125 protein-coding genes, 2 tRNA genes and 1 pseudogene (1 of these 128 running past the window's edge) are annotated in these 111925 nt (G+C 64.6%); 98 read left to right on the forward strand and 30 right to left on the reverse strand.

All coding sequences use genetic code 11. The annotated features are described in order from the left end of the window. Window positions 1–1023: 1023 nt before the first annotated feature. Together M9955_15415 and M9955_15420 are read right to left on the reverse strand one after the other, a co-directional pair. Window positions 1024–1097, reverse strand: a tRNA-Gln gene (locus tag M9955_15415). A 144-nt stretch (window positions 1098–1241) separates the two neighbouring features. Continuing rightward, entirely contained in the window at window positions 1242–2210 is a 969-nt protein-coding gene (locus tag M9955_15420) for a lysylphosphatidylglycerol synthase domain-containing protein (GenBank protein ID MCO5083031.1), read from the reverse strand. Between the two features lie 238 nt (window positions 2211–2448). Here M9955_15420 and M9955_15425 point away from each other — a divergent pair, with 238 nt between their 5' ends. Together M9955_15425 and M9955_15430 are read left to right on the forward strand one after the other, a co-directional pair. Further along, the gene (locus M9955_15425) at window positions 2449–3789 is read left to right on the forward strand and encodes a Ppx/GppA family phosphatase (GenBank protein MCO5083032.1); all 1341 of its coding nucleotides are present in this window, start codon (window positions 2449–2451) and stop codon (window positions 3787–3789) included. Beyond that, window positions 3786–4487, forward strand: a complete 702-nt coding sequence (locus M9955_15430; GenBank protein MCO5083033.1) for an RlmE family RNA methyltransferase — start codon at window positions 3786–3788, stop codon at window positions 4485–4487. The genes M9955_15425 and M9955_15430 overlap by 4 nt, the downstream gene beginning before the upstream one ends. A 16-nt stretch (window positions 4488–4503) precedes the next feature. Here the strand turns inward: M9955_15430 and M9955_15435 are convergent, their stop codons facing one another. From M9955_15435 to M9955_15460, 6 genes are all read right to left on the reverse strand, one after another. Further along, the gene (locus tag M9955_15435; protein ID MCO5083034.1) at window positions 4504–5895 is read right to left on the reverse strand and encodes an MFS transporter; all 1392 of its coding nucleotides are present in this window, start codon (window positions 5893–5895) and stop codon (window positions 4504–4506) included. 152 nt (window positions 5896–6047) lie between these two features. Continuing rightward, the gene (locus tag M9955_15440; GenBank protein MCO5083035.1) at window positions 6048–7121 is read right to left on the reverse strand and encodes a M48 family metallopeptidase; all 1074 of its coding nucleotides are present in this window, start codon (window positions 7119–7121) and stop codon (window positions 6048–6050) included. Beyond that, complete coding sequence (locus tag M9955_15445; GenBank protein MCO5083036.1) at window positions 7111–8172, reverse strand: YjgN family protein; 1062 nt, start codon at window positions 8170–8172, stop codon at window positions 7111–7113. Before M9955_15445 ends, M9955_15440 begins: the two co-directional genes overlap by 11 nt. Before the next feature lie 229 nt (window positions 8173–8401). Next, complete coding sequence (locus M9955_15450; protein MCO5083037.1) at window positions 8402–8590, reverse strand: hypothetical protein; 189 nt, start codon at window positions 8588–8590, stop codon at window positions 8402–8404. A 447-nt stretch (window positions 8591–9037) separates the two neighbouring features. Continuing rightward, window positions 9038–9280 carry a hypothetical protein gene (locus tag M9955_15455; protein MCO5083038.1) on the reverse strand — a complete coding sequence of 81 codons (243 nt, stop codon included), beginning with the start codon at window positions 9278–9280 and terminating at the stop codon, window positions 9038–9040. Window positions 9281–9356: 76 nt separating this feature from the next. Then, window positions 9357–10040: a LexA family transcriptional regulator gene (locus M9955_15460; GenBank protein MCO5083039.1), complete on the reverse strand. Its 684-nt coding sequence runs from the start codon at window positions 10038–10040 to the stop codon at window positions 9357–9359. 131 nt (window positions 10041–10171) lie between these two features. Between M9955_15460 and M9955_15465 the strand changes: the two genes are divergently transcribed. The 49 genes from M9955_15465 (at window position 10172) to M9955_15705 (ending at window position 42006) form a co-directional block, all read left to right on the forward strand. Beyond that, window positions 10172–10465 carry a helix-turn-helix domain-containing protein gene (locus tag M9955_15465; GenBank protein MCO5083040.1) on the forward strand — a complete coding sequence of 98 codons (294 nt, stop codon included), beginning with the start codon at window positions 10172–10174 and terminating at the stop codon, window positions 10463–10465. Further along, window positions 10462–10812, forward strand: coding sequence for a DUF3486 family protein (locus tag M9955_15470; GenBank protein ID MCO5083041.1), 351 nt, complete (start codon window positions 10462–10464; stop codon window positions 10810–10812). The genes M9955_15465 and M9955_15470 overlap by 4 nt, the downstream gene beginning before the upstream one ends. 88 nt (window positions 10813–10900) lie before the next feature. Further along, complete coding sequence (locus tag M9955_15475) at window positions 10901–11305, forward strand: hypothetical protein (GenBank protein ID MCO5083042.1); 405 nt, start codon at window positions 10901–10903, stop codon at window positions 11303–11305. After that, window positions 11305–12174, forward strand: a complete 870-nt coding sequence (locus tag M9955_15480; GenBank protein MCO5083043.1) for a ParB N-terminal domain-containing protein — start codon at window positions 11305–11307, stop codon at window positions 12172–12174. The genes M9955_15475 and M9955_15480 overlap by 1 nt, the downstream gene beginning before the upstream one ends. 2 nt (window positions 12175–12176) lie before the next feature. Next, window positions 12177–12713, forward strand: coding sequence for a hypothetical protein (locus tag M9955_15485; GenBank protein MCO5083044.1), 537 nt, complete (start codon window positions 12177–12179; stop codon window positions 12711–12713). Beyond that, entirely contained in the window at window positions 12692–14593 is a 1902-nt protein-coding gene (locus M9955_15490) for a Mu transposase C-terminal domain-containing protein (protein ID MCO5083045.1), read from the forward strand. Before M9955_15485 ends, M9955_15490 begins: the two co-directional genes overlap by 22 nt. 96 nt (window positions 14594–14689) lie before the next feature. Then, the gene (locus M9955_15495; GenBank protein ID MCO5083046.1) at window positions 14690–15709 is read left to right on the forward strand and encodes an AAA family ATPase; all 1020 of its coding nucleotides are present in this window, start codon (window positions 14690–14692) and stop codon (window positions 15707–15709) included. Continuing rightward, window positions 15709–16023, forward strand: coding sequence for a hypothetical protein (locus M9955_15500; GenBank protein ID MCO5083047.1), 315 nt, complete (start codon window positions 15709–15711; stop codon window positions 16021–16023). Before M9955_15495 ends, M9955_15500 begins: the two co-directional genes overlap by 1 nt. After that, a complete protein-coding gene (locus M9955_15505) occupies window positions 16020–16298 on the forward strand; it encodes a hypothetical protein (GenBank protein ID MCO5083048.1) in 279 nt (92 codons plus the stop codon). Before M9955_15500 ends, M9955_15505 begins: the two co-directional genes overlap by 4 nt. Beyond that, window positions 16288–16632, forward strand: a complete 345-nt coding sequence (locus tag M9955_15510; protein ID MCO5083049.1) for a hypothetical protein — start codon at window positions 16288–16290, stop codon at window positions 16630–16632. Before M9955_15505 ends, M9955_15510 begins: the two co-directional genes overlap by 11 nt. Then, window positions 16613–17266: a DUF3164 family protein gene (locus M9955_15515; GenBank protein ID MCO5083050.1), complete on the forward strand. Its 654-nt coding sequence runs from the start codon at window positions 16613–16615 to the stop codon at window positions 17264–17266. The genes M9955_15510 and M9955_15515 overlap by 20 nt, the downstream gene beginning before the upstream one ends. A gap of 10 nt (window positions 17267–17276) precedes the next feature. Beyond that, window positions 17277–17660 (forward strand): hypothetical protein, encoded by a 384-nt coding sequence (locus M9955_15520; protein MCO5083051.1) that lies wholly within the window; start codon window positions 17277–17279, stop codon window positions 17658–17660. After that, entirely contained in the window at window positions 17657–17884 is a 228-nt protein-coding gene (locus M9955_15525; GenBank protein MCO5083052.1) for a hypothetical protein, read from the forward strand. The genes M9955_15520 and M9955_15525 overlap by 4 nt, the downstream gene beginning before the upstream one ends. Before the next feature lie 4 nt (window positions 17885–17888). Next, the gene (locus M9955_15530) at window positions 17889–18155 is read left to right on the forward strand and encodes a hypothetical protein (GenBank protein MCO5083053.1); all 267 of its coding nucleotides are present in this window, start codon (window positions 17889–17891) and stop codon (window positions 18153–18155) included. Window positions 18156–18159: 4 nt separating this feature from the next. Next, on the forward strand, window positions 18160–18390 hold the full coding sequence (locus M9955_15535) for a hypothetical protein (protein ID MCO5083054.1): 231 nt from the start codon (window positions 18160–18162) through the stop codon (window positions 18388–18390). Window positions 18391–18392: 2 nt separating this feature from the next. Further along, on the forward strand, window positions 18393–18608 hold the full coding sequence (locus M9955_15540; protein ID MCO5083055.1) for a hypothetical protein: 216 nt from the start codon (window positions 18393–18395) through the stop codon (window positions 18606–18608). Then, window positions 18608–19294, forward strand: a complete 687-nt coding sequence (locus M9955_15545) for a DUF2786 domain-containing protein (protein ID MCO5083056.1) — start codon at window positions 18608–18610, stop codon at window positions 19292–19294. The genes M9955_15540 and M9955_15545 overlap by 1 nt, the downstream gene beginning before the upstream one ends. Next, a complete protein-coding gene (locus M9955_15550) occupies window positions 19291–19764 on the forward strand; it encodes a hypothetical protein (protein ID MCO5083057.1) in 474 nt (157 codons plus the stop codon). Before M9955_15545 ends, M9955_15550 begins: the two co-directional genes overlap by 4 nt. Then, window positions 19761–19997 (forward strand): hypothetical protein, encoded by a 237-nt coding sequence (locus tag M9955_15555; GenBank protein ID MCO5083058.1) that lies wholly within the window; start codon window positions 19761–19763, stop codon window positions 19995–19997. Before M9955_15550 ends, M9955_15555 begins: the two co-directional genes overlap by 4 nt. After that, window positions 19994–20635 carry a regulatory protein GemA gene (locus M9955_15560; protein ID MCO5083059.1) on the forward strand — a complete coding sequence of 214 codons (642 nt, stop codon included), beginning with the start codon at window positions 19994–19996 and terminating at the stop codon, window positions 20633–20635. Before M9955_15555 ends, M9955_15560 begins: the two co-directional genes overlap by 4 nt. Further along, on the forward strand, window positions 20632–21090 hold the full coding sequence (locus M9955_15565; protein ID MCO5083060.1) for an ASCH domain-containing protein: 459 nt from the start codon (window positions 20632–20634) through the stop codon (window positions 21088–21090). Before M9955_15560 ends, M9955_15565 begins: the two co-directional genes overlap by 4 nt. After that, window positions 21087–21338, forward strand: a complete 252-nt coding sequence (locus M9955_15570; protein ID MCO5083061.1) for a hypothetical protein — start codon at window positions 21087–21089, stop codon at window positions 21336–21338. The genes M9955_15565 and M9955_15570 overlap by 4 nt, the downstream gene beginning before the upstream one ends. Then, complete coding sequence (locus M9955_15575) at window positions 21338–21553, forward strand: hypothetical protein (protein ID MCO5083062.1); 216 nt, start codon at window positions 21338–21340, stop codon at window positions 21551–21553. Before M9955_15570 ends, M9955_15575 begins: the two co-directional genes overlap by 1 nt. Beyond that, a complete protein-coding gene (locus M9955_15580; GenBank protein ID MCO5083063.1) occupies window positions 21550–21963 on the forward strand; it encodes a hypothetical protein in 414 nt (137 codons plus the stop codon). The genes M9955_15575 and M9955_15580 overlap by 4 nt, the downstream gene beginning before the upstream one ends. A 126-nt stretch (window positions 21964–22089) precedes the next feature. Then, window positions 22090–22617, forward strand: a complete 528-nt coding sequence (locus M9955_15585) for a M15 family metallopeptidase (protein ID MCO5083064.1) — start codon at window positions 22090–22092, stop codon at window positions 22615–22617. Window positions 22618–22789: 172 nt separating this feature from the next. Then, on the forward strand, window positions 22790–23083 hold the full coding sequence (locus M9955_15590; protein MCO5083065.1) for a hypothetical protein: 294 nt from the start codon (window positions 22790–22792) through the stop codon (window positions 23081–23083). Further along, window positions 23084–23464: a hypothetical protein gene (locus tag M9955_15595; protein ID MCO5083066.1), complete on the forward strand. Its 381-nt coding sequence runs from the start codon at window positions 23084–23086 to the stop codon at window positions 23462–23464. Continuing rightward, the gene (locus M9955_15600; GenBank protein MCO5083067.1) at window positions 23461–23865 is read left to right on the forward strand and encodes a hypothetical protein; all 405 of its coding nucleotides are present in this window, start codon (window positions 23461–23463) and stop codon (window positions 23863–23865) included. The genes M9955_15595 and M9955_15600 overlap by 4 nt, the downstream gene beginning before the upstream one ends. Before the next feature lie 31 nt (window positions 23866–23896). Further along, window positions 23897–24118, forward strand: a complete 222-nt coding sequence (locus M9955_15605; GenBank protein MCO5083068.1) for a hypothetical protein — start codon at window positions 23897–23899, stop codon at window positions 24116–24118. Next, a complete protein-coding gene (locus M9955_15610; GenBank protein MCO5083069.1) occupies window positions 24111–24479 on the forward strand; it encodes a hypothetical protein in 369 nt (122 codons plus the stop codon). Before M9955_15605 ends, M9955_15610 begins: the two co-directional genes overlap by 8 nt. Then, window positions 24476–24787, forward strand: coding sequence for a hypothetical protein (locus tag M9955_15615; protein ID MCO5083070.1), 312 nt, complete (start codon window positions 24476–24478; stop codon window positions 24785–24787). The genes M9955_15610 and M9955_15615 overlap by 4 nt, the downstream gene beginning before the upstream one ends. A gap of 2 nt (window positions 24788–24789) precedes the next feature. Continuing rightward, window positions 24790–25362, forward strand: coding sequence for a DUF3486 family protein (locus tag M9955_15620; GenBank protein ID MCO5083071.1), 573 nt, complete (start codon window positions 24790–24792; stop codon window positions 25360–25362). Next, entirely contained in the window at window positions 25359–26693 is a 1335-nt protein-coding gene (locus tag M9955_15625; GenBank protein MCO5083072.1) for a terminase family protein, read from the forward strand. The genes M9955_15620 and M9955_15625 overlap by 4 nt, the downstream gene beginning before the upstream one ends. Next, the gene (locus tag M9955_15630; protein MCO5083073.1) at window positions 26687–28348 is read left to right on the forward strand and encodes a DUF935 domain-containing protein; all 1662 of its coding nucleotides are present in this window, start codon (window positions 26687–26689) and stop codon (window positions 28346–28348) included. Before M9955_15625 ends, M9955_15630 begins: the two co-directional genes overlap by 7 nt. Window position 28349: 1 nt before the next feature. Beyond that, window positions 28350–29591, forward strand: a complete 1242-nt coding sequence (locus M9955_15635) for a phage minor head protein (GenBank protein MCO5083074.1) — start codon at window positions 28350–28352, stop codon at window positions 29589–29591. A 313-nt stretch (window positions 29592–29904) separates the two neighbouring features. After that, window positions 29905–30906, forward strand: a complete 1002-nt coding sequence (locus M9955_15640; GenBank protein MCO5083075.1) for a phage protease — start codon at window positions 29905–29907, stop codon at window positions 30904–30906. Window positions 30907–30940: 34 nt separating this feature from the next. Next, the gene (locus M9955_15645) at window positions 30941–31345 is read left to right on the forward strand and encodes a hypothetical protein (protein ID MCO5083076.1); all 405 of its coding nucleotides are present in this window, start codon (window positions 30941–30943) and stop codon (window positions 31343–31345) included. A gap of 52 nt (window positions 31346–31397) precedes the next feature. After that, a complete protein-coding gene (locus M9955_15650; protein ID MCO5083077.1) occupies window positions 31398–32294 on the forward strand; it encodes a Mu-like prophage major head subunit gpT family protein in 897 nt (298 codons plus the stop codon). Between the two features lie 105 nt (window positions 32295–32399). Then, window positions 32400–32669: a hypothetical protein gene (locus M9955_15655; GenBank protein MCO5083078.1), complete on the forward strand. Its 270-nt coding sequence runs from the start codon at window positions 32400–32402 to the stop codon at window positions 32667–32669. A 104-nt stretch (window positions 32670–32773) separates the two neighbouring features. Then, on the forward strand, window positions 32774–33244 hold the full coding sequence (locus tag M9955_15660; GenBank protein MCO5083079.1) for a DUF1320 domain-containing protein: 471 nt from the start codon (window positions 32774–32776) through the stop codon (window positions 33242–33244). Then, a complete protein-coding gene (locus M9955_15665; protein ID MCO5083080.1) occupies window positions 33244–33723 on the forward strand; it encodes a phage virion morphogenesis protein in 480 nt (159 codons plus the stop codon). The genes M9955_15660 and M9955_15665 overlap by 1 nt, the downstream gene beginning before the upstream one ends. Next, complete coding sequence (locus M9955_15670; GenBank protein MCO5083081.1) at window positions 33720–34364, forward strand: hypothetical protein; 645 nt, start codon at window positions 33720–33722, stop codon at window positions 34362–34364. Before M9955_15665 ends, M9955_15670 begins: the two co-directional genes overlap by 4 nt. Continuing rightward, the gene (locus M9955_15675) at window positions 34357–34863 is read left to right on the forward strand and encodes a phage baseplate assembly protein V (protein ID MCO5083082.1); all 507 of its coding nucleotides are present in this window, start codon (window positions 34357–34359) and stop codon (window positions 34861–34863) included. The genes M9955_15670 and M9955_15675 overlap by 8 nt, the downstream gene beginning before the upstream one ends. A 9-nt stretch (window positions 34864–34872) precedes the next feature. Beyond that, a complete protein-coding gene (locus M9955_15680) occupies window positions 34873–35100 on the forward strand; it encodes a hypothetical protein (protein MCO5083083.1) in 228 nt (75 codons plus the stop codon). 15 nt (window positions 35101–35115) lie between these two features. Further along, entirely contained in the window at window positions 35116–35526 is a 411-nt protein-coding gene (locus tag M9955_15685; protein MCO5083084.1) for an integrase, read from the forward strand. Window positions 35527–35535: 9 nt separating this feature from the next. Then, window positions 35536–36462, forward strand: a complete 927-nt coding sequence (locus tag M9955_15690; GenBank protein MCO5083085.1) for a baseplate J/gp47 family protein — start codon at window positions 35536–35538, stop codon at window positions 36460–36462. After that, window positions 36459–37685: a phage tail protein I gene (locus M9955_15695; protein ID MCO5083086.1), complete on the forward strand. Its 1227-nt coding sequence runs from the start codon at window positions 36459–36461 to the stop codon at window positions 37683–37685. The genes M9955_15690 and M9955_15695 overlap by 4 nt, the downstream gene beginning before the upstream one ends. Window positions 37686–37687: 2 nt before the next feature. Beyond that, window positions 37688–40033 carry a hypothetical protein gene (locus tag M9955_15700; protein ID MCO5083087.1) on the forward strand — a complete coding sequence of 782 codons (2346 nt, stop codon included), beginning with the start codon at window positions 37688–37690 and terminating at the stop codon, window positions 40031–40033. Between the two features lie 2 nt (window positions 40034–40035). Further along, on the forward strand, window positions 40036–42006 hold the full coding sequence (locus M9955_15705) for a hypothetical protein (protein ID MCO5083088.1): 1971 nt from the start codon (window positions 40036–40038) through the stop codon (window positions 42004–42006). A gap of 745 nt (window positions 42007–42751) precedes the next feature. Here M9955_15705 and M9955_15710 read toward each other — a convergent pair. Beyond that, window positions 42752–42838, reverse strand: a pseudogene (locus tag M9955_15710) (polymer-forming cytoskeletal protein). 63 nt (window positions 42839–42901) lie between these two features. Between M9955_15710 and M9955_15715 the strand changes: the two are divergent. Further along, window positions 42902–43327, forward strand: coding sequence for a hypothetical protein (locus tag M9955_15715; GenBank protein MCO5083089.1), 426 nt, complete (start codon window positions 42902–42904; stop codon window positions 43325–43327). A 141-nt stretch (window positions 43328–43468) separates the two neighbouring features. On the opposite strand, the gene M9955_15720 is transcribed toward M9955_15715, so the two are convergent. Continuing rightward, window positions 43469–43993: an ATP-dependent Clp protease proteolytic subunit gene (locus tag M9955_15720; GenBank protein ID MCO5083090.1), complete on the reverse strand. Its 525-nt coding sequence runs from the start codon at window positions 43991–43993 to the stop codon at window positions 43469–43471. 182 nt (window positions 43994–44175) lie between these two features. On the opposite strand from M9955_15720, the gene M9955_15725 reads away from it, so the two are divergent. The 12 genes from M9955_15725 (at window position 44176) to guaB (ending at window position 55057) form a co-directional block, all read left to right on the forward strand. Beyond that, entirely contained in the window at window positions 44176–46005 is a 1830-nt protein-coding gene (locus M9955_15725) for a hypothetical protein (GenBank protein MCO5083091.1), read from the forward strand. Between the two features lie 15 nt (window positions 46006–46020). Then, window positions 46021–46572, forward strand: a complete 552-nt coding sequence (locus tag M9955_15730; protein ID MCO5083092.1) for a phage major tail tube protein — start codon at window positions 46021–46023, stop codon at window positions 46570–46572. 9 nt (window positions 46573–46581) lie between these two features. Beyond that, window positions 46582–46658, forward strand: a tRNA-Met gene (locus M9955_15735). 231 nt (window positions 46659–46889) lie between these two features. Continuing rightward, on the forward strand, window positions 46890–47399 hold the full coding sequence (locus M9955_15740) for a hypothetical protein (GenBank protein MCO5083093.1): 510 nt from the start codon (window positions 46890–46892) through the stop codon (window positions 47397–47399). Between the two features lie 23 nt (window positions 47400–47422). Beyond that, window positions 47423–47563, forward strand: a complete 141-nt coding sequence (locus tag M9955_15745; GenBank protein ID MCO5083094.1) for a hypothetical protein — start codon at window positions 47423–47425, stop codon at window positions 47561–47563. After that, window positions 47560–49992, forward strand: a complete 2433-nt coding sequence (locus M9955_15750) for a phage tail tape measure protein (protein ID MCO5083095.1) — start codon at window positions 47560–47562, stop codon at window positions 49990–49992. The genes M9955_15745 and M9955_15750 overlap by 4 nt, the downstream gene beginning before the upstream one ends. Next, entirely contained in the window at window positions 49989–50447 is a 459-nt protein-coding gene (locus tag M9955_15755) for a phage tail protein (protein MCO5083096.1), read from the forward strand. The genes M9955_15750 and M9955_15755 overlap by 4 nt, the downstream gene beginning before the upstream one ends. Then, a complete protein-coding gene (locus M9955_15760) occupies window positions 50444–50662 on the forward strand; it encodes a tail protein X (protein ID MCO5083097.1) in 219 nt (72 codons plus the stop codon). The genes M9955_15755 and M9955_15760 overlap by 4 nt, the downstream gene beginning before the upstream one ends. A 3-nt stretch (window positions 50663–50665) precedes the next feature. After that, window positions 50666–51679, forward strand: coding sequence for a hypothetical protein (locus M9955_15765; protein MCO5083098.1), 1014 nt, complete (start codon window positions 50666–50668; stop codon window positions 51677–51679). After that, window positions 51676–51954 carry a hypothetical protein gene (locus M9955_15770; GenBank protein MCO5083099.1) on the forward strand — a complete coding sequence of 93 codons (279 nt, stop codon included), beginning with the start codon at window positions 51676–51678 and terminating at the stop codon, window positions 51952–51954. The genes M9955_15765 and M9955_15770 overlap by 4 nt, the downstream gene beginning before the upstream one ends. Window positions 51955–52079: 125 nt before the next feature. Next, the gene (locus M9955_15775; GenBank protein ID MCO5083100.1) at window positions 52080–52904 is read left to right on the forward strand and encodes a DNA adenine methylase; all 825 of its coding nucleotides are present in this window, start codon (window positions 52080–52082) and stop codon (window positions 52902–52904) included. 656 nt (window positions 52905–53560) lie between these two features. Beyond that, on the forward strand, window positions 53561–55057 hold the full coding sequence (guaB, locus tag M9955_15780) for an IMP dehydrogenase (protein MCO5083101.1): 1497 nt from the start codon (window positions 53561–53563) through the stop codon (window positions 55055–55057). A 45-nt stretch (window positions 55058–55102) separates the two neighbouring features. Here the strand turns inward: guaB and M9955_15785 are convergent, their stop codons facing one another. Together M9955_15785 and M9955_15790 are read right to left on the reverse strand one after the other, a co-directional pair. Then, complete coding sequence (locus M9955_15785) at window positions 55103–55813, reverse strand: fumarylacetoacetate hydrolase family protein (protein MCO5083102.1); 711 nt, start codon at window positions 55811–55813, stop codon at window positions 55103–55105. 97 nt (window positions 55814–55910) lie between these two features. Next, window positions 55911–56858 carry a hydrogen peroxide-inducible genes activator gene (locus M9955_15790; GenBank protein ID MCO5083103.1) on the reverse strand — a complete coding sequence of 316 codons (948 nt, stop codon included), beginning with the start codon at window positions 56856–56858 and terminating at the stop codon, window positions 55911–55913. 324 nt (window positions 56859–57182) lie between these two features. Between M9955_15790 and katG the strand changes: the two genes are divergently transcribed. Continuing rightward, complete coding sequence (gene katG / locus M9955_15795; GenBank protein MCO5083104.1) at window positions 57183–59354, forward strand: catalase/peroxidase HPI; 2172 nt, start codon at window positions 57183–57185, stop codon at window positions 59352–59354. Between the two features lie 55 nt (window positions 59355–59409). On the opposite strand, the gene M9955_15800 is transcribed toward katG, so the two are convergent. After that, entirely contained in the window at window positions 59410–60087 is a 678-nt protein-coding gene (locus tag M9955_15800) for an MIP family channel protein (protein MCO5083105.1), read from the reverse strand. Between the two features lie 203 nt (window positions 60088–60290). Here M9955_15800 and M9955_15805 point away from each other — a divergent pair, with 203 nt between their 5' ends. The 6 genes from M9955_15805 to M9955_15830 all read left to right on the forward strand — a co-directional run bounded on the left by M9955_15805 (window position 60291) and on the right by M9955_15830 (window position 65705). Next, window positions 60291–61586 (forward strand): RsmB/NOP family class I SAM-dependent RNA methyltransferase, encoded by a 1296-nt coding sequence (locus M9955_15805; protein MCO5083106.1) that lies wholly within the window; start codon window positions 60291–60293, stop codon window positions 61584–61586. A gap of 55 nt (window positions 61587–61641) precedes the next feature. After that, a complete protein-coding gene (locus tag M9955_15810; protein ID MCO5083107.1) occupies window positions 61642–62094 on the forward strand; it encodes a tryptophan-rich sensory protein in 453 nt (150 codons plus the stop codon). 76 nt (window positions 62095–62170) lie between these two features. After that, a complete protein-coding gene (locus M9955_15815; protein MCO5083108.1) occupies window positions 62171–62629 on the forward strand; it encodes a PaaI family thioesterase in 459 nt (152 codons plus the stop codon). 169 nt (window positions 62630–62798) lie between these two features. Next, window positions 62799–63431, forward strand: coding sequence for a 5'-methylthioadenosine/S-adenosylhomocysteine nucleosidase (locus tag M9955_15820; GenBank protein MCO5083109.1), 633 nt, complete (start codon window positions 62799–62801; stop codon window positions 63429–63431). A gap of 55 nt (window positions 63432–63486) precedes the next feature. Further along, the gene (gene guaA / locus M9955_15825) at window positions 63487–65049 is read left to right on the forward strand and encodes a glutamine-hydrolyzing GMP synthase (GenBank protein ID MCO5083110.1); all 1563 of its coding nucleotides are present in this window, start codon (window positions 63487–63489) and stop codon (window positions 65047–65049) included. Window positions 65050–65165: 116 nt separating this feature from the next. Next, the gene (locus tag M9955_15830; protein ID MCO5083111.1) at window positions 65166–65705 is read left to right on the forward strand and encodes a thioesterase family protein; all 540 of its coding nucleotides are present in this window, start codon (window positions 65166–65168) and stop codon (window positions 65703–65705) included. Window positions 65706–65719: 14 nt separating this feature from the next. Here the strand turns inward: M9955_15830 and M9955_15835 are convergent, their stop codons facing one another. After that, the gene (locus M9955_15835) at window positions 65720–66655 is read right to left on the reverse strand and encodes a 3-hydroxyacyl-CoA dehydrogenase NAD-binding domain-containing protein (GenBank protein MCO5083112.1); all 936 of its coding nucleotides are present in this window, start codon (window positions 66653–66655) and stop codon (window positions 65720–65722) included. Window positions 66656–66889: 234 nt separating this feature from the next. Between M9955_15835 and M9955_15840 the strand changes: the two genes are divergently transcribed. The 5 genes from M9955_15840 to M9955_15860 are packed head-to-tail and all read left to right on the forward strand — an operon-like array spanning window position 66890 to window position 72658. After that, window positions 66890–68086: an acyl-CoA dehydrogenase family protein gene (locus tag M9955_15840; GenBank protein MCO5083113.1), complete on the forward strand. Its 1197-nt coding sequence runs from the start codon at window positions 66890–66892 to the stop codon at window positions 68084–68086. Between the two features lie 24 nt (window positions 68087–68110). Then, on the forward strand, window positions 68111–68842 hold the full coding sequence (locus tag M9955_15845) for an SDR family oxidoreductase (GenBank protein MCO5083114.1): 732 nt from the start codon (window positions 68111–68113) through the stop codon (window positions 68840–68842). A 44-nt stretch (window positions 68843–68886) separates the two neighbouring features. Then, a complete protein-coding gene (locus tag M9955_15850; GenBank protein ID MCO5083115.1) occupies window positions 68887–69732 on the forward strand; it encodes an amidohydrolase family protein in 846 nt (281 codons plus the stop codon). A gap of 24 nt (window positions 69733–69756) precedes the next feature. Further along, window positions 69757–70515, forward strand: coding sequence for an enoyl-CoA hydratase/isomerase family protein (locus M9955_15855; protein MCO5083116.1), 759 nt, complete (start codon window positions 69757–69759; stop codon window positions 70513–70515). A gap of 31 nt (window positions 70516–70546) precedes the next feature. Next, on the forward strand, window positions 70547–72658 hold the full coding sequence (locus M9955_15860) for an acetate--CoA ligase family protein (protein ID MCO5083117.1): 2112 nt from the start codon (window positions 70547–70549) through the stop codon (window positions 72656–72658). Window positions 72659–72833: 175 nt separating this feature from the next. Here the strand turns inward: M9955_15860 and M9955_15865 are convergent, their stop codons facing one another. Further along, window positions 72834–74216, reverse strand: coding sequence for an AMP-binding protein (locus M9955_15865; protein MCO5083118.1), 1383 nt, complete (start codon window positions 74214–74216; stop codon window positions 72834–72836). Window positions 74217–74307: 91 nt separating this feature from the next. After that, window positions 74308–75462, reverse strand: coding sequence for an acyl-CoA dehydrogenase family protein (locus M9955_15870; GenBank protein MCO5083119.1), 1155 nt, complete (start codon window positions 75460–75462; stop codon window positions 74308–74310). 146 nt (window positions 75463–75608) lie between these two features. Here M9955_15870 and M9955_15875 point away from each other — a divergent pair, with 146 nt between their 5' ends. Beyond that, window positions 75609–76406 (forward strand): acetoacetate decarboxylase family protein, encoded by a 798-nt coding sequence (locus tag M9955_15875; GenBank protein ID MCO5083120.1) that lies wholly within the window; start codon window positions 75609–75611, stop codon window positions 76404–76406. 4 nt (window positions 76407–76410) lie between these two features. Next, window positions 76411–77169: an SDR family oxidoreductase gene (locus M9955_15880; GenBank protein MCO5083121.1), complete on the forward strand. Its 759-nt coding sequence runs from the start codon at window positions 76411–76413 to the stop codon at window positions 77167–77169. 8 nt (window positions 77170–77177) lie between these two features. On the opposite strand, the gene M9955_15885 is transcribed toward M9955_15880, so the two are convergent. Beyond that, on the reverse strand, window positions 77178–77849 hold the full coding sequence (locus M9955_15885; protein MCO5083122.1) for a cupin domain-containing protein: 672 nt from the start codon (window positions 77847–77849) through the stop codon (window positions 77178–77180). A gap of 72 nt (window positions 77850–77921) precedes the next feature. On the opposite strand from M9955_15885, the gene M9955_15890 reads away from it, so the two are divergent. The 9 genes from M9955_15890 to M9955_15930 all read left to right on the forward strand — a co-directional run bounded on the left by M9955_15890 (window position 77922) and on the right by M9955_15930 (window position 87564). After that, window positions 77922–79079 carry an acyl-CoA dehydrogenase family protein gene (locus M9955_15890; GenBank protein MCO5083123.1) on the forward strand — a complete coding sequence of 386 codons (1158 nt, stop codon included), beginning with the start codon at window positions 77922–77924 and terminating at the stop codon, window positions 79077–79079. 10 nt (window positions 79080–79089) lie between these two features. Beyond that, entirely contained in the window at window positions 79090–79875 is a 786-nt protein-coding gene (locus tag M9955_15895) for an enoyl-CoA hydratase-related protein (GenBank protein MCO5083124.1), read from the forward strand. Between the two features lie 14 nt (window positions 79876–79889). Next, window positions 79890–80813: a 3-keto-5-aminohexanoate cleavage protein gene (locus M9955_15900; GenBank protein ID MCO5083125.1), complete on the forward strand. Its 924-nt coding sequence runs from the start codon at window positions 79890–79892 to the stop codon at window positions 80811–80813. 5 nt (window positions 80814–80818) lie between these two features. Next, window positions 80819–81472 (forward strand): NAD(P)H-dependent oxidoreductase, encoded by a 654-nt coding sequence (locus M9955_15905; GenBank protein MCO5083126.1) that lies wholly within the window; start codon window positions 80819–80821, stop codon window positions 81470–81472. After that, window positions 81469–82617 carry an ABC transporter ATP-binding protein gene (locus M9955_15910; GenBank protein MCO5083127.1) on the forward strand — a complete coding sequence of 383 codons (1149 nt, stop codon included), beginning with the start codon at window positions 81469–81471 and terminating at the stop codon, window positions 82615–82617. Before M9955_15905 ends, M9955_15910 begins: the two co-directional genes overlap by 4 nt. 102 nt (window positions 82618–82719) lie before the next feature. Next, window positions 82720–83766, forward strand: coding sequence for an ABC transporter substrate-binding protein (locus tag M9955_15915; GenBank protein MCO5083128.1), 1047 nt, complete (start codon window positions 82720–82722; stop codon window positions 83764–83766). A 93-nt stretch (window positions 83767–83859) separates the two neighbouring features. After that, window positions 83860–85038 (forward strand): ABC transporter permease, encoded by a 1179-nt coding sequence (locus tag M9955_15920; GenBank protein MCO5083129.1) that lies wholly within the window; start codon window positions 83860–83862, stop codon window positions 85036–85038. Then, window positions 85035–85847: an ABC transporter permease gene (locus tag M9955_15925; GenBank protein ID MCO5083130.1), complete on the forward strand. Its 813-nt coding sequence runs from the start codon at window positions 85035–85037 to the stop codon at window positions 85845–85847. The genes M9955_15920 and M9955_15925 overlap by 4 nt, the downstream gene beginning before the upstream one ends. Window positions 85848–86049: 202 nt before the next feature. Beyond that, the gene (locus M9955_15930) at window positions 86050–87564 is read left to right on the forward strand and encodes an SH3 domain-containing protein (GenBank protein ID MCO5083131.1); all 1515 of its coding nucleotides are present in this window, start codon (window positions 86050–86052) and stop codon (window positions 87562–87564) included. Between the two features lie 9 nt (window positions 87565–87573). Here M9955_15930 and M9955_15935 read toward each other — a convergent pair whose 3' ends face one another. The 6 genes from M9955_15935 to M9955_15960 form a co-directional block, all read right to left on the reverse strand. Then, on the reverse strand, window positions 87574–88455 hold the full coding sequence (locus M9955_15935) for an SMP-30/gluconolactonase/LRE family protein (GenBank protein ID MCO5083132.1): 882 nt from the start codon (window positions 88453–88455) through the stop codon (window positions 87574–87576). Next, the gene (locus M9955_15940) at window positions 88448–89440 is read right to left on the reverse strand and encodes an ABC transporter permease (protein ID MCO5083133.1); all 993 of its coding nucleotides are present in this window, start codon (window positions 89438–89440) and stop codon (window positions 88448–88450) included. Before M9955_15940 ends, M9955_15935 begins: the two co-directional genes overlap by 8 nt. Then, window positions 89437–90435, reverse strand: a complete 999-nt coding sequence (locus tag M9955_15945) for an ABC transporter permease (GenBank protein ID MCO5083134.1) — start codon at window positions 90433–90435, stop codon at window positions 89437–89439. The genes M9955_15940 and M9955_15945 overlap by 4 nt, the downstream gene beginning before the upstream one ends. Continuing rightward, the gene (locus tag M9955_15950; GenBank protein MCO5083135.1) at window positions 90435–91934 is read right to left on the reverse strand and encodes a sugar ABC transporter ATP-binding protein; all 1500 of its coding nucleotides are present in this window, start codon (window positions 91932–91934) and stop codon (window positions 90435–90437) included. The genes M9955_15945 and M9955_15950 overlap by 1 nt, the downstream gene beginning before the upstream one ends. A 75-nt stretch (window positions 91935–92009) precedes the next feature. Further along, window positions 92010–93074: a substrate-binding domain-containing protein gene (locus M9955_15955; GenBank protein MCO5083136.1), complete on the reverse strand. Its 1065-nt coding sequence runs from the start codon at window positions 93072–93074 to the stop codon at window positions 92010–92012. A gap of 192 nt (window positions 93075–93266) precedes the next feature. Then, the gene (locus tag M9955_15960) at window positions 93267–94037 is read right to left on the reverse strand and encodes a GntR family transcriptional regulator (GenBank protein MCO5083137.1); all 771 of its coding nucleotides are present in this window, start codon (window positions 94035–94037) and stop codon (window positions 93267–93269) included. A gap of 274 nt (window positions 94038–94311) precedes the next feature. Between M9955_15960 and M9955_15965 the strand changes: the two genes are divergently transcribed. From M9955_15965 to M9955_15980, 4 genes are read left to right on the forward strand one after another with little or no spacing between them, the layout of a single operon-like run. Continuing rightward, window positions 94312–95100 carry an SDR family oxidoreductase gene (locus tag M9955_15965; GenBank protein MCO5083138.1) on the forward strand — a complete coding sequence of 263 codons (789 nt, stop codon included), beginning with the start codon at window positions 94312–94314 and terminating at the stop codon, window positions 95098–95100. Window positions 95101–95102: 2 nt separating this feature from the next. Continuing rightward, window positions 95103–95951: a transketolase gene (locus tag M9955_15970; GenBank protein ID MCO5083139.1), complete on the forward strand. Its 849-nt coding sequence runs from the start codon at window positions 95103–95105 to the stop codon at window positions 95949–95951. Beyond that, complete coding sequence (locus tag M9955_15975; GenBank protein ID MCO5083140.1) at window positions 95948–96946, forward strand: transketolase family protein; 999 nt, start codon at window positions 95948–95950, stop codon at window positions 96944–96946. The genes M9955_15970 and M9955_15975 overlap by 4 nt, the downstream gene beginning before the upstream one ends. Then, window positions 96943–98112 carry a mandelate racemase/muconate lactonizing enzyme family protein gene (locus M9955_15980; protein MCO5083141.1) on the forward strand — a complete coding sequence of 390 codons (1170 nt, stop codon included), beginning with the start codon at window positions 96943–96945 and terminating at the stop codon, window positions 98110–98112. Before M9955_15975 ends, M9955_15980 begins: the two co-directional genes overlap by 4 nt. A 22-nt stretch (window positions 98113–98134) precedes the next feature. Here M9955_15980 and M9955_15985 read toward each other — a convergent pair whose 3' ends face one another. Continuing rightward, on the reverse strand, window positions 98135–99157 hold the full coding sequence (locus tag M9955_15985) for a C-terminal binding protein (GenBank protein ID MCO5083142.1): 1023 nt from the start codon (window positions 99155–99157) through the stop codon (window positions 98135–98137). A gap of 68 nt (window positions 99158–99225) precedes the next feature. Between M9955_15985 and M9955_15990 the strand changes: the two genes are divergently transcribed. From M9955_15990 to M9955_16005, 4 genes are all read left to right on the forward strand, one after another. Continuing rightward, window positions 99226–99927, forward strand: coding sequence for a GntR family transcriptional regulator (locus M9955_15990; protein ID MCO5083143.1), 702 nt, complete (start codon window positions 99226–99228; stop codon window positions 99925–99927). Between the two features lie 131 nt (window positions 99928–100058). Continuing rightward, entirely contained in the window at window positions 100059–101330 is a 1272-nt protein-coding gene (locus tag M9955_15995; GenBank protein ID MCO5083144.1) for a mandelate racemase/muconate lactonizing enzyme family protein, read from the forward strand. Then, complete coding sequence (locus M9955_16000) at window positions 101330–102433, forward strand: hypothetical protein (GenBank protein ID MCO5083145.1); 1104 nt, start codon at window positions 101330–101332, stop codon at window positions 102431–102433. The genes M9955_15995 and M9955_16000 overlap by 1 nt, the downstream gene beginning before the upstream one ends. Window positions 102434–102455: 22 nt before the next feature. Next, a complete protein-coding gene (locus M9955_16005; GenBank protein ID MCO5083146.1) occupies window positions 102456–103274 on the forward strand; it encodes an aldolase/citrate lyase family protein in 819 nt (272 codons plus the stop codon). Between the two features lie 43 nt (window positions 103275–103317). On the opposite strand, the gene M9955_16010 is transcribed toward M9955_16005, so the two are convergent. From M9955_16010 to M9955_16030, 5 genes are read right to left on the reverse strand one after another with little or no spacing between them, the layout of a single operon-like run. Then, window positions 103318–104094 carry an SDR family oxidoreductase gene (locus tag M9955_16010; GenBank protein ID MCO5083147.1) on the reverse strand — a complete coding sequence of 259 codons (777 nt, stop codon included), beginning with the start codon at window positions 104092–104094 and terminating at the stop codon, window positions 103318–103320. Window positions 104095–104102: 8 nt separating this feature from the next. Next, window positions 104103–104702 (reverse strand): SDR family oxidoreductase, encoded by a 600-nt coding sequence (locus tag M9955_16015; protein ID MCO5083148.1) that lies wholly within the window; start codon window positions 104700–104702, stop codon window positions 104103–104105. Continuing rightward, entirely contained in the window at window positions 104699–105805 is a 1107-nt protein-coding gene (locus tag M9955_16020; protein ID MCO5083149.1) for an Ldh family oxidoreductase, read from the reverse strand. Before M9955_16020 ends, M9955_16015 begins: the two co-directional genes overlap by 4 nt. Window positions 105806–105853: 48 nt before the next feature. Further along, window positions 105854–106585 (reverse strand): E3 binding domain-containing protein, encoded by a 732-nt coding sequence (locus M9955_16025; GenBank protein ID MCO5083150.1) that lies wholly within the window; start codon window positions 106583–106585, stop codon window positions 105854–105856. Between the two features lie 9 nt (window positions 106586–106594). Next, on the reverse strand, window positions 106595–109024 hold the full coding sequence (locus tag M9955_16030) for a pyruvate dehydrogenase complex E1 component subunit beta (protein MCO5083151.1): 2430 nt from the start codon (window positions 109022–109024) through the stop codon (window positions 106595–106597). Between the two features lie 349 nt (window positions 109025–109373). Here M9955_16030 and M9955_16035 point away from each other — a divergent pair, with 349 nt between their 5' ends. From M9955_16035 to M9955_16045, 3 genes are all read left to right on the forward strand, one after another. After that, window positions 109374–110189 (forward strand): transporter substrate-binding domain-containing protein, encoded by an 816-nt coding sequence (locus M9955_16035; protein MCO5083152.1) that lies wholly within the window; start codon window positions 109374–109376, stop codon window positions 110187–110189. Between the two features lie 67 nt (window positions 110190–110256). Beyond that, a complete protein-coding gene (locus tag M9955_16040; protein MCO5083153.1) occupies window positions 110257–110922 on the forward strand; it encodes an amino acid ABC transporter permease in 666 nt (221 codons plus the stop codon). Beyond that, on the forward strand, window positions 110919–111605 hold the full coding sequence (locus tag M9955_16045; protein ID MCO5083154.1) for an amino acid ABC transporter permease: 687 nt from the start codon (window positions 110919–110921) through the stop codon (window positions 111603–111605). Before M9955_16040 ends, M9955_16045 begins: the two co-directional genes overlap by 4 nt. Window positions 111606–111607: 2 nt before the next feature. Here the strand turns inward: M9955_16045 and M9955_16050 are convergent, their stop codons facing one another. Beyond that, window positions 111608–111925, reverse strand: the 3' portion of a protein-coding gene (locus M9955_16050; protein ID MCO5083155.1) for a LacI family DNA-binding transcriptional regulator. The gene runs 717 nt beyond the window's last position; 318 of the gene's 1035 nt are visible here — the last part of the coding sequence; its start codon lies beyond the right edge, outside the window — the gene reads right to left on this strand; the stop codon is at window positions 111608–111610.

Raw genomic sequence — 111925 nt, forward strand, 5'->3', positions numbered from 1 at the left:
GGGATTTGCTTGGGGCACCGGCTGCTCGACGATCGCCGGCTCCGCGTGAGTGACCGCAGGCTGTGGCGGTAGAGTTGGCTCCGGCGCCGCTTGCGGTCTCGCCTCGGCTTCTGCCCAGAGAATCGCCGGGGGCAGAGGCGGCAATCCGGCGCTGGCGAGAATTGATTGACGTTCCGACGGACGTTCTCCGGTCAGCTTCGGCTTTCTCGTGTCTTCCGCCGAAGCGAGCAGCGTATCCGCCCGTGCGCGAAAAATCTCCTCGATCGCTGCGTCCCGGCCCAGCGGCGTGTCTTCCAGTTCCACCTGCGCCATGCGGTGCAGGACGTCTCGAAGAAACGAGCTGCGCGTCACGCCCTTCCTGTCCGAACTGGTGATCTCGCGTTCGGCCCGATAGGTCGCTTCGATGAAGGGGAGGTCGTCCGCCTGCGCGCCTGCCTCGATCAGAGCCTCTCGCGTCTCGCTGCCCTCGTCGAAGGAAACGTCCTCTCCCGACCCGAACGTGTGCAGGAGACGGTAGGCCCAGCCGACCTGCCGGTCTGCCTCGCGGTGTTCCGGATCGCGCAGTGTGCCCGTCCGTTTCGCAGACAGATCCAGCGCCTCGATTTCGGCGCGCATCGCTTCGGCTTCGAGCGCGAAGATTTTAGCGAGCTGTTCCTTTGTCGCCATCCTGGCCTTCGGCACCATTTCCAGTTCGAGCAGCATGGCGTTCAGACGCCGTGCCACGAGAGAAGCCTTCTTACGGTCCGACAGCCTAAGGCTCAGTGAAAGCCTTGCATTTGTTCTCGTACCCTTGAAGCCGACCGGGACGCGCGCCCGCCAGTAGAAGATCGGTCCCCTGAGGACGAGATTTTCGACTTGGTGCCTTCGCAATCCCATCCGCCCGTGCTCCGTCGGCCCCGAGCGGATGGACACCAGCTCTGGGCATCAGTTGTGGGCACCACTTGCGGAAGGCCGATTCGAGGCAAAACGCGCCTAGTCGGAAGGGCCGAAAGTCCAATGATTTCAATGGCTTAAGAGATAGTCTGGCTGGGGAACCTGGATTCGAACCAGGACTAACGGAGTCAGAGTCCGTGGGTCTACCGTTAACCTATTCCCCAACGCGCTGCCGTGCTCGGCAGCCAGCCGACATCAGCGGCTCGCCTTCTAGCCGCTAGCGGAAAATAGTCAAGCCTGATGGTGGTTCAAGGGCGCTGCAATCGTCCCGGTGCCGTTGTCGCACCGCGAACTGTCGCGCCAGCCGCTCACTTGGTCTCGCTTCCCGGACCGACCGGCAGCGGCCGCGCCCAGCGCGTGGTGAGTTGAGAGCGCTCGAAGACGACGACCAGGATGATCGACACGAACAGGGGGATCAGCAGATAGAGCAGGCGGAAGACCAGCAGTGCTGCAAGCACATGCACCTCGTCCATCTCCGGCAGGCCCTTGATGAAGACCACTTCCAGGACGCCGAGGCCGCCCGGCGCATGCGAAAGTTGCGCGACGGTGAAGGATGCCACGAAAACCGCCGCCACGGTGAGGAAGCCGGGATTTCCCGCCGCTGGCAGCGCGAAGTAGATGATTGTCGCGGCCGCCAGAATTTCGAACGGTCCGATGGTGAGTTGCCGGAAGACGATCGGAAGGCGGGGATATTCGAACTGGAAGCCAGCGATCCGGAACGGCTTGAACTGCAGCCAACTGCCGAAGACATAAACTGCGATGACGAGCAGCAGCCCGGCGCCAAGGGCCAGCCCCATCCAGGCTGGAAGATCCGGCTGGATGCGCTCGACGACGGCAGGTTGCAGCACCAGCAGCAATCCGCCGAGCATCACGGTCGCCAGCGCGAATGTCAGGGAGCAGAGCGCCACGAGCACGCCGACGTCCTGCGGGGTCAGGCCCCTGGTGGAATAGGCGCGGTAGCGGATGACGGCGCCGGAGATCACCGATCCCCCGATATTGTGCGCCAGCGCGTAAGTGGAGAAGGAACAGGCGGCAACGAAGAGCCAGTTCACATGCTTGCCGATATGACGGAGCGCGATGCGGTCATAGCCCGCCAGCGCGGCATAGGCGGCGATTGCCGCGAGCGTCGCCAGAAGCCATTGCCGCCAGGAAATCGCGGCGAGGCCGTCTCCGAGTTCATGCAGTGAAATGCCGCGCAGTTCGTCGACCAGCAGCCAAATCGAGAACGCGACGGCGGCGAGACCGATGACCGGCCAGATCCAGTCCTTCCACTTCATGCGCCGTGCGCCATTCGATGTCCTTTCATGCGGTTGCGGCGATCTGTTGCCGGCTCGTCTCAGGAATGCCTCAACACGGGCACCCGTTCAACCGCTCCGAAGGTCGATCACGCGATTGCGAGAATCCGCGTCGCGCCTCTTGGTGAAAGAGTGAGCTGCTGTTACTGTCTCCTCAACGAAGAGATTGGTGTGCCTGCTGCGTCCCTTGGGCTCGCGCGGCGCCCGAAAGGATAGCAAGGTGACAGACCGCGATGCCGGCATTCTGCCGGAAGCGGCGAGGGCGGACGACGGCGCGGCCGGGTCGGGCGAGTCGCTCGTAGGTACGCCGCTTGCGCATCGCCCCGGTCAGGCTGCCGCTGCGGCGCAGTCGGCCCCGAAGCGCAAACGCCGCAAGCGCAAGCGGGGACGGAAGGTTTTCGCCAAGACGGAATCGCCAGACGCGGCCGGTGCGGGTGCGTCCGTGCATCTGTCGGGCGCCGACAGGGCCGTGCCGGCTCCGGTGGCGGTACAGCCCGCGCCGATCGAAACGCCTTCCGCAACGGAGAATACGCGCGCGAGGCAGCAGCGCAACGACCTGCCGGTCTTCGCCGCGCTTGATCTCGGCACCAACAACTGCCGGTTGCTGGTGGCGATACCGGGACGGCCGGGCCAGTTCCGCGTCATCGACGCCTTTTCGCGCATCGTGCGCCTCGGCGAGGGCCTGACGACGACCGGCCGCCTCGGCCAGGCGGCGATGGACCGCGCGGTCGAGGCGCTGAAGGTCTGCGCCGACAAGCTGTCGACGCGGGATGTGAGGCGGTCGCGCCTGATCGCGACGGAGGCCTGCCGCTCGGCCGAGAATGGCGATGAATTCATCGATCGTGTCGCCCGCGAGACGGGCCTCGACCTTGAGATCATCGACCGGCAGACCGAAGCGCGGCTCGCCGTGTCCGGCTGCGGCCCGCTTGTCGAGCGCGACACGCATGGCGTCGTGCTCTTCGACATAGGCGGAGGCTCTTCCGAGATCGCGCTGATCGACGTTTCGCGGCATCGCACGCCGCGTCTTGCAAGCCATATCGTTGCCTGGACGTCCCTGCCGGTCGGCGTCGTGTCGCTCGCCGAGCGTTTTGGCGGGCGCGAGGTGACGCGCGAGACTTTTGCGGCGATGATCGAGGAGGTGTCGCGTCATCTGACGGCATTCGCCGGCCGTGACAGCATCCGGCACCTTATTGCCGGTGAAAATTTCCATCTGCTTGGCACCTCCGGCACAGTGACCACGCTGGCCGGCGTCCATCTCGGTCTCGCGCGCTACGACCGCCGCCGCGTCGACGGGTTGTGGATGGATCGCGAGAGCGTCGATCGCATGGTTGAGAAGCTGCTCGGCTGGGATTTCGAGCAGCGCGTCGCCAATGCCTGCATCGGAGCGGATCGTGCCGATCTGGTTCTGGCCGGCTGCGCCATTCTGGAAGCGATCCGTCAGGTCTGGCCTTCGGAACGACTTCGGGTGGCCGACCGGGGTCTGCGCGAGGGTATTCTGAGTGAGTTGATGGCCGACGAAGGTGTCTGGCGCCGCAACTGGCGGCCGGAGGCGCGGACATGAAGAAACCCGGTTCCGGCGGAACCGGCCGCGCGCTGAAGGCACGGGTCAAGAATTCCCGGCTGAAGGAATCGTCCCGGCGCTGGCTCGAGCGCCACGTGAACGACCCCTATGTCCAGCGTTCCAAGGCCGAGGGTTATCGATCGCGCGCCGCCTACAAGCTGATCGAGATCGACGACAAGCACCATCTTTTGAAGCCGGGCGGCAAGGTGATCGATTTGGGCGCGGCCCCCGGCGGTTGGTGCCAGGTCGCGGCGGAACGCACGAAATCGACCGACGCCACGCCGACCGTCGTCGGCATCGACTATCTCGGCATGGACCCCGTGCCGGGCGCGATCGTGCTGCAAATGGATTTCCTTGAGGATTCCGCGCCCGAAAAGCTGTTGCAGACGCTGGGTGACGCGCCTGATGTCGTGCTGTCGGATATGGCCGCGCCGACCACCGGCCACCGGCAGACGGACCATCTGCGCACCATGCATCTTTGCGAGGTCGCCGCAGACTTCGCGATGTCGGTGCTCAAGCCGGGCGGACACTTTCTGGCCAAAACGTTTCAGGGCGGGACGGAGGCGGCATTGCTCGACCGCCTGAAGCGCAGCTTCCGCACCGTCCAGCACGTCAAGCCGCCAGCTTCGCGCGATGCGTCGGTGGAGCTTTACCTGCTGGCGAAAGGCTTCAAGGGCAAGGCTGACGGCACGACCTGACGCCGCGAGCGGCCGATCAGCTTCCGGCCTCGCCGGAGCGATGGCCGGAGACGGTGCTGCCCGCAGCGTCTGGCAGCCGGACGAACCACAGCACCGACGCGCAGGAAATGAACGCTACCACGGGAAAGGCGAAATGGAAGGCGGAGACGCCGATCGCCTCGCCCGTGACGAAGGCGTAGCCTTCCAGAATGCCGCCGGCGACGGCGACGCCGAGCGCGATGCTGATCTGCTGCGAGAAGGCGGCGATCGCCGTCGCCTGGCTGGCGTCGCGCTCCTCGACATCGGCGAAGACCAGCGTGTTGGCAGAGGTGAAGAAGAGGGAGCGGAAGAAGCCCGCTCCGATGAGCGTGCCGATGATGATGGCGGGCGGCGTGGCGGGCACGAAAAGCGCGTTGGCTGCGATCAGCAGGCTGCTGAGCAGGGCCGCCGCGATCAGCACGGTGCGGAATCCTCCGAATCTCAAGGTCGAAGGTGCGACGAATTTCATGGCAAGTGCGCCGATGGCCGATGCGAAGGTGAGCAGGCCGGACTGGAATGGCGTCAGGCCGAAGCCGAGCTGGAACATCAGCGGCAGCAGGAACGGAACGGCTCCGCTGCCGATCCGGAACACCGCACCGCCGAACACCGCGGCCCGCAGCGTTGCATTGCGGAAAACCCTCGGGTTCAGCACAGGTTTGGGGTGGCGTTTCGCGTGGAGCAGATAGATTGCGCTGAAAACGAGGCCGAACGCCGCCGTGACGATGCCGACGAACGGCGGAAGCGCCGGAAGGCTGATGACGGAAAGGCCGAAGACGATGCCGGCCGCCGCCAGCGCCAGCAGCACGAAGCCGACCGTGTCGAGCGGAGCGGTCGCGGCGGGTTCGATATGGGGCAGGTACCGGCCGGAGAGCCACACGCCCAGCACGCCGATCGGCACATTGATGAGGAAGATCCAGTGCCAGGTGGCATAGGTCGTGATGAAGCCGCCGACCGGCGGTCCGACCAGCGGCCCGACGAGGGCGGGAATGGTCAACCAGGCCATAGCCGACACAAGCTGGCTCTTGGCCGTGGAGCGCACGATCATGAGGCGTGCGACGGGTGTCATCATCGCCCCGCCCATGCCTTGCAGGAAGCGCGCGAAGACGAAGTGCAGCAGCGAGCCCGAGATCGCGCAAAATACCGAACCGATCATGAAGACGCAGATGGCGATACGGAACACTTTTCTTGCGCCGTAACGGTCGGCCAACCACGAACTGACCGGAATGAAGATCGCCAGCGATACGAAATAGGAGGTCAGCGCGAGCTTCAGGGCGATCGGGCTGGTGCCGATGTCGGCCGCAATCGCGGGCAGGGCGGTGGAGATCACCGTCGAATCCATGTTTTCCATGAACAGGGCGACGGCGAGGATCAGCGGGACGGTGCGGTTCAACGGGACGCTCGAATGACGGGAAGCCCTTCCGGATTCGGGGACGCGCCGCGTTCGGAAAGGGCATCGAGGGGCTGTCTGCGCGCAAGAGGGTAGCGCGTCAAGGCTTGCCGGCAACTGTCCGTCCGGCCTGCGCCGCCGCTGATCCGGCTGTGTCAGCCGCCGGTGGCCTGCAATTCCTCGGCATAGCGCCGCGTTTCCTCGATGCGCTCGGGCGTGGCGGGATGCGTCGAAAGCATGTCATTGCCGCCCTTGTCGCCCAGCCTGTCGCGCAGGATCTCGAAGAAGCGCGCGATTGCCGCGGGATCGCGGCCCGCCTTGTGCATGAGTTCGACGCTGTAGCGGTCGGCCTCGCGTTCGGCGCTGCGTGAATAGGACAAGGCCAGCACCGCCGTCCCCTGCACCAGCACATCCTGCGCGCCCGCGCCGATGTCGCCGCCGATCAGCAGGATGAGCGTGGTGACGCCGGCGGCGCGGTAGAGCTGTCGCAGGCTGTGTTCGCGGTCGACATGACCGATTTCGTGGGCGAGCACGCCAAGGATCAGCTCGTCGTCGCCGCCTGCCATGTCCACCAGTTCGTCCGTCAGCACCACCGTGCCGTCCGGCAGCGCGAAGGCGTTCGGCCCGATGAAACCGCCCTTGCGGAAATTGAGCGAATAGGCCGGGCTTCCCGTGGTCGTTACCTTGAGTTTTCCGCGCGGTGTCAGCGAAGTGAGTTCCGAAAAGCCGTCGTGCAGCGTCTTTTGCCGCTCGGCCGGCAGCGCCGAAGGTTCGAAGACCCCCTGATCCAGCGAAACGAGAACGCTCTTGCTCATGAGTTCGGACACGATCGGCGGCGTGACCGCCACCGCGACCTCGACCAGAACGGGCACGGCGTAGCGGTAGAGCGCGAAGGAGAAGGCCACGACCAGCGCGACGAAGACGAACAGGCGAGGGCCGAAGCGTTCCAGACCGTGCACCACGCCCTTGCGGCGGAAGGGCGCGAGCAGCGCGTCGACGCCGTCATTGTCGGCGGTCTCGAACTGTCCGCCATCGGGAAAGGACAGGCGGCGGGGTATCTGGCCGACGCGGGCTGAAACCTCGACGGTGACCTGCGGCGCCGTTGCGAGGGGTCGTCCACCGTCCGCAGCCGTGACAGTGATGACACCATCGGCCCGCATCGACAGACACGCGGGCGTGGCGCGGCTGGTTGCCGGGGGCCGCCATTCGCCGCTGACCTCAGAAGCCAAAGTCGAATCCTTCCACGTCCATGAACTCGGAACCGACGGCACTGCCGGACTGCTGCGCCGCGCCGACGAACTCGTCGAGCGAGGTGGTGGCGTAGAGGCCGGTGCCGGCGGCGAGGAAGCGCGCCATGCGGATCGCCGCCCATGGCCGCGCCAGACCGAGCGTGAACACTGTCGCCAGCGTGTTGGTGATCCAGATGCCCGCGTACCGCCAGCGGCTGATGTGCGAGGCGACCAGATGCCGCCCGTCGAGCAGCGTCTCGTTCAGCACGATGTTGCGGACCCCGGCAGTGTAGATGAGCGAGCAGACGACATAGAGCAGGATGAACGGAATCATGCCGGCATAGATCAGCGCGACGATCACGAAGATCGACATATCGTTGTCGCTGTCTGAGATGAAGCTGTCGGACAACTCGTAAAACAGATAGAAGCCCACGACGCCCACGATCGCGGCCAGGAAGGCGGCGCCCGCGACGAACAGGATCGCCGGCGCCCACCACTGCGTATAGATCCTGTCGACGCGCGGATCGCAAAGGACCGGCCGGTCGCCGAAGCGAAGATTGTTGAGCTGGTATTTCCACATCCATTGCGAGGCGAGCGGCGCGAGGATGCCGGCGCTCATATAGATGATCATGCCGCCCACTATGTAGGCGAGGAACGCGCCCCAATAGCCGCCGGTAAAGTCGAAGCGCACGTTGCGGTAGCTGGTCACGCGCGCGCTGAAGCGCATGCCGCGCATGACGAACCACGGAATGGCGAAGAGCAATCCGACCATGACGATCAGGCCGGCAATAGGGAAGATGTTGATGATAAGGTTGTAGCCCCCGATCAGCACCAGAACGATGATCCGCCCGACAAGGATCTGCATGGGCCGGGCATGGTATTCGAAGCTCGAGCCGGCGAGATAGGTATTGCCGTAGAAATAGCGCTGGCGCCGGACCTTCGCCCAGGCCGAGTAGATGCCGAGCGTGACGATCGTCAGCAGCACGTTGACGATCCAGATGCCGAAATATTCGCGCGTCACGCCCCGGAAGACGAACTGCTCGTAGCGCATGGTCGGTTGCGCCGCCTGCGGCTGCCATGGGTGTTGTTGGACACATGGTTCTGAAATACGGGATTAACCGGACCTTGCCGGACGTGACCGGGCGCAATGCGAGAGAAAACAAAGCGTTGGCGGTCGTACGTGATGTCTAAACACAGGGCCGGCTTAGACACTTGGTTTTGACAGCGGCCGGCGCGGCGGACACTTGATTTTGACAGCCGGCCGGCGCGGCGCGGGGCGTTCAAATGTCCTTCAAAAACCCTTCGAACCCCAGAAATCCGCCTTTTAAGGGCCGGCCGATTGCCCGGCGTAGGGCCTGAATCATCCAGGTCGCGAACTGCTGATCGAGGAAATGATTGCCGCGATCGCCGGCGAAGGCCAAAACAGGCGGCTTATCTAGAAAAAACAATGCGCTAGCTGAAAGCGACAACGCTCGCGATCGCGGAACAACTTTTCCGCACTCACCGCCACACACTCTTGCCGTCTAAGGCTACGACCCGCTCTCTTTTGTGGCGCCGTAGATGGGCCGAGAGCCGACACCTTGAGTGACGTGAAAGGCGATGAGAAGACCTATCCAAGAGAGGAAGCTCAACACCAACGCGACGCCTCCACCCCATGCGCGCGAGGCACCGAGCGCGCCAAAAAGAGCGAGCAGAAACCACAGCACGCTCAAAAGACGTAGCGCGCCTCCAGCTTTCCCGGTGAGCGACAACCTATTACCGCAGTGGACGCAAGCCTGCGCCTTGGGCGAGACTGTTCCCTCGCAATTCGCGCAGACTATCGCCATTTGCTCTCCCTCTCCTTTCCAAGGCACCGCGCCACCGCCAAGCTGTCAAGGTTTCCGCAGCGTCGGCGGCAGCGACCCATAGTGACCTCCTCAGCGCAAGCTGTCGAGCGCGGGCACTTCGCCGAGCTGGTGAACGATCGAAACGTCGAAGCTCTCGCCGGTCACGTCGTCATAGCGATACTCGAGTGTGGCAACGCCGGCATAGCGTGCCGCCATGAGCTTGGCGCGGCGCACCGCGCTCTCGCGCGTCTCCGCGCGGACAGCCTGGTCGGGCTGAAGATGGCCGCGCATCTTCCGGAAAGGTAGTATGATAAGGCGCTTGTTCTCGGACATTTTGCTCTTCCTGTTGCTGATGTTCCTATTTTGTTCACCATGGTGATCGGGAGTCAACGGGGAGAGGAAAAAATTCTTATCGACCGAAAGCGCGGGGCTTCCCGCCGGCGAAAAACACCATGCCATGGATGCGGACACGATGCTGGATGTCATCGTAGGGGATCGTCTCCGGCGCATAGGCCGGATTGTCGGAAATCACCTTGAGGTCACCGTTCATGAGCACTTGGAGGCGCTTCAGCAGAAGGCGCTCGTCGTCGAGGGAGAAGACGAAGATGCCTCCACGCTCGACGATGCGCCACTCGACCTCCTGAACGATCATCACGAGATCGCCATCGCGGATCGTCGGCTCCATCGAATCGCCGGAGCCCTCCAGGATGCCGACAATGGCATTGGGCGGTGCCCAGCCCGGAAGGTTTCTGCGCAACCAGTCCCTACCTACAGCGAAGTACTCGCTCACATCCTCGGTCGGGACCAGCGCGCCGGCGCCAGCTGATGCGCGAACGTCGTAACGCGGCAGCGTAATCGCGTCCGCCGAAGCGCTGATCACGAGATCGCCATCTCGTCGATCAGACCGAGCACACAGCCAGTCAAGCGACACCTCGTAGACATCGGCAATCTTGGCGGCGATGTCGATGCTGGGCGACGATCCCTTCTCATACCGCGCAAGTGTTTGGACGGGCACGCCGACTTTCCGTGAAAACTCAGCATCCTTCATCTTGCCGCGCAGCTGATTGAGGCGGTCTAGAAAAGTCTCCGGCATAAGACTACGCAATTGCGTCGTATAGTGACGCTTCTGCGTTGACTAATCTGCGCAATTGCGTATCCTCCGTCCCCATAGTGATTTGACACCCCGAAAAAACCCGCGTGGCGGCGGGTCAAACGGAGACGAGGATGCAGAGCACCGGACGTGTCTGGGACAGGCACGCAATCCGCGAGGAAGTTTGGCGGCGCGGATCGACCCTGAACCGCATCGACCGCAAATACGGTCTCACCCCTTCATCCGCGCGCGTCGCGCTTCGCAGACCGAACAAGGCCGGCGAGCTTGCGCTCGCCGACTTCCTCGGCGTGCCTGTCGAAGACCTGTTCCGATACCGGACCGCCTCTTCGCCGGAAAACGGTAGCGCGAGCGAACACGGCAAGTCGAGTCGAAACGGCAACTCCGTTTCGACAGGGGGGCGTCCATGAAGGATCGCAAGCAGGTCCGCCGGTCGGGCATCGATCTCTTGCCGCCCGAAACAGTTCCGGATCTCCAGTGGGCCTTCGATAGGCTCGTCGAGGGCCGGATGACGCAGGGCGAGGTCCTGTCGCAACTCAATCGGCTGCTGGCTGCAAGGGGTCAGAAGGGCGTTTCCAGCTCGTCGTTCAATCGCTGGTTCCTGCGCATTCGCGCTGGAGAGGCGGATCGACCGCTGCTCGTCGATGCGCGCCCGCATGCGGAACCTTCGCTGATCCGCGCAGAGACAAGGCGTCTTCTCGCCGCTGCCCTGCGCTCGCTAGCGAACGATCTCGATCCGGCGGCAGGGAGGCGTTGATGCCGGTGACCTTCGCCAGCAGCCTGCTCGTCGGCTCACTTCTCGTCGCCTTCGTAATCGGCGGCGCCGCAATCCTCGGAGTGTGGTGATGCGCCGCCCCCAAAACCATCGCTGGCCCGACCGCCTGCCGCTCGACGACGATGCGGCGATCGCCGCGCGCCTGCCGGAGAAGGCTTTCGCAGCCACTGTCGCGGTCGTTCGCGGCGTCAGCCCGCCCATGACCCACGAATACCTGATCTGCGGACCTCGGGCCGGTACGGCGACCACCGACTGGCTCCGCCAATGCGTCATCTACATGATGGTGGGCCGTCTCGGCCACACGCTCGCCGATTGCAGCCGGCTGATGCGCCGTGATCGGAAGAGCGTCCGCTACAGCGTCTACCGCGTCCTGGATGCCGTCGAGGAGTCTCCGGCTACGGCGCAATTCCTCGATTACCTCGAAGGCCAGCTCGTCGGCGAGTTGCGCCGCATGACCTATGACGGAGAGATTTAGTGGCCGAGTTCAAAACCATCCCGTTGGCCGACATACAGGTGCCCGAGCGCCTGCGTGCGGTCGAAGACGATCATGCGTTGGCCATCCAGGCGTCGATCGTCCAGCACGGCCTGCTCAATCCGATCACGGTTCGCCTTCTTGAGGGCGGCACGGCGTATGCGCTGGTCGCCGGCGCGCATCGGCTGCGTGCCATAGAGCTTCTCGGCGAGGCCGAGATCGACGCCGTCATCGTCGAGGCCGACGACGACGAGGCGGTCATGCTTGAGGTCTCCGAGAATCTGTTCCGAAACGAGCTGTCGGCACTCGACCGCGCCGTCTTCATCATCAGCTATCGCGAAGCCTGGGAGCGGAAATACGGCAAGGTCGCCCGTGGCAATCCTTCTCTTTCGCCCAATTCCGTAAAGTTTACGGAATTGGGCAGCAGCCCTCTCGATCAGGTTGCGCAGGAAGCTGCCACCGGCTTTGCGCAGCACGTCGCGGACAAGCTCGGCTTGTCGAAAAGCGCGATCGAGAAGGCGCAATTCCTCGGCCAGAATCTCCATCCCGATCTTCGCCGCGCGCTTCGTGGCTCTCGCGAAGCTGAGAACCAAAGCCTTCTCCTAAAGCTTGCTCGTCTCGGCGAAGGAACGCAGCTGAAGGTGGTCTCCGACGTGAAGGCGTCGGTGCCGCTGTCCTACGTCCTCGAACACGCGATAGGCCGGCCGACCGCTGTTGATCCCGATCGCGACTACACAGCGTTGGTGGCTGCATGGGAGCGGGCGGGCAAAAAGGACCGCGACCGGTTCCTGCAAGCGATCGGCGCGAGCATGAAAGCGACCCGCGTGCGGATGCCGACGCTGTCCGACCTGATGTCGGAGGTCGAAGACTGACGATGTCGCCGCGCCGGACACAAAAAGCTGGGGGCGGTCAAGGCGATCTCTTCGCCGGGATCGATCCTTCGCAATTGTTTCCGGTGCGCCGGCCGGCCGATGCATGCCGCCCGCTCGACGTCTCGCTGCGCATCAAGACCGCGCTCGGCAGGGCACTGAAGGAATGCCCGGACAGCGCCAACGTCATCGCCGCGCGGATGAGCGACATACTCGGCCGCGAGCAGAGCGTGGACATGCTCTACGCCTATACGGCGCCGTCGAAGCCGGAACACGACATCCCGGTGACGCGGCTGATCGCCTTCGTGCGCGCGACCGGCGCGACGTGGCTCTACGACGAGATCGTGCAGGACGAAGGCCTGATCGTCATGGGCGGGCGCGAGGCGGAACTCGCGCAGCTCGGGCTGCTCCGCCAGGAGAGCCAGGCCATCCAGGACCACATCAAGCAAATCGAGAAGAAGCTCAAAATCGAGCCGATCAGGGGCACGGACGCACGTCGTCCGGCGGGCGGGGGCAGCGCGTGCGCGAATTCTACACGATGAACGACCTCCTCGCATTGGGTCACCCGTCGTTGCCGAGCAGCTACCGGGGATTGAATGCCTTCGCCGACCGGAACGACTGGCGCAAGGACCCACGCCGTTTTCGTATCGAGCCGGGCAGGGGGGATGCTGGCGGCACCTTCGCCTATCACATCTCGCTATTCCCGGCAGATGTGCGCTCTGCGCTGACGGCGCAAACCGCCAAACCCACCGCGCGGCCGGAGGTGCTTTCCGAGGCATGGATCGCCTATGACAGCCTGCCGGAAAAGGCGAAGGCCGAGGCTGAAAGCCGGCTCAAGGCGGTCGACCGCGTCGAGTTCCTGCAGCGCAGCACCGTGCTCGAAGCGGCTCTTGCACTGGTGTCCTCCGAGATCGGTGTTTCGGCATCGACGCTGCGGGGGTGGCTCCGCGCCGTGAAGTTTGTCGCCAAGGCCGACCGCCTGCCGGCGCTCGCTCCCCGATACAAGGGCAGGACGGCGACGGCGGATTGCGATCCGCGCGCCTGGGACTTCATCGTCGCCGACTATCTGCGGCCGGAGGAGCCCTGCTTCTCGGCGTGTTTCGGCCGGCTGCAGGACGCGGCCAAACTCAACCGATGGTCGCCGGTGCCATCTGCGAAGACGTTGCAGCGCCGGATCGAGAAGGAGATCCCGCGTGGCGCCCGCATGCTGGCGCGCAAGGGCCGGTCGGAAGCGCAACGGCTGTTTCCGCACCAGACGCGCGACCGCTCGGTGTTCGCACCGATGGAGGCGATCACGGCGGACGGCCACAAGTTCGACGTGTTCGTGCGGATGCCGGACGGCGAAATCGGACGCCCGGTGCTTCTCGCCATCCAGGACCTCTATTCCGGCATGATCGTCGGATGGCGGCTCGGCGAGACCGAATGCTGGCCGCTCGTACGGCTCGCCTTCCTCGACATGATGGAAGGGTTCGGCATTCCCGAACTCGCCTTCCTCGACAATGGCCGCTCGTTCACAAGCAAATGGCTGACCGGCGGCGTCGTCAACCGGTACCGTTTCAAGGTCAAAGAGGGTGAGCAGCAAGGTCTGCTGACGGCGGTGGGGATCGATGTCCACTGGTCGACACCCTATCACGGCCAGGCGAAGCCGATCGAGCGTGCGTTTCGGGACATGTGCGAGGAGATCGCCAAGCACCCCAGGTGCGCCGGGGCCTATACCGGCAACAACCCCAACGCAAAACCCGACAATTACGGCTCTCGCGCGGTCGCCTGGGAGGATTTCGAGGCGCTCGTGGCCAGCGAAATCGCCCGGCACAATGCGAAGCCGGGGCGCGCGGCCGCCAATTGCCGGGGCCGCTCCTTCGCCGAGACGTATCGCGTCGCGGCCGAGACGGCGATCATCCGCCGGGCGGGTCGCGAGCAACTGCGCTTGTTCATGCTCGCGTCGGACTTCATCAAGTGCCGCGAGCCTTCCGGCGAGGTCCAGCTCGGCGGCAACCGCTATTGGTCGGAGCCGCTGGTGGAGCTTGCCGGCAAGCGCGTCGTCGCCCGTTTCGATCCGCAGGACCTGCATGCCGGCATCGCCATCTACAGCGTCGACGGGCGGTTTCTTGCCGAGGCCGCCTGCATAGAGGCGACCGGCTTCAACGATGCCGAGGCGGCCCGCCGTCATGCGGCCGACAAGCGGCGGCTGATGAAGTCCTACGCGGCCATGCTGGACATGGAGCGGCGCCTGACCATCGAGCAGGTCGCCGAGCTGATGCCGCAACCGGCGGCGCCCGAGACCGAACCCGTTCGCCCTGCCGCCGTGCGTCTCGTCGCCAGCGGCGGCTCGCGGCCCGTCATCGAAGATTGGAGTTCCGATTTCTCACGCGCGATCGACCTGATCGACCGCGGCGTGATCCCCTTTCCGGGGCGCGACTAGCCCCGGAAGCAGTGCGGCCCACGGAGGGTGAGAGCTCCGCAGGCCGCCTGAAAAATCCGCCCCGCAAGGGGCGAAGCAACGCGAGGACAGTAGCATATGAGCAACGACACACAACCCAACTGGCAGCCGCCGCGCTCGACGCCCGGCGGCCAGATTTCCGCCGAGCAGCTCGACGAGTGGCGCAAGACCACCGCCGATCTGCGGGAGCTGGCGATCGCCGAGGGGCTGACCCGCTCGGAAGCGAGCCGGCGCGCCGACGTGCCGCTAGGCACGCTCTCGCCCTGGTACGACGGCACCTATAACGGCGTCTACGCCAACGTCACCGAGCGGGTGCGCAAGTGGCTGAACGCCTATGCGGAGGCGAAGGCCGCCCAGCTGTCCCTGCCGACCGGGCCGGGCTTCATCCAGACGCCCACGGCGAAGCGGCTGACCGAAGCGCTGCTCTATGCGCAGACCATGCCGGAATTCACGGTCGCCACTATGGGCGCCGGCGTCGGCAAGACCATGACGGCGCGCAACTACGTCGCCACGCGGCCCCATGCCTATCTCGTGACGATGCGTCCGAGCACGGCGGCACGGCACGCCATGCTGCAGGAGCTGGCGCTTTCGCTCGACGTGTTCGAGCGCAACCCGGCCCGGCTCGACCGCGCGATCGGCGCGAAGCTGAAGCGCAACGGCCGGCACACCCTGCTGATCCTGGACGAAGCCCAAAACCTCAGCGACGAGGCGGTCAACCAGCTGCGCTATCTGAACGACGAGTTCGGCTGCGGCATCGCCCTGCTCGGCAACGAGGCGGTGTATCGCCGCTTCGGCACCATGCTGCACGACGACCGGCATGACGATGCCAGCGCACAGATCCAGCGTCGCATCGGTCTCCGCATCCTTCAGCGCCAGGCGATCGCAGGCGACGTCGACGCGTTTCTGGACGGCTGGTCGATTGACGATCCCGAATGCCGTCGTCTCGGCCACGCGATCGCCCGCAAGCCCGGCGCCATCGGCCAGCTCGACAAGGTTTTGCGCCTCGCTCACATGATCGCGGTCGGCGCCGACGAGAGACTGTCGGCCATCCATATCCGGAAGGCCTGGTCGAACCGTAGCGGGGAGGAACTCCGCTGATGGCCAAGTTTTCCCTCGCCCTGTCGGACGGCCTCCGCGATCTGTCGGCGCTGTTCGACGACTACACCCACGAGCCCCGCACCCTCGATCCCGCTGACGCGCGCGCCTTCAAGGAGTGCATCAAGCTGCTCTACCGGGAAGCCCGCAACCTCGAAAACGAGCTGTCCCGGCGTCACTGGAACGAGATCGCCAGCGATGAGCAGGCCACAGACGCGGTGCTGTCGGAGGTCTACCGGCCCGGCAGCAACGTCCGGCTGTTTCCAGTGATCGCTCGGCCTTTCCATGACGGCCGTCCTGCCGGAGGCCGCCGGTGAAGCACGAGCGCCTCGACACCGCACAGGTCCGCACCACGCTGCTCGTCGAGCAGCTGCAGCCGCTCATCCTGCGTGAGATCGCGGCGGCGGAGCGGCGTGCGGCGGATGCCGAGGCGGAGACACGGGCGATGATGGCCGCCTGCAGGGAGGTCGGCAAAGCGACCGACCGGCTGCTGCAGGCCATGCATTCCCGTCAGGAAAGGCCGGCCAGGGCGGCGCTGGAGCGCGCCGTCTTCCGGCTGCGCGAACAGATGAGGAAGACCGATGGCCGATGAACGCTTTTCGCAGGCCGTGGCCTCGGTCGACGTGCTCGACCTCTGCGGCCGCATCATCGCCAATCCCGACCGGGCGATGGTCAGCCTCGCCGGCAAGGTGGCGATGGCCCACGCCGTCGAGCGGCTTTGGGAGGTCTGCCTGGAGGCCGAGCTGCTCGTGCGGGCGCTCGCCATGCCGGTCGAGACTTTCACCAGCGAAGAGCAGTTCGCGCTGCGCGACCACGCCATCCAGACACAGGCCGACACGGTCGCCCGCCTGCTGGCGGCGCTGCGCGGGGAAACAAACACCGAAACAAACAAACAGGAGACGGAAGATGGAAACCGCAATTCTTGAGGACCGGCCCGAGGCCGGCGTCACGCTGATCAACGGCAAGCCCTACATGGCCGACGCCAAGGGCGGCTTCGTGCCGGCCGAGCTGGTGAAGCCGGCTGAGAAGCTCGAAGACGAAACCGTGCGTAAGATCATGGCCTATGCCCGCGATCTCTCCGCCCAGGTCGCGCGGTTCAAAGGGCATACCTTCGACGATCTCGGCGCTTTCGAGGCCTTGCTTGCCCAGGAATACGGCGCGGCGAAGGGCGGCGCGAAGGGCAACAAGACCTTCATGACCTTCGACGGCTGCCAGAAAATCCAGGTGCAGGTCGCCGACGCGATCGACTTCGGCGCGCAGATGCAGATCGCCAAGGGCCTGATCGACGAGTGCCTGACCGAGTGGGCGGCGGACAGCCGGCCGGAGATCCGCGCGATCGTCACACGCGCCTTCAACACGGACAAGGAAGGCCAGATCAACCGCGCGGCGATCTTCATGCTGCTCAGGCTCGACATCGAGGACGAGCGCTGGCAGCGCGCCATGTCCGCAATCCGCGACGCCATGCGCGTCGTCGGCTCGAAGCTCTATGTCCGCTGCTACGAGCGCGACCGGCCGGATGGCGAATGGCGCGCCGTCACCATCGATCTGGCGAAGGCGTGAGGGTGCGGCGATGGACACTGCCATGTTGAGAGACGTGCTCGGCGACCGGGTCTTCGACGATTTCGACGCCGCGACCGACACGGAAGACGAGTTCGACGCGGCGATCGGCGCCGCAATGGCTGAGAACCGGGACGAGGTCGCCACGGCGATAGAACGGCACCTGGACGCGGTGCTGACGGCCGAGCGCAACATCGCCGTGCTGCGACGAAAGGGCAGCGCGGCGATCGCCGCGATCGACGAGAGGTGCGAGCGCGCGACGGCCGCCTACCAGGCGACGATGGAGCGCTTCGCCCGCGACCGCGCCAGGGCCGTCGAGGACATGCGGCGCAGCATCGCCACGGCCGAGAAGCTGGCCGCAATCAGCAGGGCGGCCCTGCAGGCGGTGCAGCCATGACGCGCGCCGTTGTCCCGTTCGCCGTCGCCTATCCGGCGCCCTGGCACCTTGGCGACCGCGAAGTTGTCGATCGTGATGGATGCAACGTCCAGGATTTCGATGACACCCCGGAAGATCGGGAATTCTGGCGCGGCGTCGTCGAAGCGGTGAATGCCGGTCGCTGTGGCGACGGCTTCAACCCGCACGGCTCCGGGCCGGTACCGATCGAAGCGCGGGAGGGCTGAAGCGATGGCCGATCTCTCCTGCGTGCTCCACCCGATGGGCATCGCCAATCCGGGCGACGCGCTCGTGATCCTCAACGCGATCGACCTTCTGCGCGAGAACGAGGGGAACACCGTGACCTTCGTCTGCGACAACCCGGATTTCAACGGGCTGCCGAACGCTCGGATCGTCTGCAACGGCAACTGGACCGGCTGGGAAGACAGGGTCTTTTCCGCCGATACCGTCATGGCCGCGCTGCAGATGGCCGTCGCCGAACAGATGAAGGGAGGGTGAGGCGATGCAGCTCTTCTATGACGGTGACACAGACTGGCCAGTCGAGATCTACGACGAGGTCGCGATCGTCGCGGCCGACTATCGCTTTCCCGCGATCGTCAAGAAGGTCCTGCCAAAGAGCAACAAGGTCGTGGTCAGCTTCGAGGGCATCGATCCGGTGCTCGATCTCATCCTTCTCCGGAAGACTGCCCGCGTGCCTGTGACGGCGATCGAGTTGGTAGGGAGGTCGATGTAACCATGAGCAAGCGTTCCATCAAAACGCGTCTCACCGACCTTGAATTGATGATCCATCACCAGACCGACAAGGCGGTGCTGGTCTCGGCCGACGACAATCGAGAGGGCGCGGTCTGGCTCGCCAAGTCGCAGGTCGAATTCGAGGAGGAACCGGTCGTCGGGCGGGCGCAGATCGTCACGATGCCAGAGCAGCTGGCCTTTGAGAAAGGACTGGTGTGATGACGGGCAAGCAGAAAATCCGCGACCGCATCCGGCAGCTGCGGGAGATGACCTCTGCGCGCGGCTGCACGGAGGCCGAGGCGCTGGCGGCGGCCGAGAAGGCTGCAAAGTTGATGCACGACCACGGGCTTTCCGAGGCCGACATCGTCATGGAGGAAAAGCGCTCCGGCCGGGCCGGCGCCGGAAAGGCGATCCGGGCGAAACTCTGGCCGGTGATAGCGACCTGCACCAACACCGCGCCGATCATCCTTGAGGACGCCACCGGAACAACGGTCAGCTTCATCGGCGTGACGCCCGGCCCGGACATTGCCGTCTATCTCAGGGACGTCTGCGAGCGCGCCCTCGACCGGTCGATCCGCGAGTTCAAGGCCGGAAAGTTCTACCGGCGGCGGCGCGGCCTCGCCTCGAAGCGGGCGGCTGTGGCCGACTTCTCGGCGGGCTTCGTCAACCGGCTGTCCTACCGGCTGATCGACACCTTCAGGCCGGTGATGGACCGGGCGGCGCGTGACACCGCGATCGCCACCCGCGACCAGCGCTATAGCGGGAGCGTCAGCGTCGCCCCGCTATCCGCTCCGTTGCGGCACAACGAAGCCCGCGCTGCCGGCTGGATCGCCGGCAAGGACGTGACGCTGGCGCATGGCGTCGGCGGCAGCGCCGCGCCGTTGCAGATCGGGGGCGGGTCATGACCGATCGTCACTGCCGCGAGTGCGGCATCACCCATATCGAGCCGGGCATGGAGATCGACGGCGAGCCGCTCTGCTGGGCCGACATCGATCTCTGCTCGCGCTGTCAGGACTTCCTGCACGATCAGTTGCTGAAGGACGCGGCGCGCTATCGCCATCTGCGCAACCGGCAGACGCGGCCGGTGGATATCGCGCTCGGCGGCGTCTTCGCCGGCCAAGTGCCGGAGAACACGATGCTCGGCGGCGAAGACCTCGACCGCGCTATCGACGCCGAGATGGGGGCGCTCGTGCCGGAGATCGAACCGCTGGAAAAGCGTCTGGCGGAATGCCTCGCCGCGATCATCGACACGCCGCTGATGCGCGGACGCGACGAGGTCGGCGGTCACAAATCGCCGCTGGATATCCGGCTCGGCTTCTTCCTCCCGGAGCTTTCCGAACGCGCGGCCGAGTTGCTGGAGGAGGCGGGGGTATGACCAGCGTGCTCTCTCTCGCCGCCGTTCGCAAGGAACGTGAGCCCGATGCCGATTGCGTCCATGAACTGGAGGACGGCCGCAAGATGTTTCTGTTCTCCGCCGTCTATCAGCACGGCGAGGAGGAAGAAGACATCTACATATGGGCGTTCGACCTGCTCGATGCCGAGCGGCGGGTTCTGTCGATGGCGCGCACGCTCGTCATCGTGGGCCAACTGTCAAGGATGCCGGAATGAGCGCGATCGCCGCCATCCACGCCGGCCTGCGACAGCTCGGCATCGACCAGGACGATGCGCGTGACCTCTACGAGCGCCAGACCGGCAAGCGCTCGCTGCGCGAGATGAGCGCCCGGCAGCAACAGGCGATAGTCGACGAGCTGCGCCGGCTGGGCTTTCAGAAGGCTTCCAGACACGGCTCGAAGCCCCTTCAAGGCCCGTTTGCGAAGAAGCTGCAGGCGCAATGGATCGCACTCTGGAACCTCGGCGTCGTCGCCGACCGCACCGATGCCGCGCTGCTGGCCTTCGTGAAGCGCCAGACCGGCATCGACCACGTCAACTTCCTGCGCGACCCGGCCGAGGCCCGCAAGGTCATTGACGGGCTGAAGGGCTGGATGGCCCGCGAAGGCGGCGTCGAATGGGGATGGTCGCACGGGTACGACTTTTTGAAACACGATGCCGGCAAGGTCGCCTGGGCGCAGTTCCGGAAGATCCTGCCCGGCGCCACGCTCATCGGCAACAAGCTGGATTTCGCGCGCGCCGTTGAGGCGATCGTCGGCGACCATCCGGCCGGGCTCGGCTCGCTGACGCCGGCAGAGTGGCGCGCCGTCATGAACAATTTCGGCGAGCGGATCCGCAAGGCAAAGGCGGTGGCATGATGGTGGCCTACAGCTTCCACAGGATATTCGCCCCGCAGGTCGCCGCCCTGACGAAAAGGCAGACGATTCGCGCCAATCGCCGGCGGCATGCGCGGCCAGGCGAGCCGGTCCAGCTCTATACCGCGATGCGGACCCGTCACTGCCTGAAGCTCGTGGACCGAGATCCGCTTTGCACGGACGCGTTGCCGATCGTGATCGAGGTGACCACGCTGATCGACGAGTTCATCGCGTCGATCGAGATTGACGGGCGATCCCTGCATCGCGACGAGATCGAACCGTTCGCAGCGGCGGACGGTTTTGCGCCGATCGACTTCGGATGGTGGCAGCCACCGGCGCTTGTCGGGCAGCGCCTGCAAGCCGCCACGGCGCGCTCGAACATGGGCGTCTTCTGGCTGAAGACCCACGGCGTCGGCCGGTTCACCGGCGTTCTCATCAAGTGGGATCCTGCGCCATGACCGACATGCGCGTGAGCGACCACGCCGTGCTGCGCTATCTGGAGCGGATCGTCGGGCTCGATGTCGAGGCTTTGCGCGCGCAGATCGCGCTGGATTGCGCGCGGTCGCAGGGCGCGCCATGCGTGCGCACCGAGCATGCGCGATATCTCGTGCGCGGCCGTGTCGTCGTCACGGTGCTCGACGGCGAGACGGTGCCGCATTTCCGCGTGCTGGTGTCGCTCCTGCGCCGAGGGGCCACGGAGGGATGATGGCTCGCGGCGCAGAGACCACCCCGATCCTGCCGCTGCTCGTCTGGCACGAGCTGGCGGCGATCGAGGATCTGCGCCGGGAACGGGCGGAGCTTCAGCGTCGCATGGCCCTTTATCCGCCGCATGCGCATCGCCGTGTCGTGCTGGAGGCGCGGCTGCGGGAACTCACCCACCGGCTGATCACGGCCGAGGCGACGATCGGGCTCAAATCATGAGCGCGCCGGAAAAGCGTTCGTCGCTGCCCGGATTCCTGGGCGAAGTCGCAGAGATTGCTGGCGTCGACGCAGCATATGCGATCCTTGACACCTGCGGCGGCACGCGCGTGGACATCCCGGCGAAAGCCCGTCCGGACCACTGGTTGAGCCGGCTGGTCGGCTTCGAGACCGCTGATCTGATCTGCAAGCACTTTGCTGTGCAGCAGGTGAAAGGCGTGCGGCATGAGATGATCCCGCTCGCTCACCGATCGCATGCCCGGCAAGCGCGCAAGCACATCGCCCAGGCTATCGCGAGAGGCGTCGACGTGCGTTCCGCCGCGCGTCAGGCCGGAGTTCACGAGCGGACGGCCTGGCGCGTAAAACAGCGAATGAAGGGCGATCCGGACGGCGACCAGGGCGAACTGTTCTAGTCCTCTTGCGGCGAACGCATTTTCGGAACAGCATAGCTGCATGGATGGCGTCGGGCTGACAAATGTCAGCCACACGCGGTTCCGGCGGCGCGACCATGGTGACCGGAAACAATCCCGGTGAGAACCATGGCAAACCCCGCCTCGAAATGGCCGCTGCAGCGCGATTGCGATGCCTTTTATGGCAATCCGCGCAATGGCGCGAAATACTCCCTGACCTGGTACCGCCAGAACATCGTGATGGTGGTGCCGCCGTTCCGCATGGCGATGGGCGCGATCCCGATCACGCGGATCCCGTTCCATCGCAAATGCGCCGGTGCGCTCGAACAGGCCCTCGCCGACATCTGGCAGCGCTCCGGTCGCTCGCAGAGGGTGATCGACGACTGGGGCATGTCGGTCTTCTCCGGCTCGTTCAACTATCGGCCAATGCGTGGCGGCACGGCTTTGTCGATGCACGCCTATGGCTGCGCGGTCGATTTCGATGCGCCCCGCAACGGCCTTGGCAATCGCCGTCCGAGGTTCGCGACCATTCCCGCCGTGTTGTCGGCCTTCGCTTCGGCCGGCGCTGTGTGGGGCGGCGACTGGAACGGCAACGGCGACACGCTCGACGAGCGCCGCTGCGACGGCATGCACTGGCAGTTCGCGAGGCTCGGCTGAGATGGCCGCGCTCTCGTTCCTTCTTCTCGTGGTCGGCAGCCTCATGCTGCTGGTTGGTACGGTGCTGGGCGCGTTTGTGTGGTTTGCCGGCGCCAACCATCCGCTGGGCGGTGGAGCCGACGAGACCGTTTGCTCCGTGCGCCGGGACGCAAATCTGCTCATCTGCCTCGGCATTGCCTGCCTGCTCCTCTTCCTCTTCATTCCGGCTTCCGCGCGCGCCCATGATGCTCCCACAGGCTGGCGCCATCCGTGGGCGTGCTGCTCGAACCAGGACTGCCGCATGGTGCCGTACCAGGCCATTCGCGAGGGCGGGCATGGTTATGTGATCGAAGCCACAGGGGAGGTCATTCCCTACGCCGACAAGCGCGTTCGCGAGTCGCCGGACGGCGAGTTTCACTGGTGCTCCGAAGCGGGAGGCGAGCACAGCCGCACGATCTGCCTCTTCGTGCCGCCCAGGAGCTATTAGGTGGGGGATCAGGCGGGACAGACGATCGGCGCGATCGGTCGGCCACCCTGGAAGGTGCGCCGGCTGATCGTCTATGTGACGCTCGTCTTCTGCGCGGCCATGGTCGTGATCGTGTTCGTCACTTCCAGCTTCGCTCAGTTCGGCGGCGTCGCTGTGGACAACGAACTGAACCGGACGATCGTCACCAGCTGCTTCTTCCTCGCCGGCAGCGTGATCGGCGCGTTCGTGTTCGGGGCGGTATGGGACGATCGCAACGTGATGCAGATCCTCGGCCCGCAAGCCTATCAGGATCAGCTGCCTTACCAGACCTATGGTTATGGCCCGTCGACGGGCGGCTATCCGGTCGGACCCGACCATGACGGCTACGGAGCCCGGCAATGATCGGCGCGCTGTTGTTCTCGAAGGCATCCGCCTTGCTGCGGTGGCTGGTCATGCTGACGATCCCGGTCCCTGTCGTCGTCATCGGCGCGGGCGTCGTCTGGGCGAAGTTTGACAAGGCGTCTGCGGTGCGGCGCGCGGTCGACGAGGCGACCGTGGAGCTGGTTGCCGGAGCGCGCATCAAAGCGCTGGAAGCAACGGCCGACGCGGAGCGGCGGCTCCGGATGTATGCCGAGGGGAAGGCGGCAGCGGCGGCATCCGCCAACGAAGCCTTCCTCGACAAACTCACGATCGCGGAACGCGAAAAGGAAGGCCTGGTTGATGAACTGGCAGAGCTGCAGAAGCGCCCTGCGCCTGACGGCTGCGTCGTCACTGACGATCTGCTTGGCCGCCTGCGCAAGTGATCGCGCCGTGCTGGAAAGGGCGGCGGTCGACATGGCGAAGTCCGACATCGTCGACGCGGCGATCGCGGTGGCGGAGCGGCAGCCGGAACGCCCGGCCGATTGCCGCAAGAAGGAGTGGAGCGGCGTCGCCAGCGGCGAGCGGCTGGACGTCGCCTGGCTGAAGGCGGAGCGGGCCCTGGAAAGAACGCGCGCCCGGCAGAACCGGTGCAACGCCTGGGACGAAGATCGAAAGACCGGTGCATACGATGATTGATTTGTCAGTGCTGACGCAATGGCTGGGCGCAGCCGCGCTCGTGATCTCGCTGGTCACCACGATCTACACGCTGATGACGCAGAGCTCGAAGAAGACGGGCGCCGCGCTTGAGGCGTTCCAGAAGAGAACGGGCGAAGTGCTGGAGAAGCTGGAAGGCAGCCTCAGCGCGCAGGCAAGCCGCATCCAGGCGCTCGAAAGCGAGATGAAACACCAGCCGGACAAGGATGACGTCCATCGGCTGGAGATGAAGCTCGGCGAAATCCAGCTCGACATGGTGCGCATCGGCGCCGTGGCGGAGCAATCCGCGCGTACGACCCAGCGGATGGAGAATTTCCTTCTCGAACAGGCAAAAGCAGCATGAGCTACGCATCATTCATGGAAGAGGACGCGCGCCTCGTCATCCTCCGGGAACTCGCAAAGCAGTTCGACGGCCGCCTCAACGAAACCGTGTTGACCACCGTGCTGGAAGCCTTCGGCTATCGTCGTTCGCGGGAGTGGGTGCGCACGCAGCTGCGCAAGCTTGAGGAGCTGGGGGCCGTCAGCATCCGCGCGATCGACCGGCCCGAGGCCGATCCGATCCTGGTCGCCACCATCACGCGAGCCGGCGCCGATCATGTCGAACGCCGCAGCGTCATCGTAGGCGTTGCCCGTCCGTCACTCGGAGGCTGACCATGGCTGGTCGCGGCCGTCTGTCGTCGATCGACCTGCTTCCCGAGGAAGCGGCCGACGATATCGTCTGGGCATGCGAGCAGCTGTACCAGCGTGAACGCACGCAGGCCGACATCCTCTTCGAGCTGAATGACCGGCTGGAGGCAAAAGGGCTGGAGCCGGTTTCGAAGTCCGCCTTCAACCGCAAGGCCATGCGGCTTGCCGCCGCCCAGCGGCGCATGCAGGAAGCGCGCGCCATGTTCGACGGCCTTTCCAGCCAGTTCACGGCCAGGGACGTCGATGACAACACCGTCATCCTCGGCGAGTTCATCAAGACGCTGATCGTCGAGCTGATCGACGACAGCGCCGGGCGAAAGAGCCCGAAGGATGCGATGGAGCTGGCGCGCGCTTATCAGGCCACAGTTTCCGCACAGAAGATGTCGACTGATCGGCGGCAGAAGGTGGAAGCCGAAGCCCGGAAGAAGCTCGACCATGCCGTTGAGAGCGCGACAGGCGCCGTGGAAAAGGCCGGGCATCAGGTCAATGCCTTCGAAGTGCTCGAAATGATCCGCAAGGCTTACGAGAACGGGGCATGAGCCGCGCGCCGATCCTTTACCCGTATCAGGCGCGCTGGTTCAAAGACCGGCGGCGCTTCAAGCTGGGCAAGTTCGCCCGCCAGACGGGCAAGACCTTCACGACCACGCTGGAAACGGTCGACGACAGTTTCGAGCATGTCGTCAAACAGGCGCGGACACGCTGGGTCATCCTCTCGCGCGGTGAGCGGCAGGCCAAGGAAGCCATGGACGAGGGCGTGAAACTGCACGCAAAAGCCTATGGCGTGCCGTTTGAGTACACCGAACCGGAGTTCGACATCGGTGCGGTGAAGTACAAGGCGCTGGAGGTCGAGTTCCCTCACGGCTCCCGCATCACGGCGCTGCCGGCCAATCCGGACACGGCTCGCGGTTTCTCGGCCAACGTCTTCCTAGACGAGTTCGCGTTTCACAAGGATTCGGGTGCGATCTGGAAGGCGCTCTTTCCCGTCATATCCGCCGGCTGGAAGCTGCGCGTTACCTCGACGCCTAACGGCAAGTCCGGCAAGTTCTATGAACTAGACACTGCCGTCGACGACACATGGTCCCGCCACGTGGTCGACATCTACAAGGCCGTCGCGGATGGCCTGCCGCGCAACATCGAGGAACTGCGTGCCGGCCTCGCCGACGAGGACGCCTGGGCGCAGGAATACGAGCTCAAATATCTCGACGAGGCGAGCGCCTGGCTGTCCTACGATCTCATCTCCTCGGTCGAGGACGAGAAGGCCGGCGACCCCGATCTCTACCAGGGCGGGCCATGCTTCGTCGGCGTCGACATCGGCCGGCGCAACGACCTCTTCGTGATCTGGGTCTTCGAGCTGATCGGCGACGTCCTGTGGACGCGCGAGATCGTCGAGCTGAAGCGGGCCACCTTCGCCTCGCAGGATGCGGCGCTGGACGAGGTCATGCGTCGCTACCATGTCGCGCGCGTCTGTATGGACCAGACCGGCATGGGCGAAAAGCCGGTCGAGGATGCGCAGCGCCGTTATGGCGCCGGTCGCGTCGAGGGCATCCTGTTCACCGGGCCGAACAAGCTGGTGCTGGCGACGGCCGGCAAGGAACGGTTCGAGGATCGTACCGTCCGGATTCCGGAGGGCAAACCTGCCTTGCGCGCGGATCTGCACAAGCTCCGCAAGGTTGCCTCGGCGACCGGCGCGCCACGCTTTGTCGCGGAGCGCGACGACGATCACGCCGACCGGACGTGGGCTGGATTCCTCGGCATCCATGCGGCCGGAACACCGCGCACCTACGGCTACATGACGCTGAAAGACCTCGGCCGGCTGCGCGCCGACGATGACGATGACGACGGGTCCAGCTTCGGGAGACGCCTGTGGTGAAGTCCACCATCCTCGGGCCGGATGGCCGCCCGATCGAAAAGAAGCTGCTTGCCAGGGAAGTGGCCGCGCCGACGATCTCCGGCGTGCGGCGTGTCCATGAGGAGCGTGTCGCCACCAGCCTCACGCCCGAGCGCCTTGGCTCGCTGCTGCGCGATGCCGCGCTCGGCCAGGCGCGCGCCTATCTGACGCTCGCCGAGGAGATGGAGGAGCGATACCTCCACTACGCCTCGCAGCTGCAGACGCGCCGGCTGGCGATCGAGAGCGTGGACGTGACTGTCGAGGCGCCCAAGGGCGTGCCGTCCAAAATCATCGAAGCCGTCGAGGAACTCACCGAGGAGAGCGCCTTCGAGGAAGCGATCGGCGCGCTGACGGACGGCATCGCCAAAAGCTACGCCGTCTCGGAAATGATGTGGGAATATGAGCGCGGCGCGCTCCGCCCGGTCGAGTACATCTGGCGCGACCAGCGCTTCTTCCAGTTCGACCGGCTGGCGCTCTCCGAATTGCGGCTGGCCGTCGACGGCTCGATTGAGGGCGAGGAGCTGCCGCCCGCGAAATTTCTGCGGCATCTGCCGCGATCGAAGATGGGCATTCCGCTCCGGCGCGGCGTCGCCCGGCCGGCGGCATGGGCCTACATGATCCAGCAATTCGCGCTGCAGGACTGGGCTGGTTTCGCCGAGGTCTATGGCATGCCGCTCCGCGTCGGCAAATACAATGCCGGCGCTTCCGAGAGCGACAAGCGGACCCTGCTGAAGGCAGTCGCTTCGATCGCCAACGACGCCGCCGCGATCATACCGGACGGCATGGCCATCGATTTCCACGAGGTCAAGGGATCGCAGGGCTCGGACGTGTTCGGCGGCTTGCTCGAATATGTCGACAAGCAGATCTCCAAGCTCGTCGTCGGGCAGACCATGACGTCCGACGACGGTTCGTCGCTCGGGCAGGCGAAGATCCACAATGAGGTGCGGCTGGACATCTTGCGGGCCGATGCCAAGCAGCTCGCGGCGACCGTCAACCGCGATCTCGTCCACGCCTTCGTCGCCATGAATTTCGGGCCGCAGGACGTCTATCCGCAGATCAAGATGCCGGTCCCGGATCCCGAGGATCTGGAAGTGCTGACCAAGGCGGTGCAGGCGATGGTGCCGCTGGGCCTCAAGGTCAAGCAGAGCGAGATGCGCGAAAAGATCGGCCTCTCGGAACCATCCGACGAAGACGAGCTGCTCTCGGCGCCTAGACCGGCCGCGTCGCCCAATCCGGAGGATGACGACGAGGAGCCCGCGAAGGTTCCCGCTCCGAAGCCCGGCAAGGACAAGGCGAAGGAACAGCCGAAGAAGATCGCCGCCCTGTCGGCCGAGGTGGCCGATCACAAGCGGTCGTGCCGCTGCCGCTCCTGCGTGTCGCTGCTGGCGGCCGAGACGGTCGCGGCCAGAGCAGACGCCCAGGACGATGTGGATGCGCTCCTCGAGGAGGCGTTTGGAGATTGGGAGCAACTCACGGCGCCGATCGTCGATCCGCTCTTCGCCATTATCGAGAAGGCAACCAGCTTCGAGCAGGCGCTCGCCATGCTCCAATCCGCCGGGCCGGATGCGACGAAGCTCGCGGAGCGGCTGGCGGTATTGACGGCGATCGGGCGCGGCATCGGCGACACGAAAGACTGACGTGGCCGAGATCGCCAAGGGCTTTTCCACGCCGCCGGAGGTCACAGCCTATTTCGACGGCAAGAGCCTGCGACCGGCCTTCTCCTGGCTGGACGTGTGGGCCGAGGAGCATGCCTACGCCTTCACCGTCGCCAAGGCGACCGAGCTGGAGCTGCTCACCACGTTTCGCGATTCGATCGGCAGCGCCATCCGCAAAGGTCAGGGTTTCGAGACGTGGAAACAGGACGTCCTGAAAGACCTCACGCGGATCGGCTGGGCAAGGCCGCGTATGGTGTCTGACCCCGAAGGCATCGATCCCGACCGGATGGTGAACTTCGGCTCGTCGCGCCGGCTGAAGACGATCTTCTGGTCGAACGTCAATTCCGCCCGCGCGGCCGGCCAGTGGGAGCGCGCCCAGCGGACGAAGCGGGCGCTGCCCTATCTGCTCTACGTCCGCACCACGTCTGCGGATCCGCGCCAGGAGCATCTCGGCTGGGTCGGCATCATTCTTCCGATCGACCATCCGTTCTGGCGGACACACTTCCCGCCCAACGGCTGGCTGTGCAAATGCCAGGTACGCCAGATCTCGGCGCGGGAGGCGGAGCAACTGCTCGGCCGCGCGCCGGCGGAAGGCGGCGTCATCTATCGCGACACGCCGCCGGACCTCGGGCCGGACATCCCGTTCGTCAACCGCCGCACCGGCGAGGTGACCATGGTGCCGCCGGGCGTCGACGCGGGCTGGCACACCAATCCCGGCCTCTCACGATCTTCGACGTTGCTGCAGAACCTCGAAGCCCGCCTTCGGACGGCTGACGCCGGCGACGCGGAGCGGGCGTTGGGCGATCTTTGGGCTGACCCGTTCCTGCGCGTCGCGCCGAAGCTGCCGGAGAAGACCTGGTTGCCGGCCGGCGTCTCGCCCAGGCTGGCGTCGGAGTTTCCGGCGGCGCGTAACAGCATCGTGTCGATCGCGACCGAGGACATCGTATCGCGCAACGTGCGGCACGGCATGACACTGGACGAGTTCGCGCTGCTGCCCAGGATCATCGCCGATGGCGCCATCCTCCCGGATGAGCGTGGTGACGGCAGCGTGCGGACCATACTGGGCCGCATCGGCAAGACGTGGTGGCGGTTGTTCATCAAATTCTCGTCGGGTGGGTATCTGCGTGTCACCAGCATGCACCAGCGACGGTTCCAGGACATTCAGAAGACGCTTGATCGTTTCGGCCTGACCGTCGACGACATCAATGATCTGGGCAAGGAATGACGCGCGGCGGGGAGGGTCGGCAACTCCTCCAGCGGCCATCTAGGGCACCCGAATTCGCCGCCGCGCTGGGTAAAAGATGCGCCTTCCGCGTCAGGATTTCAAGCGATCGTAAAGGAGCCTCGTAGAGCGCGTTCGTCGATCCGGACGGCCCGTCATGGCTCAAGACGTCGCAGCGCGCGCTAGCGGCCTTTTAATCGCCTTCTAATTTGATGTTTGTCGGCGTCGCTCGGTCTCGATCGGCCATTGTGGCGGCGGATCAGGGCTGACAGCTGTCAGCCACATCAGGCCCGCTGACTTCGGCAATTGTGCGCCGATGACGCGAGTTTCCGCAAGCCTGAATTTGAGACTGGTCAATCTCGCCGGTGAGCCGGGCGAGCCGGTCGCGACCGGCGTCGCTGTCTTCGACGTGATGACGCTCGACGCCGCCGCCAACCCCGAGGTCGGCCCGGCCTGGATCATGCTGGCGCCGCGTGGCCGCTTCACCGCCCGCGACGGTCGCTCCTTCGAGGTCAATCCGGAGCAGCTCGTCGAGCGCTTCGCGGCCGAGAAGGTCGACGTGCCGATCGACATCGACCACGCCACCGTCAAGAAGGCGATATTCGGCGACGCGGCCCCGGCCATCGGCTGGATCAAGGAACTCGCGGCAAAGCCTGACGGTCTCCACGGTCGCGTCGAATGGCTCGCCGCCGGCCTCGCAACCCTTGCTGCCCGCAGCCACCGCTATGTCTCGCCCTCGCTGAAGGCCGATGAGAACGGCGTGGTGAGCTGGCTGCATTCCGCCGCGCTGGTCGCGGCTCCCGCTCTCTCCATGCCGGCGGTCGCGTCGGTCGACCCGAACAACCCCACGAAGGATGCATCCATGCTGAAGAAGATCGCCGCCGCCCTCGGCCTCGCGGAAGACGCAGGCGAGACCGCCTGCCTCAACGCCATCGCCAATCTCGGCCAACGCGTCGACAAGGCCGTGCATGAGCAGACGCTGGCGACGCTGTCGACGACCACGGCCGAGCTGGAAGCCATCAAGAAGGCCGGCCATGACAAGGAGGTCGCCGATCTGCTCGACGGGGCGTTGACGGCGAAGAAGATTACGCCGGCGCAGCGCGCCGAGCTGGAGCCGCTCTGCGCGACGGTGGACGGCTTCGCCCAGGTCAAGAAGCTGATCGATGCCACCGCCGCCGGCCTCGGCGCATCCGGGCTCGATAAGAAGCCGATGCCCGGCGAAGTCCACACGCTCTCGGCCGAGGACCGCGCCATCATGAAGGAAATGGGTCTGACCGAGGAAGCCTACCGCAAGGCCAACGGCCTCGCGGCCGCCTGACCTCGTAGCCCGAACGCAACCGGAGAATTTTTCGATGACCGCACTGTCTGGCCCGCGCGTCCCGACCCGCAAGGAAGGGAACAGGAGCACCGCCCCGATGAAGGGCTCCACCAAGATCTGGAACGGCGCCATCGTCGTCATGGACAGCGGCCTCGCCGTGCCAGGCAAGACGGCGACGGGTCTGGTCGTGCTCGGCATCGCCACCGACACCGTCGACAACACCGGCGGGGATGGCGCGGCGAAGGTCACGGCCGAGCGCGGCTGCTTCAAGTTTGCCAACTCGACGTCGACCGACGCGATCGCCGGTTCCGAGATCGGCAAGGATTGCTACCTGGTCGACGATCAGACGGTGGCCAAGACCAACGGCTCCAGCACGCGCTCCGTCGCCGGCAAGGTCATCGACGTCGACAGCGACGGCGTCTGGGTCGCGCTCGGCTGATCCCGGCGCGGCTTCATCACCCTTTCATCCACCTTTCAACGGACACTAGAACATGGCCCGCGTGATAACCGCAGCTCTTCTCGAGGCCGCACAGCGCGGCTTCAAAACCAATTTCCAGATCGGCTTCGACGGCCACAAGGCGCTGCTAAACAGCGTCGCCACCGTCGTGACATCGACCGCGGCGGTCGAGGATTACGGCTGGCTGAACACCATCCCGAAGCTGCGCGAATGGATCGGCGACCGCCATGTCCACGGCCTCGGCACCAAACAGTACACGATCCGCAACCGCAAGTTCGAGCTGACCATCGGCGTGCTGCGCGACGACATCGAGGACGACAAGCTCGGCCTCTATTCGAACCGCTTCCAAATGATGGGCCAGTCGGCGGCGTCGCATCCCGACGAGATCGTGTTCGAGCTGATCAACAGCGCCTTCGCCGCCAACTGCTACGACGGCCAGTATTTCTTCGACACTGACCATCCGGTGGGCAAGGAAGGCAACGTCGCCTCCGTCTCCAACATGCAGTCGGGCTCGTCCGAGAAATGGATCCTGGCGGACCTGTCGAAGCCGCTGAAGCCCTTCATCTTCCAGAAGCGCCGCGACTATGAGTTCACCTCGCTCGACAATCCCAACGCGACCGAGAGCGTGTTCATGCGCGACGAGTACAAGTACGGCATCAACGCCCGCGTCGCCGCCGGCTTCGGCTTCTGGCAGATGGCATTCGGGTCGAAGGCGACCCTCGACGCGACGAACCTGCGCGCGGCCTACACGGCCATGACCAAGTTCGCCGACGACGAAGGCCGGCCGCTGGGCATCCGCCCGACGCACCTGATCGTCGGCCCGAACAACCAGTTCACGGCGCGCGACATCCTCCTGTCCGAGCAGATCAGCGGTTCGACCAACACCAACCGCAACCTGGTGTCGCTCATCGAAGCGCCGCTGCTGACCTGATAGCGCCTCCCAGGCGCGATCCGCCGGCCTCGGCCGGCGGGTCTTTGAAAGCCGGCACCCCTGCCTCCCACGGGCGCCCGCTCTCCAAGACCCGAGAGGACCATCATGGCCAAGACCCCGAAAAAGACCTTCGCCCAAGGCGAACTCGATCCGATGCTGATGCGCGTGCGCATCGTCGCGCCGCAGGGCGCACGCCGCCGCGCGGGCATTTCCTTCACGTCCGTGCCACGCGAACTTACCTTCGCCGACCTGGGCGACGACGTCGAGGCCGCCCAGGAGACGCTGAAGATCCTGATGGCCGACCCGCATCTATCGGTTTCACCGGTGATCGAAGAGGGCTCGATCGAGCCGAAGGACGAAGAACCGGCCGCCTGATTTTCCGAACACGCCGCGCCTCGCGTCGCGGCAGTGTGGCGGGAGGCGGCGAAAGTAGGGGGTAGCCGCCTCCCGATTTCCCCGACGCGAGATGACGCGAGGACATGACCAGCTACGCCACCCTTTCCGATCTGCAGTCGCGCTATCCGAACGAGCTGACGCTTCTGGCTGCGAGCGAGGCGACCGGCCTGCGCGATGATGTGCGCATCGGCCTGGCGCTCGCCGACGCCTCGTCGGAGATCCGCGCCATCCTGCAGGCCCGCTATTCGCCGGCCGATCTCGCCGCGCTCGACGCCCCGTCGCTCGATCTGCTCAAGATCTACTGCATGGACATCGCGCTCTACCGCATCTCGCTGTCCTTCACGCGGTCCAACGAGGCGATCAAGGAACGCTACGACGCCTCCATAAAGCGGCTGGAGGCGATCGCCGCCGGCAAGGGCGCGTTGACCGCCACGACGGGCGGCAATGGCGGCGGATCGGGTACCGGACCCGATGTCGGATCGGTCGGACAGAACGAGGTCGTGGTTGTGGCGCCGGAGCGCATGTTCACCCGCGAGCGGCTGGGGCGCGTCTGATGAGCGTCCAGATCGTCGTCGACGTCGGTGATTTCGACCGCGCCTTCCGGGCGCTGCGGCCGATCTTCGATTTCCAGCCGGAAGAGCTGATGTCCACCATCGGGGCTCTTGGCGAGAGCCAGACGCGACGGCGCATTTCCGAGGAGAAGACGTCGCCGGACGGCGAGCCGTGGGCGCCCAACCGGAAGGGCACGTCCATCCTGATGGAGTCCGGCCAGCACCTTCTCGCTTCGGTCGCCTGGACGGCCTCGGCCGACGAGGCGGTGTGGGGCGCCGCATGGGAGTTCGCCCATGTGCATCAGTTCGGCGCGACCATCGTGCCGAAGAACGCGGAATTCCTCGCCGTGCCCAACCCGGCCGGCGGCATCTTCCGGTCGAAGGAAGTCACCATTCCGGCGCGCGAGTTCGTCGGCATCTCGGCGGAGAACGCGGCCGAGATCATCGACGTCGTCACCGATCATTTCGGGGTGCTGCGATGATTGCTGCCCGCTCCCTCGGCCAGATGCTCGCCAGCAATGTGCTTTCCGACACGCAGGAGGCAATAGTAGCGACGCTGACAACGCTCCTGCCGGGCATCACGATCCGCAAGCATCCGGGCAAGGTGGACATATCCGAACTCGTCAACGCCTCGGTCGTGGCCGCGCCAGGCGTCGGCCTCGGCTGGAGCCAGGTGAAGTATGCCGGCATGGCGGACGGTTCTTTCTGCATGGCGGTGGGCTGGACCGCCTACATCGTCGCCGAGGCGATGGTGAACAATGATCGCCGCGTCGAGAAGGAACAGGTCGGCCTTGCCATCGGTACGCAGTTGATCAAGATTCTCTCCGACGACGAGGCGTCGTTCTGGAACCGCACCGGCACCCTGCCGATCGGCTTCAACGGCCTGCCCGAGCCCGAGCTGAAACCCTTCTTCACCATCCGCGACGCGGCGAAGGGCACGGCCTATTACATCGTCACCTGGACGCAGATCATCGCCGATGTCGGGGAGACGACGTTCCCGACTGCCACCGGCCGCGTCCGCTCGCCCGACGAGCCGATCATCGACTACGACAGCGAAGCCGATCTTGCGCATGTCGGCCACTGGATCCCGGCGCGGCAGGTTCCGGAGGACGAGGATGCGTGACCTCTACGCCTCCGAGATCCGCCGTCTGCGCCAGCACCTCGCGCGCGCCGAGCGGCGCATCGCCGTGTCGATGCTGCCGGGCAAGGTGAAGCAGAAGGATCCCGACAAGCGCCAGCTCCGCCTGCAGATCGGCACGTCTTCGAACGGCACGCCTGTGTTCGGGCCGTGGTCGCGCTGGCAGGAGGCGACGGCGGGTCAGGGGCGGTGGCATGCCGAGCCGGACATGGACGAGCAGATGGTGCTGTGGAGCCAGTCCGGCACGGTGGGCGCGCAGTCGATGGCCGTTCCCTCGACCTACGACAAGGACCACGGCGCGCCGTCGACCGCGTCGGACAAGGCCGTCTTCATGTGGGGCGGCGGCGGCTTCGAGGTCGGGGATTTCGGCGTCCGCTTCTTCGGCGAAACGCTGGAGCACAACGGCGTCTACATCGGCGAAGACCACGTCCACACAAACGTCATCCCCGGCGGCGGGCTTTCCGGCCCTCCGCCCGGAAGTTGAGGAGAACCCATGGAAAAGAAGCCCTATAAGCTGACCGAGCATGCCGGCACGCATGTCGCCGGCCGCCGGATCGAGGACCGCAACGCACCGCTCCACCTCACCGAGGCGGAGGCGGCCTACGAGCTGCAGATCATGGCGATCCGCCCTTGGCCGGAGGTGCAGGCCGCAACGACGGTCGAGCAGCGGCCCGCCGCACCTGCTGACGAGCCCTCCAAACCCCGTTCGAAGAAGCGTTGAAGGGCGTTTGAACGCATGGCGCAGGCCATCCGATACAGGGTTGACATCGACCGCAGGACAGGCGCGGTGCTCGTCGGCATTCCGGCCCTGCTGCAGGCGCTCGACGTCATCTGGATGACGAGGACGAACCTGCGCGTCATGCTGCTCGACTTCGGTTCGAATTTGCGCAGCTGGCTCTCGGAAGACCTGACGCCGGCTCTGGCGTTGCAGATCTACGGCGACCTCGCCTCGACGACGCATCGCTGGGAGCGCGAATACCGGGTCAGGGAGTTCCAGTTCGTTCGCATGAGCCAGACCGGGACGCTCGGTCTGAAACATGGCGGCCTGTATTACCCGGAAGGCAGGTTCGGCAATTACGACATCGCCATCCCGCTCAACGCCACGCCGCGCGATCTCGGTCGCTATGTGCCCGAGCTGGCGGCGTAAGGGGGGCGGATGACAGACTACACCGCCGAGACCCTCGACCTTTCCCGGCTCGATCTCGGGCCGCTGTTCGCCGTCGACTACGAGGCCTGGCTGCAGGCCCGCATGGCGAAGTATGTCGAGATATGGAACGGCAAGCGCGCGATCGACCCGACCCTGCCGGAGATCGACATGTCGCGCATCGAGGCGTCGACGCGGCAGATCATCCAGGAGGAATCGTCCGACGCGGACACCAAGATCATCGCCATGATCAACGATGCGGCGAAGGCCCTGCGCCTTGCCCAGGCGAACGGCGACGATCTCGAACACCTCACGGCGACCTATCACGGGACCCAGCGCGCGACCCTGATCGCCGCGAGCGGCAATGTCGCGGCCGTCATGGAGAGCGACGACGATCTGCGCAGCCGCGCCCAGCTCGCGCCCGAGGCGCTGGCCGACCTTGGCCTGACCGCTGGCGGCTACATCTATTTCGTGCGGACGGCCTTCGCGGCTGAGATCAAGGGCGTCCGGCCCATCCGTCGCGGCGGCGGCGCGGTGGAACTTCGCCTGCTCGGCCGAGCCGGCAACGGGCATGTCGACAGTCCGCTGCTGGCGGAAGTCATCCGGGCTTTCCAGCCCGAGGGCATGACGCAGTCGACGGACATCCTCACCGTGTTTTCGGCCGAGATCGACGAGCTGGTGCCGGAAATCCGGCTGCGCATCCCGCGCGGGCCGGATCCGGAGGAGGTCAAGGCGGCTGTCCGCAAGTCGCTGCTCGCCTATCGTGATGACGTCCACAGGATCGGCGCCAGCGTCTATCTCGAAGCGCTCGCCGCCGCCGCGAAGGTCGGGCCGGTCATCCGGCCGATCGTGCTGTTTCCGACCGCCCATGTGATCGGTGCTCCGGAGCGCGCTCCTTACCTCTCGGACTTCGTGCTGACGACGGAGGTGGCGTCGTGACCGTCTTCATCCCGCAGCTGCCGCGCCCCGGCGCGTTCGAAGAGACGCATTCGATCGTCAACGCCTGGTTCAAAGCCCAACTGGCGCTCTATGCCGAGGCGTTGCGCACGCTGTGGTCGCCCTGGGAATGCCCGGCGGACATGCTCGACGAACTTGCATGGGCGTGGTCGGTGGACTTCTGGCGTGAGTGGTGGCCGGAGTTCCGCAAGCGGCAAGTCATCGCAGAAAGCCGGGCCTTCCACCGCCTGAAGTCGACGATCGCCGCCGACCGCATGGCGTGCCGCTATGCCGATGCCGAGCTGATCTCCTACCATCTGCCGCGCGACGGCTTCGCGGTCGCCGAGGATGTGTCGCCGGAAGCCTACCAGGCGTGGATTGGTGGCCTGCCGGAGATCCGCATCTGGCCGCTGCCGCCCCGGCCGGCGGTGTGGGAACCGCTCGGCGGCGCGCTGGGCGAGGACCCGGCCTATGTCGCCGAAGAGCCTCTTGTGGAAGCCCGCTACGCCGAGCTTGTGCGCGGCGATCGCGCCATCCCGCTTGTCGTCTCCGGAGAGACGTATGGCCCTGATGGCGAGGCGCTGGACGAGATCGAGCGCGTCTCCGTTCCCATGGAGCCGCTGGAAACGGCCGGCGTCGACACCTTCGCCTTCGGCGATGTGCCGCTCGGCGCCAATCCGGTTTCCCGCCGCGTCTTCTCCTTCCGCTGGCGACCGGCCTCGCGCGATCCGTTCGACCTCGTTCCCGGCGTGCCTTCGCTGGTTCCTGTCGAGGCGCGGCCGCGCAGGGTGCCGATCCTGCGGCCGTATGAGGATCATCTGCTCGTCGTCGGCGACGCGCCCATGGAGAGCGCCCTCGACTTCGAGCCTGGCCGCGAGGACTACTATCTCGCGCTGAAGGTCGCCGATGGAACCGGACCATCCGGCCCGGAGCCGGGGCCGGGAGCCGTGGGCGTCGACCGGCTTGCCCGCGCTCCCTACACCAAAGAACTTTCCATCCTCATCTCGCGGCCGCCGAGCGAGGCCTTTCCCTTCACCGGCTGGGAACTCGCCGCCGATCCGCAGCCGATCGTGGACGATCTGCTCGAGGCCGTCGCCTCGGCGCAGGGCTTCCGCGACGAAGTCACCGTCGATCTCAACGTCCTGCGGCCGCTCAAGGTCGCCGATCTCGCCACCGTCACAGCCACCACGAAGATAGGCGAATACCGCCTCATGACCAGGAGATAGGCATGCACAGCCGTGTCGTACTTGAAGCCCAGCAGCATTTCCGCCCGATCGACATCACCAATCTCGGCGTCTTCCCGCAGGCCGGCGACGAGGCGCTGACGGAGGACTGGCTGGGCACGCTGCGCTATCGCGGCCTCGCCGTGGTGAAGGACGGCGCGAACAACGTCGTCGTCAGCCCCGGCCGCGCCTATATCGGGTTTCGCCAGTTCGCGCTGGAGGCGGTGGAGACAAAGTCGCTGGCGGAGGAAAAGCCGCTGATCTCCGGTCAGAAGCGCGTCGTCATCCTCGCCGCGCAGGGCCAGCCCGACGTACCGGCACCCGGCGTCACGCGTTTCGCGACCGTATCGGTGCCAAACGGCGAAGGCGGCTCGGTCAAGCAGACCACGACGCAGACGACGGCGCCCTATGTGAGCAACAAGATAGCCGTCGCGAAGATCGCCGGAGCGCCGTCGACGCAGGAGCAGGACCCGTCAGTGCCGGCGGACAACGTGCCGTTCGCCCGCATCGTGCTCGACATAGACGGTATCGTCACCGTCCAGCAGCTCACCGCGCATCGCATCAACACGCAGACCGAACTCGACGCGCTGGTGGCGCAGCTGCGGTCGCAGCTGGAGAACATCGGCGGCGAGGTTGCGGCGCTGCGCACCGATCTCGTCTCGCTGCAGAAGAACCAGCGCGGCAACGCCAGCCAGGCGACCATGGACGCGCTCATCTACGACGTCGCCACGCTGAAGGACGTCAACGCCATCGGCGACGCCGGCGCGCCCTATGCGCTCGACCGGTTCGAGAATGCCGACGAGGTGAACACCGCGCATCCGGATTTCGCCGGCCGCGTCGACGAGGGCTTCCAGCTGCCCTATGCCGCCGAAGACAAGGTCGCGGTTGCGCTCTTCAACGCCAACGACACGCGCCTGATGCATCAGAACGCCGGCCTGCTGTTCCCGGCCTATGACGCCGTGATCGGCCACGTTCTCCATTCCACGGGTCAGACGGCGCCGCTCGGCGGCAGCGTCACCCAGGAGATGGAGCTGACCAAGATGACGATGACGCGCGTTCGCGTGCGGCGCGGCACCTACTGGCACTATCTGCATCCGCTGCTCTACAACCGGCTGCGTTCGGATGCCGACATCGTCTACCGCGTGTTCCGCAAGGTCGGCGAGGCGCTCGCCTTCCCCTATGGCTACTACGTCGACCGCTATAGGTGGTGGAACCGCTTCTTCCGGCGGCGGGTCATCATCGACCGGGTGACCGAGAGCTACGACGTCTGGCAGAAGACGCCGGTCACCATCCAGGGCGTGATCAAGTCGCAGACGTGGCAGCAGGGCCAGCAGCGCTTCGTTCCCGCGATCCGGCTGCCGCTGTCGTCGTGGGATGCCGGAGCGTCGATCACGGTCGCGGCCTGCAAGACCAAGGCGAACGGCGAGCCCGATCCGACGCAGGTGCTGCAGACGGTGACCGTCACGGCGGCCGCCTTCAAGAAGTATACGCCCGGCGACGTCGAGACGATGACGCGCTTCGCCTTCCCGGTGCCGTTCTTCGCCGATCGCGGCCCGATCGCCTACCTGACGTCGGTCATGGGCAATGTCACCGTCCACATGGCGACGGGCGACCGCTTCCTGGGCGGCAACTTCTTCGAGAGCACGGACGGCGTCTTCTTCACCGGCTCGATCACGCAGGACATGGCGCATGCGGTCGAATACTGCCGCTTCCGCCAGACGGTCATGGACGTCCGGCTGAACAACCTCTCGCTCTCCGGCGGCATCCAGGGCGCGGACTTCATCCTGCCCGGCATCTTCCCGGACACGACGGCCACCGAACTGCAGGCGTTCAGCGGCGGTTCCTGGAAGACCATGGGGCAGTTGCCGGCCGACGAGAACATGGTGGAGACCGACGACGACGAGATCTTCGGCAACGGCACCACCGCCACCTATGACAGCCGGGCAATGCTGCACGGCACCGAATGGGTGATGCCGGTGCTCGATCTCGGCAATTCCGAGCGCACGGTGTTCCGCGTCGCCACGTCGAACCACTATGTTTCCGAGGTCCACCAGGTGCCGGCCGGTCCGACATGGGCGAAGGTCGTCGCCTCGGCGAAGGTCGCGGGCTACAACGCCGACCGCCACACCTTCACGCCCTACGTCAAGCATGGCGCGGCGCTGGGCTCGACGAAGAACGCGGACGGCGCGCCGACGGTCGAACCGATCCCCGGCACCAACTCGGCGCGGCTCACCTGGGAGTTCACCGCCGATCCGGATGGCAACCAGTACGAGGTGCATATTCCGGGCGTGACCGACAACATCGCGTTTCCCTTCTCGCACAGCGAAGTGTTCGCGAAGGTGGTTCAGTAGCGATGCCGCTCGATCCCGTCGATGCGCTGAACAACAGCGACGGCAACCTGCAGGAGGTGCTCGGCAGGCTGCTCGGCGATCTCCACCAGCGCATGGGCGCCGCAGAGACGAAGGTCGGCGCGCTCAGCGCCAACCAGTCGACCGTCGTCGACGGTCTGGTGGCGGCGATCACGCAGAACTTCTCCGAGCTGTTCACCTCGGCCGACCAGCTGGTGACGGCGATCCGCAACGCCGAGTTCCTCTCGGCGGCGACGGAAACGCCGATCTCCTTCACGGTCGGGCTGGAGGCGACGCTGCTGCTCGAAGCCGGCGCGAACTTCCCGTTCAAGCCGACCTCCGTCGTTGCCCTGACACTGCCGGAAAACACGGAAGACTACGCCTTCGCCAGGGTGCTGGGCTGGGTGCCGTCGACGCGCGAGCTGTCGATCGAGATCTTCGCCACGGCCGGCGCGGCCGGCCCGCACACCGGCGTCACGGTCGAGATCGCCGCGATCGACACGCTCGCCATCCAGACGATGCGCGACGACGTCGCGGGCAAGCACGCCGCGATCGTGCCGATGCACGCGGCTGTTGCCGCTGCAACGCCGCTTGTCCTGCAGGCCGCTGACGAAGCCGGGCAGGCGAGAGACGATGCGCTTGCAGCCGCTGCCGCTGCTGCTCTGTTCGATCCGTCGAGCTACTGGACGAAGGCGCAATCCTACTCGGCCGCGCAGGTCGACGCGTTGCGCAGCTTTGATCGCGACCCGCTCGACCGCATCGCCATCCAGCCGGTCAGCTATCTCGACTTTTCGGGCGACTACGCCATCGCCAGCGGATGGTTCACGCGTGGCGGCGCGGCGCTGGCTCGCAAGGTCAACGGCCTGCTGGCCTCGGTCGCCGCCAACACGCTGCGCATCGACCACGCCCAGGGCAAGGTCAAGGGCGCGCTGCTGGAGCCGGCCGCGACCAATCTGGCGCTGCACAGCCAGGACCTTTCCAACGCCGCGTGGACGAAGGTGCGGTGCTCGATCTCGGCCAACACCGGGCTTGCCTCGGACGGCACCACGACGCTCGACAAGATCGTAGAGGATGGCACGGCCGGCAACACCCATGTCGCCGAGCAGGGCGTCAATTTCGGCGGCGCGGGTTTCAAGACCATCAGCGTCGAGGCGCGGGCCGGCGAGCGGACATGGTGCTACCTGTCCGCCTACGACAGCACGGCGGCCGGCGTCTGCGGCGTCTACTTCGATCTCGCCAACGCGGTGAAGGGGACCGTCGTCTCCGGCAGCGGCGACATCGAGCTTCTCGACAACGGCAACTGCCTCATCAGCGTGACCGGCAACTTCGCCGCCGGCACGGGTGGCGTCGACATCTTCCTTGCGTCCGGCGACGGCGCTGCCGTCTACACCGGCAACGGTGCCTCGGGCGCTTTCTTCGGGGAGGTGCAGGTTGAGGCCGGGCCGGCGGCAACCTCCCGCATTCGCACGACGACGGCGACCGCGACCCGCAGCGCCGACGTGCTCACCATCGCAGGAACGGATTTTTCCGAGGACTGGAACGCTCTGGAATGCAGCGTCGTCATCGACTTCGAAGTGCGGGCCGCGCTCGGCGCTGCCGTCGCCTACATCTGGTCGATCACGGACGGCACCGGCGCCAACATTCTCGGCCTGCGCATCAACGGCGCGACCGGCAATCTTGAGCTGATCGTGCTGCTTTCCGGTGGCGCGGAAGCCTATCTGCCGGTCTCGGCCGTGACGCCGGGCCAGCGCCATCGCGTGGCGGCGTCGTTCAAAAAGGACGCCTTCCACGTCTCCCTCGATGGCGGCGCGGTCCATTCCGACACCGCCGGCACGATGCCGGGCGGTCTCAGTCAGGAATGCTTCGGCCATCTGAACGGTGGCTCGCATCTTTATGGCGGCGGCTACATCCGCCGCCGCGCCCGCTACGGCAAGGCCATCGCCCCGGCCGATCTTCCGAAGGTATCCGCGCTATGAACCTGATCGCGACTGCAAAGCGGGCCGGGCTGTTTTCGCCCGGCTTGTGGCAGAGGCTCTTCGACACCTATCGCAAGACGGAGACGTTCTCGCAGGCCGAAATCACCGCCATCGTGGCGGCGTTGCCGATCCTGCAAGTCAACGAGTTTCTGGCGTCGGGGACATGGAACAAGCACGCCGATGCGACCATCGTGCTTGTGGAACTGATGGGTGCCGGCGGGCCGGGAGCGGCCGGCGCTGCCGGCAACAACTCCTCGCACCGGCCTGGCGGCGGTGGCGGCGCGGGGGGCGAGCGCACGTTTCAATTCTTTCTCGCGGCTGACCTGCCAGGCAGCGTTTCGATTACGATACCGGCAGCGCCAGCCGGCGGCGTGTTTGGCGTCAGCGCCGGCGTAGGCACCACTGCCGGCGACGCTACGTTCGGCACGCTGCTGCGGGCTTGTAGTGGTATGCGCGGCAGCAACGGCGCCTCCGTCAACAACAACACCATAAAGTACGATCCGGCGTCTCAGGAGGGAGTGGGTCCGCAAGGCCCCAACGGCGACGCTTCGGCGCTCGCCATCTATTTTGGCAAGTTCGGACAGCGCGGCGGCCCGAGTGGCGGTGCCGGTGCCGGCGTCAGCACGGCAAGCGCTACAGGCGCTGGCGCTCCAGGCGGGTCCAACAGCAATTTCGCCGATGGTTCCGGGGCGGCAGGCGGCGCCAGCGGCGGAGGCAACGGCGCAGACGCGGCCGGCCCGCTGATCGGTGGCGGCGGCGGCGGCGGCTCGACAGGCGCGCTCGGCGGCAAGGGCGGCAACGGCGGTCGGGGTGCTGGCGGCGGCGGTGGCGGTGCGTCCCGAACCACCGGCGGCAACGGCGGCGATGGCGGGCCGGGATGGGGACGGGTGATCCAATGGTAAATCGCAAAGCAGTCATCAACGCGGGCGTGGTGGAGAACGTCATCCTCGCCGACGACGATTTCGAGCTTCCGGGGCGCGTGCTTGTCACCCTGCCGGAAGGCTCGATCGTCGCGCCGGGCTGGACCTATGACGGCGAGGATTTCACGCCGGGTGTGCCGGTTGCGTCAGTGGTTCCGGATCGCGTCACCTCACGACAGTTCAAGCTCCAACTCCTCGCTTATCCCGCGATCGGCGAGGGCGAGACGCTGCTAGACGACGTCGAGGCTTGGATCGCGACGCAGAGCCGGGCCGTGCAGGTGGCCTTCGCCAACAGTGGCACCTTCGTGCGCGGCGAGCCGATGATGCAGGCAGGCTTTGCCGCTCTCGGTTTTGATGAAGCGCAGGTCGACGCGTTCTTTGCCGCTGCTAGCGGTTTGTAAACCATTTGGCAAAGTGTTGCTGCGGGCTTTGGACCAAACTCTCGTCGGCTCGCGTTCTAGAGCATCTTTCGACTTTGATTATGCCGGAAAGGGCTGTGGCACATGGGTGCAAATTGTATCTCGCCGAGTGGTGCTGGAGATCTAAACCCACCAACGCACAGAGTCAGCTGGGATAGCGGCATCGGCGATCTCGGTGGCGATGTTGCTTTCAACGGCGGCCTTGGCGTCCAGCACCAGAGCGCGGCCCGCGAGGTTTTCCGCGATGTTCAGAGGAGTTTTGGCTTTGGGGGTCCGCTCCGCGAAGATGTTCGCGTAGCGCTTGGCGTCAAAATCCATGCTCTCGACGTACTCGGCTAGGCGGTCGTGGTCGACCGGACCACCGTTGAAGCCCCAGTGCATCGGGTGGATCTTCACCTTTCCGTGGGGAACAATGACGCGCCTGTCAGCAGCAAGGAAGAGAATGACAGCCATTGATTCTACGTTGCTGATACCGTGCATTGTCAGAGGCACCGGAAGCGACCGAAGGAAGTTATAGGCCGCAAACCCTTGGTCGTTCGTTCCCCCCTCGCAGGACAGGTAGATGGTCATTTCCGTCGCGCCGTTGTTCAGCGCGGATAAGGCGCAGTGTTGCAGAGCGCCCAATGTGTCGGACGATATAGGCTTCATAAGGTGTATGGTGTGCAAGGCCACGGCAAAATCCCTCTCGATTGCCAGATTGTGATTAAGCGGGCATGATCAAGGGATTCTAGCCGCTCGACAAGAAGGGCTGACAGCTGTCAGCCACATGCCATCCTTCCGACCCTGCCAATGTCCGGTGAAACCTCGTCACCGTTCCGCAGGGTCTTTTCATGCCGGGTGCAACCACTGACTTCGTCGGCGTCCGCGTATTCTCGAATCTTTCGGGGACGCTCGCCAGGATCGACACGCGCGACTCGACCGTCATCGGCCTGACCGGCCCGATGCCGCTGGCCGACGCCGGCATCTTTCCGCTCAACACCCGCGTCCGTTTCGCGACGGACGATGCTGCGAAGGTCCTCGCCATGGGGGCCTGCCTTCTGCAGGACGCGATCAAGCAGATCGGCTCGGAAGGCATCGTCACCACCGTCCAGGTGGTCCGCACCCAGCATTCGTCGCTGGTCGACGCCAACGCGAAGCTCGCCGCCGAGATGTCGGCCATCGTCGGTTCGGCCGCGCTCCACACGGGCGTATGGGCGCATGCCAACGGCGACCCGGCCGAGGGCGCCTATCCGGGTCTGCTTCTGGCGCCCGGCAACACGACATTGCGGCCGACCACTGGCGTCGCCGGCATCACGCTGGCGGACGGCGGTGAGGATTACACCGAGGCGCCATCGGTGGAGATCGTCGGCGGCGGCGGCGCCGGCGCGTCCGCGATCTGCTCCATCAACGAGGCCGGACAGGTCGAGGCGATCGCCATCTCCAATCCCGGCATCGGGTATCAGAACGCCGCCGCCAAGGCGACCGGCGAGATCACCTTCGTTTCCAACCCGGTGGCCGACACCACGGTGACGATCGCCGGCACGGCCGTCACCTTCAAGGGGTCTGGCGCGGCCGGCAATCAGGTAAATATCGGCGTCGATCTCGCGGCCACGCTGACGGCTCTCGCCGTCATGCTCAACGGCTCGGCCGACGCCAATCTGGTGACCGTCGACTATGTCGCCACCCCGACCAGGCTGCAACTCACCGCCGCCACTGCCGGCGCGGCGGGCAATGCGATCGCCTTCTCCACCACCGTGGCGGGCGCCACCGTTTCCGGCCCTGCTCTTGCCGGCGGTTACGACGCACCGTCTGTCGTCTTCTCGGGCGGCGGCGGCAGCGGCGCGGTGGCCACGCTGACGCTCGGCACCGTCCGCAACCCGGTCATGGTGGCGATGGATGCCGTCTGCACCCGTCTCATCGACTGCAAGGCGATAGGCGACACGCCGACGACAAGCGTTGCGGCGGCGCGCGAATGGGCGGCGGACTTCGCGACATCCTACAACGTCATCGCCATGTATCCGGCGGCGATCGTCAATCTCGGCGCCGGAAACGTCACCCGGCCGCTGTCGCCGCATGTGGCGGCGGCGACCGTGCGTCGCGACAAAGAGGCGGGCAACCCGTACAAGGCAGCCTGGAACCGGCCGCTGCAGGGCATTCTCGGCACGTCCAAGCCGGTCGGCTACACGGACGGCGACATCTCTTCCGAGGCCAACGTGCTCGTCCAGGGCGGCGTCGGCACGGTGATCGAGGGCAATCTGCTATGGGCGCCGTTCACCACAGCGACCGACCCGACGACGATCGGCTACCGCTCGATCAAGGTGATCCGTACCCGCCACGCCGCCGACAAGGCCATGCTGCGCCCGATGCGGAAGTACATGTCGAGCGACATGACCCCGCACGAGGCAACGCAGGTGTTCCTGTCGGGCGACGCGTTCTACAGCGACCTCAAGGCGCTGGGCGCGATCATCGAATACGAGTGGCTCTGGTCTCCGACCATGAACCCCGGCGCGCTGCTGCAGGCGGGCGCCATGCGGGTGAAGGTGCGCTACGCCGAGACGCCGGACCTGGTCGACCTGCAGATCTACAGCGAGACGATGCCGGAGGCCTACGACGCGCTCGCCGCCGCCATCGCCACCGCCATCAACGCACTCGGCCGCCCCAACATCCGCGTCGCGGCCTGAAGCTAGGAGCTTTCCATGGACAATATCATCCGGGGCGCGAACTGGTACGTCGACGAGATCAACATGCGGCTGCGCGCCGAGTCGACGAAGCTGCCGGTGCTGCGCCGGGACATGGTTCCATTCGTGCTGGGCGGTGGCTATTTCAGCCTGGAGCTGCCGGCCGAGATCGCCGCGCTCACGGCGGAGATGTCGGTCAACTCCACGCCGCCCGAGGTCCGCTCCCGCTTCGGCCGCGAGCCGGGCGACTGGACCACCGTGACCTACTACGAAAGCCTGCTCAACGCGTTCCCGAACAGCGCCAACGGCACCTCGACAGGCGCGACGACGGGCGGGCCGAAGCTGAAAGGCCGTGTCGTCATCCTCAAGGGACTGCTGAACGAGGTCGAACAGCCAGGCGTGAAGGGCATGAAGGCGGACGGCCCGGCACGCCTGCGCTGGTCGAGCATCATCCAGTACCAGGACGTGGTCGACGGAACGACCGTCCACAAGTTCGACGTGCAGAACAACACGCTGATCATCAACGGCGTGAACTACACGGCCGAGCACAACAGGATCATCGCGGCCTAGCCGCGGTCTCGCGGGGTAGCTCAGCCAGGTAGAGCACGAGGCCCATAACCTCGCCGTCGGCGGTTCAAATCCGCCTCCCGCAACCAGAATAAAAGGGGAAGCCGCTGCGCCCCGACTTGAGCGAGAGGCCGGATCTGAGGATTGCGGCCTACCAGCGGACAGCCGGGCGGGAGACCGGCACGTCGAATACCCAGAGAGGGCGGTCTGGTACGGCTCGCGAGGCTCCCAGCACTCTTTGAGGACCGGCCGAAGGGGTGCGCATCCCGGTGCCGTGTAGGGACGATAGTCCGCCGCCCGAAGCTTTTACGCGAGGCCTCATGACCAAGAAAACCGCTACCGTCCAGACGCCGGCCACCGCCGATCCCAACGGCCCGACCGTCGCGGAAGAAATCCCGCTGCCGCCCGAGCATATGTGGGCGGAGTTGGACAACGCATCGAAGCGGGTGCCGGCCGCGCCGCAGAAGCCCACGGCCGAAACGCCGGCTCCGGACGAGAAAAACCCCTCACGAGAAATCGCCCAACTGGAGTTCGTTGGCCGCAAGCCAATCGAAACTGTCCCGCTTGAATATCCCTTCCTCCTTGCAGGAGAGACCATCTCGGAGATCAGAGTGCGACGCTTGCCGATCGGTGAGGTGGGCGACCTGATCGACAGCCTTCCGGCTGGCCGCATCGACAATTTCGAGATCTACGCGGCTATGACGGGCCTGCCGGCGCCGGTGCTGCGCGGGCTTGTCGACGTCGACGGCGAGAAGGTTACGGGAGTTTGCTGGGATTTTTTGCCCCGCGCGTTCCGGCCGGCCCCGCCGCCGGCTCCCGCGTCATCATAGACCTTCGCGACTGGCGGTCGTTCATGGCGCGCATCTCGGCCATCTTCCACACTCCTCTCCCGCAACTGCTCGCAATGCGCTGGGACGAAGGGCTCTTGTGGTGGCCGTTGGCGCGTGACGTCCATGCCGAGACCTTCGGCCTCATGGCGCGGGTGGAGAGATGAGCGATCTCGACGTCTCACTGCGTCTTCGTCTGGTCAACCAGCTTTCGCGTCCCGCCGAGGAGGCAGAGCGCGACCTGAAGGAGCTGCAGCGCGCCGCCGAACGGCTGGGTCGGACGCGCGGCAGTGACCAGTTGGGCGCGGACATTCGCAAGGTCGGCGCTGCGGCAGCGGACGCAAAGACGAAGCTCGGTGGCATTTCAGAAGAGACCGAGCAACTGCGCCAGAAACTCGGACGACTGAACGCCACGCGAGGGTTGGATGGCCTCAAGCAGGATGCCGGCCATGCAAAGCAGGCGATCGCCTCCATCGGAACAGAAGCCGACGAACTGCGACGGAAACTGGGGCAGATAGGGGACGTCGGGTTCGCCGAACTCAAGCAGGACGCGGCAAGCGCAAGGCAGGCGATCGAGAATATTGGGACTGCCGCCAGCCAGGCTTCCGGAAAAATCGAGCTGCTCGACGATACTTCAGCGCTTTCAAAACTGCGCGATGAGGCAAAGAAGACGGAAGACGCGATCCGCAATATCGGCGCCGGAGGCCAGCCGTTGCTTAATGATCCGGCGAAGCATCCAGCAGGGCGTGGTGTTGGCGCGCCGGTGCATACTCCGGGAACCGGCGGCGCATCCGATCCGACCCATACACCCGGGTCCGGCCGAGCCGGACGTGCGGCCGAGGGCTTCGCCGACAGGTCGGGTTTGGACGCCTACGTCCCGTTTGGCGTATCCGGGAGCTACGCTGCGGGCGCGGGTATAGCCGCTGGCGGTGTTGCCGCCTATCGCGCGACCAAAAAGTACGCCGGATTCGACCGCGAGATGCGCATGCTCGGTAACGCGGCCGGGGTAAAGCAGGATGACGTTGAAGGCAGCATCCCAGAGCTCCGCGCGATCGCTCAAGAGATTGGCGTGCCGGCTGATGACATTCTTGAAGCCTTTCGATCCCGCGTCACTTCTACCGGGGAATGGCGCGGCTCGCTCGACCAGATGAGGGATATCGGCAGGACGGCCAAGACCTCCGGCGCTTCCTCCGAAGATGTGGTGAACACTTTCCTTGCCGCCGAACGTTCCCTCGGTTTCACGCCGGACAAACTCAGCAAGGCCTCCGATATTATGATCGAAGGCGGCAATAGCGGTCAGTTCGAGATGCGGGACATGGCCAACTATCTGCCTGGTCTGCTCTCGCTCGCTGGCTCCAAGGGTTATCAAGGTGAAGGCGGTCTCGCGAGCCTGATCGCGTCGCTTCAGATTATCGCTCGTCGCAGCGGCGGAAACGACAACGCGGCGCGCCAACTCGGTGAGGTTCTCGGCAAGATGGACGCCGAGGAAACGGCGAACAATTTTAAGGATTTCAAGGTCGATCTGCCGAAGCGCATCAAGGACGGGAAGGCGCGCGGCGAGGATCCCGTCAACATCGTCCTCGACGCTGTCGAGGAGGCCATCAAGGGCGACAAAAGCAAGATCACGAGGCTCTTCCGCGAGAAAGATTCGCAGCTCGGCATCCTGAACCTACTGGCTGACAGGGAAGAGCGCGACCGGCTCGCTGAAGACCTCCAAGGTGCAAGCGGCGCGACGGAACGCGATTTCCAGCGGGTGAAGGACGATCCTCAAAGCCGCTTCGATCGCGCCGATAACGCGCTCAGCGATGCCTGGATGAAATTCGGTGCATTCATCGATCGGATCGGCGGAACCAAGGTGCTTGAGGGCTTCGCCAACGTTCTCGACATCATGTCCGCAGACACACCGGGGACCGTCGGTAATCTTCGCAACCTGCTGGGCCTCGCGCCGAGCGAAAACTCGGATGATCTCGTGGCATTGCAAGGCCGGCGCGATCAACTCACCCGAGATCTATCCGAGGTGAACATAGGCCCTCAGTCGGGCGGTGCAGGCTTCGAGCGCGCCGCACTGATGGCCGAACTGGAAGAGGTCCTCAAACAGATCGCGGCAGAGACTGCCCGTTTGAAGGCCATCTCTGACGCAGATCCGGAACTTGGCCCGGTACCAGGTCGCGGCGCGAAGCAAACGTTGCCCGCCACCATGCCGGTGCCGCTCGGTAAACCTATGGGGCCGGCCGCCGAGCAGTCGATGGAGAGCTACAACGACGCGCTCCAGGCCCAGGGACAGGAGGCGATCGGTATCGCCCAGGGCATCGCCGATAGTATCCGCGCCATGCTGGGCTTCACCGTCTCGCCGACCATCCAGCCCCGCCTCGTCGGGCCGAAAGGCGGCGGCGGGCAGGCCGGTGGTGCCGGCAATGGCGGCGCGCCTCGTGGCACAGGCGGCAGGCAGACGGCCTCGTTGGCTCCGGTGAACAACTACAACATCCGGACGTCGAATCCGCAGGTCGCGGCGCGGCGCGTCCAGGCCGAGCAGAACCGCCAGGTCCGGCTCGCGCAGTGGAACGCGATCGGCGACATGGGGAGCGCCTTCGGATGAGCGTCTTTACGCCAGTCGGCGCGCTGATCTCGATCGGCGGCGCCGTCCTCTACACGGTGGGCGGTCTCAACCCGCAGCGCATACGCAAGTCGAGCGAAAGCCGCGTGCCCGGCCATCCTGTGCAGGGTGGCATGGAGTATCAGAAAACAGGCATGGGCGAGCGCGCCGTAACCATCGAGGCGCGTACCCTGCCGCAGATCATGGGCGGGCTCGACGCCTACGCCATCCTTGAGGCGCAGCACGAGATGCAAGCCGAAGTGCCGTTCATCCGCCTGCACGGCAACTATCTCGGCATCAGCGGCGGCTTGGTCATCGTCCGCTCTCTCGACGCGGATGAGGAGCAGTTGCACCCGTTCGACGGCGTCGGCCGCATTGTCGATGTCACCATGGACCTGCTGCAGCTGCCCGGCCTCGGCGGCATCGCTATACCCGATCTCAGGACCTTGCTGCGATGAGAACCTACACCGTCGAGGCCCTTGAGGGCGAGCGCCTCGATCGCATCGCCCGCAAGGTTTACGGCACCGAGAAGAACGGCACCGTGGAAGGCTTGCTCGCCGCCAATCCGGGGCTTGCCTCCCACGGCACCATCATTCCGCTCGGCACCGTCATCCGGACGCCCGTTGAACTGGCGGTGAAGCCGGCGACAACCTACCAGCTGGCGTGGGAGTAGGGCATGGCGCGGAAGCCGATCGTCCAGATCCTGACGCCGAGCGGTGCCGATCTCGTCGGCCGCCTCGGCAGCAACCTTGCCGGCGTCACCATCGTGGATCAGGCCGGCGGCGAGAGCGACACGATGGAGATCCGCGTCCGCGTTCCGATGCCCGCGCCGGCCGGTCCTGCCAAGGGCATGAAGTATGCGCCGCTTGTCGGCTGGGAGCTGGGCGGCATGCGGCCGTCCGGCGTCTACACCGTCCAGACGACGTCGCTCGGCGGCGATCCGGACAGCGGCTACGAGATGACCATCTCCTGCCGCGCGGCCGACTTCGTCGACAAGCTGAAGGAGGTCGACAGCGAGCATTTCGATGAGATGACCGCCGGAGCCATTTTCTCGCGCATCGCGGCCAGGGCCGGCACCACGGCGATCGTGGATCCGGAGCTGGCCTCGATCCAGATTCCTTACCGGCTACGATGGAAGGAGCCGGCCGGCGAGTTCGCCGAGACGCTCGCCCAGGAGCTGGGCGGCACGATCAAGGTCGCCGGCGGCAGGATGGCCGTGCTCAAGCGCGGCGCGGGTCGGGCGGCTTCGGGTGCGCCGCTGCCGCCGATCCGGATCGACTTTGCCTCGTGCCACCGCTTCGACGTCTCGATCGAGCAGCGCGGCCTGTTCGCCGAATCGGATGGCGGGTGGTTCGACTTTCAGGACGGCATCGAGAAGCTGGAGCAGGGCAAGGGCCTCGGCTCGGCAAGCCGCTATCTGCCGGTGCACATCTTCTCGACCCAGCCGCAGGCGAAGCTGGCGGCCGACGCCAGCGGTCGCGAGGAAGGCCGCAAGAGCATCTCGGGCAGCTTCGACGTCGCCGGCAACCTCTCCGCCACGGCCGAGGCGCCGGTAATCTGCAGCGGCTTCGGGCCGGACATCGATGGCGCCAGCATGGTGGCCGCCTGCGTCACCCACGAAATCACCTTCGACGAGGACGGGGGCTGGATCACGACCGTCGAGGTAGAGGCGAAGGAGAGCAGCCAGTGAAGGCGATCAACGAAACGAATTTCTGCCATATCGAGCAGCTGCCGGATGGCCGCCGCATCCTCTTCTATGCGGAGCATGCAGGGGACGACATCATCATCCATCAGGTTACGCACTGCGCGCTAGGCACGGTCGATATCAAGATCGAGGGGAACGCCGATCGGATCGAAGCTGCTTGGCCGCCGGACTACCCCGCTCGCGCCGCAGGCGTTTTGGACAGCCTGCAGGAGATGGGCCTCGTCCAAAAGATCGAGACCGAGGGAACCGACATGATTTGAATGCAGCGGAGGCCGCGTCGTTTCGCGGCTGCGGGTCCGGCGCCAACCAAGGCCCGCATGGCTAGCTCAACGCATCATCGCCACCCCGGCGGCCGAGGCCGCAGCGGCAAGGTGGCGCGAGTCGGATGCAGGACACCATGACGAAATACGAGATGCGGGACGTTATCCTCGTCAAGCCCGCCGCACCTTGGGTTGGCGGCAAGAAGCAGCTGGCAAGGCGGCTTGCGTGGATGATCGAGGCCGCGCCGCACGATGCCTATGTCGAGGTCTTCGCCGGCATGGCCGGCGTGTTCCTGAAGCGTCGCCGGGCGCCGAAGACCGAAGTCATCAACGACCTCAACCGCGATGTGGCGAACTTCTTTCGAATCCTGCAAAACCACTACGAGGCGTTCATGGACATGCTTCGGTGGCAGCTTACGAGCAGGGCCGAGTTCGAGCGCTTGAACGGCATGGATCCTGAGCGCCTCACCGATCTTCAGAGGGCAGCGCGCTTCCTTTACCTGCAGAAGACGGCCTTCGGCGGCAAGGTCGCCGGCCGGAGTTTCGGCGTCTCCGACAATGGCGGCCGCTTCGACGTGACCAAGCTGGCCGAAATCCTCGCGGCCGTGCACGAGCGCCTCGCCGGCGTCGTCATCGAGTGCCAGCCCTGGTTGAAGCTGATCGACCGCTGGGACCGGCCGGGCACTCTCTTTTATCTGGACCCGCCTTACTACGGCACGGAGCACTACTATGGCCGTGGCATGTTCGAGCGGTCGGAATTCGAGGCGATCGCGGCCCGTTTGAAGACCCTTCGAGGGGCCTTCATAATGACTTTGAACGACCTTCCAGAGGTCCGCGCGATCTTCGACGGCTTCTCGATCGAGCGCGTCGAACTCACCTATACCGTCGCCGGCAACGACAATGCGAAGCGCGCCGGCGAGGTCATCATCACGGGAGGCGGCGGTGCCTGACACCCGGCGCTGCAGGACATGCGATGACGAGGGTGTCGTGACGGACATTCTCGGCAATCCACGGCCGTGCAGCCGGTGTCGCTCTGACGACTTCCATGCGTGGTATCGAGCCCGTGTCGAGACCGAGCGCAAACGAGACGTGAGGAAGGAAAGTGCCTAGCTATCAGCGTTGCACCTATTGCGGGTCGAGCCTGCATCCGGCGAGCCATTGTCCGGGGACATGGGAGGGCAGCATGCGCCGCGCCGATCTCCGCTGCCACTACTGCGGCGGCACCGACCACAACTATGAGGGCTGCACCAAGCATGCCGGCGGCGGCAGAATGAAGGGCGCGGTCAGGATCGGGGACCGGTGGCGGCGACGCTAGCGCTGCCGGCGCGTGCTACAAAACCAAGTGTCCGAGGTGTCAAAACCAAGTGTCCGGCTACAATGGGGATAGAGTTGTGTCGTTCATCGTCCGCGCCGCTTCAGCCTTGTGATCGCCCTGACCGACTCAGTCCCAAATCTGCGCGCCGGAAGCAAGGCAGGCATGTGCGATGGCGGGCTTTCCAAGCACCCGGCGACATGATACCAGCCGCTGCCAATCCAGAAACGCAATCACGAATCGGCGCGGCCCGACCGGGTCATTCGCTTTGTTTCATTCATTCGAGGCTTGGCAATGTCGAAGATCATCGAAACCGCAACCGGCGCCCTGGCGCTGACCTTCGACGACGTGCTGCTTCAGCCCGGCCATTCCGAGGTGATGCCGGGCCAGACCGATGTCCGGACCCGTATCGCCGGCGACATCGAGCTCAATATCCCGATCCTATCGGCGGCCATGGACACGGTCACCGAGGCGCGCCTTGCCATTGCCGTGGCGCAGGCCGGCGGCATCGGCGTCATCCATCGCAATTTCTCCCCTGTCCAGCAGGCCGAGGAGGTGCGGCAGGTCAAGAAATTCGAATCCGGCATGGTGGTGAACCCGGTCACCATCGGCCCCGACGCGACGCTCGCGGATGCCCAGTCGCTTATGCGGCTGCACGGCATTTCCGGCATCCCTGTGGTTCGGAACGGCAACGGCTCTGGTCGCCCGGGCCGGCTTGTCGGCATCCTCACCAACCGCGATGTCCGCTTCGCCTCCGATCCCGAGCAGAAGGTCTCCGAACTGATGACCAGGGACAATCTGGTCACGGTGCGCGAGAACGCCGACCAGGACGAGGCCAAGCGCCTGCTTCACCAGCGCCGCATCGAAAAGCTTCTGGTGGTCGACGAGGCTGGCAACTGCGTCGGGCTGATCACCGTCAAGGATATCGAGAAGTCGCAGCTCAATCCCCATGCGTCCAAGGATGCCCAGGGTCGTCTGCGTGTCGCGGCCGCGACCAGCGTCGGCGACGACGGCTTCGAGCGCGCCGAGCGCCTCATCGACGCCGGCGTGGACCTTCTGGTCATCGACACCGCGCACGGCCATTCGCAGCGCGTGCTTGATGCCGTAGCGCGGGCCAAAAAACTCTCCAACTCCGTTCGCATCATGGCCGGCAATGTGGCGACGCCCGATGGCACCCGCGCTCTCATCGATGCGGGCGCGGATGCGGTGAAGGTTGGCATCGGGCCGGGCTCGATCTGCACCACGCGCATCGTGGCCGGCGTCGGCGTGCCGCAGCTTTCCGCGATCATGGGCGCGGTGGAAGCCGCGCAGAAGTCTGGCGTTTCGGTAATCGCAGACGGCGGCATAAAATTCTCGGGCGACCTCGCCAAGGCGCTCGCAGCTGGCGCGAGCGCCGCGATGATCGGCTCGTTGCTCGCCGGCACCGACGAGAGCCCGGGCGAGGTCTATCTGCATCAGGGCCGCTCGTTCAAGGCGTATCGCGGCATGGGCTCCGTCGGCGCCATGGCGCGCGGCTCGGCCGACCGCTATTTCCAGGCCGAGGTGCGCGACACGCTGAAGCTTGTGCCGGAAGGCATCGAAGGGCAGGTGCCTTACAAGGGGCCGGTTGCCGGCGTCCTCCATCAGCTCGCCGGCGGCCTCAAGGCGGCCATGGGCTATGTCGGCGCGCGCGATCTGACCGAATTCCGTGAGAAGGCGACCTTCGTCCGCATTTCGAACGCGGGCTTGCGCGAGAGCCACCCGCACGGTGTTACGATCACCCGCGAAAGCCCGAACTACAACGGCGCCTGAGGCAGGAACAGGCCGGCGAAAACGGGCATCGACACGACCGGCGGTTCAGACCACCCGTACGTTCAGTTCGCCGATGCCGTCGATATGCACGAGCATCGCCTCGCCGCGCCGGACGGGGCCGACGCCGGAAGGCGTGCCGGAGAAGATCAGGTCGCCGGGCGCGAGCGTGAACAGGCCGGAGAGATGGGCGATGATCTCGGGCGTCTTCCAGATCATCTGATTGAGATCGCCGCTTTGTTTCCGCTCGCCGTCCACGTCGAGCCAGATCGCGCCGCGCCCGGGATGCCCGATCAGCGACGCCGGAAAGATGTTGCCGCAGGGCGCCGAACACTCGAACGCCTTCGCGATCTCCCAAGGACGGCGCAGGTCCTTGGCTTCGTTCTGCAGGTCGCGTCGCGTCATGTCGAGCCCGACGGCATAGCCGAAGACATGATCGAGAGCCTGTTCCGGGGCGATGTCGCTGCCGCCCTTGCCGATGGCGATCACCATTTCGGCTTCGAAATGCACGTCGTTGGACCTGGAAGGGTAGGGGAAGTCCGAACCCAACAGGACGATGTTGTCAGGGTTCTTCTGGAAGAAGAAGGGCGGCTCCTTCGACGGATCATGCCCCATCTCGACGGCGTGTGCGGCGTAGTTGCGCCCGACGCAATAGATGCGCCTGACGGGAAACAGCTTGTCGCTGCCTTCAACAGGGATCGTGGTCATGGAGGCAGGCTGCACGGCAAACCCGCTATCGCCCATCGTATCGGCAGTCATGCGTCCATCCTTCTGGTTCGGCGATTTGCCTTCACGCAAACCCGCGGCCGGATTACTTCAGGCCGAGGTGACTGCCAAGACGGCTCCATCGGCGAGATCATGCCGGCACGCGCGTCCGGCTCCGCTTCGGCCGCTGCGTGTCGGACACCACGGCGCCATGCGCGGCGCGGATCGCCCCGGCCAGCAGCAGATGGTCGCGCCGGCGGTGGCTGGTCTTGCGCCAGGCGAGGCAGATCGTGCGCGAGGGGACCGGATCGCCGAACGGAACCAGCGCGACGTCTGGCCGTCCATAGGTGACGCCTGCCGCGATCTCCGGCAGGAGCGTTACGCCGAGACCGTGTCCCACCATATGCAGAAGCGTCGTCAGGCTCGTGGCGCCGAAGCTCGCCATGGCGACCGGCTTAACCCGTCCGCAGATCGCCAGCGCGTCCTCGCGCATGCAATGGCCTTCCTCCAGGAGCATCAGGCGCTCGAAAACCACGCTTTCCGGTGCGACCGGCACGGGAACCCGGCCGACCTCGTCCGCCGGGATCGCGAGAAGGAAGCGATCCTCGAAAAGCGGTTCGAAAGCCAGCGTGGATTCGTCGAAGGGGCCGGCGGCGATCATGCCGTCGAGGCGGCCGCTCAAAGTGTCTTCCACGATTGCCCCCGTCACCGCCTCGCGGATCTCGATGCGCAGATCGGGGAACTCGCGCTTGAGCTGAGGCAGCAGATAGGGAAGGAGGTAAGGCGCGATCGTCGGGATGATGCCGAGGCGGAATCGTCCGTCGAGCGCTTTGCGCTCGCGCAGCGCCGCCGTCTCCAGTTCGCGCACGTCGTCGAGGATGCGCTCGATCCGCTGCCGGTACGCGACTGCCTCTTCCGTCAGATGGACGACGCCGCGGCCGCGCTCGAAGAGGCGAAAGCCCAGTTGCTGCTCCATCTCCGCGATCTGCGCCGACAGCGCCGGCTGGGTCACTCCGACCAGTTCGGCGGCACGGCCGAAATGCAGCGTTTCGGCGAGAGCCTCGAAATATTGCATTTGCCTGAGCGTGAGCCGGATCATAGGAAAAACTTATCGATGTGACAAAGAAAGGTAATTTGTGTTTATCATAATATCCCCCTAGTTTGGAAGAGTTCCAAACTGAAGCATCGCCTTTTTGGAATCCGCTTTGAATTCGGCGTGACCCACCGGTGAGGGAGGCGAGCCATGGTCGGACCCTCTCCCGCGATCACGTGATCGACCGCCGCCGCCTGATGGCGCGGATCATTGACGCTCCAGCGCTATCTGCACGCTGCGTCGAGGTTGGTCAGTTTCCTGGCGAACATGTTTTAGGGCATTTGCGCGACCTGATCGGAGACAGATATGGACGGAATGACTGACAAGAGCATGGGCAAGTGCCCGGTCGTGCACACGGCTGCCGGCCTGCGCTCCAACCGCGACTGGTGGCCGAACCAGCTCAACCTGAAGCTTCTTCACCAGAACTCCGCCCTGTCGGACCCGATGGGCGAAGCCTTCGACTACGCCGAGGAGTTCAAGAAGCTCGATCTTGACGCGATCAAGAAGGATCTGACCGCGCTGATGACGGACTCGCAGGAGTGGTGGCCGGCGGATTTCGGTCACTACGGCCCGCTGTTCATCCGCATGGCGTGGCACAGCGCCGGCACCTATCGTACGGCCGACGGTCGTGGCGGCGCCGGCGCGGGCCAGCAGCGTTTCGCGCCGCTGAACAGCTGGCCGGACAACGTGAACCTCGACAAGGCCCGCCGCCTGCTGTGGCCGATCAAGCAAAAGTACGGCAAGAGCATCTCCTGGGCAGACCTGATGATCCTGACGGGCAACGTCGCGCTGGAATCCATGGGTTTCAAGACTTTCGGCTTCGCCGGCGGCCGTGCCGACGTCTGGGAGCCTGAAGAGAGCGTCTACTGGGGCGCGGAAGACACCTGGCTGGGCGACAAGCGCTATAGCGGCGACCGGCAGCTGGAGAATCCTCTTGCCGCGGTCCAGATGGGCCTCATCTATGTCAATCCGGAAGGTCCCAACGGCAACCCGGACCCGTTGGCGGCGGCGCGCGACATCCGCGAGACTTTTGCCCGCATGGCGATGAACGACGAGGAAACCGTGGCGCTGATCGCCGGCGGCCATACGTTCGGCAAGACCCACGGCGCAGGTGACGCCAAGCATGTCGGCCGCGAGCCGGAAGGAGCCAGCCTTGCCGAGCAGGGGCTCGGCTGGACGAGCACTTTCGGTACCGGCCGCGGCGGCGACACGATCGGCAGCGGCCTCGAGGTCACCTGGACGACGACGCCGACCAAGTGGACGAACAACTTCTTCTGGAACCTGTTCGGTTACGAATGGGAGCTGACCAGGAGTCCGGCCGGCGCGCACCAGTGGATTCCCAAGCATGGCATGGGCGCCAACACGGTGCCGGACGCGCATAACCCGGCGAAGCGTCATACTCCGGCGATGCTCACGACCGACCTCGCCCTGCGTTTCGACCCCGAATATGAGAAGATCTCGCGCCGCTTCCTGGAGAATCCGGATGAGTTCGCGGACGCTTTCGCCCGCGCATGGTTCAAGCTGACGCACCGCGACATGGGGCCGAAGTCCCGCTACCTCGGACCCGAGGTGCCGGCCGAGGATCTGATCTGGCAGGACCCTGTGCCGGCAGTCGATCATCCGCTGGTCGACGATGCCGACATTGCGGCGCTCAAGGCGAAGCTTCTTGCCTCTGGCCTTTCTATTTCGGAACTCGTTTCGACGGCCTGGGCGTCCGCCTCGACCTTCCGCGGTTCGGACAAGCGTGGCGGCGCAAACGGCGCACGCATCCGTCTGGCTCCGCAGAAAGACTGGGCGGTGAACCAGCCCGAGCGTCTCGCAAAGGTGCTGGACACGCTGGAAGGCATCCGCAAGTCGTTCAACGACGCGCAACCGTCCGGAAAGAAGGTATCGCTTGCCGATCTCATCGTACTGGGCGGCGCCGCGGCAGTGGAAGCAGCGGCCAAGGCTGCCGGTCACGACGTCGAGATTCCGTTCACGCCGGGCCGCACGGATGCGTCGCAGGAACAGACCGATGTCGAGTCCTTCGCTGTGCTGGAGCCCGTCGCTGACGGATTCCGCAACTACCTCAAGGCCGACTACAGCATTCCGGCCGAGGCGTTGCTGGTCGACAGGGCGCAGCTCTTGACCCTGACGGCGCCCGAGATGGCCGTGCTGATCGGCGGCCTGCGCGTTCTGGGCGCCAATGTCGGTGATTCCGCGCATGGCGTTTTCACGACCCGGCCTGGAACACTGACCAACGACTTCTTCGTCAGCCTGCTCGACATGGGCACGGCCTGGAAGCCGGTTTCAGCGGCGGAGGACGTTTTCGAAGGACGGGATCGCAAGACCGGCGAGCTGAAATGGACGGGCACGCGCGTCGATCTCGTTTTCGGCTCGAACTCCCAGTTGCGGGCCCTTGCCGAAGTCTATGGCGAGAACGACTCTCAGGAGAAGTTCGTGCGCGACTTCGTGGCGGCATGGAACAAGATCATGAACGCCGACCGCTTCGATATCGCGTGAACACAAGCGCAACGATGAAAAAAAAGGGCGCGGCGATGGCCGCGCCCTTTTTGTATCAGTCTTTCTCGAAGACGCCGGTCTTGGCGACGATGCCGGCGATCGCGCCGCCGATCAGCGGCGCCACGATGAAGAGCCAGAGCTGGCCGAGCGCCGCGCTGCCCGAAAACAGCGCCGGTCCGATGGAGCGGGCTGGATTGACGGATGTTCCCGTTACCGGGATGACCGCGAAATGGATCGCCGCAAGCGTGAGGCCGATGACGAGGCCCGCAAATGCGGTCGAGTGCTTGGTCGCCGTCACGCCGAGGATCACGGTCACGAAGACGAAGGTGGCGATCAACTCGATGAGGAAAGCCGAACTGGCGCCCCATACTGCCGGGTCCCAGCCATTGGCGCCGAAGCCGCCCGTATGTCCACCGGTCTTGCCGGACACGATGATCAAAAGCGCAAGCGAGGCAAGGATGCCTCCGATGACCTGCGCGATGATGTAGCCGACGACCTGCCCGGTTGGCATGCGGCCGGCCAGCCAGACGCCGATGGTGACGGCCGGATTGAGATGCGCGCCGGAAATAGGGCCGATGGCATAGGCGGCGCAGATGACACCGATGCCGAAGGCCAGCCCTATCGCCTCCTGGCCGAGCGGCAGCGCGGCGCCGAAACCGCCGGTGACAACCGAGGCCGTGCCGAGGAACACGAGCAGAAATGTCCCGAGAACTTCTGCGAGATAGGTTTTCATGGAGATGACCCCTCAAGAACAATCACACCGCAAGACTTCTACGACTTTCGTCTGAGTCGCAACGTGCACTGCACAAATCAGGGGCGGCATGTTCCGCGAAGCAGGCGATGGAGTGCATTAGCCTGCTGGCGCGTCGGCTTGTATTGATGGCACAGCAGCTATAGCAAGACGCCCGAACGGGTTGGCCGATACGGGGTACCGGAATGCGACTTGGCGGACGGTTGGCTGCGGCCATCGAAGTGCTGGAAGATATCGAGCGGCGGCATCGGCCCGTCGCGGATGCGTTGAAGGACTGGGGACTGTCGCACCGTTTTGCCGGGGCAGGGGACCGGGCAGCGATCGGCAACATTGTGTACGATGCGCTGCGTCGGAAGCGCTCGGCGGGCTGGCTCCTCGGTGCCGAAACGCCGCGTGCGCTGGGCTTTGGCGCTCTCTTGCTGGATGGCCTGACGCCGGAGCGGCTCAATACCGAACTCGATGGCGACCGTTTCGCGCCTCCGCCGCTCGATGATGCCGAACGTGCGACGATCGGCAAACAGCGGAAAGCGCCCATGCCCGAAGCGGTGGCGGCTGACTGTCCGGACTGGTGCGTGCCCTTGCTGCGCGGCGCCTATGGCGAGGGCTGGGTGGCTGAGGCGAAGGCTCTTGCCGCGCGCCCACCTCTCGACCTGCGCATCAACACGCTGAAGGCGAACCGTTCCAGGGTTCTGGCGGAACTGGAGGAAACAGGCGTCGCTCCGGCGGCGATTGCGCCGAATGGCCTGCGAATTCCACCGATCGAGGGTTATGGCAGGCATCCGAACGTGCAGGCCGAACCCGCCTTCCGGCAGGGCTGGTTCGAAGTGCAGGACGAAGGGTCGCAGATCGTCGCCCATCTCGCCGGCGTTGTGCCCGGCATGGAGGTGCTGGACTTCTGCGCCGGCGCAGGCGGCAAGACGCTCGCCATGGCGGCGGAAATGGAGAACAAGGGCTCGATCTTTGCCTATGATGCCGAAAAGCAGCGGCTGGCGCCGATCTTCGAACGGTTGACACGTGCGGGCGTCACCAATGTCGAGGTGGTCAGCCGCCTCGCGGCGCTGGAGGGGCGCGCGGAGAGTTTCGATCTGGTGCTGGTCGACGCGCCCTGCACCGGCAGCGGTACGTGGCGCCGACGCCCGGATGCCAAATGGCGGCTGTCTGACAGGCAACTTGACGTCCGCCGGGGCGAACAGTCGGCAATACTGGACCGCGCCGCCGGCTTCGTGAAGCCCGGCGGCAGGCTGGCCTACATCACCTGCTCTGTGTTTGACGAGGAAAACGCCGACCAGATCTCTGAATTCCTCGCACGCACGCCGGGCTGGGTGGCCGAGGATCACGAGGCGCTCTGGTCGAGCCGCTTTCCGGAGGCGCGCGACAAGGCTTACGTGAGCCAGACGGAAGGCATCCGCCTTTCACCGGGCCTCACCGCGACGGACGGCTTCTACTTCGCCGCATTGCGCAGGGCCGGCGCCGGAGCTTGACGCGCTGGTGCGGCGCGCCAGTTAAGCGCGTCATAGCCAACAGCGGACGGGGCTGATGAACCGCTACATGTCGCTTGTGATCTTCGTCGCCGTCGTCTTCGGCGGCGGATTGCTCATCGGATTCGTGACGCAACCCGGCGAGTGGTATGCGGCCCTGACCAAGCCGCCTTTCAACCCGCCGAACTGGATATTTGGCCCCGTCTGGTCGATCCTCTACATCCTGATCTCGGTAGCCGGCTGGCGCATCTGGCCTCTGGAAGGCGCAGGGACCGCTCGCCGGCTCTGGATCGCGCAGCTCGTGCTCAATTTTCTCTGGTCGCCGGTCTTTTTCGGCCTGCAGTCGGTGGGCGGCGCGCTGGTGATAATTCTGCCCCTGCTAGCGACGATCGTCGCTTTCATCGTGACCACGCGCCGCGTCGACCGGGTCTCGGCATGGCTTTTCGTCCCCTATGCGCTTTGGGTCGGGTTCGCCTCCGTGCTCAACCTGTCTATCTGGTGGCTGAACTGATTGATGTTGCATTGCAACATCAATCGTTGCGTCGCTTCGCCGGCTTTGTCATAAGCGGCGAAACGGGACGATGCAGATGGCCGCAGAGAACGACGTCGCCGCCAACTATGAGGAGCGCGTGCGCGCCTCCTTCGCGCGGCAGGCGGCAATGGGCACGATCGGCGCGGAACTGACGCTGGTCACGCCCGGCATCGTCGAGATCGAGATGCCGTTTTCTCCCGCGCTGACGCAGCAGCACGGCTTTCTCCATGCAGGCGTGATTTCGGCCGCGCTGGATTCCGCCTGCGGCTATGCCGCCTTCTCGCTCATGCCGGCCGACGCGGCCGTGCTCACCATCGAGTTCAAGGTCAATCTGCTCGCGCCGGGGAAAGGCGAACGCTTCCTGTTTCGCGGATCGGTGACGAAGCCGGGACGCACCATCGTGGTGGCCGACGGACAGGCCTATGCTTTCGGTTCCGATGGCGAGGCGAAGCTCATCGCCACCATGACGGGCACGATGATGACGGTGCGGGGCCGCGAGGATATCGCCGGATAGCGCAGCCTTGCCGGACAGCGCGGCTTGATGCCGCTCCACGCACATATTTTGTGCAGTTGCCGCCGGGCGCTTCACGACATACATGGCGGCCAGGCCTTCGCTGGACATGCCGGCAAGGATAGGAAACGTCCGACTCTGGGGATTTGGTAAGATCGTGCCGCTGCTGACTATGCTTGCCGGGCGCAAGGTGCTGTTCGTCATGGCCACCGAGGCGGAATACGGGCCGCATCTCAGGCGTATCTTCAAACCGCTGATGACCGGCGTCGGCCCGGTAGAAGCCGGCATCCGGCTGGGCATCGCGCTCACCGAGCTGAAGCTGGCGGGGCAGTTGCCCGACCTCGTCGTGTCGCTCGGATCGGCCGGCAGCCGTCGGCTGCCGCGCACGGAGGTCTTTCAGGTCTCATCCGTGCTCTACCGCGACATGGATGCCTCCGCGTTCGGTTTCGACAGGCACACCACGCCCTATCTCGATTTACCTGCGACTGTGCCGCTGCCGTTGCGCATCCCCGGCATCGCCGAGGCTACCACCTCGACCGGCGGCACCATCATTGCCGGTTCGGTTTTCGACGCCATAGCCGAGGACATGGTGGAGATGGAGACCTTCGCCTGCCTGAGAGCCTGCCAGATTTTCGATGTGCCGCTGATCGGCCTGCGCGGCATATCGGACGGCGACACAGATGTTTCCGGCGTGCATGACTGGGAGGAGTACCTCCATGTCATCGACGAAAGGCTCGCCGCCGCGATCGGGCTCCTGGAAGAGGCGATCGCCGACGGGCTGCTGGATGTGAAGGAAAACGCATAGGAAACATGCGCGGCGGGCCATTGCGCGGAATCGCTTCTTTCTTTAAAGGCCCGCCATGACGAACACAGTCCATCCCGACACCGTCCTCATCATCGATTTTGGCAGCCAGGTCACGCAGCTCATCGCGCGCCGCGTGCGCGAGGCCGGCATCTACTCCGAGATCGTGCCGTTCCAGTCTGCTGACGAAGCCTTCCAGCGACTGTCGCCAAAAGCGATCATCCTTTCCGGCAGCCCGGCCTCGACCATCGACATCGGCAGTCCGCGCGCCCCGCAGGCGATTTTCGACGCAGGCGTGCCGGTTCTCGGCATCTGCTACGGCGAACAGACCATGTGCGCGCAACTGGGCGGCAAGGTCGAGGCAGGCCATCATCGCGAATTCGGCCGCGCCTTTCTGGAAGTGGCCGAGGACAGCGCTCTGTTCGATGGCGTCTGGGCCAGGGGCACCCGCCATCAGGTGTGGATGAGCCATGGCGACCGCGTGACCGCGATCCCGCCCGGCTTCAAGGTCATCGGCACCTCGACCGGCGCGCCCTTCGCGGCAATCGCCGACGAGGGGCGGAAATTCTATGCCGTGCAGTTCCACCCCGAAGTCGTCCACACCCCGGACGGCGCCAAGCTGCTCCGCAACTTCGTGCAGAAGATCGCGGGCATCGAGAGCGACTGGACCATGTCCGCCTACCGCGCCAATGCGGTCGAGCAGATCCGCAGGCAGGTCGGCAAGGGCAAGGTCATCTGCGCCCTGTCCGGGGGCGTCGATTCCTCCGTCGCCGCACTGTTGATCCACGAGGCGGTTGGCGACCAGCTGACCTGCATTCTGGTCGATCACGGGCTGATGCGGAAGAACGAGGCGGCGGACGTCGTCGCCATGTTTCGCGAGCACTACAATCTGCCGCTGATCCTCGTCGACGCTTCCGACCGTTTTATCTCCGCGCTTGAAGGCGAAGCCGACCCGGAGAAGAAGCGCAAGACCATCGGCCGCCTCTTCATCGAGGTGTTCGAGGAGGAGGCGAAGAAACTCGGCGGCGCGGACTTCCTCGCTCAGGGAACGCTCTATCCCGACGTGATCGAGAGCGTCTCCTTCACCGGCGGGCCGTCGGTGACGATCAAGTCGCACCACAATGTCGGCGGCCTGCCCGAGCGCATGAACATGAAGCTGGTGGAGCCGCTGCGGGAACTGTTCAAGGATGAGGTGCGCGCTCTCGGCAAGGAACTCGGCCTGCCGGAAAGCTTCATCGGCCGCCACCCTTTCCCGGGACCGGGCCTTGCCATACGCTGCCCCGGCGGCGTGACGCGCGCGAAGCTGGAAATCCTGCGCGAAGCCGACGCAATCTATCTGGACGAGATTCGCAAGGCTGGTCTCTACGACGCGATCTGGCAGGCGTTCGCGGTGCTCCTGCCGGTGCAGACCGTCGGGGTCATGGGCGACGGCCGTACCTACGAGTTCGTCTGCGCGCTCCGTGCCGTCACCTCGGTCGACGGCATGACGGCTGATTTCTACCACTACGACATGGCGTTCCTCGGCGCCGCCGCGACCCGTATCATCAACGAAGTACGCGGCATCAACCGCGTGGTGTACGACGTGACGTCCAAGCCGCCCGGCACGATCGAGTGGGAGTGATTTGGGGTCTTCCTCGGCCAGTCGGAATCCTTCCGATGTTGTTGGGCGTAACCGTTGTTCAGGCGAATCGCCAAGAGGGCTTGTTTTGGCAAGAGTGTTTAATTATATAAACACCCATGAGTCGACCGGCGCAACCGATCATCATCGTTTCGAAAATCGACCCCGCTTGGCGGGACTATAATGGTCACCTGAACTACGCTGCCTATGCCATGGCCGCCGATCCGGCGGTCGATGCCATCTATGCCGCCGCGGGCCTGGATGTGACATATCGCAAGCGGTTCGACCGTTCCGACTATGTCGTTGAAAGCAGGTTCATCTATCTCAAGGAAATCCGCTCCGACGGCAGCATTGAAGTACGTGCGCGCCTTGTCGGTTTTGACCGCAAGCGCACGCATATCTATTGTGAAATACGCGACCCGGGAAAGAACTGGCTCTCGGCCGTGGCGCATATCGTCTCGCTGCATGTCGATACGGCGCTTGCCAGGAGCGCCGAGTTCGAGAGTTTTGCGCTGGAACGCTTCGCTGCGATCAAGGCAGGGCACGATCAGTTGCCTCCGCCCGACATCTTCGATGACACAGTGACGCTTGCGCGTCGTTTTCCTCGTTCGAAATCTATTCCTGAATCCCAGAGTTCCTCGCCGCGAGGCGACGGCTGAGCAGGCATCGGCCTTCAGTCCGTCAGATCGATCGCGGAAGCGGCTTTCAGCACATTGACCAGCGCCGTATCGCGTCGGGATGCGACTTCGCTTGGCGACCGTTTCGCGAAGAAGGCTTCGGCTTGCGCGATCACCGTTTCGCGCAGTTCGTCGGTCATTTCCGGCTGGCCGAGCTCGTTCCAGCTTGTCGCGATCTCTTCCGCAAAAATCTCGAAATAGCGCCGCATGCCGGTGCCGCCGCCGAGGGCATAGGTCAGGAAGGGTCCCATGAAGGCCCAGCGCAAGCCGGGACCATAACGCACTGCATCGTCCACGTCCTCGACCGTCGCCGCGCCCGTCTGGATCAGGTGCATCGCCTCCTTGAAGATGGCGTTCTGCAAGCGGTTCGCGATGTAGCCCGAGATCTCCTTGGCCAGCACCAGGGGCTGCTTGCCGATTTCGCGATAGAACGCTTCGGCTTTTTCCACAGCCCATGGAGCGGTCTTCGGTCCGGCCACGATCTCGACCAGTGGGATCAGATAGGGTGGGTTGAACGGGTGTCCGACGAGGCATCGCTCAGGACGAACGCAGACCGACTGGAGGCGCGAAACCAGAAGGCTGGACGAACTGGAGGCAATGATCGCGGACGGCGCCGCGGCGGCATCCATCTCGGTGAAAAGCCTTTTCTTCAACTCCTCGCTCTCAGGTCCGCTTTCCTGCACGAAGTCGACGTCGGCAAGGGCCTCCTGCAGACTGGAAGCCATGACGACATCCGGAATCGTTTCGGATACGGAAGGCTCGACCTGTCGCAAGGCTGGCCATGCCTGTGCGATCCGCTCGGGCAATTGCGCGAGACTTGCCGGCTGTGGGTCGAAGGCGCGAACTGCGAGACCGCGCGACAGGAAGTAGGCCACCCAGCCGGCGCCGATTGTACCGGTGCCGATAACGGCGATCGTCTTGATTCCAGTCATGTCGAAGTCCTTTGATGCGCTGCGTGCCGGCCTGTTTCGCAGGCCTTTTTCGAGTTCCGGAAGGATGGTCGAGAAGCCGCGACAGGACCTTCATTAAACAGCCCTTGGCAACCGCCTGTAAAAAATAATCGACTTATCACATGAAAATATCGGATAATGGTGCTTTGATAAAGGGGGTTGTTTAAAAAATCAAACTATCCTATGGTGCCTGCAGCCGAGAAACAGGTGCCTTCGATGCCGATCGACAACGAGTTCCGCAAACAGATCCTTGCAAGCGTCGAACGCTTCGTGGCCGATCGCGTCGCGCCGCGTGCCACCGAGATCGATGCGACGAACAGCTTTCCCGCCGACCTTTATCGCGAGGCGGCCGGTCTCGGCGTCTTCGGCCTCTGGGTTCCCGAAGAATACGGCGGCATCGGGCCGGATATGATCACGCCGCTGCTGATCTCCGACCTCATCGCCCGCGTCAGTCCGTCCTTCGCGTTGATCTTCTCCAACTGTGGCGACGCCGTCACGCCCATTGTGAATTTCGCCAATACCGAACAGAAGCGAAAGTTCTTGCCGGGCATCGCAGCCGGGACCACTATTCCCTGTTTCGCGTTGACTGAGCCGGGCTCCGGTTCCGATGCGGCATCGATCTCCACCCATGCCAGACAGGTCGATGGCGGCTATCGCATCAGCGGCCGCAAGATGTGGATCACCAATGGCGGCGTTGGCGATGTCTTTACGGTCTTTGCCAAGACGGACCTGGAGGCCGGCAACAAAGGCATCTCCGCCTTCATCGTCGAGCGCGGGGCGCCTGGTCTCACGATCGGCCGCAACGAGGATCTGATTGGCCTGCGCGGTTGTCCGACGACGGAACTGGTTTTCGAGGATGTCTTCGTCACGGATGCGCAGATGCTCGGCGAGAAGAATCGCGGCTTCAAGATCGCGATGTCGACGCTCGACGAGGCCCGCCTCAATTGCTCGGCCATGGCATTGGGTTCGGCGACCGGCGCGCTGCAATGCGCCATCGACTACGCCAGGGAGCGCGTGCAGTTCGGCAAGCCGATCATAGAGCACCAGGGTCTGGCGTTCCTGCTGGCCGATTGTGCCGCCCGTCTGACCGGTGCGCGCGCTATCTGGCGGCGGGCGATGTCCATGCTCGAACAGTCGCGCAGCCGCGAGGCAAGCACGATCGCCGCCATGGCGAAGCTGCTCAGCACCGAAACCGCGATGCGCGTGACGACCGAATGCGTACAGGCGATGGGCGCCAACGGTTTGTCCAGGGCCTATCCGGTCGAGCGTTTCATGCGGGACTGCAAGCCGTTCGAAGTATTCGACGGCACGAGCCAGATACAGAAGCTGCTGATCGGCCGACACCTCGAGAAATACGGCTTGCCGGAGATCTCGCACGAGGAGATCGCCGCCCTTGGAATTGCGGCCGAGTAGCCGCCGGACAATCTGGAGACTGACATGAGCAGAGGTGTTGTTTTCGCCACCGGCGCCGCCGGAGGCATCGGGGAAGCTACGGTCGCGCGTCTGCTGGATGACGGCTACACGGTCGTCGCGGTCGACCTCAGCGAGGAGGGGTTGAAGACGCTCGCCCGGCGGCATGCGGGCCAGAAGCTGCACATCGTACAGGCTGATCTGACCGATGAGGCCGCGGCACGCGGTGCGGTCCGCAAGACACGCGAGCTTGCCGGCCAGGTCGACTATCTGGTCAACCTGATCGGCTGGTTCGGCACGCAGCCTTTCGTCCAGGAGGACTCGGCATACTGGCGCAAAACCATCGCCATAAATTTCGAGGCGCTGCTCTACGTCACGCACGAGATTCTGCCTGAGATGATCGCACGCAAGAAAGGCAAGATCGTCAACGTCACGTCGGATGCGGGCAAGGTCGGACAGAGCGGCGAGGCCGTCTACTCGGGCATGAAGGGCGCCGTCATCGCCTGGACGAAGAGTCTGGCGCGCGAGAATGCCCGCTACGGACTCAACATCAACTGCACCGCGCCCGGTCCGACAGAAACGGAGCTCGAACTGGCGCAGGACCCGGATGTCATCGGCCGTGTCGTCAGGGCGATCCCGTTCCGGCGCTTTGCCAGGCCTTCCGAGCAGGCTGGCATGATCTCGTTCCTGTGCGGACCCGATTCCGATTTCATCACGGGGCAGGTCTACAGCGTCAGCGGCGGACTGACGATGATCTGACGACAGCCGGCATCCAGTTGGATCGGGAGCAAGGGAGCGTAGCCATGGTCACGGCCATAGATTTCTTATGCAATCACTTTACGGCGGACAGCATCGCCAAGAACTATCTTCACAATGAGGAGGAAGCCGCGCGCTTTGCGCAGATTGGCCTGACCGACAATCTGGTGGGTAACGACCCCGAGATCTTCCTTGCCGAAATGTCGAAGATCGGTGTCGAAAAGCTTCTCGTCCCGTCGATCGTCACCTGGTCCTACTGGCGCTCGGAACCCGTCGAGCATACGACGCCCGAGGAAGTGATCGAAATCCGCAAGGCCGCACCGGATCGCATCTTCGGTCTCTATGGTGTCGATGTCCGCAAGCGCATGGACGGCGTGCGCGAACTGGAAAGGCTCGTGCGTGAGCATGACTTCCGCGGAATCCACATCCACCCGCACGGCTTCGGCCTCGCGCCGGATCACGCCTATTATTTTCCCTTCTACTCCAAATGCGAGGAGCTTGGCGTGCCGGTCGTCATCTCGATGGGCCACACCGTCGATCTGATGCCGATCGAGAACGGCAAGCCGATCCATCTCGACAAGATCGCGCTTTATTTCCCAAACCTGAAGATCGTCTGCGCCCATACGGGCTGGCCCTGGGTGGAGGAAGCCATCGCGTTGGCGTGGAAGCATCCCAACGTCTATATCGGCACCTCCGCCTACAAGCCCAAAAACTGGTCGCCGCAGCTGGTCAAGTTCATCAACAGCTGGGGCAAGGGCAAGGTCATGTGGGGGACCGACTTCCCCCTGATCATGCAGAAGGAATCCATCGAGCAGGTCAAGGCGCTTGGTCTCAAGCCGGATGCGGAGGCTTCTCTTCTGCATGGCGCGGCACAACGCGTCTTCGGCCTCTGAACCGGCAATGCAGGGAGTTTCATCATGATCGCAGGCTCAGGCCTTGAGGCCACATTCGAAAACGGCGTCGCCAGGCTGATGATTTGTCGCGAGCGGCGTCGCAACGCGCTGGACGATGCGACGATGGAGGCCTTGCGCGACGCACTGATCAGGGCCAAGCGCGAGCGCATTGGCGCCATCGTGCTTTGCGGAGAGGGCACCAAGGCTTTCTGCGCGGGCTCCGATCTGAAGGAGATGGCCGAGCAGAACTATGACGAGCGTCTAGCCCATACGGAGCTTGGCCAGGAAATCGGCGATCTCATCGAGGCGCATCCGGCGGTTGTGATCGCCGCCATAGAGGGCTACTGCCTCGGCGGCGGGCTCGAGATCGCATCGGCCTGCGACTACCGCATCGCCGGTCGCGGCGCGGTGCTTGGCCTGCCGGAGGTGGCGATCAACGCATTGCCATCATGGGGCGGGACAGTGCGCATACCGCGTATCGTCGGCGTGGGCCGCGCTCGGGAACTGGTGATCTTCGGGCGCATGCTGAGCGGCGCAGAGGCCGAGCAGTGGGGTCTTGTCGCGCGCGCGGTGGAAGATGGCACGGCGGTCGCGGCCGCCATGGATCTGGCGCGGAAGATGGCTGCGGAGCACGATCGCAAGACGGTGGCCGTCGCAAAACATTTGCTGAGCTTCGGCTACGGCATTCCGGCACGCAGCGGTCGCCATCTGGAATATCTTGCCGACATGAATCAGCTCGGCAGCGAGGCCGTCGAGCAGGGCGTCGCCAAATACAAGAGCTGACCCGGCACGCGCGAAGAGACAGGAGAACAGATTGGGTGGACAAGTGGCCGGCGGAATGGGGACCGGACGGAATCTGGGAAAGCTGCTGTCGCCGCGATCAATCGCGGTCGTGGGAGCGTCGCTGCGGCCCGATACACCGGGTCACGATACGCTGGTCCAGTTGCGCCGCATCGGCTACACCGGCCGGATCATCCCGGTAAATCCGAAATACGACGAGATTGCCGGCCTGCCTTGTGTCTCCAGTCTTGCGGCAATCGAGGAAAGACCGGACCACGCGATCATTGCGGTCAACAACGACCTCGTCGAGGCGTCGATCGTCGAGGCGGGTTCCCTTGGCATCGGGGCCGCGACCATATTCGCGTCATGCTACCTTGAGAACGACACGTCTCCCAGGCTGGTCGATCGGCTGAGAATGCATGCGAGCCGGTACGGCATGTCCATCGTCGGCGCCAATTGCATGGGCTTTTACAACATGGCCCATCGGGTATCGGCGAGCTGGTTTCCGATCGAGGAACTGCCGACAGGCCCCATCGCCTTTATCAGCCATTCCGGCGCCGTTTTCGCTGCATTTCTCGGACTCGACCGTCGTCTTGGCTACAGTCTCGCCGTCTCGGCCGGACAGGAGCTTACCACGACGGTTGCCGACTATCTCGATTATGCGCTCGAACTGGAGGAGACGCGCGTCGCGGCTCTTTTTCTGGAGACGGTCCGCGACCCTCAAGGCTTTGCCGCAGCGCTGGAAAAGGCGCGGGAACGTGATGTGCCCGTGGTCGCCATCAAGGTGGGTCGCACCAGCAGCAGCGCCCGCCTCGCCGAAAGCCATTCAGGCGCCATAGCCGGAAATGACGCGGCCTATCAGGCGCTATTCGACCGCTACGGCGTCATCCGGGTCCGTGACGTGGATGAACTGGCGTCCACAGCGACGTTGCTTTCGGCGCCGAAAAAATATGTATCCGGAGGCTTGGCGGCGATCACGGATTCCGGCGGCGCGCGGGGGCTGCTGATCGATCTTGCCGAGGATGAGAAGGTCGCGTTCGCCGAAATCGGCAAGGCAACGAAAGAAATCCTGAGCGAACGACTGGACTACGGGCTGGAGCCGGTCAATCCGCTGGATGCATGGGGATCGGGCCACGACTATATCGGGGTCTATCGCGATTGCCTGAACGCCCTGATGGCCGACCCGGCAACCGGCATCGGCATGTTCCTGTTCGACATCGCGCTCGAGGATCATCTGTCACGAGGCTTCGTCGATGCCTGCCTCGATGTCGCGCAGGCAAACGAGAAGCCGGTCTTCGTGGCCACCAATTTCGGCAAGCTTCCGCGTACCGAACTGGCGAACCGGTTGCAGGCGGCAGGAATCCCGCTCATTGACGGCGTCGGTCCGGCGCTGAGGGCGGTCAGGCATCTGACGTCGCGCCAACGGCATGTCGCAGGCAAGGCAGCGACCGGCCGAGAGCCGAAAGCGCCGGCTCTTCTTGCCGATTGGAAGCGAAGGTTTGCGCAGACGCCGGTGGATTCGGTCGACGAGGCCACCGGATATCGCCTGCTGTCGGACTGGGGCATGGCGACGCTGCGCCACCGCAGCGTTGCAAGCCGGCAGGAACTGGAGGAGGCATTGACCGATTTTCCGCTTCCTGCCGTCCTCAAGACGGCTGTGCCGGGCATCCTGCACAAATCCGATGTCGGCGGGGTCTTCGTCGGCCTCAGGGACCAGGCCGCGCTTCTGTCTGCCTATGACGACATGGCGGCGCGGCTCGGCAAGGAAGCTGTGCTGGTCGAGATGGCGCCGAAGGGCGTCGAACTGATCGTCGGCGGTCTCGTCGATCCGCAATTCGGACCGATCGTCATGATCGGCGCGGGCGGTATCCTCGTCGAACTCTTCAAGGATGTTACCTTTGTGCTCGCGCCTGCTTCGCGCGAGGAAATCCGCCTCGCCATCGGCAAGCTCAAGGCCTCGGCGATCCTGGCCGGGTTGCGCGGTGCGGCAGCAGCGGACATGGATGCGCTTGTGGAAACGGTATTTTCCTTCTCGCATCTTGTCGCCGATCTCGCCGACAGCGTCACCGGTATCGAGATCAATCCTTTGCTGGCCACGCCGAATGGCTGCATCCCGCTCGACGTTCTGGTAACCCTGAAGCGCTGAGTCCTTTTGACGGAGGACGACAGGCGGCCGGCAGAGCTGACCGCGTCGTCGTCTTCAACACGCTCGTTCCGCATCGTTACCGGAATGGGCGTCTTTGTCGGGCCGGCAAAGCGGACCGGGATGCCCCGGCACAGCACCCCGAGCTTTTTGAAGGGCCGACGTTCCTGTTAGAAGTTCAGAGTGCTCGCGCCTCGCGCGCCGCGTCCGAAATATAAACGCGTTCGTCCTTCCAGCGCTTCGCCTTGTACTGGCTGCGCGCAAGGCTCTCGGTCGCGAGGGCGGTGACCTGGAAGCGTAGCGCTATCTTCCGGCGTATCTCGCTGGCGATCCGCTCGCACAGTTCCGCATCTTGGCCTGGCGCCAGTTCGCCCTTCGGCATGAACCTCAGTTCCGCATTGTCGGAGCCGTCCGGCTTGGTGGTCAGGATGATCTCATATTCGTCGATTTCCTGATATCCGAGCACAACCTGCTCGATCGCCTGCGGCCAGACATTGATGCCCTTGATCCGGTACATTTCGTCCAGCCGGCTGATGGAACCGATCTCGATGCCACAGAAGGGACGGCCGCAACGGCAATAGGAACCGGTGTGGTATACGGCGAGATCCTTCATCCGGCAGCGGATGACGGGAGTATCGAGATGATAAAGGCTGGTGATCACGACCTCGCCCTTCTCGCCGTCGCGCACATGCCTGCCTGTCGCCGGATCGATCACCTCCAGCAATACGTGCGGGTCGATATTATGAAGAAGACCCGGCCGGCGCTCGTCGCCCACGCCTTCCTCGCAGGTGAACATGTGGTCGTTGCGCGACTGCGTCGATCCGTAGCGGTCGAAGACGCGGGCGTCCCAGTCGCGCTCCAGCCGGTCGTACCACCGCAACGAGGCCCCTTCGCCGCCGCAGAACAGGGCATCGACGCTGGAGATGTCGGCGCTTTCGCCTCGGACCGCCGACAGGTGCCAGAAATAGGAGGTGGTGCCGATCAGGCCCTTCGGCTTGAAGCGCTGGATGAGTTCGAGCTTGCGCTGGGCATCGTAGTTGCCGGCCGGCAGGACATTGAGGCCGTAGTCGAGGGCGCCGTGATATTCCAGCCGCCCGCCTCCGAGCATGGTCAGCGGCAGCGTGAGCATCGCCGTATCGCCGGCTTTCAGGCCGGCCCAGCGATACATATAGGCGTAGACGGCCGAACTGCGCTGCAACTCGCGCAGGGTCTGTGCATGCAATTCCTGGCCTTGTCCGGAAGTGCCGCTCGTCGAGAACAGCATCATGGGATCGCGCCGCTCGATCAGATGCCTGAGCCGGTTTCCATAGGGCGGCTCGGCCAATTGGTCGGCGATGAAGTCGCCTTTCTCGACGGTCGGCACGCGATCGGTGAAATCTTCCAGCGATTCGATCGCGGTTACGTCGACGCCCTGCTCGCTCCAGATACGCGAATAGAAGGCGTTGGTCGTCGACACATAGTCGAGCAATGCCTTCAGTTGCGAGAACTGAAGTGCGCGGATCTGGCTGTGCTCCAGCCGCTCCCAGGAATCGCGTTGGGGCGGCGTAAAATTCTGCAGCATCCTTGGTCCCCGTTCTTCAAGACCTCGATCGGCATCGATGATGGTCGTCAGGCATTGATCCGACACGATTTGACCGCCGCGACCGGCACGTTCAGAAGTTCATCAGGCCGTCGCGCACGATATGGCGCGCCACCAGCAGACGCTGGATCTGCGGCGTACCGTCGAAAATCTGGAAGGCGCGAGAGTCGCGCATAAGCCGCTCGGCCGAATTCTCCTTGGAAAGGCCGTTGGCGCCCATCACCTGTACGCATTCCGTCGTGACGCGCACCGCCATCTCGGTGCAGATCAGCTTGGCGACCGAAGCGAGAGCCGTCGTCTCTCTTGCGTCGCCGCGGCCGAGCGCGTCGAGGCCTCTCAGCCATATGGCCTTGCTCATCTCGATCTCCGACGCGAGTTCGGCGATCAGGAACTGAAGCCCCTGATGCTGAAAGATCGGCTTGCCGAACTGCTGGCGTTGCAGTGCGTATTCGCGCGCGATCCCAAGGGCTGCGGTCGCAGTGCCGAGCGCCATGCCGGCAGCGTTCAGTCGTGCCGAGTCGAGCGTCAGCATGGCGATCTTGAAGCCTTCGTTCTCTTCACCCAGACGATTGCTTTCCGGCACGAAGACATCTTCCAGCAACAGTTCGCTGGTTGGGTTGCCGCGCAGCCCGGTCAGCGGCTCGTCGCGTCCGCGTTCGAAGCCTGGGGTTCCGTTTTCGATGAGGAACGCGGAAATGCCGCGTGAACCGGCGTCGGGATCGGTCTTGGCGAAGACCACGAACACGTCGCCAACCGATCCGTTCGTGCACCACATCTTGCGGCCGTTGAGGCGATAGCCGCCCTCGACCCGCGTGGCGCGGGTGCGCATGGCCGACACGTCCGATCCGGCCAGCGGTTCCGACATGGAAATGCAGGGTATGCGGCGACCTTCAGCCACCGCCGGAACGATTGCTGCCGCTAGCGCAGGCGAGGCTTTGGCGATGATGGGCGTCAGGACGTCGGCGCAATTGGCGAACGTTACCGCGAAAGCAGGACTGGTGCGGGCGATCCGTTCGGCGGCAAGAAGCGGCAGCACGTGGTCGCGGCCGATGCCGCCGAACTCTTCCGGCACGTCGATGCGAAACAGGCCGAATTCGCCGGCCTTGCGGTAGAGCTCATGCGGGAACTCCGCCGTCCGCTCCATGCCGGCGACGGCCGCCTGGACATCGTCGCGGCAGAACCGGTCCACAGTGGCAAGCACGGAAGAGCGTAGGGAAGTGTCGGTCAACTATCGTCCTCGCGTCGGAAGTGGTGAGCTGTGCCGCTCGCTTCCGTTTAGAAAATATCACTGGAAATGGGAATATCCCTTGCCATCGCAAGAAAATTACCCATAGATGTTTGAAAAAATCAACACAAAAGAAACAGGCGACTGTGATGAATGGCGAGGCGTGTTTTCTCGATATCGTGAACTTGGCGCATCCTTTTGGCGGCCAGCCCTGGCACTTCGAGGGCGAGACGCTGAACGTCTATGTGGAGGTGGCCGCCGCCGCATTGGCACGCTACTTCCCGCGGCCTCTGGCGCTTTCGGGGCCGCCTGTCTTCCGCCTCACGGTCCACGCCCTGCGGTCCGACTGCGGTCTTGGCCGGGAATGGGCGGCACGCAATCCCAGCCGGTCGCAGTTCCATGAGGCCGTGGTCGCCTTCAATGCGGCGGTCGACGGCATTGATGGCAACTGGGACCCATTCATGTGGACCGATGCCGAACCGCAGCTTTGCGTAGGGCGGGAACTGTACGGCTTTTCGATGCGGCTTGGCGACATCGGCATGACCAGACGGCCTGCGTTGAATGGTTGGCGGCGGGGAGACATCGTTGCTGCGCATGCGAGCCAGGATGGCCGCCTGATCTTTTCGATCGAGATGAGTGTCGAGCGGAACGGACCCGATGCCACACCGCCGCCTGTGCCTGCCACCCCGGTCTTCTATTCGCGGCGTACCCTGCCCAGGCCCGAGGAGCCGTGCGTCTCGGACATAACGTTCTGCCGCACGACGATGCAGGATTTGCGGATTGGTGAGGTGTGGTCGGGCAGCGGTTCTTTTCGCATCGAGCATGAGCAACTTGGCGATCTGGCGGGCGGCCGGGTGCTCGGCGCGCGCTGGAGCAGCTTTGAGATGACCAAGCCTCCGGCCGAAGTTCTCGGCCGCTGGAGCGTAACCGGCAGTTCGGGGAATTAGGCGTATGATCGATCTTCGGGACAAGACAATATTGGTCACCGGCGCCTCGCGCGGCATCGGCCGCGCGATACTGGAGACCTGTCATGCGGCCGGCGCCAATGTCGTGCTGCATTATGGTCGAAGCGCGGGCGCCGCGGAAGAGATTCAAACCCGACTCGGTGTCGAGCGCTGCCTTGCCGTTCAGGGCGAACTGGCAGAGCTGCGGGATATAGGGAGTCTCTGGCGAAGAGCGCTGGAATGGAAGGGCAGGGTCGACGTCCTGGTCAACAACGCCTCGATCCGCATCGATCTGGAACTCGATGCCGAAGACGAGGCCTGGGACGCGGCATGGCGGAAGGTTCTCGACGTCAACCTTTTGGCGCCTGCCCATCTTTCGCGCCTCGCGGTGCGGCATTTCCGGGAAAGCGGCGGCGGCTCCATCGTCAACATAGCCAGTCGTCCGGCTTTCCGGGGCGATACGCCGACCTGCCCGCATGACGGCGCGGCAAAGGGCGGACTTGTCTCCCTGACCAGACAGGTCGCGCGGCACTACGGAGCGGACAACGTCAAGGCATTCGTTGTCGCGCCGGGCATCATCGAGACGGATCAGGCTTCCGAATTCTTCGAGGTCAGCGGTCGGGGTTCGTGGCTGGCCGAAATTCCGGCAGGCAGATTCGGGCGCCCCGGCGACATCGCCAACGTCGTCGCCTTCCTCGCCTCTGGCCTTGCGGATTACGCGACCGGTTCGACGATAGATGTCAACGGCGCGTCATACGTCCATTGACCGCGGCGTCAGAAGGACGGCGGCGTTGCCGCGCTGACGACCTCGCAGACATCGTCGCCGACATTTCGAAACCGGTGGGGAAGCGAACTGTTGAAATAATACGCCTCCCCCGCTTTCAGCACCTTGCGCTCGACGCCAACCGTGACTTCCAGCGACCCCTTGAGAACAATGCCGCACTCTTCGCCTGAGTGTTGCAACATTTCAACGCCGGTATCGGCGCCGGGTTCGTATTTTTCAGACACCATCTGGAGCTTGCGGTTCTTGTCCCTGCCATTGACCAGAAGAAAAGAAATGTCGCTGCCGCCAATTTCGACCAGATCTTCCTTGGTGAAGAAGACGTTCGAAACGTTCTCCATGTCGAGCGAAAAGAAGTCGGCAATACTGATAGAGAAAACGGATAATATTTTCTTGAGAGACGCCACCTGAGGACTCGTCGCGCCTTGCTCGATCAGCGAAATCGTGCCGTTGGTCAGGCCGGCGCGCCTCGCCAGTTCCCGCTGTGACAAGCCATATGCGGCGCGCAAGGCGGCAAGCCGTTCGCCGACGCCATCAGATTCATTGCCATGTTTCGGTCCGCTCACCGTGACCCGCTCTTGGTTTTGTTGATGGTTTTCAACTAACCCCAACTTCCGTTGATGCACAAGGCGAAATATCCGCAGGCGGCCGGCATCGCCGTTCATTCTCTTCTAGACAGCTCTGTGCTTGTGTGTATTGTAGAAAAAATCAAACACCAAGCTGCCTGGAGGGCCTTTGTGAATTTCGAGCTTACCAGTCAACAGGCCCTGATAGCGGAAACGGCGCGGCGTTTCGTAGCCGAGCATCTCATGCCACATGAAGAGAATATCGAACGCACCGGTGAGGTGCCAGACGATCTTCGGCGCAAGCTCAGGGATTTGTCGCGCGAGGCCGGTCTCTATGCGGCGAACATGCCGGAGGACGTCGGCGGCGCCGGCCTGAGCAATGTCGAACTGGCGCTGCTGGAGCGCGAGCTTGGCCGCGTCAGCCTGCCGCTGGCAAGCTGCGTGCTGCGCCCGGCGCCTATCCTCAAGGCCTGCGCCGGCGAGCAGGTCGAGCGCTATCTGAAACCCACCGTTAGCGGCGAGCGTGTCGACTGCTTTGCTCTGACCGAGCCGGGCGCCGGCTCCGACGCCAACAACATCTCCACCCAGGCCGTGGCCGATGGCGATGACTTCATCCTGAATGGCTCCAAGCATTTCATCAGCCATGCCGATGTCGCCGACTTCGCCATCGTCTTCGCCGTGAGCGGCATGACCGATGGGCCACGGCCGCGGAAACTGATCACCTCTTTCCTGATCGACAAGGGGACGCCCGGTTTCGAGGTGCGGCGCATGGGGCGGGCCGTAGGCAATCGCGGCTATCATCAGTGCGAACTGTTCTTCACCGACTGTCGCCTGCCGAAACGGCAGGTGCTTGGCGAGGTTCATGGCGGTTTCGATGTCGCCAAGGAGTGGCTGTTCGCCAGCCGCCTGGCGATTGCCGCCAATTGCGTCGGCCGCGCCGAGCGCATTCTCGATCTGTCGCTGCAATGGGCGGCGAGCCGCAAGACCTTCGGCAAGCCGATCGCCGAGCATCAGGGCATCGGCTTCAAGCTGGCGGACATGGCGACCGAGATCGAGGCGGCCAGGCTCCTGATGCTGCAGTGCGCCTGGAAGATCGACCGGGAAGAGGGCAGCGAGGCCGTGGTCGGCATGGCCAAGATGTATGCGAGCGAGATGCTCGGCCGCGTCGCCGACAATGCCGTGCAGATCTTCGGCGGCATGGGTGTGATGCAGGAAATGCCGATTGAGCGGTTCTGGCGCGACGCCCGCGTCGAACGGATCTGGGACGGAACGTCGGAGATGCAGCGCCACATGATCGCGCGCGAGCTGACGCGTCCATACAAGCAATAGGAGGGAAATCGTGGGCACATTTGTCAGGACGGCGCGACACGGCAAGATATTCGTCATCACGCTGGATCGCCCAAAGGCGAATGCCATCAACATCGCCATGAGCGGCCAGCTTACGGAGGCTTTCCGCACCTTTCGCGAGGATGACGGGCTCGTCGTCGCAATCGTGACCGGTGCGGGGGAGAAGTTCTTCTGCGGCGGCTGGGACATGAACGAAGCCGCCAGCGGCGTGAAGGACAATGAGGAGCATGGCAGCGGCGGCTTTGCCGGCCTGCACGAACTGCTCGACTGCAACAAGCCGATCATCGCGGCCCTCAACGGGCTGACCGTGGGAGGCGGCTGGGAGATCGCGCTTGCCTGCGATCTGGTCCTTGCCACGCCCAATACGCGCTTCTGGTTCCCGGAGGTCCAGCGCGGTTTCATTGCCGACGCCGGCGGCGTGCAGCGCTTGCCGCGCATGCTGCCGAAGCGCATCGCCATGGAGATCCTTCTCACCGGCCGGTGGTTCGAGGTCGCCGAGGCGGAGCGCTGGGGCATGATCAACGCCATCGTCGAAGGCGGGGATCTCGTGCCGCGCGCCATCGCACTGGCCGAGAAGATCGCCGAGGGTGCGCCGCTCTCGGTGCAGGCAACCAAGGAGGTCGTCCGCGCGACCGAGGTGATGGTCGACCGTGAGGCGCTGACTGGACTCGCTGGCCTCGACCTGCCCGTTCACAAGCGAATGATGGCGTCGTCCGATTTCATCGAAGGGCCGACGGCCTTCACGGAAGGTCGCGCGCCGGTATGGACCGGTCGCTAGGGGCGTTACAGGAAATGAGCGAGAACAGGAAAACCATCGTCACCGCGGCCATCACGGGGTCGATCCACACGCCCAGCATGTCGCCTTATCTGCCGGTTACGCCGAAGGAGATAGCCGATCAGGCGATCGATGCGGCACGCGCGGGCGCGGCCATCGTCCATCTGCATGCGCGCAATCCGGACACGGGCGAGCCCGCATCCTCGCCGGAGCTTTATCGCGAGATCGTCAATCGCATCGCCGATGCCTGCGACGTCGTCGTCAATATCACCACCGGTGGCGGCAACAATATGAGCGTCGAGCAGCGCCTGGCCGCTGCGGTCGAGTTGAAACCCGAAATTTGCTCGTTGAACATGGGTTCGATGAACTTTCCCATGCACACGCTGCTGCGCAAGTACAGGGACTTCACGCATGAATGGGAGCGCCGCTATATCGAGGAAAGCCGCGACTTCGTGTTCAAGAGCACGTTCAAGGACATCGAGGACACGATCAGGCTGCTCAAGCCGCTCGGAACGCGGTTCGAGTTCGAATGCTACGATGTCGGCCATCTTTACACGCTGTCCTTCTTCGAGCGCGAGGGGTTGATCAATGCCCCCTACGCCGTGCAGTTCGTCATGGGCATTCTCGGGGGTATCGGCGCTTCGCCGGAAGAGCTGGTTCACCTGAAGACGACGGCCGACAGGCTGTTCGGCGACCGGTATCGGTTTTCCGTTCTGGCCGGCGGAAAGGCGCAGATGCGGATAGCGGCCGTCGGCGCTGTCATGGGCGGAAACGTGCGCGTCGGCATGGAAGACAGCCTTTTCATCTCTGCCGGAGAGCTTTGCAGAAGCAACGCCGAACAGGTCGAGAAAGCGGTTCGCATTCTCGGCGAACTGTCTTGCGAGGTCGCCACGCCGGCCGACGCGCGGCGCATGCTCGAGCTCAAGGGCAGGGCGGGCTGAGGACAATGCCGGGCGAACGGATCTGCAGTCTGATCGCCAGTCCTCGCCGTGACGGGAATTCGGTTCGCCTCGCCGGCGCCCTGGCGGAAGGCGCGGCTGAAGCGGGCCATGAAGTAACTACAGCGCATATCGACGACTACGTCAGTGGTTTCCTGCGTGACTGCCGTGACTGTCGCGGATCGGACGGCGAATGCGGGATTGCCGATCGGTATGGTGAACTCCTGCTGCGGCATATGCTGCCTGCCGATGCCGTGGCGATCGTCTCCCCGATCTACTGGTATGGGCTGCCCGCACAGTTCAAATGCGTTCTTGACAGGCTCGTCTGCTACACCAGCCAACGTCATCCGCGTTCGGCCGAGGTGCTGATGCGGCTGCGCGGCAAGAAATACGCGCTGCTTATGTCTTCCGAGGAGAGCAATCACGGCATGAGCGTGGGTATCGTCCAGCAGATGTCTGATTTTTGCCGTTACACCCATGGCTCGCTGGTGGCGGTGATGAACGCCGTCGGCAATCGCCGCGGCGAAATCGCGCTTGATCCGGCCGATCCTCTCGAGCGCGCCCGTACGATCGGTGCGAAGCTGTTTGCCATGCGCGCAACCGATTTCAGAATAGACACGCCACGGCCCGGCGCCGTCTGGCATGCAGGAGAGCCCAAATGAGTGGACTCGCGCAAAAGGCCGCGTCCTTTTCTGAAGACCGCGGCATTGCGGACAGAAAGGTGTTGTGCCGGTTCCATGGGGTCAACAAGAGCTATGACGGCAGGACGCGCGTCGTGGCCGATCTCAACCTCGATATCCATCAGGGAGAGTTTCTGACGCTGCTCGGCCCTTCTGGTTCGGGCAAGACGACGACGCTGATGATGCTGGCCGGCTTCGAGGAACCGAACGAAGGCGTTATCGAGATCGACGGAAGCTCGATCGTGGGCGTGCCCGCCTACCAGCGCAACATCGGCATGGTGTTCCAGAATTATGCGCTCTTCCCGCATATGACCGTTGCCCAGAACCTGGCTTTTCCGCTGCGCATGCGCGGCGTCGGCAGGGCGGAACAGGAGAAGCGCGTCGGGAATGTCCTTGACGTGGTGCGCCTGCCGGATGTCGCCGGCCGGAGGCCGGGCCAGCTTTCGGGCGGGCAGCAGCAGCGCATCGCCTTGGCCCGGGCGCTCATCTTCGAGCCACGGCTCGTGCTCATGGACGAGCCGCTCGGCGCGCTGGACAAGCAGTTGCGCGAGCACATGCAGCTCGAGATCCGTCAATTGCACGAACGGCTGGGGATAACTGTCGTCTATGTCACCCACGACCAGTCCGAAGCATTGACCATGTCGGACCGGGTGGCTGTCTTCGCCAACGGCCGCATCCAGCAGATCGCGCCGCCCGGCGACATCTATGAACGTCCGGCGAATGCGTTCGTGGCCGACTTTATCGGCGACAACAATCAGTTGGGCGGCATCGTCAGATCGCGGCAAGGCAACGAATATCAGATCGATTGCGATGGGCTCGTCATCAACGCTGTGTCCGAGCAGGATCACGGCGTCGGCGAAGAGGTTCTCGTCGCGTTCAGGCCCGAGAGCGCCATCGTGAACCATCCCATCCCGCCGTTGCCGAACAAGTTCGAGATCACGATATCGGAGAGAATCTATCTCGGGGACCATGTCAGGCTGCGCTGTTTTCTGCCCAACGGTTCCATGATCACGGTGAAAATATCCAACAGAAGCCGCCCGGATGATTTCGGCCCGGGTTCCGCCAGATCCTTTTACTGGTCTGGCCTGGATTGCCTGGTTTTGCCGAAAGCTATCGCGGCATTGTAGAAAAAATCAAACAGGCGCTGGACGGCTGTGTATCTTTGAGCTATAGTTTATTTAATTAAACATCTGCTCGAAGGAACCGGGCTCAACAAGGGAGTGGCGAATATGAGACGATATCTGGCGATGCTGGCATGCGCTGCCGGCCTCATCGGGCTTGTTCCGGGGATGGCTTCGGCGCGGGATCTGACGATTGTCGCCTGGGGCGGAGTCGGGCAGGAGGCGCAACGCGCCGCCTTCTTCGAGCCCTATACCAAGGCGACGGGCATGAAGATCCTGGAAGACCAGAATCCGTTGCTGGCCAAGGTTCGCAGCATGGTCGAGTCCGGCAATGTCACCTGGGACCTGCTCGATCAGGAATCCGCCGAGGCCATCATCGGTTGCGAGGAAGGCCTTTTCGAGAAGCTGGACTGGAGCCAGATCGACAAGTCGAAATATGCCGAACACGTGCACAGCGATTGCGGCTACGGTTTCTATACGGCGGGCAACATCCTCGCCTATGACGGCGACCGCTTTGCGGACAATCCTCCGGCAAGCTGGGCGGATTTTTTCGACACAGCCAAATATCCCGGCAAGCGCGGTCTTTGGAACACGCCGAAGGGAGCGCTTGAGGTGGCGCTCATGGGCGACGGCGTCCCAGCCGGCGACGTCTACAAGGTTCTGCGCACTCCGGAGGGTGTCGACCGTGCCTTCGCCAAGCTCGACTCCGTCAAGAAGGACATTCTGCTGTGGAGTTCCGGCGCCGAGTTCCTGAGCCGGCTGGCCAGCGGCGAGTATGTCATGACCTATGCCTGGAATGGCCGCATCGCGACCACCAATGCGACGGACAAGAAGAACTTCAAGATCGCCTGGGACGCAGGCTACACCTATGTGACGGACCAGCTCGTGATCGTGAAGGGCAGCCCGAATGCCGCGCAGGCGATGGAGTACATCAAGTTCATACACCAGCATCCGGAACTGCAGGCCGAGTACACCAAGCGCACTTTCTACTCCTCGACCAGCCTTGCATCTCTTGATCATCTTTCCGACGACGTGAAGGCTCAACTGCCGCTCATTCCGGACAGGCTTCAGCACGGCGTGCCGGTGGATGACGAGTTCTGGGTCGAAAACCTCGACAGCCTCACGGAGCGCTTCAACACCTGGGCAGCCCAGTGACATCCATCAGCAGCCTCCCAATGCTGGCGACGGTCGTCCCGTGACGACCGTCGCGCCTTTCCGGAGCAGGATGTGACGCTTCTAGCCAGGACGATGAGAAACAGGACGGCGGCCAGCCTTATGCTTGCCGCGCCGCTCTTTGCATTTCTGCTTGTTTTCTACTTCTATCCCATCGCCTCGTTCCTGTTGCGGAGCGTCAACACCGCCGAAATCACCGATACCATCCCGGCCACGACGGCGGCGCTCGCCGACTGGAACGGGGAGAACCTGCCGGATGAGGCTGTCTATGCGGCGCTCGTAACGGATCTCAACGCCTCGGCCCAGTCTGCGGCAATCCTCGGACGCCGGCTGAACGCGCTTGATCCAGGCATGCGCACGGTGGTGCGCAAGGCGACCGCCGCGGCGCGTGAACTCGCCGCGGCGACGCCGGCTGAAATGAAGGCCGGGCTGATCGAAGCGGACGCGAAATGGGGCTCCCATGCCACCTGGTCGCTCATAAGGCACGAAACCCGGATCGCCACTGTCACGTTTCTGCTCTCGGCCGTCGACGTGCAAAGGGAAGACGGCGGGCTTGAGTTCAGGACAGGCGGCGAAGCGCTGTTCCTGCCGATCTTCCTTCGGACGCTGGCGATTTCCCTGACCGTGACGCTGATCTGCGTCGTCGTCGGCTATCCGGTCGCGTGGGTCATCGCGATGGCCTCACCGCGCACGGCCGGCTGGCTCATGCTGATGGTGCTGGTGCCGTTTTGGCTCTCAATCCTGGCGCGTACGGCCGCGTGGATCATCGTGCTGCAGGGAAACGGCCCTGTTAACAGCTTCCTGATGTCGATCGGTCTCACCGACGGGCCGCTCCAGCTGGTCTACAACCGCTTTGGCGTTGTCCTCGTCATGGTTCATGTCATGCTGCCGTTTCTGGTGCTGCCGCTGACCAATTCGATCCGCGCCATTCCGAAGGCCTATTTTCAGGCGGCTGCCAATCTCGGTGCTCCCCCGGTCCGGGCTTTCGTCCATGTGATCTTTCCGCTCACGGTGCCCGGCATGTGGGCCGGAGGCTTCATCGTGTTCATCCTTTCGATCGGCTACTACATCACGCCTGCCCTGGTGGGCGGCCCCAACGATCAGATGATCAGCTCCTTCATAGCCTTCTACACCAACCAGTCGATCAACTGGTCGCTTGCCTCCGCGCTCAGCGCCTGGCTGCTGGGCGGAATGCTCGTGCTGGTGATGTTGAGCCAGCGCGTCGTCGCTCCGATGATCCGGAGGGTCACATGAGAGCCAATGCTTCCGGCCGGGGCTGGACCCTCTTCGTCCGCGTCTCGGCTGCGGTCGTGTTTGCGTTCCTTCTCCTGCCGCTTCTGGTTCTGGTCCCGATATCGCTGACGTCCGGCACGTTGCTGGTCCTGCCGACGCCGGGCTATTCCCTGCGCTGGTACGAGGACGTGATCCACAATCCGATATGGATCAATGCATTGCGCAACAGCCTGGTCATAGCGTCTATCACCATGGTCGCGGCCGTCGTTCTTGGCACTTTGGCGGCGATCGGCGTGTGGCGGCTTGCTCCAAAAATGCGAGGCATGGCAATAGCGGTCATCAGCGTCCCGATCGTGACGCCGGCGGTCATAGCCGCCGTGGCCATGTTCATCTTTCACGCCGGGATCGGGCTGGGCGGATCGATGACCAGCATCGTTCTGGGCCACATCACCATCGCGGCGCCGTTCGTGGTCATCACCGTGCTTTCGAGCCTCGACGTGTTCGACAACCGCCTGATGATGGCGGCTGCCAGTCTCGGTGCGCCGCCGTACAGAGCGTTTCGCCACGTAATGCTGCCTATAATCACCCCCGGGATCATCTCGGGCGCGATTTTCGCCTTTCTGACGTCTTTCGACGAAATCGTGCTCGTCCTGTTCCTTGGTAGTCCGAGCGTGCGTACCCTCCCGCAGGAACTGTTCAGCGGCATTCGCGAGCAGATGAGTCCGTCGGTGGCGGTCATCGCCAACACGCTGATCGTGTTCGCAACCGCCGCGATCGTTGCGGTCGAGATATTGCGCCGTCGCATCATGTCTGTCACCGTGAAGACATGACACCACGCCACGATAGCTTGCGCGGCGTCGTCAAAGAGTTCGCGCTGTCCCACTGAGGCAGATCGTCCACAATCAGGGCGCCGCGTGCCTCCGCTGATGGCTAGAAGGCGAGCTTTGGCTTGATCGTCACCGCCATTCTGGTAACCCCTAACCGCTTGAAACCGTATCGCGGCAGGGTATCGTTGCCGGCAAGGACGTGTTGATGCGCAGAGGTCTTTATTCGATCGTGGCGGGGGCGCTGCTGATCGGATCGGCGGGACATGCGGGGGCACAGGACGCCGACGCGACGGCCGGCGGCGCTACCGATTTCGCATCCGTCATAGGCATATCCAAGGGCGATCTCCTCAATATTCGCGCCGCCGCTTCGCCCACCGGCATGGTGATCGCCCGGATTCCCAACGGCACGCTGGTAAAGGTCGTCGGCTGCGGAGCGGCGGGCAGAAATCTGTGGTGCAGCGTCGAGGATGCCAACGATCCTGCGGCGAAAGGCTGGACGCCCGCCCGCTATCTCTCCGGTTACGAGGACAAGGCATCCGAGGTCGCCGCGGGAGGACAGGCGCCGTCTGTGGATGAATTGTCCATCATGTCGGGCAATGCGACTTTTGCGGCAAATCCCGCGAAAGCACGGGCTGACGCGCGCGCGAAGGGCGTTGTAGCGTCCTTCTACTCCGAACCCCTGCCGCCGCCCGAAGCCGCCGTCCCGGGCGCGGAGGCCGCCGGGGCATCAGGCGCGGAAGTGGAGACAAGCAAGCGTGACATTATCGGCGGACCAGCCGTCGCTCCGCTGATCGCGCTGCCGGTCGTTCCGGGAGAGGGGTCCGATCTCGCGCCTGCGAAAGCCGAGACTGATTTGCCGCAGCCCGAGGCGCCACAGACTGCGGCCGTGTCGGATGTTCCGCCGGCAGGCGAGGGCGATGCTCAGCCCCTGCTGGAGGCAGAGGCAAAGCCGGCCGGCCAGGCGTCCGGCAGCGATGACAGTGTTGCCGCCAGTCCCGGCGCGACGCAGGGGTACACCGTGCTGGAACCGAAAAAGGTGACCGTCAGCAAGATCGAGTCAGAGGCTGCGGCGCCAGAGGCCGCTGCGGCGCCGCAACCGTCAGCAGCCCAAATCGACGAGGTTCCGCCGGTGAATGTGCCGGCTCCGGCCGCCGCTCCGGAACAGACTGCACCGGCGGGGACGACACAAAGCGCGTCCCGGGAGTCCGGAGATACTCCGCTCGCTGCTGCGTCCGAGGTGCCCGCGGACACCGCTGCTGAAGAGGAGCCTCTGGAAGACAAGTCGGCTTTCCGGTCTATCGCCGACGCGCTTCTGGGCCTTGTCGGAGGTGAGGACGAACCGGCGGAAGAGACCGTCAGCCTTGCTCCGGCGGCCGACGAAGCCGACGCCGTGCCGGGCATTGTCGAGGCGCCTGATGTCGTCGCTGCGACGACCGGAAGCACCAGCGAGATCGGCGGCGAGATTCCGTGCGCCCGCTATCTCGGCCAGCCCATGGCCATGTGCCGTGCATCGGTGGTTCGCGAGGGGGCGCAGACTGCCGCCGTTACCGTTTCATGGCCCGACGGGGGCCGTCGCGTCATCCGCTTCCGGGATGGCCGGATGGAAGGGTCTGACTCCGCACAACCTTTCAGGGCGGTCCGGGAAGCAGACCTGAACATGATCCGCATCGGCAAGACCGAGCGTTTCGAGATACCGGACGCGCTGGCTTTCGGCGGTTGAGCCCCGCCCTCAACCGGCGAAGGCCGGCAATGTCAGCCCCTTCACGCCCGCGTCGATCGCGAAAAGGCCGCCGGGGTTTTTCTGCCCGGCGAAATGTTCGGCAGGGCGCTTCAGCACCGCCGTGGTGACGTAGAGGATGTCAAGGTCCTTGCCGCCGAACTCGCAGCAGGTTGGAAGATCGGTCGGCAGCACGATGGTCCGCATCAGCTTGCCATCGGGATCGTATCGGCAGACTTTTGATGTGACCGGGATCGTCACCCAGTAGCAACCCTCGGCATCGACCGTGGCGCCGTCCGCCACGCCTCCGGTCACGGTCATGTCGATGAAGGTGCGCCGGTTCTCGACGTCGCCCGTCGCCGGATAGAAATCATAGGCGTCGACGCGGCCCGAATGACTGTCCGAAAAATACATCGTCTTCGAATCCGGGCTCCAGGCGAGACCGTTCGAACAGCCGACGCCCTCGATGATGCGATGCACGGAGAGGTCTGCATCCATCCGGTAGAGCGAGCCGACGAACTCGATGGGACGTCCCGGCGCCTCGAACATCGTACCCGACCAGAAGCGGCCTTGCCGATCAGGCTTGCCGTCGTTGAAGCGGGTCTCCGGCATATGGCTTTCTGGATCGGCTATCGCCTCGAACCTGCCCGTTTCCGGATCGAAGAAGTGGAAGCCGTTCGCCATGGTGAGCACCAGCCCACCCTTGGCGCGCAGACCGAGGCAGCCGAGATACTCTGGCGTTTCCCATGTCCTGTCCTCGCCGGTCGCTGGGTCGTAGCGATGGATCAGCCTCGACCAGATGTCGATCCACCAGAGCACGCCCTCATTCGGGTCCCACAGCGTGCCTTCGCCGAGTTCGGCGCGGGCGTCGACGACGCAGGTGATGTCAACCACTGGTTTCTCCCTGTCTGGATCGTGCGGATGCGCGCAAATGTCTGAAAAGCTCGCCCCAGGTTTCGCTGGAGATCGAGACGGTGACGAGGATGACGGCGCCGTAGACGACCAGCAGGGCTCCGTTGGAGAGGTTGAGCGCGGGCAGCAGCCCTGTCAGGATCGTCAGCACCAATGCGCCGGCCACTGTTCCGAGATAGTGGCCGCTGCCGCCGAGGATGGATGCCCCGCCGATGGCCACCGCTGCCACCGACGTGAAGAGATAGGCGTCGCCCATGCCGAGATAGGCCACGCCGGAATAGCCGGTGAGCAGGATGCCCGCGAGCGCCGCCGTGACTCCGGAGATCATGTAGGTGAGGATGGTCGTGCGCGCCGTCGGCACGCCGGAGAATTCGGCTACGGTGGCGCTGGTGCCGAGCGCATAGACATGGCGGCCGAAGGTGGACTTCGACAGGAGAACGGTCGCCAGCAAGGCAAGCGCCGCCCAGATGAGCACGATCACCGGGATCGGGCCGACGCGGCCCACGGCGAGATATTTGATGAGCGCCGGCGTCGATGGCGTCGGCGAGCCGCCTGTGTAGACGAGGATCAGGCCTTGCAGGATGACGTTGACGGCCAGCGTCATGATGATCGGCGGCACGCCGAACAGCGCAACGCCCGCGCCGTTGACGAAGCCGATTGCGGCGCCCCCGGCGAGCAACAATGGGATCACCCATATCAATGCGACGTCCTGCCCGCCCGCCATCAGGGTCAACAGCAACGCTGCGCAGTTCAGCACCCAGGGGATCGACAGGTCGATGCCGCCGCCGATGATGACGAAGGTCTGGCCGAAGGCGACGATCCCGACGAAGGCTGCCAGAACCAGCGTGGAGCGCAGGTTCGACGGCGCGAGGAAGCCGGGGGAGAAAAGCGCCGTGATCAGAAGCAGCACGGCGACGCCGGCATAAGCAAGCAGGATCAGACGGTTGCGCGCGACGAAGCCGCTCATGCCGTCTGCCTCCGCGCGGCTTTTTCGGCGATCGCGCTGGCCAGCACGGCGACGAGAAGGATGACGCCCGAGGCTACGGGCTGCCAGTAACTGGAAATGCGCAGGATGAAGACCAGATTGCCGATCAGCGTCAGGATGTACGCGCCGATGATCGTCCCGGCGAGATGTCCGCGCCCGCCGAAAAGGCTCACGCCGCCGATGACGGCCGCCGCGACCGACGGCAGGATATAGTCGCGGCCGATGGTGGGCGAGCCTGCGCCTGTCTGCGTCGTCAGATAGAGGGCGGCCGCTGCCGCGAACAGGCCGGAAAGCCCATACGTCGCGGCATTGATGCGGGTGATCGATACGCCGGACAGGAAGGCGGATTTCTCATTTGAGCCGTTGGCGCGGATCGTGATGCCGAGCCGGGTCGCCATGAACCAGAGCCAGAAGACGAGCAGCGCGATGAGCATCCACACCGTGCTGGAAAGCCCGAGGAACTGCAGGTAGCCGAAGCCCAGCCACCAGCCCGGAACCTTGCCGCCGTCGCTCGGCAGGATGATCATGGCGACGCCGTTGAGGATCGACCATGTCGCCAGCGTCACCAGAAAGGGTTGCAGGCGGAAGAAAGAGATCAGCAGGCCGTTGACGACGCCGACGGCGAGGCCGAGCAGCAGGATCAGCCCGGACCACAGGACCACGCTGCCGGCATCGTCGCCGAAGCGGGTCGCCGCGATCACCGTGCCAAGGCTGATCATGCCTCCGATCGAAAGATCGATGCCGCCGCGCAGCAGGACGATGGTCTGTCCGGTTGCGGCGAGCATCAGCGTCATCGCCGCCGTGGTGTTGAGGTTGAGTTCGTCCAGCGTGAACACGCCCGTCTGCCGCGTTCCGTAGACGATGACGATCAGCACCAGCATCAGACAGGCGACGAGGAACGGCGCCCGGTCGAGCAGCGCATCGCGCAAACTCTTGCCGGTGGAGCTTTGCCCTGCTTCGGTGACCACGCCGGACATCACGCCGCCCTGTCCAGAACCGCGGCGCTCAGGATGGCCTCCTCGGTGATTGCATCGCCGGAGAGCGTGGAGGCAATCCTGCCTTCGCGCAGCACCAGCACCCTGTCTGCGACATGCACCAGTTCCGGCAGGTCGCTCGAATAGAAGAGGATCGCGTAACCCTTGGCGGCGAGGTCCCGGATGAGCTGAAAGATTTCGCCCTTCGTGCCGACGTCGACGCCGCGCGTCGGATCGTAGAGCAGGAGGACGCGGGCTTCCGTCAGCAGCATCTTGCCGAAAACGACCTTCTGCTGGTTGCCGCCCGAAAGCGTTCCGACCGCTTGCTCCGGCGTGCTCGCCTTGATGCGCAGGAAATCGACCATCTCCCGCACCAGAGCCGCTTCACGATCCCTGTCGAGCAGGCCGCCCTTCGAAAAGCGGCGGATGACGGAGAGCGTCAAATTCTCGCGCACGCTCTTGGACAGCAGCAACCCCTGGCCGCGCCTGTCTTCCGGCACCAGCGCGATACCGTCCCGGCCGGTCAGCGCGCGCCGCGGATTGGCGAGCGCTGCCGGTTTTTCCCAGAGTTTGATCGCGCCGTTCGACGGCGCCGCGCCGAACAACGCCTGGAAAAGCTCGCGCTGGCCATGCCCTTGCAATCCCCCGACGCCCAGCACTTCGCCCTCATGCAGCGAGAACGTCGCATCGCGCAGCCGCCGCCCGCTCGACAGTGCGTCGACCTCGAGCGCGAGCCGCTCGGTGCGGGTCGGCACGCGGACGGGATAGAGCCTGTCGAGCTGGCGTCCGATCATTTCGGTCACGATCTGGTCGTCGGAGACGGCATTGGCGTCATGAGCCGCGACGGTGCGGCCGTTGCGGAAAATCGTCAGGCGGTCGGCGACAGCGCGAACTTCGCCCATGCGGTGTGAAATGAAGATCGCCAGCCGGCCTTCCTCGGCGATCTGGCGGCTGAGTTTCAGCAGCCATTCGGCCTCGAGCGCGGGGAGGGCGGACGTCGCCTCGTCGAGGATCAGAATGCGCGGGTCCTTCGCGAGCGCTTTGGCGATCTCCACGATCTGCCTTTCGGCCAGCGTCAGGTGCCGCAACTCGCGATCGGGCCGGATTGCCGGGAACCGGTAGCGTTCGAACAATGCGAGCGTATTGGCGCGCATGCGCTTGCGGTTGGTGGTGCCGATAAGGGTCAGCGGCTCATGCCGGAACCAGATGTTCTCCTCGACCGTCAGGTCGGGGATGAGCGAGAGCTCCTGGAATACGGCCGCGATGCCCAGCGCCTGCGCGGCATCCGGATTGTTCGGACGAAAGTCCTTGCCGTCGACGTGAATCGTTCCCGTATCATAGCGCAGAGCGCCGGACAGAATCTGGATGAACGTGCTCTTGCCGGCGCCGTTCTCGCCGAGCAGCGCATGCACTTCGCCGGCACGAGCCGAAAACGTCGCCTCGCTCAGCGCGACGATGCCGCCGAACCGCTTGCTCAGGCCTTTGACGTCGATCAGGTCCATGCCGATGCCGAATGAATGTAAAAAGCGCCCGCCGCCCGTATTACGAGGCGGCGGGTCCGTCTTGTCGACAGATGTTCAGTTCGTGCCGGCGGCTTCGGCCGCCGTGATGTCCACCCAGTCCGGCGTTATCGGCAGGGTAAGGCCGGGCGCCTGGTCCGGGAAGGCGTTCTCGCCGATGGCGATCTTGATCATCTTCGTGCCCGGATAGAGCTCCGACTCGAACGGGTCGGTGGTGACGAAGTCGCCCTTCACCTGAATCTCGCGCTGTTCCGGCTTCTTGCCGGTGTCGAGTATTTCGACCGCGAGCTTGATCGCCTCGGAGGAAAGATAGGCCGGATTGGAGCCGAGAATGCACTTCGCTCCTTCGGTCTGGGCACAGGTCACCGCCGAGACGTTGTAGGAGAAGCCGACCACCGGGACGATCGGGCGGCCTGCGTCCTTCAGCGCCTGGATGGCGCCGGAGCCGTAGCCCTGCGTCAGGATGCCGTCCACCTGCGGATTGGCCGCGAGCAAAGCGGCCACGCCGGACTGTTCCGGCCCGAGCGCATAGTCGCCATTGTACTGGCCGACAACCTTAATGTCGGGGTAGTTTGCCAGCACCTTCTCGTAGCCGCCCTGCAGTTGCGCCGAGATCGGCGCGCCCGCGAGGCCGCGGTCGATGATCACGTTGCCCTTGCCGCCGAGCTGCTTGGCCATCCATTCGGCCATCACCTCGGGGATGCGGTTCCAGTCGGATGCGACCGCATAGGCGCAGGGCTCGGTGACCGTCTGGTCGAAGCTGATGACGACGATGCCGTCGTCGCAAGCCTTTTTCAGCGTCGGGTTGAGCGCCGAATCGGAGGCGGCGTCGACGAGAATGGCGTCAGGCTTCTGCCTGATGATGTTGTTGAGCGAGTTGATCTGGGCCTGGACGGTGTTCTCGACATTTTCGATGCGCAGGTCGACGCGTCCGGCGAGCGGGCCCTTCTTGACCGAAACTTCGGCCACCCGCTGCATCTGCTGGCGCCAGTCATTGCCGACGAAATTGTTGGACAGGTATATGACATACGGCTTCTTGTCCTGGGCCTGCGCGAGCCCGGCCAAGCCCGCGACGGCGACGCCGAGCGCGGCGAGTCCGTATGCGAGACGTTTCAATCGCATATTCTCCTCCCTCGATCGCCTGCTGAAGGTCTCCTCCCGCAGCACAGGCAGCGATGATGTTACCGGTACCAAATTTCGCTGTCAAACGGATACGCAGTCTGAGCGTGTCAGTCCGCCAGAGTTTGTCGCGAATATTGTGATGCTATTATAATTTTATAAGCCGGTCGAGTCCCGTTCGACCGTCTGACGGACCTATTCCAGATCGTTCGGCGCATCGTAGGTGATGGCGAATCGGTCCGCCGGATGCCGGGCGACCGAAAGCTCCACATAGCGTCCGTCGGCCGCCTGATAGAGCATGGCGACGGTGAGGAGCGCGCTGCCCGGTTCCACGTCGAGAATTTCGGCGGCTTCTTCGTCGGCGATCTCGGCTCGCACTGTCATATGCGCCACGGCGAGCCGCAGTCCAAGCTTCCGCTGTACGGTCTCGAAGATCAGCACGTCGGTGAAATCGCGCCGATGCAGGCGCTCGCCGATCTCGGTCGGAAAGTAGGTGTTGATGTAGGCCTTCTTCTCGTCGCCCGCGAGCAGAACGGAGCGCAGGCAGTAGCCGGTTTCCCCTTTGCGTCCGCCCAGATATTGCTGGATGAGCGGCGATCCCTCGCGGCGATATGAAAGCAGCTTCAGCGAGGCGTCCTTGGCGTAGGCCGCGATGTCGGTGAAGTTCGCCATGTGCCAGGTCGGTCCGCCGTCCGCACCGCGCGGCATCACGATTGCCGGCTTCGCCGAGCGTTTGCGGATGAGCCCGTCGCCTTCGAGATCGCGCAATGCGTGACGGACGGTGATCAGGCTGACGCCGAAATGCTCGGCGATGCTCGCTTCCTTGGGCAGTTCCTCGCCTGCGGGAAGGACGCCCTCGACGATCGGTCGCCGCAATATGTCGGCCAGTTGCCGGTAGAGCGGGCCTCCCTCGCGGCCGAGTGTCCGGCGCGGGAACAGGTCGAGCAGCGAATGTGTCTGGAGCATTCTGGTGTTCTCGTCGCGTCGCCGGTCGGGTCGCAGCCCGGCTGAAAGCAGAATTGAGCTTGCGGCGCAAGGTTTGAGCATGTGAAGCGCAAAGGAACCGGCGCCGCCGACAACCCCGCCCCGCTATGCTGGCTTCGCCGCTAGATTACCCGCCTCGCGGCGCCGATCAACAGCCGCGTAGAGGATCGGCGTGGGATGTGCGCGATCGACGGACGATTGACACTCGAAAATGGTACCGGTATCAAAAAAGAGTCGCTTGCCTTGGGAGGAAAGTTTGGCTGCAGGTGTCGGAAGTCGGCCGCGCGCTCTTGTGACGGGGGCCGCGGGCGGACTGGGCCGTGAGATCGCGGTTCAGCTTGCCGCGCGAGGCTGCGCCTTGGCGATCTGCGACATCAATGCAGAAGGGCTCACCGGCACTGCGAAGCTTCTATCGGAGCATGGCGCGGAGGTCGAGCAGATCGCGTCCGACCTCACGGCGAAGGGCGCGCCGGAGGCGGCGGTCGACCGCGTCGTCGTCCGCTGGGGCGGTATCGACATACTGGTCAACAATGCCGGCTACGGCGTCATCGAGCCATTCCTCGACGCGACCTACGAGGCCTGGACGCGAACGCTGGCGCTTAACGTCACGGCGCTCGCCATAGCCTGCAAGGCAGCGGGCCGCATCATGCGCGACCAGCGCTCCGGCCGCATCGTCAACATCACCTCGCCTGGGTCCCGCATGGCGCTCCCGGATTACACCGCCTACACGGCGAGCAAGGCGGGCGTCGATTCCATCACCCGCGCAGCCGCCGTGGCGCTCGCGCCATACGGCGTTCTCGTGAACAGCCTCGCCCCGGGCATGATGGATACGGAAATGCAGCGCTCGACCGAGGCCGATCTGGCGCGGGTCAACGGCCGTAGCGATCTGCAGGCGTTTCTGGATGAGCGCACCAAACGCGTCCCGCTCGGCCGCCGCGCCGAGATTGCCGAGATCGCGCAGGCCGTCGTATGGCTCTGCCTCGACGCGCCGCCCTACATGACCGCCGAACGGCTCAACATGTCCGGCGGGCTCGACAAGGACTGAACATGCTGCGCAACTCTCCGCCCGAAAGCGCCGACATCGGCGAACTGAAGCGCCGCGCCACGAATCTGCGCCGCCACATGCTGACGATGGCGCGCGGGCAGGGGCAGGGCTATATCGGCCAGGGCCTTGGCATGGCGGACGCGCTGGCTGCGCTCTACTTTCACGAGTTGCGCTACGATCCCGCCAATGTGACATGGCGGGAGCGGGACCGTTTCCTTCTCTCCACCGGCCATTATTCCATCGCGCTCTGGGCCGCGTTTGCCGAAGCGGGCGTACTGCCGGTCGAGGAACTGCCAACCTATGGCGCCGACGACAGCCGGCTGGAAATGTCCACGCTCGACACGACACCCGGCGTCGAAATGATCGGCGGTTCCCTTGGTCACGGTCTCGGACAGGGCGTCGGTCAGGCGCTCGGCCTTCGCCTTGACGGTTCTGGCGCGCGCGTCTTCGTGGAATTGTCGGACGGCGAGATGCAGGAAGGTTCGACGTGGGAAGCCGCCATGTCGGCCGGGCATTTCGGGCTCGACAATCTGGTGGCCCTCATCGATTGCAACGGCATCCAGGCGGACGGCCCGGTCGTGCTCGACATGGAGCCGGTGGCCGGCAAATGGACGGCGTTCGGCTGGTCGACGCAGGAGATCGATGGCAACGACATGGAGGCCGTCGTCGTGGCGCTGAAGGCGGCGCGGACAAAAGGCGGAAAGCCGCACGCAATCGTCATGCGAACCTTGCCGGGCAAGGGCGTGCGCCGCATCGAGACCAGCGAGAAGTCGCATTTCTTCCGCGTCGATGTCGGCCAGTGGGACGGCATCATCGCCGAATTCGAGAAGAGCCTGGAGCCTGCCGCATGAGCGCCGCGAACATGACCGGCCGAACCCTCGCCATGGGGGAAGACGAGGCAAGCGACGGCGCGCGCGCCATGGTCGATGCGCCCTTCGGCAAGGCGCTGGCGCGCGTCGCGAAGGACGACCCCTCTATCGTCGGCCTCACCGCCGACCTTGGCAAATATACCGACATCCATCCGTTCCGCGACGCCTTCCCGGATCGCTTCTTCAATGTCGGCATGGCCGAGCAGAACCTGATTGCCGTCGCCGCCGGACTGGCGCGGACGGGCAAGACGGTTTTCGCCACCACCTACGGCGTCTTTGCTTCCCGTCGCGCGTATGATTTCGCAGCCATCGCCTGCGCGCATTCCGATGTCGACGTGAAGATCGTCGCGGGGCTGCCGGGCCTGACGACAGGCTACGGCGGCACGCATCAGGCCATCGAGGATCTGGCGCTGATGCGCATGATCCCCAATCTTGTCGTCATAGATCCTTGCGACGCCGTCGAGATCGAGGCCGCGACCGAGGCCATCGCCGCACACAAGGGATCAGTCTATATGCGCCTGTTGCGCGGACAGGTTCCGGCCGTATTGCCTGCCGACTATAAATTCGAGATCGGCAGGGCGCGTCATCTGCGCGACGGCACGCATGTCGGCATCGTCTCCACCGGCCTCATGACCGAGCGTGCACTTGATGCTGCGGCCGTGCTCGGCAAGCGCGGCATTTCGGTCGGCGTGCTGCATGTGCCGACGATCAAGCCTTTTGATGCCGAGGCTGTGGTGAACTTTGCCGCCGGGGTCGATCATCTCGTCACGGCGGAAAACCACGTCGTTTCCGGTGGGCTGGCGACGCTGGTAGCGGAGGCGCTGTTCGACGCCGGGCAGGCGCGGCCGTTGACGCGCATCGGCCTGCCGGACCGCTTCATTGAATGCGGTTCGGTCCCGACGCTTCAGGCGCGCTACGGCATCTCGCTCGATGCGATGATCGAGAGGATCGGTTCCCTGGTGAAGGTTGCAGCATGAAGATCGTCGATATCGAGACCTACGCCGTCGGCGCCGGCTGGAAGAACTGGCTGTTCGTCAAGGTCGTCACTGACAAGGGCATTCATGGCATAGGCGAGGGCACGCTCAACGGCTTCATCCGCACGACCGAGGCCGGCGTGCATGAACTGAAGCATCTTGCCATCGGTCAGGACCCCCGCCGCATCAGCGAGCTCGCAAAACGCTTGCTGGACAGCGTTTCGCTGGATGGCGGCCATATCCACCGCACCGTCATCGCCGCGATCGAGGTTGCGTGCTGGGACATTCTCGGCAAGAGCCTCGGCGTGCCGATCCACCAGCTTCTCGGCGGCCGTATGCGCGACAGCGTGCTCGGCTACGCCAATGGATGGTACCGCACCGAGCGCACGCCGGAGGCCTTTCTGGAGGCCGCGCAGGCGGTGATGGCGAAAGGCTTCAAGGCCTTCAAGCTCGATCCGTTCGGCACCGCGCAGAGTTTCATCTCCAGAGAGGAACTGGATCTCTCCTACGACATCTGCCGAATGCTGCGTGACCGGCTGCCGGCAGATACGCGCATCCTGATCGACGTTCACGCCCGCTTCACCGGCATTGCCGCGTTGCAGGCAGCGCAAAAATTCGCGGATCTCGACATCTACTGGTGGGAGGAGCCGACCTCCCGCGACCGGCAGGAAACGGTGCACGAGATGGCGCTACGCTCGCCGATCCCCGTCGCGACCGGCGAGATGTATGACACGGTCGGCCAGTTCTATGCGCTGGCTGAGGGCGGCGGAGTCAACATCTTCCAGCCCGAGCCCATGTCGCTCGGCGGCATCGCGCCGACCATGCAGGTGGCGGCGATCGCCTTCGGTCATGGCAGCGTGATCGCGCCGCACCAGAGCGGCGGCCCGGTCGCCACCGCCGTCTGCCTCCAGCTTGCCGCCGCTGTCCCGAACTTCCTCATCCAGGAGCATTTTGACGCCTTCAACGATCCATGGACACGCGATCTGGTCACATGGCATCCGACCGTCAACCCGGACAACGGGCACCTGTCCTTGCCCGATGCTCCCGGTCTCGGCATCGACCTCAACATAGACGCGATCAAGGCGCATCCCTACGATCCTTATGCCTATCTGAACGTCCATGCGGAAGGCTGGGAACGCCGGCTCGGCACCGGGCGCGAGGCTTCCTGAGCCGCGCTCCGGTTTCGCCGTCTCAGGCCGCCCTTGCCTTCAGATCGATGAACTCCCTGTTGACGCAGTTCATCAACACGCCCTCGCGCAGATAGGTGACGATCACCTCGATCGCCTTGCGCTGCATGTCTTCGAGCGCCGAAGGGCTATAGAAGGCGGCGTGCGGGCTGAGCACCAGCTTGCCGTCGGTCCAGTCTTCGCGGCTGCGATAGGCTTTGATCAATGGGTGGTCGGAATCGGCCGGCTCCCTGGGCAGCACGTCGAGGCCGGCAGCCGCGATCCGGCCCGCCTTCAGCGCTTCCGTCAGAGCATCGAGATCGACGATCGGTCCCCGCGCCGTGTTGATGACGATGAGGTCGGGTCTCGCCTTCGCCAGCAGGCCCCCACCAACCATGCCGCGCGTTTCATCGTTCAGCGGGGTATGCACCGACAGTATGTCGGCTCGCGCCATGACCTCGTCGAGATGACGCACGCGCTCGTAGCCGGCGGCCAGTTCCGCGCCGTTCGGCAGGTAAGGATCGTAGAAAATCACCTTCATGTCGAAAGCGGAGGCGCGGCGTGCCGTCGCCAGCCCGATGCGGCCGAGGCCGAGCACGGCAAAAATCTGGCCGCGGAGCCGCCGGACGCGCGGCGCCGAAGCGTAGTTCCAGCGGTCGGCATGGTCGCGCACCGCCTCCTGATAGCTCGATGTGCCGCGCGCGATGGCGAGCAGAAGCGCCAGCGCATGATCCGCCACCTCGGTCGTGCCGTAGTCCGGCACGTTACAGACCGGCACGTTGCGGGCGTTCCACTCGGCAAGATTGATCGTGTCGTAGCCCACGCCTTCGCGCACGACGATCCTGCAGCGCTCGAATGCCTCGGCGGGCACGCCGATGGGCAGCGTGGCCGCGCAATTGATCACTGCGTCGGCCATCCGGCACTGCTCGATGGTCGGCGGCGGCGAAGCCTCCGCACCCGACCGGTGGATGTCGAACGTCACGTCTTGCCCGAACGCCTGATAGAGCGGCGTGTCGGGAGCGTATGTGTTGACTTTCAGAATGCGCATAAACCCTCTCCGCGCTGTCCGCCGCACCGGGCTGGCGATTGTTTTCGGTTGATTGTAATCAGTGAGCGATGAACGACGACGCTTTCGACCTTTCGCCCGCACCGCGCCGCGTCCTGACGGACGACGTCGTCGACGCGATCCGCGGCGCGATCCTCTCGGGCAAGATCCGGCCGGGCTCCCGCCTCATCGAAGAGGATCTGGCGGCCTCGCTCAAGGTCAGCCGCGGACCGGTGCGGCAGGCCATTTTCCGCCTTCAGCAGGAAGGGCTGGTCGTCCATGAGCCGCATCGCGGCGCGACCGTCGGGGAGGTGTCCGAGGACGATGTGGCCGACATCTACAGTCTTCGGCTGGCGCTCGAGCGCCTTGCCGTGGAGCACGCCGGCCGCAAGGCTGAGGTCGGCGACTTCGCCCGCATCGAGGCCGTGCTCGATCGTTTCCGCGCGATGCCCCGGGCCGAGATCGACAGGCGCCGCGTGGCAGAACTCGACATAGAGTTCCACGACGCGATCTTTCACGCCGCCCGAAGCCGGCGCCTCTATCGCGCCTGGGAGACGCTGCGCTCGCAGTTGATGATGTTCCTGATGCTGCGCGACGCGCTGCCCGCCGACTATCTCGACAGCTGGGATCGCGACCATGCGCGCCTTCTCGATGCGATCCGCAGCGGCGATGCCGCAACTGCCGATTCGATCATCGTCGAGCATGTCGAAAGCGCGAAAGAGCGCCTGCTCGCGATCCTCCACGCCAAGCGGCAGGCCGCCTCCCAAACGTGAATGCCTGCGTCTTGACATATGTGGGTCCGATTTCTAGTCTCGTAAATTGTAAACAATAAACTAAAAGAGATGCAAGCTGTTTTGGCGATCGGGGCGATGAGGTGGCCTCGTCGCGTCATGAGGAGGGGATTGTGAAGATCACGAAGATCGAGACGATCTGGTTCGAGGCGCAGCCGCAAAAGGTCTGGCAGCAGCAGAACCCGAAGGCGCGGCAGGCTTTGCCCAACAACCTCTGGGTGCGCGTCCATGCCGACAACGGCATGTCGGGCATCGGCGAGACATACTATCTGCCGCGCGCCGTCGCCGCCATCGTCCACGACATCTACGCGCCGCTGCTCATCGGCCGCGATCCCCGCGACATCGAGAACCACTGGCAGAACATGTTCTCGTTGGCGAATTTCTGCGGCGTGATGGGTGCCGAAATGCGCGCCATCTCGGCGCTCGATGTCGCCCTGTGGGATCTGGTCGGCCAGATTGCTGGCCTGCCGATCTATCATCTGCTGGGCGGCCGCAGCCGCGATCGCATCCGCGTCTACAACACCTGCGTCGGCTTCGGAAAATATCCCGACCTCGATGCGTGGATGACCGGGCGCGCCGGCGAGCTTGCCGAAGACCTGCTGAAGCAGGGCATCACGGCGATGAAGATCTGGCCTTTCGATCAGTTCGGGCCGGGCATCGCCGGACCGGAGAACGAACGCGGCCAGACCATGGTGTGGGGCGCGGTGACCGCTGCCGGCACGCGTGGCCTTGGAATATCAAACGACGATCTCAGGGCCGGCGTCGCCATTGTCGAGGACATCCGCCGCGCCGTCGGCGACCGGATGCAGATCGCCATCGAGGGCCATTGCCGCTGGGATTTGCCTTCTTCGGTTAAGATCGCGCGGGCGCTGGAGCCGCTCGACATCATGTGGCTCGAGGAGATCATGCCGCCCGACAATGTCGACGCCTTCGCGCAACTGCGGTCGCAAACGACAATCCCGATCTGCCAGAGCGAGCGCGTCTTCACGCGGTTCGGCTTCCGTCCGTGGGTCGATAAGGCGGCCACCGACATCGTCATGATGGACCTGTCATGGGGCGGCGGGTTGACCGAGGGCCGCAAGGTCGCCGCCATGGCCGATACCGCCATGCTGCCCTTCACCTGTCATGACACTATCGGCCCCGTCGCCCTGTGGGCCGCCACCCACATGCTGCTCAACGCGCCCAACGGCCTGATCATGGAAATGGTCCGCGGCTATGTCGACGGCTGGTACAACGATGTCGTCGAGGACCGCATACAGTTGATCGACGGCAGACTTGTCCTGCCCGACCGTCCCGGCCTCGGCACGCGGCTGCGCGACGATCTCTTCGCGCGCCCCAACGCCCGCATCGAGACCACGACCGAAGAGAGCCTGAAGGTCTGGTGATGGAAGGCGCTGGCGCACCCTTCACCGTCAACTATACAGGCGACTACCTCGACGCGTCAGGCAGCCTCACCGTCCCCGACATTGCGCTCGATCTCTATGACGGCCACCCGTTCATCCGGCAAGGATTCCTGAGAGACCAGAGCCCGAAACCCGGCGATACCACCTACTGGGATCGGCTCTATTCGCTGGAGATCACGCCGCAGCACGTCGCGACATCCGAGGCGATCGTGATCTTCCGCCCGTGGGTGAAGGCCTCGGCCTTTGCGGGCGGCGCCGAGCGGCTAACGGTGATCGGCAGGGCAGGGGCAGGCGTCGACAAGATCGACCTCGCCGCCTGCACCGACAACGACGTCGCGGTCTTCAATGCGCCGGACACGCTGACCCATGCGACAGCATCCTCGGCTTTCCTGCTCATGCTGGCACTTGCCAAGCGTCTCACCGAACAGGAGCGCCTCGTCCGTCGCGGTCGCTGGGACTTGCAGCCGCAGACCATGGGCGTGGACCTGCCCGGCAAGGTGCTGGGCATTGTCGGCCTTGGCGCCAGCGGACGCGAACTCGCCCGCCTCGCGAAACCATGGGGCATGGAGATCATCGCCTTTTCTCCCCGCGCCGATCCTGACGATGCGCGGGCGCTGGGCGTGACGTTGGCGGCGTCGCTGGATGAACTGTTCGCGCGGTCCGACTTCGTCAGCCTGCACAACCGGCTGGATGCCTCGACGCGCGGTGCCATTGGCATGGAGCACTTCCGCCGCATGAAGCCGAGCGCCTGTTTCATCAATGTTGCGCGCGGCGAGATCGTACGCGAAGCCGAGATGATCGAAGCGCTGCGCAACGGCATCATTGCCGGCGCCGGCCTCGATGTGTTCGAACACGAGCCGATCCCGGCCGATCATCCGCTGACGGCGTTCGAAAACGTCATCCTCACGCCGCACTGGCTGCCGTCCACCCGCGACGCGGCGCGCCTCACCATGGCGACCATGTCGAACGGCATCATCCGCGCCGCGCAGGGCCTCGTGCCCGAGAACGTGGTCAATCGGGATGTGCTCGACCGACCGGGTTTTCTCGCGAAGCTTGCCAGATTTGCTGTCAACCGCCCATCCTGATCCCTAGCCGAAGGTCTCCAAAGTGTTTCGTCCGAATCGTCTGAAAGCTCGCGTTCTTGCCGGCGAGAAATGCTTCGGCACCTGGTTGCAGAGCGCGGGACCGTCCTTCGCGGAAATGGCCGCGATCGCCGGTTTCGATTTCATCATCATGGACGAGGAGCACGGCGTCGGCGAACTGCAGCACGCCATCGACATGATGCGCGCGGCTGCCTGTACCGATACGACTTTCATCATTCGCGTTCCGTCGAGCGAGCCCGTCTATCTGCGCCGGCTGGTGGATGCTGGCGCGGAGGGACTGCTGGTGCCGATGGTGGAGACAGCCGAGCAGGCCCGCTCGATTGTCGAAGCGGTCCGCTTTCCGCCTCGCGGCAAGCGCGGCAATGCCGCGGATATCACACGCTCTTCGAGCTTCGGTCTCGTGTCCGACTACTACAGCCGCGCCGACGACAATCTTCTGGTGGTCGTGCAGATCGAAACCGTGCTGGGTGTCGAGAATGCGCGCGAGATAGCGGCGGTTGATGGCGTCGACATCGTTTTCATCGGACCGACGGACCTTTCCGGCAGCATCGGACTGCCTAGCCAGACCGGCGCGCCGGAAGTGGACCAGGCCATCCGCCGCGCCATGGCGGCGGCGCGCGAGATCGGCAAGCCGCTCGCAACTGTCCCGCGCATCGGTCGCACGGCTTTCGAGCTGTTCGACGAAGGCTTTTCGATGGTCGCGACCGGCAGCGACATCTATTTCTATCGCCTCGGCATCAGCCAGCTAATCTCGGAGTGGCGGACCTATGCGGGCAAGGCCGTTGAAACCGCCGCTGATTCAGCGTCGTCCTACGGGCGCTGAGTCCCGTCGCCCCGCGGGATGGACGGCTGGCCCCAGCTTCCGGTCAGAACATGAAGCCGGCGGTCCATCCGCCATCGACCACCATCAGGTGGCCGGTCATATAGGAGTTCTGCGGGGCGCAGAGGAACAGGATCGCCTCGGCGATCTCCTCCACATGGGCCGGGCGGCCGAGCGGGATGTGGTTCATGAAGCCGGCCATCTGCGCCCGGAAAGAGCCGTCCTCTCCGTAGAAGAGCTGTCTCGTTCCCTCGGTCAGCACCGAACCCGGGGCCAGCGAATTCACGAGAATGCCGCTGGGGCCGAGTTCCAGCGCCATGGCGCGGGTCAGGTGGATCATACCGGCCTTCGCCGCGCTGAAGGCGCATTGCAGGCGAAATCCCGCGACGCCGATCACCGAGGCGATGTTGACGATACGGCCCTGTCCGCGCGCCACCATCGGCTGTAGCGCGGCATGGCTGACGACGTAGAGCCCGTCGAGGTCGATGCTGACGATACGGTGCCACTCGTCCTCGGAGAACCGGTCGATGTTGACGCGTTCCTTGAAGGTGTTGACGCCCGCATTGTTGATGAGGACGTCGATCTTGCCGTATCTCTCGAGCGTCGCATCCACGGCGCGCTTTGCATCCACGGCGCTACGCACGTCCATCGCGACCGGAAGGGCGTCCGAAAGCTCTCCAGCGACTTCCTTCGCACCTGCCTCGTTGATGTCAGCGACAACGATGGATGCGCCGCAGGCCGCCAGCCTGTGCGCGGTCGCCCGGCCGATGCCGCCCGCCGCGCCGGTGAGGAAGACGACCTGTCCGGAAAGATCAGCACGCATGATGGTCCTCAGAAATTCCGTGCATATCCGACCGCCCATCCGCCATCGACTGCCAGCGTGTGTCCGGTCATGTAGCCATTCTCGGGATCGGCGAGAAACAGGACCGCCGCCAGGATCTCGCCCGGCGTCGCGGCGCGTTTGACTCCCGTATGTGTGAGAAAACGTGCGGTGCGCACGTCGTCGCCCGCCTCGTACGCGCCGACCGCGACGCCGTTGATGACGGTTTTGGGGCCCAGTTCCATCGCCAGCGTCCGGGTGAGCGAGGCGAGCCCGGCCTGCTCGGCGGAGAATTGCGCGTATCCCTTGACCGGCACCAGACCAGCCGCCGAAAACACGATGACGACACGCTTCATGTCCGGCCCATATGAGCGGATCGCGGCGACGAAATGATTAGCCTCGCCGGGATTGCCGCTATCGCTATCCGGCAGTCCGTTGGCGCCTTCGCTCACGAGCACGAGCGCAAAAGGCGACTGATCGCCTCCCGCCGCGCGTCCGGCGATGTCCATCACCGTTGCGCCATTCTCCCGCAGCGCCGTCTCGATCGCCGTCGTCAGCGGCCCTTTCGCGCCGCCGACAAGCACCGCCTTGCCGTCGAGATCGATGTTCACGCCGTCGCCTCCGCTGCCTGCGATGTCGGTTTTTCCTGCGGCACCTTGCATCCGTATCGCGCGGCTGCGTCTTTCAGGGAGGCCCAGGTCGTCCGGTCGATCGGAATGCCGTTCTGCGCACGCCGCGCCGCTTCGGCCTTTTCCACGTCCCCCGGCGCCATCACCTTCTGGCCGGGGTGAGCGGGCTGTGCGCGCAGATCGCTGAGGAAGCCGCCGACGCGCGCGTCGAACGCCGAAAGCGCCTGGAAGATTGCCGGATTGAGGATCAGGAAGAAGTGCCCGATCGGGATGGGCTTGCCGTAGTCCTCGCCGGCCAGCGGCGGGAAGGTGAAGCCGTGCCCCATGCCGGTGAAGGCCGAGCAGAGCAGATCGACCATCGCCGCCAGCCCCGCACCCTTGTAGCCGAAGCCCGCACCGCCCACCGGGACCAGCGCCGTTGCGGCGTTGGGATCGGTGGTCATCACGCCCTCGGAGGTCATGGCCACTTCCGGCGGCAGCGGGGTTCCCGTCGCACGGCGCAGGAAGATGCGGTTGTAGGGTATGGCGCTCGTCGCCATGTCGAGCAGCATTGCGTCTTCGCCCGGAGCCGGCACCGCGAAGCTGATCGGATTGGTCCCGTAAAAGGGTTCGATGCCGCCGAACGGCACCACCGCCTTGTCGGCATGCGTCATGCCGATCGCCGCGAATCCCGCACGCGCTGCCTTCAGCGCATAGACTCCTGTGGCGCCGTGATGTGTCGAGTTGCCGACGCTGACCGCCGCCACACCCGCATTCTTCGCCAGCTCGATACCCTCGTCTATGGCGCGGAGACTGGCGAGATGGCCGAAGCCATGGTCCGAGTCGACATACCCGACCGCGTCCGCTTTCCGCGTGAAGGTCACCTTGGCATTCTTGTTGATGCGGCCGCCTTCGAGCATCTGGATGTACCAGGGCACCAGCCGCACGCCGTGCGTATCGACCCCGCGAGACGAGGCATCGACGACGACATAGGCGACCGCCTGTGCGGTTTCGGCATTGGCGCCGCCGGCTACGAGCAGGCTCCGCACATAGCCGGCGAGTTCCGGAGCCGAGCACAAAAAGCCGTCGATGGGTTCGATCGCCACTTACATCCTCCCGAAATTCTGTTGCGGCAACAACATCTTATTCGGTAGTTAGACTAAAAGGCGGAACGGTGTCTCCACAAGATCGCGGAATGTGGCAAGCAGGTCTTCGGCAATGTCATCCCCTGTCTTCTGGGAGTCGTAGCTCAACAGGCAGTCGGCGGCGCCATCCCTGTCGGGTGCTCCGATCACGAGGCGCAGCGGAATGCCGTCGACCGTCCGCGCGGCCACGGGCCGGATACCGGGCCGGCCAAGGAAGGAAACGGCGAGGCTCGCGCCTCCATCGGCACCCGCCGTCGCGCGCATCGCCGCGATCGCGCTCACCGATGCCGCGCCCACGCTGCCAAGCACCTGACGCTTGCCCGTTCCCGCAAGCAGCAGGATATCGCCGCTGTCAGTCGCTGCCCCGGCAAGCTGCAATGCGACCGCCGCCGCCTTCAGGCATATGTCTTCCCGCGCAACGTCGCCTCGCAACACTGCGATCTGCCCGAGCAGTTCCTCAAGCGCGGCAAACGCGACGCGCGTGACAATGGCGGCCGGCTGGGGTGCTGCCGGAGAAAGAGCGGGCGCGAGATCGGCCGGGGCAGGGGGCGACGCCGTTGCGGTGACAGGTATCCCCACCGGCGCGCGGTATTGAAGCAGATCCTCGGCCGTGATCCGGCCGTTCGGTCCGCTGCCGGCGATGGCGGCGAGCGGCAGGTTGCGCTCGCGCGCCAGACGGCGGGCATAGGGCGTCGCGCGGATGCGGCCGGCCGGCATGGCGGAAACATTGCTCGTCGCCATGGCCGCCGCTCAATGCACCGCGCCGATGCGGCCGCCCATCGGCACCACCGCCCCGACGGCCTGCTCGATCGCCAGCTTGCCCGCGACAGGCGCTTCGATTTCCACGACCGCCTTGTCGGTCTCGATCTCGGCCACCACCTCGTTCGCCGCCACCGTGTCGCCAGCCGCCTTCAGCCAGCGGACGATCGTGCCTTCACTCACGGTCAGGTCGCCGAACGGCATGGTGATCGGCTCGCCGTCGCCGGTAGCCTGCGCGGCAGGTTTTGGCATTTCTACCGGTGGCGCCGGCGTATTGGTATTCGCCGCCGCGCCGGGCGCGGGCAAAGTCTGATCTGCGGATGCCGGCTCGCCGGCCGCGAGGCCGGGATAGCGCCAGTGCCACGGAACGGGAACCTTGCCGGCGATAACGTCCTTCGCGGCCGCGACGATCTTCTCGGCGCTGACCAGCATCATGCGTTCCAGCGACGGAGCCAGCGGATGCGAGACCGGCTCGGTGTGCAGGCGCGCCACCGGCGCGTCGAGTTCGTCGAAGGCGATCTCGTTCATCGCCTGGCCGAGCTCGGCGCCGACGCCGCACATCGCCCAGCCTTCGTCGACGATCAGCAGCCGGTGCGTCTTGGCGACGCTTTCCGCCACGGTCTTGACGTCGAGCGGCACGATGGTCCGAAGGTCGATCACCTCGCAATCGATGCCCTGCGCCGCCAGCGTTTCCGCCGCTTCGAGGCTCCGATGCACGAGCTGGCCGGCCGAGACGATGGTGAGATCCTTGCCTGCGCGCGCGATACGGGCAACGCCGAACGGCACCAGATGCTCACCCTCCGGCACCTCGCCCTTCGTCGCGAACAGCGCCTTCATCTCCAGCATCATAACCGGGTCGGAGGCGCGCAACGCCGTCTTCATCAGACCCTTGGCATCGGCGGGCGTGGAGGGGAGGCAGACGATGAGGCCAGGCACATGCGCCCAGACCGGATGATAGGCGCCGGAATGATGCGGGCCGGCGCTGCGCACCGCGCCCGCGCCGACGCGCACCACCATCGGAGCGTTCATCTGGTTGTTCGACATGTAGCGCAGCTTCGCCGCCTGCAACACGATCTGTCCGGCCGCCTCGAACATGAAGTCGGCGAACATCAGGTCGGCGATGGTGCGGGCGCCGGTCGCGGAGGCGCCGACAGCGGCTCCCGTAAAACCCTGTTCCGAGATCGGCGTGTCGACCATGCGGCCCGGTCCGAACTCCTGCCAGAGGCCCTTCGTGTGGGCGAACGTGCCGCCGCGTTCGCCCGTACCCTCGCCGAGATAGAGGATCGCCGCGTCGCGCCGCATCTCTTCGGCGATGCCGTCGCGCACCGCGTCAAGCCAGCTCGTCATCTTGCCGCCGGTTCTGGGACGTGCGGCGAGCGCGTCCGCCGGGTTCAGCGGTTCGGCGAAGACATGATGGAACGCCGTTGCCGAATCCGGTTCGGGCGACTTGCGCGCGAATTCGAGCGCCTCCTGCACGACCTTCTCGATGCGCTCGTCGATCGCGTCGATCTCGCCTTTCGCAGCCGCCTCGAAATCATCGATCAGCTTCTTGCGGAAATTTGCGATAGGGTCCTTCTTCGCCCATTCGTCGACCTCGGCCTGCGTACGGTAGGTGCCCGTCACCGGATCGCCTTCGTGATGGCCGACGGTGCGATAGGTCTTCGCCTCGATGAGCGTAGGGCCGTCGCCGCGCCGGGCCCGCGTCACCGCCTCGCCCATCGCATCGTACATGGCGAGAACGTCGTTGCCGTCGACGGCGATACCCGGAATGCCGTAGGCGGCGGCCCGCGTGGCGATCTCCGGATTGAGCGTCGCGGTCCTGAGCGGCGTGGCGGTGGCGTAGAGGTTGTTTTCGCAGACGAAGACCGCCGGCGCCTTCTGGATGCCGGCAAAATTCAGCGATTCATGGAAGCCTGCATGGTTCGTCGCGCCGTCGCCGAAGAAGGCGACGCCGATATCGTCGCGGCCCTGCGCCCGCGCGCTCATTCCGACGCCGACCGCATGGCTTATTCCTGCCGCGACGATGCCGTTCGTGCCGAACAGCCCCACGGAACGGTCATAGAGGTGCATGGTGCCGCCGCGCCCGCCGCAGCAGCCGTCGCGCTTGCCGAACAGTTCCGCCATCAGGATGTTGGGATGCATGCCCTTGGCAAGCGCATGGCCATGGCCGCGATGCGTGGATGTCACCCAGTCGGTGGGCCGGAGGTGGGCGCAGGCGCCCACGGCCGTGGCCTCCTCGCCGATATAGAGATGCAGGAAGCCCGGCGTCTCGCCCTTGCGGCAGGCGATCTGGGCGACGCTTTCGAAGCGACGCAGCAACTGCATCTGCTCGTAGAGCCTCAGCAGCAGGGGAATGTCGAGGTTGTGACCTGCGCGAGCGGAGTCGCTGCCTGCCGAGGCGTTTCGTTGAGAACGGGCCATTTCCCCACCTTTTCTGCGCTTCGACCTCTGGCGAGGTTTGCGCATAATGTTATAATAGCATTATAGCTAACTCTGCGTGTGACGCAATCGCGGTGGGAAACGAGGTGTAGCGCTTTGAAGGTCGCGTGCGGTCCGTCGGAATCCCGGGAAAGTGTTTGCGTTTGTCGTATGTTATCGGTACCATCGATTGTGAACAAGAGGAATACATTATAATAGCATAACGTTGGAGGCGGGAGGAAATGCCTTCAGCGCGTGTGCGGAAAGGGTCGGACGGCCGGAAGCGCGTTGCTTTCCGTGGTCTGCGTGAAAGGCCGGCCTGTCGTAGATGACATCTCAATGGGAGGAACGAATGAAAGCATTATCGAAATTGGGTACGCTGAGCGTCCTGCTCGGCGCGCTGGTTCTGGCGGCGGCCGCGTCCCTGGTCTCGCCGGCCTATGCCCAGACCGTCGACGAGATCATCTCGCGCGGCAAGCTGATCATCGCGATCGACACCACTACGCCGCCCTACGGCTTTCTCGACAAGGATCTGAAGCCCACCGGCTTCGACATCGAGGTCGCCAACAAGATGGGTGAGGCGCTGGGCGTCCCGGTCGAATTCGTCACCATCACCTCGCCGGGCCGCATTCCGGCGCTGCTGACCAAGCAGGTCGACGCCGTGATCTCGATCTTCTCGATCACCCCGCAGCGCGCCATCCAGATCGACTATTCGATCCCTTATGCGGGCCAGTCCTCCGTCGTCATCGCGCCGAAAAGCACCGCCATCAAGGGGCCTGAGGACCTTGTCGGCAAGAAGGTCGGCGTGACGCGCGGCACCGGTGAGGATGGCTTGCTTACCGCGGCGGCCGAGAAGCACACCGGTATCGAGATTCTGCGCTTCGACGACTATTCCTCGCTGATGCAGGCTGTTTTGTCTGGCCAGCTCGATGCCGTGGGCGGCGGCGACTACGGCGAAATCTATCTCAAGAAGAGCGCGAACGGGGACGATTTCGAGCAGAAGTTCATCCTGAAGTCGTTCTATTTCGGTATTGGCGTCGCCAAGGGCAACGACAATCTGCGCCAGTGGATCAACACTTGGCTGATGACGGTCAAGGCTGACGGCACGCTCGAAGACCTGTCGATGAAATATCGCAACCAGCCGCTACCGCAGCTGCCGGTTTTCTGATCGGATCTACACCTGAGCGCCAGGGCCGCCATGCGGCTCTGGCATCATGTCTTGTGACGGGATGTCAATGACAACCGCCCTGCAGTTCGGTCCGGTTCTGGTGCATTTGGACAGGTTCCTGTGGGGCCTGACGCAGACGCTCCAGTATGCCGTTCTTTCAATTATCTTCGGTACAATGATCGGCATTCTGGGCGCCGTTGGCCGCGTCTACGGTCCGCGCTGGTTGTCCTGGATCGTCGGCGCCTATGTCGAGCTGATCCGCAACACGCCGCTCCTGATCCAGCTTTACATCGTGTACTTCTCCCTGCCGCTGATCGGCATGAAGTTCACGCCGGGCACCTCCGCCGTCATTGCGCTGTCCATCCACCTCGGCGCCTATGCCACGGAGATCATAAGGGCGGGCGTGGAATCCATTCCTGTCGGGCAGATCGAGGCGGCGAAATCGCTCGGCCTCGGCCGGTACCGCATCATTCGGCACGTCGTGCTGGTGCCTGCGGTGCGTGCCGTCTATCCGTCGCTGTCTGCGCAATTCATCCTGCAACTGATGGGCACGTCCATCGTCGGCGCCATCGCGGCCGAGGAACTGACCGCCATCGCCAACAATCTGGTGATGCAGACGTTCCGCAGCTTCGAAGTCTACATTGTCGTCGCCGTCATTTATTTCGTCGTGGTCCAGTCCGCGAGCCTGCTGCTCGCCGGCCTCGGTCGCCTGCTGTTCAGGTGGAAGCAATGAGCCTTCGCGAGTTCGGCTTCAACGAATTCTGGTTCATTCTCGTCGCCGCGAAATGGACGATCCTGCTAGCGGTCATCGCTTTCGTCGGCGGCGGCGCGGTGGGCATGGTGATTGCCGCGCTTCGTGTCGCGCCGGCGCGGCCGCTGCGCTGGATCGCGACGGCGTATACGCAGTTCTTCATGGGCACGCCGCTGCTCATCCAGCTTTTCATGGCCTATTACGGCTCGTCGCTGCTCGGCTATCGTCCCGATCCATGGACCGCGGCGGCGCTGACTTTCGTGCTCAACGGCGGCGCGTTCTTCGGCGAGATTTTTCGCGGCGCGATCGAAGCGATCCCGAAAGGCCAGTGGGAGGCGGCGACGTCTCTCGGCTTTCGGTTCGTGCGCACCTTGAGGCTCGTCATCGTTCCGCAGGCCGTGCGGCTGATGCTGCCGCCGACCGTCGGCTTCATGGTCCAGATCGTGAAGTCAACATCCGTCGCATCGCTGATCGGCATGACCGAAGTGGCGCGCGCCTCGGTCCAGATAAACACCGTCACGTTCGAGCCGGTATGGGTGTTCGGAACCGCTTCGGCGATCTATTTCGCCCTGTGCTGGCCACTGTCTCTTTATGCAGGCTATCTGGAGCGCAAACTCGCCGTCGGCACCACGCGCAAGGTGGAGAAGCCACTGGTCGCCGCCTGATCTCACGCGCTTTCGCGGTCGACGATCTCGAAGCCCAGGCTGGTGATGGTCGGGATCTTCTGGTTGCCGCCGAGTTTCGCCAGCAGCACCCGCACGGCCCGCCGCCCCATCTCGTAGCGATTCACGCGCACCGTGGTCAGCGGCGGATAGAGTTGCGCGGCGAGATCCATGTCCCCGTAGCCGGCGATGCCGATGCGTTCCGGCACCTTCCACTGACGCCGGTGGCACTCCTGGATCGCGCCCACCGCCAGCGTGTCGCTGGAGAAGAAGATGGCGTCGATGTCCTTGTGCCTTTCGGTCAGTTTTATCAGCGCGTCGGC

The sequence above is a fragment of the Rhizobiaceae bacterium genome (assembly GCA_023953845.1).
GTDB lineage: Bacteria > Pseudomonadota > Alphaproteobacteria > Rhizobiales > Rhizobiaceae > Arvimicrobium.

Bases quoted from the DNA above. Each gene is read 5' to 3' on its own strand.
- M9955_15950 (MCO5083135.1), bottom strand. From the start codon at position 91,934: ATGGACCTGATCGACGTCAAAGGCCTGAGCAAGCGGTTCGGCGGCATC.
- M9955_15885 (MCO5083122.1), bottom strand. From the start codon at position 77,849: ATGAACGGCGATGCCGGCCGCCTGCGGATATTTCGCCTTGTGCATCAA.
- M9955_15840 (MCO5083113.1), top strand. From the start codon at position 66,890: ATGCCGATCGACAACGAGTTCCGCAAACAGATCCTTGCAAGCGTCGAA.
- M9955_15610 (MCO5083069.1), top strand. From the start codon at position 24,111: ATGATTGATTTGTCAGTGCTGACGCAATGGCTGGGCGCAGCCGCGCTC.
- M9955_16040 (MCO5083153.1), top strand. From the start codon at position 110,257: ATGACAACCGCCCTGCAGTTCGGTCCGGTTCTGGTGCATTTGGACAGG.
- M9955_15690 (MCO5083085.1), top strand. From the start codon at position 35,536: ATGACAGACTACACCGCCGAGACCCTCGACCTTTCCCGGCTCGATCTC.
- M9955_15715 (MCO5083089.1), top strand. From the start codon at position 42,902: ATGGTAAATCGCAAAGCAGTCATCAACGCGGGCGTGGTGGAGAACGTC.
- M9955_15940 (MCO5083133.1), bottom strand. From the start codon at position 89,440: ATGAGCGGCTTCGTCGCGCGCAACCGTCTGATCCTGCTTGCTTATGCC.
- M9955_15960 (MCO5083137.1), bottom strand. From the start codon at position 94,037: ATGCTCCAGACACATTCGCTGCTCGACCTGTTCCCGCGCCGGACACTC.
- M9955_16035 (MCO5083152.1), top strand. From the start codon at position 109,374: ATGAAAGCATTATCGAAATTGGGTACGCTGAGCGTCCTGCTCGGCGCG.
- M9955_15545 (MCO5083056.1), top strand. From the start codon at position 18,608: ATGACGGGCAAGCAGAAAATCCGCGACCGCATCCGGCAGCTGCGGGAG.
- M9955_15920 (MCO5083129.1), top strand. From the start codon at position 83,860: ATGAGAAACAGGACGGCGGCCAGCCTTATGCTTGCCGCGCCGCTCTTT.
- M9955_15615 (MCO5083070.1), top strand. From the start codon at position 24,476: ATGAGCTACGCATCATTCATGGAAGAGGACGCGCGCCTCGTCATCCTC.
- M9955_15485 (MCO5083044.1), top strand. From the start codon at position 12,177: ATGTCGCCGCGCCGGACACAAAAAGCTGGGGGCGGTCAAGGCGATCTC.
- M9955_15720 (MCO5083090.1), bottom strand. From the start codon at position 43,993: ATGAAGCCTATATCGTCCGACACATTGGGCGCTCTGCAACACTGCGCC.
- M9955_15680 (MCO5083083.1), top strand. From the start codon at position 34,873: ATGGAAAAGAAGCCCTATAAGCTGACCGAGCATGCCGGCACGCATGTC.
- M9955_15905 (MCO5083126.1), top strand. From the start codon at position 80,819: ATGCCGGGCGAACGGATCTGCAGTCTGATCGCCAGTCCTCGCCGTGAC.
- M9955_15660 (MCO5083079.1), top strand. From the start codon at position 32,774: ATGACCAGCTACGCCACCCTTTCCGATCTGCAGTCGCGCTATCCGAAC.
- M9955_15750 (MCO5083095.1), top strand. From the start codon at position 47,560: ATGAGCGATCTCGACGTCTCACTGCGTCTTCGTCTGGTCAACCAGCTT.
- M9955_15455 (MCO5083038.1), bottom strand. From the start codon at position 9,280: ATGTCCGAGAACAAGCGCCTTATCATACTACCTTTCCGGAAGATGCGC.
- M9955_15985 (MCO5083142.1), bottom strand. From the start codon at position 99,157: ATGCGCATTCTGAAAGTCAACACATACGCTCCCGACACGCCGCTCTAT.
- M9955_15555 (MCO5083058.1), top strand. From the start codon at position 19,761: ATGACCAGCGTGCTCTCTCTCGCCGCCGTTCGCAAGGAACGTGAGCCC.
- M9955_15705 (MCO5083088.1), top strand. From the start codon at position 40,036: ATGCCGCTCGATCCCGTCGATGCGCTGAACAACAGCGACGGCAACCTG.
- guaA (MCO5083110.1), top strand. From the start codon at position 63,487: ATGACGAACACAGTCCATCCCGACACCGTCCTCATCATCGATTTTGGC.
- M9955_15525 (MCO5083052.1), top strand. From the start codon at position 17,657: ATGACGCGCGCCGTTGTCCCGTTCGCCGTCGCCTATCCGGCGCCCTGG.
- M9955_15900 (MCO5083125.1), top strand. From the start codon at position 79,890: ATGAGCGAGAACAGGAAAACCATCGTCACCGCGGCCATCACGGGGTCG.
- M9955_15790 (MCO5083103.1), bottom strand. From the start codon at position 56,858: ATGATCCGGCTCACGCTCAGGCAAATGCAATATTTCGAGGCTCTCGCC.
- M9955_15930 (MCO5083131.1), top strand. From the start codon at position 86,050: ATGCGCAGAGGTCTTTATTCGATCGTGGCGGGGGCGCTGCTGATCGGA.
- M9955_15810 (MCO5083107.1), top strand. From the start codon at position 61,642: ATGAACCGCTACATGTCGCTTGTGATCTTCGTCGCCGTCGTCTTCGGC.
- guaB (MCO5083101.1), top strand. From the start codon at position 53,561: ATGTCGAAGATCATCGAAACCGCAACCGGCGCCCTGGCGCTGACCTTC.
- M9955_15675 (MCO5083082.1), top strand. From the start codon at position 34,357: ATGCGTGACCTCTACGCCTCCGAGATCCGCCGTCTGCGCCAGCACCTC.
- M9955_15925 (MCO5083130.1), top strand. From the start codon at position 85,035: ATGAGAGCCAATGCTTCCGGCCGGGGCTGGACCCTCTTCGTCCGCGTC.
- M9955_15875 (MCO5083120.1), top strand. From the start codon at position 75,609: ATGAATGGCGAGGCGTGTTTTCTCGATATCGTGAACTTGGCGCATCCT.
- M9955_15670 (MCO5083081.1), top strand. From the start codon at position 33,720: ATGATTGCTGCCCGCTCCCTCGGCCAGATGCTCGCCAGCAATGTGCTT.
- M9955_15880 (MCO5083121.1), top strand. From the start codon at position 76,411: ATGATCGATCTTCGGGACAAGACAATATTGGTCACCGGCGCCTCGCGC.
- M9955_15700 (MCO5083087.1), top strand. From the start codon at position 37,688: ATGCACAGCCGTGTCGTACTTGAAGCCCAGCAGCATTTCCGCCCGATC.
- M9955_15560 (MCO5083059.1), top strand. From the start codon at position 19,994: ATGAGCGCGATCGCCGCCATCCACGCCGGCCTGCGACAGCTCGGCATC.
- M9955_15740 (MCO5083093.1), top strand. From the start codon at position 46,890: ATGACCAAGAAAACCGCTACCGTCCAGACGCCGGCCACCGCCGATCCC.
- M9955_15760 (MCO5083097.1), top strand. From the start codon at position 50,444: ATGAGAACCTACACCGTCGAGGCCCTTGAGGGCGAGCGCCTCGATCGC.
- M9955_15915 (MCO5083128.1), top strand. From the start codon at position 82,720: ATGAGACGATATCTGGCGATGCTGGCATGCGCTGCCGGCCTCATCGGG.
- M9955_15655 (MCO5083078.1), top strand. From the start codon at position 32,400: ATGGCCAAGACCCCGAAAAAGACCTTCGCCCAAGGCGAACTCGATCCG.
- M9955_16000 (MCO5083145.1), top strand. From the start codon at position 101,330: ATGGAAGGCGCTGGCGCACCCTTCACCGTCAACTATACAGGCGACTAC.
- M9955_15465 (MCO5083040.1), top strand. From the start codon at position 10,172: ATGCAGAGCACCGGACGTGTCTGGGACAGGCACGCAATCCGCGAGGAA.
- M9955_16045 (MCO5083154.1), top strand. From the start codon at position 110,919: ATGAGCCTTCGCGAGTTCGGCTTCAACGAATTCTGGTTCATTCTCGTC.
- M9955_15970 (MCO5083139.1), top strand. From the start codon at position 95,103: ATGCTGCGCAACTCTCCGCCCGAAAGCGCCGACATCGGCGAACTGAAG.
- M9955_15620 (MCO5083071.1), top strand. From the start codon at position 24,790: ATGGCTGGTCGCGGCCGTCTGTCGTCGATCGACCTGCTTCCCGAGGAA.
- M9955_15520 (MCO5083051.1), top strand. From the start codon at position 17,277: ATGGACACTGCCATGTTGAGAGACGTGCTCGGCGACCGGGTCTTCGAC.
- M9955_15570 (MCO5083061.1), top strand. From the start codon at position 21,087: ATGACCGACATGCGCGTGAGCGACCACGCCGTGCTGCGCTATCTGGAG.
- M9955_15990 (MCO5083143.1), top strand. From the start codon at position 99,226: ATGAACGACGACGCTTTCGACCTTTCGCCCGCACCGCGCCGCGTCCTG.
- M9955_15460 (MCO5083039.1), bottom strand. From the start codon at position 10,040: ATGCCGGAGACTTTTCTAGACCGCCTCAATCAGCTGCGCGGCAAGATG.
- M9955_16025 (MCO5083150.1), bottom strand. From the start codon at position 106,585: ATGGCGACGAGCAATGTTTCCGCCATGCCGGCCGGCCGCATCCGCGCG.
- M9955_15625 (MCO5083072.1), top strand. From the start codon at position 25,359: ATGAGCCGCGCGCCGATCCTTTACCCGTATCAGGCGCGCTGGTTCAAA.
- M9955_15540 (MCO5083055.1), top strand. From the start codon at position 18,393: ATGAGCAAGCGTTCCATCAAAACGCGTCTCACCGACCTTGAATTGATG.
- M9955_15830 (MCO5083111.1), top strand. From the start codon at position 65,166: ATGAGTCGACCGGCGCAACCGATCATCATCGTTTCGAAAATCGACCCC.
- M9955_16010 (MCO5083147.1), bottom strand. From the start codon at position 104,094: ATGCGTGCTGATCTTTCCGGACAGGTCGTCTTCCTCACCGGCGCGGCG.
- M9955_15515 (MCO5083050.1), top strand. From the start codon at position 16,613: ATGGAAACCGCAATTCTTGAGGACCGGCCCGAGGCCGGCGTCACGCTG.
- M9955_15470 (MCO5083041.1), top strand. From the start codon at position 10,462: ATGAAGGATCGCAAGCAGGTCCGCCGGTCGGGCATCGATCTCTTGCCG.
- M9955_15910 (MCO5083127.1), top strand. From the start codon at position 81,469: ATGAGTGGACTCGCGCAAAAGGCCGCGTCCTTTTCTGAAGACCGCGGC.
- M9955_15980 (MCO5083141.1), top strand. From the start codon at position 96,943: ATGAAGATCGTCGATATCGAGACCTACGCCGTCGGCGCCGGCTGGAAG.
- M9955_15575 (MCO5083062.1), top strand. From the start codon at position 21,338: ATGGCTCGCGGCGCAGAGACCACCCCGATCCTGCCGCTGCTCGTCTGG.
- M9955_15975 (MCO5083140.1), top strand. From the start codon at position 95,948: ATGAGCGCCGCGAACATGACCGGCCGAACCCTCGCCATGGGGGAAGAC.
- M9955_15945 (MCO5083134.1), bottom strand. From the start codon at position 90,435: ATGTCCGGCGTGGTCACCGAAGCAGGGCAAAGCTCCACCGGCAAGAGT.
- M9955_15645 (MCO5083076.1), top strand. From the start codon at position 30,941: ATGACCGCACTGTCTGGCCCGCGCGTCCCGACCCGCAAGGAAGGGAAC.
- M9955_15420 (MCO5083031.1), bottom strand. From the start codon at position 2,210: ATGAAGTGGAAGGACTGGATCTGGCCGGTCATCGGTCTCGCCGCCGTC.
- M9955_16030 (MCO5083151.1), bottom strand. From the start codon at position 109,024: ATGGCCCGTTCTCAACGAAACGCCTCGGCAGGCAGCGACTCCGCTCGC.
- M9955_15500 (MCO5083047.1), top strand. From the start codon at position 15,709: ATGGCCAAGTTTTCCCTCGCCCTGTCGGACGGCCTCCGCGATCTGTCG.
- M9955_15685 (MCO5083084.1), top strand. From the start codon at position 35,116: ATGGCGCAGGCCATCCGATACAGGGTTGACATCGACCGCAGGACAGGC.
- M9955_15955 (MCO5083136.1), bottom strand. From the start codon at position 93,074: ATGCGATTGAAACGTCTCGCATACGGACTCGCCGCGCTCGGCGTCGCC.
- M9955_15820 (MCO5083109.1), top strand. From the start codon at position 62,799: ATGCTTGCCGGGCGCAAGGTGCTGTTCGTCATGGCCACCGAGGCGGAA.
- M9955_15745 (MCO5083094.1), top strand. From the start codon at position 47,423: ATGGCGCGCATCTCGGCCATCTTCCACACTCCTCTCCCGCAACTGCTC.
- M9955_15850 (MCO5083115.1), top strand. From the start codon at position 68,887: ATGGTCACGGCCATAGATTTCTTATGCAATCACTTTACGGCGGACAGC.
- M9955_15785 (MCO5083102.1), bottom strand. From the start codon at position 55,813: ATGACTGCCGATACGATGGGCGATAGCGGGTTTGCCGTGCAGCCTGCC.
- M9955_15535 (MCO5083054.1), top strand. From the start codon at position 18,160: ATGCAGCTCTTCTATGACGGTGACACAGACTGGCCAGTCGAGATCTAC.
- M9955_15640 (MCO5083075.1), top strand. From the start codon at position 29,905: ATGACGCGAGTTTCCGCAAGCCTGAATTTGAGACTGGTCAATCTCGCC.
- M9955_15510 (MCO5083049.1), top strand. From the start codon at position 16,288: ATGGCCGATGAACGCTTTTCGCAGGCCGTGGCCTCGGTCGACGTGCTC.
- M9955_15605 (MCO5083068.1), top strand. From the start codon at position 23,897: ATGGCGAAGTCCGACATCGTCGACGCGGCGATCGCGGTGGCGGAGCGG.
- M9955_15765 (MCO5083098.1), top strand. From the start codon at position 50,666: ATGGCGCGGAAGCCGATCGTCCAGATCCTGACGCCGAGCGGTGCCGAT.
- M9955_15650 (MCO5083077.1), top strand. From the start codon at position 31,398: ATGGCCCGCGTGATAACCGCAGCTCTTCTCGAGGCCGCACAGCGCGGC.
- M9955_15495 (MCO5083046.1), top strand. From the start codon at position 14,690: ATGAGCAACGACACACAACCCAACTGGCAGCCGCCGCGCTCGACGCCC.
- M9955_15815 (MCO5083108.1), top strand. From the start codon at position 62,171: ATGGCCGCAGAGAACGACGTCGCCGCCAACTATGAGGAGCGCGTGCGC.
- M9955_15725 (MCO5083091.1), top strand. From the start codon at position 44,176: ATGCCGGGTGCAACCACTGACTTCGTCGGCGTCCGCGTATTCTCGAAT.
- M9955_15530 (MCO5083053.1), top strand. From the start codon at position 17,889: ATGGCCGATCTCTCCTGCGTGCTCCACCCGATGGGCATCGCCAATCCG.
- M9955_15755 (MCO5083096.1), top strand. From the start codon at position 49,989: ATGAGCGTCTTTACGCCAGTCGGCGCGCTGATCTCGATCGGCGGCGCC.
- M9955_15800 (MCO5083105.1), bottom strand. From the start codon at position 60,087: ATGAAAACCTATCTCGCAGAAGTTCTCGGGACATTTCTGCTCGTGTTC.
- M9955_15730 (MCO5083092.1), top strand. From the start codon at position 46,021: ATGGACAATATCATCCGGGGCGCGAACTGGTACGTCGACGAGATCAAC.
- M9955_15835 (MCO5083112.1), bottom strand. From the start codon at position 66,655: ATGACTGGAATCAAGACGATCGCCGTTATCGGCACCGGTACAATCGGC.
- M9955_15855 (MCO5083116.1), top strand. From the start codon at position 69,757: ATGATCGCAGGCTCAGGCCTTGAGGCCACATTCGAAAACGGCGTCGCC.
- M9955_15565 (MCO5083060.1), top strand. From the start codon at position 20,632: ATGATGGTGGCCTACAGCTTCCACAGGATATTCGCCCCGCAGGTCGCC.
- M9955_15600 (MCO5083067.1), top strand. From the start codon at position 23,461: ATGATCGGCGCGCTGTTGTTCTCGAAGGCATCCGCCTTGCTGCGGTGG.
- M9955_15550 (MCO5083057.1), top strand. From the start codon at position 19,291: ATGACCGATCGTCACTGCCGCGAGTGCGGCATCACCCATATCGAGCCG.
- M9955_15665 (MCO5083080.1), top strand. From the start codon at position 33,244: ATGAGCGTCCAGATCGTCGTCGACGTCGGTGATTTCGACCGCGCCTTC.
- M9955_15580 (MCO5083063.1), top strand. From the start codon at position 21,550: ATGAGCGCGCCGGAAAAGCGTTCGTCGCTGCCCGGATTCCTGGGCGAA.
- M9955_15775 (MCO5083100.1), top strand. From the start codon at position 52,080: ATGCAGGACACCATGACGAAATACGAGATGCGGGACGTTATCCTCGTC.
- M9955_15430 (MCO5083033.1), top strand. From the start codon at position 3,786: ATGAAGAAACCCGGTTCCGGCGGAACCGGCCGCGCGCTGAAGGCACGG.
- M9955_15475 (MCO5083042.1), top strand. From the start codon at position 10,901: ATGCGCCGCCCCCAAAACCATCGCTGGCCCGACCGCCTGCCGCTCGAC.
- M9955_15805 (MCO5083106.1), top strand. From the start codon at position 60,291: ATGCGACTTGGCGGACGGTTGGCTGCGGCCATCGAAGTGCTGGAAGAT.
- M9955_15445 (MCO5083036.1), bottom strand. From the start codon at position 8,172: ATGCGCTACGAGCAGTTCGTCTTCCGGGGCGTGACGCGCGAATATTTC.
- M9955_15585 (MCO5083064.1), top strand. From the start codon at position 22,090: ATGGCAAACCCCGCCTCGAAATGGCCGCTGCAGCGCGATTGCGATGCC.
- katG (MCO5083104.1), top strand. From the start codon at position 57,183: ATGGGCAAGTGCCCGGTCGTGCACACGGCTGCCGGCCTGCGCTCCAAC.
- M9955_15845 (MCO5083114.1), top strand. From the start codon at position 68,111: ATGAGCAGAGGTGTTGTTTTCGCCACCGGCGCCGCCGGAGGCATCGGG.
- M9955_15865 (MCO5083118.1), bottom strand. From the start codon at position 74,216: ATGCTGCAGAATTTTACGCCGCCCCAACGCGATTCCTGGGAGCGGCTG.